The organism is Vibrio sp. JZG10, assembly GCF_054064075.1.
Map to the genome: position 1 here is coordinate 57,672 of NZ_JBSUGE010000003.1, position 113,101 is coordinate 170,772.

At 45.1% G+C, this 113,101-nt stretch carries 112 protein-coding genes, 1 tRNA gene and 2 pseudogenes (2 of these 115 only partly in view); 65 read left to right on the forward strand and 50 right to left on the reverse strand.

Annotated elements, in window-relative coordinates; genetic code table 11:
* Both cydB and ACWYVB_RS05040 read right to left on the reverse strand, forming a co-directional pair.
* Window positions 1-611: the 5' portion of a cytochrome d ubiquinol oxidase subunit II gene (cydB, locus tag ACWYVB_RS05035; protein WP_457528205.1), read on the reverse strand. Its footprint begins 388 nt before the window's first position; only the first 611 of its 999 coding nucleotides appear in the window; it begins with the start codon at window positions 609-611; its stop codon lies beyond the left edge, outside the window.
* A gap of 11 nt (window positions 612-622) precedes the next feature.
* Window positions 623-2,011: a cytochrome ubiquinol oxidase subunit I gene (locus tag ACWYVB_RS05040; RefSeq protein WP_457528207.1), complete on the reverse strand. Its 1,389-nt coding sequence runs from the start codon at window positions 2,009-2,011 to the stop codon at window positions 623-625.
* Window positions 2,012-2,173: 162 nt separating this feature from the next.
* Between ACWYVB_RS05040 and ACWYVB_RS05045 the strand changes: the two genes are divergently transcribed.
* Both ACWYVB_RS05045 and ACWYVB_RS05050 read left to right on the forward strand, forming a co-directional pair.
* Window positions 2,174-3,418, forward strand: a complete 1,245-nt coding sequence (locus ACWYVB_RS05045) for an NADH:ubiquinone reductase (Na(+)-transporting) subunit B (protein WP_457528209.1) — start codon at window positions 2,174-2,176, stop codon at window positions 3,416-3,418.
* Window positions 3,419-3,724: 306 nt separating this feature from the next.
* On the forward strand, window positions 3,725-5,125 hold the full coding sequence (locus tag ACWYVB_RS05050) for a tryptophanase (RefSeq protein WP_457528211.1): 1,401 nt from the start codon (window positions 3,725-3,727) through the stop codon (window positions 5,123-5,125).
* A 74-nt stretch (window positions 5,126-5,199) separates the two neighbouring features.
* Here ACWYVB_RS05050 and ACWYVB_RS05055 read toward each other — a convergent pair whose 3' ends face one another.
* Window positions 5,200-5,811, reverse strand: coding sequence for a DUF2913 family protein (locus tag ACWYVB_RS05055; protein ID WP_457528213.1), 612 nt, complete (start codon window positions 5,809-5,811; stop codon window positions 5,200-5,202).
* 32 nt (window positions 5,812-5,843) lie between these two features.
* Window positions 5,844-5,927, reverse strand: a tRNA-Leu gene (locus ACWYVB_RS05060).
* Between the two features lie 561 nt (window positions 5,928-6,488).
* Between ACWYVB_RS05060 and ACWYVB_RS05065 the strand changes: the two genes are divergently transcribed.
* Complete coding sequence (locus tag ACWYVB_RS05065) at window positions 6,489-7,697, forward strand: NupC/NupG family nucleoside CNT transporter (RefSeq protein ID WP_005393641.1); 1,209 nt, start codon at window positions 6,489-6,491, stop codon at window positions 7,695-7,697.
* A gap of 54 nt (window positions 7,698-7,751) precedes the next feature.
* On the opposite strand, the gene ACWYVB_RS05070 is transcribed toward ACWYVB_RS05065, so the two are convergent.
* Window positions 7,752-8,840: a DUF3541 domain-containing protein gene (locus ACWYVB_RS05070; protein ID WP_457528214.1), complete on the reverse strand. Its 1,089-nt coding sequence runs from the start codon at window positions 8,838-8,840 to the stop codon at window positions 7,752-7,754.
* Between the two features lie 69 nt (window positions 8,841-8,909).
* Entirely contained in the window at window positions 8,910-9,515 is a 606-nt protein-coding gene (locus tag ACWYVB_RS05075) for an alpha-ketoglutarate-dependent dioxygenase AlkB family protein (RefSeq protein WP_048624683.1), read from the reverse strand.
* A gap of 131 nt (window positions 9,516-9,646) precedes the next feature.
* Between ACWYVB_RS05075 and ACWYVB_RS05080 the strand changes: the two genes are divergently transcribed.
* The gene (locus ACWYVB_RS05080; protein ID WP_457528216.1) at window positions 9,647-11,002 is read left to right on the forward strand and encodes a diguanylate cyclase; all 1,356 of its coding nucleotides are present in this window, start codon (window positions 9,647-9,649) and stop codon (window positions 11,000-11,002) included.
* A 388-nt stretch (window positions 11,003-11,390) separates the two neighbouring features.
* Here ACWYVB_RS05080 and ACWYVB_RS05085 read toward each other — a convergent pair whose 3' ends face one another.
* A complete protein-coding gene (locus ACWYVB_RS05085; protein ID WP_080955914.1) occupies window positions 11,391-12,947 on the reverse strand; it encodes a DUF3612 domain-containing protein in 1,557 nt (518 codons plus the stop codon).
* Window positions 12,948-13,123: 176 nt separating this feature from the next.
* Here ACWYVB_RS05085 and ACWYVB_RS05090 point away from each other — a divergent pair, with 176 nt between their 5' ends.
* The gene (locus ACWYVB_RS05090; protein ID WP_457528219.1) at window positions 13,124-13,702 is read left to right on the forward strand and encodes a hypothetical protein; all 579 of its coding nucleotides are present in this window, start codon (window positions 13,124-13,126) and stop codon (window positions 13,700-13,702) included.
* Window positions 13,703-13,806: 104 nt separating this feature from the next.
* Here ACWYVB_RS05090 and gefA read toward each other — a convergent pair whose 3' ends face one another.
* The gene (gene gefA, locus ACWYVB_RS05095) at window positions 13,807-14,820 is read right to left on the reverse strand and encodes a diguanylate cyclase GefA (RefSeq protein ID WP_268979165.1); all 1,014 of its coding nucleotides are present in this window, start codon (window positions 14,818-14,820) and stop codon (window positions 13,807-13,809) included.
* A gap of 366 nt (window positions 14,821-15,186) precedes the next feature.
* On the opposite strand from gefA, the gene ACWYVB_RS05100 reads away from it, so the two are divergent.
* From ACWYVB_RS05100 to ACWYVB_RS05110, 3 genes are read left to right on the forward strand one after another with little or no spacing between them, the layout of a single operon-like run.
* The gene (locus tag ACWYVB_RS05100; RefSeq protein ID WP_268979163.1) at window positions 15,187-16,521 is read left to right on the forward strand and encodes a DASH family cryptochrome; all 1,335 of its coding nucleotides are present in this window, start codon (window positions 15,187-15,189) and stop codon (window positions 16,519-16,521) included.
* Between the two features lie 3 nt (window positions 16,522-16,524).
* The gene (locus ACWYVB_RS05105) at window positions 16,525-18,069 is read left to right on the forward strand and encodes a cryptochrome/photolyase family protein (protein ID WP_268979162.1); all 1,545 of its coding nucleotides are present in this window, start codon (window positions 16,525-16,527) and stop codon (window positions 18,067-18,069) included.
* Window positions 18,069-18,776, forward strand: coding sequence for an SDR family oxidoreductase (locus tag ACWYVB_RS05110; RefSeq protein ID WP_457528222.1), 708 nt, complete (start codon window positions 18,069-18,071; stop codon window positions 18,774-18,776). The genes ACWYVB_RS05105 and ACWYVB_RS05110 overlap by 1 nt, the downstream gene beginning before the upstream one ends.
* Window positions 18,777-18,847: 71 nt before the next feature.
* Here the strand turns inward: ACWYVB_RS05110 and ACWYVB_RS05115 are convergent, their stop codons facing one another.
* Together ACWYVB_RS05115 and msrB are read right to left on the reverse strand one after the other, a co-directional pair.
* Window positions 18,848-18,994: a DUF2256 domain-containing protein gene (locus tag ACWYVB_RS05115; RefSeq protein ID WP_258642645.1), complete on the reverse strand. Its 147-nt coding sequence runs from the start codon at window positions 18,992-18,994 to the stop codon at window positions 18,848-18,850.
* A 51-nt stretch (window positions 18,995-19,045) separates the two neighbouring features.
* The gene (gene msrB / locus ACWYVB_RS05120; RefSeq protein WP_457528224.1) at window positions 19,046-20,188 is read right to left on the reverse strand and encodes a peptide-methionine (R)-S-oxide reductase MsrB; all 1,143 of its coding nucleotides are present in this window, start codon (window positions 20,186-20,188) and stop codon (window positions 19,046-19,048) included.
* A gap of 203 nt (window positions 20,189-20,391) precedes the next feature.
* Between msrB and ACWYVB_RS05125 the strand changes: the two genes are divergently transcribed.
* Both ACWYVB_RS05125 and ACWYVB_RS05130 read left to right on the forward strand, forming a co-directional pair.
* On the forward strand, window positions 20,392-20,790 hold the full coding sequence (locus ACWYVB_RS05125) for an OsmC family protein (RefSeq protein WP_005393675.1): 399 nt from the start codon (window positions 20,392-20,394) through the stop codon (window positions 20,788-20,790).
* A gap of 129 nt (window positions 20,791-20,919) precedes the next feature.
* Entirely contained in the window at window positions 20,920-21,474 is a 555-nt protein-coding gene (locus ACWYVB_RS05130) for a sugar O-acetyltransferase (RefSeq protein WP_005393677.1), read from the forward strand.
* Window positions 21,475-21,560: 86 nt separating this feature from the next.
* Here the strand turns inward: ACWYVB_RS05130 and ACWYVB_RS05135 are convergent, their stop codons facing one another.
* The 6 genes from ACWYVB_RS05135 to ACWYVB_RS05160 all read right to left on the reverse strand — a co-directional run bounded on the left by ACWYVB_RS05135 (window position 21,561) and on the right by ACWYVB_RS05160 (window position 26,295).
* Window positions 21,561-21,941 (reverse strand): hypothetical protein, encoded by a 381-nt coding sequence (locus tag ACWYVB_RS05135; protein WP_047008157.1) that lies wholly within the window; start codon window positions 21,939-21,941, stop codon window positions 21,561-21,563.
* Complete coding sequence (locus ACWYVB_RS05140; protein WP_253651382.1) at window positions 21,929-22,990, reverse strand: glycine zipper family protein; 1,062 nt, start codon at window positions 22,988-22,990, stop codon at window positions 21,929-21,931. The genes ACWYVB_RS05135 and ACWYVB_RS05140 overlap by 13 nt, the downstream gene beginning before the upstream one ends.
* Window positions 22,991-23,860: 870 nt before the next feature.
* Entirely contained in the window at window positions 23,861-24,043 is a 183-nt protein-coding gene (locus tag ACWYVB_RS05145; protein WP_047008158.1) for a hypothetical protein, read from the reverse strand.
* Window positions 24,044-24,207: 164 nt separating this feature from the next.
* Entirely contained in the window at window positions 24,208-24,894 is a 687-nt protein-coding gene (locus tag ACWYVB_RS05150) for a helix-turn-helix transcriptional regulator (RefSeq protein ID WP_457528228.1), read from the reverse strand.
* Between the two features lie 47 nt (window positions 24,895-24,941).
* Window positions 24,942-25,256 carry a hypothetical protein gene (locus tag ACWYVB_RS05155; RefSeq protein WP_021452372.1) on the reverse strand — a complete coding sequence of 105 codons (315 nt, stop codon included), beginning with the start codon at window positions 25,254-25,256 and terminating at the stop codon, window positions 24,942-24,944.
* Between the two features lie 115 nt (window positions 25,257-25,371).
* On the reverse strand, window positions 25,372-26,295 hold the full coding sequence (locus ACWYVB_RS05160) for a LysR substrate-binding domain-containing protein (protein ID WP_457528231.1): 924 nt from the start codon (window positions 26,293-26,295) through the stop codon (window positions 25,372-25,374).
* 138 nt (window positions 26,296-26,433) lie between these two features.
* Here ACWYVB_RS05160 and yjjG point away from each other — a divergent pair, with 138 nt between their 5' ends.
* The gene (yjjG, locus tag ACWYVB_RS05165; protein ID WP_029800868.1) at window positions 26,434-27,108 is read left to right on the forward strand and encodes a pyrimidine 5'-nucleotidase; all 675 of its coding nucleotides are present in this window, start codon (window positions 26,434-26,436) and stop codon (window positions 27,106-27,108) included.
* 51 nt (window positions 27,109-27,159) lie between these two features.
* The gene (locus ACWYVB_RS05170) at window positions 27,160-27,699 is read left to right on the forward strand and encodes an NUDIX domain-containing protein (protein WP_005393699.1); all 540 of its coding nucleotides are present in this window, start codon (window positions 27,160-27,162) and stop codon (window positions 27,697-27,699) included.
* Window positions 27,700-27,770: 71 nt separating this feature from the next.
* On the opposite strand, the gene ACWYVB_RS05175 is transcribed toward ACWYVB_RS05170, so the two are convergent.
* The 5 genes from ACWYVB_RS05175 to ACWYVB_RS05195 form a co-directional block, all read right to left on the reverse strand.
* Window positions 27,771-28,205, reverse strand: coding sequence for a hypothetical protein (locus ACWYVB_RS05175; RefSeq protein WP_258615028.1), 435 nt, complete (start codon window positions 28,203-28,205; stop codon window positions 27,771-27,773).
* 20 nt (window positions 28,206-28,225) lie between these two features.
* Window positions 28,226-28,777 carry a YtfJ family protein gene (locus tag ACWYVB_RS05180; RefSeq protein WP_457528234.1) on the reverse strand — a complete coding sequence of 184 codons (552 nt, stop codon included), beginning with the start codon at window positions 28,775-28,777 and terminating at the stop codon, window positions 28,226-28,228.
* A gap of 79 nt (window positions 28,778-28,856) precedes the next feature.
* Window positions 28,857-29,576 carry a carbonic anhydrase gene (locus ACWYVB_RS05185; RefSeq protein WP_182034458.1) on the reverse strand — a complete coding sequence of 240 codons (720 nt, stop codon included), beginning with the start codon at window positions 29,574-29,576 and terminating at the stop codon, window positions 28,857-28,859.
* 78 nt (window positions 29,577-29,654) lie between these two features.
* The gene (locus ACWYVB_RS05190; protein WP_457528236.1) at window positions 29,655-30,998 is read right to left on the reverse strand and encodes an OmpP1/FadL family transporter; all 1,344 of its coding nucleotides are present in this window, start codon (window positions 30,996-30,998) and stop codon (window positions 29,655-29,657) included.
* 715 nt (window positions 30,999-31,713) lie between these two features.
* Window positions 31,714-32,970 (reverse strand): type 2 secretion system lipase, encoded by a 1,257-nt coding sequence (locus ACWYVB_RS05195; RefSeq protein WP_005395362.1) that lies wholly within the window; start codon window positions 32,968-32,970, stop codon window positions 31,714-31,716.
* Window positions 32,971-33,436: 466 nt separating this feature from the next.
* On the opposite strand from ACWYVB_RS05195, the pseudogene ACWYVB_RS05200 reads away from it, so the two are divergent.
* Both ACWYVB_RS05200 and ACWYVB_RS05205 read left to right on the forward strand, forming a co-directional pair.
* Window positions 33,437-35,471, forward strand: a pseudogene (locus ACWYVB_RS05200) (S8 family serine peptidase).
* A gap of 9 nt (window positions 35,472-35,480) precedes the next feature.
* A complete protein-coding gene (locus ACWYVB_RS05205; protein ID WP_005395359.1) occupies window positions 35,481-35,828 on the forward strand; it encodes a hypothetical protein in 348 nt (115 codons plus the stop codon).
* 122 nt (window positions 35,829-35,950) lie between these two features.
* On the opposite strand, the gene ACWYVB_RS05210 is transcribed toward ACWYVB_RS05205, so the two are convergent.
* The 3 genes from ACWYVB_RS05210 to ACWYVB_RS05220 all read right to left on the reverse strand — a co-directional run bounded on the left by ACWYVB_RS05210 (window position 35,951) and on the right by ACWYVB_RS05220 (window position 38,015).
* Complete coding sequence (locus ACWYVB_RS05210) at window positions 35,951-37,207, reverse strand: PTS ascorbate transporter subunit IIC (RefSeq protein ID WP_047007992.1); 1,257 nt, start codon at window positions 37,205-37,207, stop codon at window positions 35,951-35,953.
* A 9-nt stretch (window positions 37,208-37,216) separates the two neighbouring features.
* A complete protein-coding gene (locus tag ACWYVB_RS05215; RefSeq protein WP_005463968.1) occupies window positions 37,217-37,504 on the reverse strand; it encodes a PTS sugar transporter subunit IIB in 288 nt (95 codons plus the stop codon).
* Window positions 37,505-37,571: 67 nt separating this feature from the next.
* On the reverse strand, window positions 37,572-38,015 hold the full coding sequence (locus tag ACWYVB_RS05220; protein WP_129830774.1) for a PTS sugar transporter subunit IIA: 444 nt from the start codon (window positions 38,013-38,015) through the stop codon (window positions 37,572-37,574).
* Between the two features lie 249 nt (window positions 38,016-38,264).
* On the opposite strand from ACWYVB_RS05220, the gene ACWYVB_RS05225 reads away from it, so the two are divergent.
* Window positions 38,265-39,293 (forward strand): LacI family DNA-binding transcriptional regulator, encoded by a 1,029-nt coding sequence (locus ACWYVB_RS05225; RefSeq protein WP_457528242.1) that lies wholly within the window; start codon window positions 38,265-38,267, stop codon window positions 39,291-39,293.
* A gap of 86 nt (window positions 39,294-39,379) precedes the next feature.
* Here ACWYVB_RS05225 and phnX read toward each other — a convergent pair whose 3' ends face one another.
* From phnX to phnW, 3 genes are all read right to left on the reverse strand, one after another.
* Window positions 39,380-40,195, reverse strand: a complete 816-nt coding sequence (gene phnX / locus ACWYVB_RS05230; protein WP_457528244.1) for a phosphonoacetaldehyde hydrolase — start codon at window positions 40,193-40,195, stop codon at window positions 39,380-39,382.
* Between the two features lie 89 nt (window positions 40,196-40,284).
* Window positions 40,285-41,664 (reverse strand): aspartate aminotransferase family protein, encoded by a 1,380-nt coding sequence (locus ACWYVB_RS05235; protein ID WP_257897517.1) that lies wholly within the window; start codon window positions 41,662-41,664, stop codon window positions 40,285-40,287.
* 26 nt (window positions 41,665-41,690) lie between these two features.
* The gene (gene phnW / locus ACWYVB_RS05240; protein WP_182034448.1) at window positions 41,691-42,794 is read right to left on the reverse strand and encodes a 2-aminoethylphosphonate--pyruvate transaminase; all 1,104 of its coding nucleotides are present in this window, start codon (window positions 42,792-42,794) and stop codon (window positions 41,691-41,693) included.
* A 266-nt stretch (window positions 42,795-43,060) separates the two neighbouring features.
* On the opposite strand from phnW, the gene ACWYVB_RS05245 reads away from it, so the two are divergent.
* From ACWYVB_RS05245 to ACWYVB_RS05265, 5 genes are all read left to right on the forward strand, one after another.
* A complete protein-coding gene (locus ACWYVB_RS05245) occupies window positions 43,061-44,071 on the forward strand; it encodes a putative 2-aminoethylphosphonate ABC transporter substrate-binding protein (RefSeq protein WP_457528246.1) in 1,011 nt (336 codons plus the stop codon).
* A gap of 685 nt (window positions 44,072-44,756) precedes the next feature.
* Window positions 44,757-45,863, forward strand: a complete 1,107-nt coding sequence (locus ACWYVB_RS05250) for a putative 2-aminoethylphosphonate ABC transporter ATP-binding protein (protein ID WP_054866913.1) — start codon at window positions 44,757-44,759, stop codon at window positions 45,861-45,863.
* An 8-nt stretch (window positions 45,864-45,871) separates the two neighbouring features.
* Window positions 45,872-47,596 carry a putative 2-aminoethylphosphonate ABC transporter permease subunit gene (locus ACWYVB_RS05255; RefSeq protein WP_457528249.1) on the forward strand — a complete coding sequence of 575 codons (1,725 nt, stop codon included), beginning with the start codon at window positions 45,872-45,874 and terminating at the stop codon, window positions 47,594-47,596.
* A 9-nt stretch (window positions 47,597-47,605) separates the two neighbouring features.
* Window positions 47,606-48,307 (forward strand): phosphonate utilization transcriptional regulator PhnR, encoded by a 702-nt coding sequence (phnR, locus tag ACWYVB_RS05260; RefSeq protein WP_053808131.1) that lies wholly within the window; start codon window positions 47,606-47,608, stop codon window positions 48,305-48,307.
* 131 nt (window positions 48,308-48,438) lie between these two features.
* A complete protein-coding gene (locus ACWYVB_RS05265; RefSeq protein ID WP_457528251.1) occupies window positions 48,439-49,347 on the forward strand; it encodes an EamA family transporter in 909 nt (302 codons plus the stop codon).
* A gap of 47 nt (window positions 49,348-49,394) precedes the next feature.
* On the opposite strand, the gene ACWYVB_RS05270 is transcribed toward ACWYVB_RS05265, so the two are convergent.
* Both ACWYVB_RS05270 and ACWYVB_RS05275 read right to left on the reverse strand, forming a co-directional pair.
* On the reverse strand, window positions 49,395-49,946 hold the full coding sequence (locus ACWYVB_RS05270) for a porin family protein (protein WP_047008000.1): 552 nt from the start codon (window positions 49,944-49,946) through the stop codon (window positions 49,395-49,397).
* 51 nt (window positions 49,947-49,997) lie between these two features.
* Window positions 49,998-50,906: a VirK/YbjX family protein gene (locus tag ACWYVB_RS05275; RefSeq protein ID WP_046873855.1), complete on the reverse strand. Its 909-nt coding sequence runs from the start codon at window positions 50,904-50,906 to the stop codon at window positions 49,998-50,000.
* Between the two features lie 424 nt (window positions 50,907-51,330).
* Here ACWYVB_RS05275 and ACWYVB_RS05280 point away from each other — a divergent pair, with 424 nt between their 5' ends.
* From ACWYVB_RS05280 to ACWYVB_RS05305, 6 genes are all read left to right on the forward strand, one after another.
* On the forward strand, window positions 51,331-51,690 hold the full coding sequence (locus tag ACWYVB_RS05280; RefSeq protein ID WP_457528253.1) for a DUF3316 domain-containing protein: 360 nt from the start codon (window positions 51,331-51,333) through the stop codon (window positions 51,688-51,690).
* A 216-nt stretch (window positions 51,691-51,906) separates the two neighbouring features.
* The gene (locus ACWYVB_RS05285; RefSeq protein ID WP_457528255.1) at window positions 51,907-53,307 is read left to right on the forward strand and encodes an FAD-dependent oxidoreductase; all 1,401 of its coding nucleotides are present in this window, start codon (window positions 51,907-51,909) and stop codon (window positions 53,305-53,307) included.
* Between the two features lie 113 nt (window positions 53,308-53,420).
* Window positions 53,421-54,545, forward strand: a complete 1,125-nt coding sequence (locus tag ACWYVB_RS05290) for a M14 family metallopeptidase (RefSeq protein ID WP_457528257.1) — start codon at window positions 53,421-53,423, stop codon at window positions 54,543-54,545.
* A gap of 457 nt (window positions 54,546-55,002) precedes the next feature.
* Window positions 55,003-55,983 carry an OmpA family protein gene (locus ACWYVB_RS05295; protein WP_457528259.1) on the forward strand — a complete coding sequence of 327 codons (981 nt, stop codon included), beginning with the start codon at window positions 55,003-55,005 and terminating at the stop codon, window positions 55,981-55,983.
* A 136-nt stretch (window positions 55,984-56,119) separates the two neighbouring features.
* Window positions 56,120-56,989, forward strand: a complete 870-nt coding sequence (locus ACWYVB_RS05300) for a LysR substrate-binding domain-containing protein (RefSeq protein WP_457528261.1) — start codon at window positions 56,120-56,122, stop codon at window positions 56,987-56,989.
* Window positions 56,990-57,150: 161 nt separating this feature from the next.
* The gene (locus tag ACWYVB_RS05305; protein ID WP_457528263.1) at window positions 57,151-57,924 is read left to right on the forward strand and encodes a phosphotransferase enzyme family protein; all 774 of its coding nucleotides are present in this window, start codon (window positions 57,151-57,153) and stop codon (window positions 57,922-57,924) included.
* Here ACWYVB_RS05305 and ACWYVB_RS05310 read toward each other — a convergent pair.
* The gene (locus tag ACWYVB_RS05310) at window positions 57,921-58,796 is read right to left on the reverse strand and encodes a LysR family transcriptional regulator (RefSeq protein ID WP_282149884.1); all 876 of its coding nucleotides are present in this window, start codon (window positions 58,794-58,796) and stop codon (window positions 57,921-57,923) included. The two genes, ACWYVB_RS05305 and ACWYVB_RS05310, sit on opposite strands and share 4 nt — an antisense overlap.
* A 256-nt stretch (window positions 58,797-59,052) precedes the next feature.
* Between ACWYVB_RS05310 and ACWYVB_RS05315 the strand changes: the two genes are divergently transcribed.
* The gene (locus tag ACWYVB_RS05315; protein WP_005395322.1) at window positions 59,053-59,289 is read left to right on the forward strand and encodes a hypothetical protein; all 237 of its coding nucleotides are present in this window, start codon (window positions 59,053-59,055) and stop codon (window positions 59,287-59,289) included.
* Between the two features lie 77 nt (window positions 59,290-59,366).
* On the opposite strand, the gene ACWYVB_RS05320 is transcribed toward ACWYVB_RS05315, so the two are convergent.
* Entirely contained in the window at window positions 59,367-60,863 is a 1,497-nt protein-coding gene (locus ACWYVB_RS05320) for a peptide MFS transporter (protein WP_182018804.1), read from the reverse strand.
* Window positions 60,864-61,195: 332 nt separating this feature from the next.
* Window positions 61,196-62,566: an L-serine ammonia-lyase gene (locus tag ACWYVB_RS05325; protein WP_282149883.1), complete on the reverse strand. Its 1,371-nt coding sequence runs from the start codon at window positions 62,564-62,566 to the stop codon at window positions 61,196-61,198.
* A 131-nt stretch (window positions 62,567-62,697) separates the two neighbouring features.
* Between ACWYVB_RS05325 and ACWYVB_RS05330 the strand changes: the two genes are divergently transcribed.
* Window positions 62,698-63,540, forward strand: coding sequence for a YdcF family protein (locus ACWYVB_RS05330; RefSeq protein WP_104973394.1), 843 nt, complete (start codon window positions 62,698-62,700; stop codon window positions 63,538-63,540).
* Here the strand turns inward: ACWYVB_RS05330 and ACWYVB_RS05335 are convergent.
* Complete coding sequence (locus ACWYVB_RS05335; protein ID WP_046873846.1) at window positions 63,530-64,186, reverse strand: hypothetical protein; 657 nt, start codon at window positions 64,184-64,186, stop codon at window positions 63,530-63,532. The genes ACWYVB_RS05330 and ACWYVB_RS05335 overlap by 11 nt on opposite strands.
* 249 nt (window positions 64,187-64,435) lie before the next feature.
* Window positions 64,436-64,702 (reverse strand): putative hemolysin, encoded by a 267-nt coding sequence (locus tag ACWYVB_RS05340; protein WP_005395313.1) that lies wholly within the window; start codon window positions 64,700-64,702, stop codon window positions 64,436-64,438.
* A gap of 278 nt (window positions 64,703-64,980) precedes the next feature.
* On the opposite strand from ACWYVB_RS05340, the gene ACWYVB_RS05345 reads away from it, so the two are divergent.
* The gene (locus ACWYVB_RS05345) at window positions 64,981-65,499 is read left to right on the forward strand and encodes an NUDIX hydrolase (protein WP_005395311.1); all 519 of its coding nucleotides are present in this window, start codon (window positions 64,981-64,983) and stop codon (window positions 65,497-65,499) included.
* Window positions 65,500-65,935: 436 nt separating this feature from the next.
* Here the strand turns inward: ACWYVB_RS05345 and ACWYVB_RS05350 are convergent, their stop codons facing one another.
* From ACWYVB_RS05350 to flgA, 4 genes are all read right to left on the reverse strand, one after another.
* Complete coding sequence (locus ACWYVB_RS05350; protein WP_457528268.1) at window positions 65,936-66,682, reverse strand: lytic transglycosylase domain-containing protein; 747 nt, start codon at window positions 66,680-66,682, stop codon at window positions 65,936-65,938.
* Window positions 66,663-67,100: a flagellar export chaperone FlgN gene (gene flgN, locus ACWYVB_RS05355; RefSeq protein WP_006741304.1), complete on the reverse strand. Its 438-nt coding sequence runs from the start codon at window positions 67,098-67,100 to the stop codon at window positions 66,663-66,665. Before flgN ends, ACWYVB_RS05350 begins: the two co-directional genes overlap by 20 nt.
* 20 nt (window positions 67,101-67,120) lie before the next feature.
* Complete coding sequence (flgM, locus tag ACWYVB_RS05360) at window positions 67,121-67,402, reverse strand: flagellar biosynthesis anti-sigma factor FlgM (RefSeq protein ID WP_006741305.1); 282 nt, start codon at window positions 67,400-67,402, stop codon at window positions 67,121-67,123.
* A gap of 134 nt (window positions 67,403-67,536) precedes the next feature.
* On the reverse strand, window positions 67,537-68,334 hold the full coding sequence (gene flgA / locus ACWYVB_RS05365) for a flagellar basal body P-ring formation chaperone FlgA (RefSeq protein WP_457528270.1): 798 nt from the start codon (window positions 68,332-68,334) through the stop codon (window positions 67,537-67,539).
* A 77-nt stretch (window positions 68,335-68,411) separates the two neighbouring features.
* On the opposite strand from flgA, the gene flgB reads away from it, so the two are divergent.
* Genes flgB through ACWYVB_RS05425 form a run of 12 tightly spaced genes read left to right on the forward strand, consistent with a single transcriptional unit; the run spans window position 68,412 to window position 78,402 of the window.
* Window positions 68,412-68,774, forward strand: coding sequence for a flagellar basal body rod protein FlgB (flgB, locus tag ACWYVB_RS05370; protein ID WP_005395306.1), 363 nt, complete (start codon window positions 68,412-68,414; stop codon window positions 68,772-68,774).
* 2 nt (window positions 68,775-68,776) lie between these two features.
* Window positions 68,777-69,211, forward strand: coding sequence for a flagellar basal body rod protein FlgC (gene flgC / locus ACWYVB_RS05375; protein ID WP_005395305.1), 435 nt, complete (start codon window positions 68,777-68,779; stop codon window positions 69,209-69,211).
* Window positions 69,211-69,894 carry a flagellar hook assembly protein FlgD gene (gene flgD, locus ACWYVB_RS05380; protein ID WP_005395303.1) on the forward strand — a complete coding sequence of 228 codons (684 nt, stop codon included), beginning with the start codon at window positions 69,211-69,213 and terminating at the stop codon, window positions 69,892-69,894. The genes flgC and flgD overlap by 1 nt, the downstream gene beginning before the upstream one ends.
* Before the next feature lie 27 nt (window positions 69,895-69,921).
* On the forward strand, window positions 69,922-71,118 hold the full coding sequence (gene flgE / locus ACWYVB_RS05385; protein WP_457528273.1) for a flagellar hook protein FlgE: 1,197 nt from the start codon (window positions 69,922-69,924) through the stop codon (window positions 71,116-71,118).
* Window positions 71,119-71,130: 12 nt separating this feature from the next.
* A complete protein-coding gene (flgF, locus tag ACWYVB_RS05390) occupies window positions 71,131-71,862 on the forward strand; it encodes a flagellar basal-body rod protein FlgF (RefSeq protein ID WP_006741308.1) in 732 nt (243 codons plus the stop codon).
* A 27-nt stretch (window positions 71,863-71,889) separates the two neighbouring features.
* On the forward strand, window positions 71,890-72,675 hold the full coding sequence (flgG, locus tag ACWYVB_RS05395; protein WP_005395297.1) for a flagellar basal-body rod protein FlgG: 786 nt from the start codon (window positions 71,890-71,892) through the stop codon (window positions 72,673-72,675).
* Between the two features lie 32 nt (window positions 72,676-72,707).
* Window positions 72,708-73,379, forward strand: coding sequence for a flagellar basal body L-ring protein FlgH (flgH, locus tag ACWYVB_RS05400; RefSeq protein WP_005395295.1), 672 nt, complete (start codon window positions 72,708-72,710; stop codon window positions 73,377-73,379).
* Complete coding sequence (locus tag ACWYVB_RS05405) at window positions 73,379-74,500, forward strand: flagellar basal body P-ring protein FlgI (RefSeq protein ID WP_031780462.1); 1,122 nt, start codon at window positions 73,379-73,381, stop codon at window positions 74,498-74,500. The genes flgH and ACWYVB_RS05405 overlap by 1 nt, the downstream gene beginning before the upstream one ends.
* A gap of 10 nt (window positions 74,501-74,510) precedes the next feature.
* Window positions 74,511-75,059 (forward strand): rod-binding protein, encoded by a 549-nt coding sequence (locus ACWYVB_RS05410; protein ID WP_005395292.1) that lies wholly within the window; start codon window positions 74,511-74,513, stop codon window positions 75,057-75,059.
* A complete protein-coding gene (gene flgK, locus ACWYVB_RS05415) occupies window positions 75,060-76,433 on the forward strand; it encodes a flagellar hook-associated protein FlgK (RefSeq protein ID WP_005395291.1) in 1,374 nt (457 codons plus the stop codon).
* Between the two features lie 11 nt (window positions 76,434-76,444).
* Window positions 76,445-77,344 carry a flagellar hook-associated protein FlgL gene (flgL, locus tag ACWYVB_RS05420; RefSeq protein WP_005395290.1) on the forward strand — a complete coding sequence of 300 codons (900 nt, stop codon included), beginning with the start codon at window positions 76,445-76,447 and terminating at the stop codon, window positions 77,342-77,344.
* A 17-nt stretch (window positions 77,345-77,361) separates the two neighbouring features.
* Complete coding sequence (locus tag ACWYVB_RS05425; protein WP_012842382.1) at window positions 77,362-78,402, forward strand: hypothetical protein; 1,041 nt, start codon at window positions 77,362-77,364, stop codon at window positions 78,400-78,402.
* 88 nt (window positions 78,403-78,490) lie between these two features.
* Here ACWYVB_RS05425 and ACWYVB_RS05430 read toward each other — a convergent pair whose 3' ends face one another.
* Window positions 78,491-81,121, reverse strand: a complete 2,631-nt coding sequence (locus ACWYVB_RS05430; protein ID WP_457528480.1) for a DUF2339 domain-containing protein — start codon at window positions 81,119-81,121, stop codon at window positions 78,491-78,493.
* Window positions 81,122-81,569: 448 nt separating this feature from the next.
* On the opposite strand from ACWYVB_RS05430, the gene ACWYVB_RS05435 reads away from it, so the two are divergent.
* The 4 genes from ACWYVB_RS05435 (at window position 81,570) to ACWYVB_RS05450 (ending at window position 85,763) form a co-directional block, all read left to right on the forward strand.
* A complete protein-coding gene (locus ACWYVB_RS05435) occupies window positions 81,570-83,369 on the forward strand; it encodes a cation:proton antiporter (protein WP_104970251.1) in 1,800 nt (599 codons plus the stop codon).
* A gap of 239 nt (window positions 83,370-83,608) precedes the next feature.
* A complete protein-coding gene (fni, locus tag ACWYVB_RS05440; RefSeq protein WP_203342712.1) occupies window positions 83,609-84,628 on the forward strand; it encodes a type 2 isopentenyl-diphosphate Delta-isomerase in 1,020 nt (339 codons plus the stop codon).
* A gap of 192 nt (window positions 84,629-84,820) precedes the next feature.
* Window positions 84,821-85,084 carry a DUF3012 domain-containing protein gene (locus tag ACWYVB_RS05445; RefSeq protein ID WP_005395285.1) on the forward strand — a complete coding sequence of 88 codons (264 nt, stop codon included), beginning with the start codon at window positions 84,821-84,823 and terminating at the stop codon, window positions 85,082-85,084.
* Window positions 85,085-85,364: 280 nt separating this feature from the next.
* On the forward strand, window positions 85,365-85,763 hold the full coding sequence (locus ACWYVB_RS05450; protein WP_005395284.1) for a GFA family protein: 399 nt from the start codon (window positions 85,365-85,367) through the stop codon (window positions 85,761-85,763).
* 96 nt (window positions 85,764-85,859) lie between these two features.
* On the opposite strand, the gene ACWYVB_RS05455 is transcribed toward ACWYVB_RS05450, so the two are convergent.
* Window positions 85,860-86,210: a rhodanese-like domain-containing protein gene (locus ACWYVB_RS05455; protein WP_457528278.1), complete on the reverse strand. Its 351-nt coding sequence runs from the start codon at window positions 86,208-86,210 to the stop codon at window positions 85,860-85,862.
* Window positions 86,211-86,479: 269 nt separating this feature from the next.
* Here ACWYVB_RS05455 and ACWYVB_RS05460 point away from each other — a divergent pair, with 269 nt between their 5' ends.
* From ACWYVB_RS05460 to ACWYVB_RS05485, 6 genes and pseudogenes are all read left to right on the forward strand, one after another.
* Window positions 86,480-86,770 carry a co-chaperone GroES gene (locus ACWYVB_RS05460; RefSeq protein WP_005373989.1) on the forward strand — a complete coding sequence of 97 codons (291 nt, stop codon included), beginning with the start codon at window positions 86,480-86,482 and terminating at the stop codon, window positions 86,768-86,770.
* Between the two features lie 33 nt (window positions 86,771-86,803).
* The gene (gene groL / locus ACWYVB_RS05465; protein ID WP_005395280.1) at window positions 86,804-88,402 is read left to right on the forward strand and encodes a chaperonin GroEL; all 1,599 of its coding nucleotides are present in this window, start codon (window positions 86,804-86,806) and stop codon (window positions 88,400-88,402) included.
* Window positions 88,403-88,507: 105 nt separating this feature from the next.
* Window positions 88,508-88,717, forward strand: coding sequence for a hypothetical protein (locus ACWYVB_RS05470; RefSeq protein WP_005395278.1), 210 nt, complete (start codon window positions 88,508-88,510; stop codon window positions 88,715-88,717).
* 155 nt (window positions 88,718-88,872) lie between these two features.
* Window positions 88,873-89,844, forward strand: a complete 972-nt coding sequence (locus ACWYVB_RS05475; RefSeq protein ID WP_006741319.1) for a leukocidin family pore-forming toxin — start codon at window positions 88,873-88,875, stop codon at window positions 89,842-89,844.
* 135 nt (window positions 89,845-89,979) lie between these two features.
* Window positions 89,980-90,309 (forward strand): annotated as a pseudogene (locus ACWYVB_RS05480) (LysR family transcriptional regulator); the annotation flags it as partial.
* A gap of 59 nt (window positions 90,310-90,368) precedes the next feature.
* Window positions 90,369-90,740: a VOC family protein gene (locus tag ACWYVB_RS05485; protein WP_005395273.1), complete on the forward strand. Its 372-nt coding sequence runs from the start codon at window positions 90,369-90,371 to the stop codon at window positions 90,738-90,740.
* Window positions 90,741-90,841: 101 nt separating this feature from the next.
* On the opposite strand, the gene ACWYVB_RS05490 is transcribed toward ACWYVB_RS05485, so the two are convergent.
* Window positions 90,842-91,063 carry a hypothetical protein gene (locus ACWYVB_RS05490; protein ID WP_185090669.1) on the reverse strand — a complete coding sequence of 74 codons (222 nt, stop codon included), beginning with the start codon at window positions 91,061-91,063 and terminating at the stop codon, window positions 90,842-90,844.
* Window positions 91,064-91,186: 123 nt separating this feature from the next.
* Between ACWYVB_RS05490 and ACWYVB_RS05495 the strand changes: the two genes are divergently transcribed.
* The gene (locus tag ACWYVB_RS05495; RefSeq protein ID WP_006741323.1) at window positions 91,187-91,714 is read left to right on the forward strand and encodes a TetR/AcrR family transcriptional regulator; all 528 of its coding nucleotides are present in this window, start codon (window positions 91,187-91,189) and stop codon (window positions 91,712-91,714) included.
* Between the two features lie 44 nt (window positions 91,715-91,758).
* Here ACWYVB_RS05495 and ACWYVB_RS05500 read toward each other — a convergent pair whose 3' ends face one another.
* Window positions 91,759-92,709, reverse strand: coding sequence for a helix-turn-helix domain-containing protein (locus ACWYVB_RS05500; RefSeq protein WP_053809418.1), 951 nt, complete (start codon window positions 92,707-92,709; stop codon window positions 91,759-91,761).
* Between the two features lie 184 nt (window positions 92,710-92,893).
* Here ACWYVB_RS05500 and ACWYVB_RS05505 point away from each other — a divergent pair, with 184 nt between their 5' ends.
* The 4 genes from ACWYVB_RS05505 (at window position 92,894) to ACWYVB_RS05520 (ending at window position 97,841) form a co-directional block, all read left to right on the forward strand.
* Window positions 92,894-94,306, forward strand: coding sequence for an ethanolamine ammonia-lyase subunit EutB (locus tag ACWYVB_RS05505; RefSeq protein ID WP_005388715.1), 1,413 nt, complete (start codon window positions 92,894-92,896; stop codon window positions 94,304-94,306).
* Entirely contained in the window at window positions 94,299-95,183 is an 885-nt protein-coding gene (eutC, locus tag ACWYVB_RS05510) for an ethanolamine ammonia-lyase subunit EutC (RefSeq protein ID WP_104973405.1), read from the forward strand. Before ACWYVB_RS05505 ends, eutC begins: the two co-directional genes overlap by 8 nt.
* 11 nt (window positions 95,184-95,194) lie before the next feature.
* A complete protein-coding gene (gene eat / locus ACWYVB_RS05515) occupies window positions 95,195-96,598 on the forward strand; it encodes an ethanolamine permease (protein WP_457528285.1) in 1,404 nt (467 codons plus the stop codon).
* A gap of 187 nt (window positions 96,599-96,785) precedes the next feature.
* On the forward strand, window positions 96,786-97,841 hold the full coding sequence (locus ACWYVB_RS05520; RefSeq protein WP_457528287.1) for an NAD(P)H-dependent flavin oxidoreductase: 1,056 nt from the start codon (window positions 96,786-96,788) through the stop codon (window positions 97,839-97,841).
* Window positions 97,842-97,903: 62 nt separating this feature from the next.
* On the opposite strand, the gene ACWYVB_RS05525 is transcribed toward ACWYVB_RS05520, so the two are convergent.
* The 3 genes from ACWYVB_RS05525 to ACWYVB_RS05535 all read right to left on the reverse strand — a co-directional run bounded on the left by ACWYVB_RS05525 (window position 97,904) and on the right by ACWYVB_RS05535 (window position 100,529).
* A complete protein-coding gene (locus ACWYVB_RS05525; RefSeq protein WP_048624728.1) occupies window positions 97,904-99,304 on the reverse strand; it encodes a fructose-specific PTS transporter subunit EIIC in 1,401 nt (466 codons plus the stop codon).
* A gap of 11 nt (window positions 99,305-99,315) precedes the next feature.
* On the reverse strand, window positions 99,316-99,756 hold the full coding sequence (locus tag ACWYVB_RS05530; protein ID WP_457528289.1) for a PTS sugar transporter subunit IIA: 441 nt from the start codon (window positions 99,754-99,756) through the stop codon (window positions 99,316-99,318).
* A gap of 299 nt (window positions 99,757-100,055) precedes the next feature.
* On the reverse strand, window positions 100,056-100,529 hold the full coding sequence (locus ACWYVB_RS05535; protein ID WP_257082176.1) for a peptide-methionine (S)-S-oxide reductase: 474 nt from the start codon (window positions 100,527-100,529) through the stop codon (window positions 100,056-100,058).
* A 193-nt stretch (window positions 100,530-100,722) separates the two neighbouring features.
* Here ACWYVB_RS05535 and ACWYVB_RS05540 point away from each other — a divergent pair, with 193 nt between their 5' ends.
* Together ACWYVB_RS05540 and ACWYVB_RS05545 are read left to right on the forward strand one after the other, a co-directional pair.
* Entirely contained in the window at window positions 100,723-101,112 is a 390-nt protein-coding gene (locus ACWYVB_RS05540) for a VOC family protein (RefSeq protein ID WP_457528291.1), read from the forward strand.
* 91 nt (window positions 101,113-101,203) lie between these two features.
* Window positions 101,204-101,944, forward strand: a complete 741-nt coding sequence (locus tag ACWYVB_RS05545; protein WP_457528293.1) for a DeoR family transcriptional regulator — start codon at window positions 101,204-101,206, stop codon at window positions 101,942-101,944.
* 3 nt (window positions 101,945-101,947) lie between these two features.
* Here ACWYVB_RS05545 and ACWYVB_RS05550 read toward each other — a convergent pair whose 3' ends face one another.
* The 3 genes from ACWYVB_RS05550 to ACWYVB_RS05560 are packed head-to-tail and all read right to left on the reverse strand — an operon-like array spanning window position 101,948 to window position 103,747.
* A complete protein-coding gene (locus ACWYVB_RS05550) occupies window positions 101,948-102,304 on the reverse strand; it encodes a VOC family protein (protein WP_457528295.1) in 357 nt (118 codons plus the stop codon).
* A 31-nt stretch (window positions 102,305-102,335) separates the two neighbouring features.
* A complete protein-coding gene (locus ACWYVB_RS05555) occupies window positions 102,336-102,989 on the reverse strand; it encodes an isochorismatase family protein (RefSeq protein WP_053808096.1) in 654 nt (217 codons plus the stop codon).
* Between the two features lie 32 nt (window positions 102,990-103,021).
* Window positions 103,022-103,747, reverse strand: coding sequence for an NUDIX domain-containing protein (locus tag ACWYVB_RS05560; RefSeq protein WP_457528297.1), 726 nt, complete (start codon window positions 103,745-103,747; stop codon window positions 103,022-103,024).
* A gap of 299 nt (window positions 103,748-104,046) precedes the next feature.
* On the opposite strand from ACWYVB_RS05560, the gene pncB reads away from it, so the two are divergent.
* From pncB to ACWYVB_RS05580, 4 genes are all read left to right on the forward strand, one after another.
* Window positions 104,047-105,357: a nicotinate phosphoribosyltransferase gene (gene pncB / locus ACWYVB_RS05565; RefSeq protein WP_457528299.1), complete on the forward strand. Its 1,311-nt coding sequence runs from the start codon at window positions 104,047-104,049 to the stop codon at window positions 105,355-105,357.
* A gap of 335 nt (window positions 105,358-105,692) precedes the next feature.
* Window positions 105,693-106,052 (forward strand): acyl-CoA synthetase, encoded by a 360-nt coding sequence (locus ACWYVB_RS05570; protein WP_457528301.1) that lies wholly within the window; start codon window positions 105,693-105,695, stop codon window positions 106,050-106,052.
* Window positions 106,053-106,266: 214 nt separating this feature from the next.
* Window positions 106,267-106,785, forward strand: a complete 519-nt coding sequence (locus tag ACWYVB_RS05575) for a glycine zipper 2TM domain-containing protein (RefSeq protein ID WP_258646966.1) — start codon at window positions 106,267-106,269, stop codon at window positions 106,783-106,785.
* A 170-nt stretch (window positions 106,786-106,955) separates the two neighbouring features.
* The gene (locus ACWYVB_RS05580; protein ID WP_457528303.1) at window positions 106,956-107,735 is read left to right on the forward strand and encodes a methyltransferase domain-containing protein; all 780 of its coding nucleotides are present in this window, start codon (window positions 106,956-106,958) and stop codon (window positions 107,733-107,735) included.
* 64 nt (window positions 107,736-107,799) lie between these two features.
* Here ACWYVB_RS05580 and ACWYVB_RS05585 read toward each other — a convergent pair whose 3' ends face one another.
* Complete coding sequence (locus tag ACWYVB_RS05585) at window positions 107,800-108,696, reverse strand: DMT family transporter (RefSeq protein ID WP_457528305.1); 897 nt, start codon at window positions 108,694-108,696, stop codon at window positions 107,800-107,802.
* A gap of 94 nt (window positions 108,697-108,790) precedes the next feature.
* Between ACWYVB_RS05585 and ACWYVB_RS05590 the strand changes: the two genes are divergently transcribed.
* The 3 genes from ACWYVB_RS05590 (at window position 108,791) to ACWYVB_RS05600 (ending at window position 112,297) form a co-directional block, all read left to right on the forward strand.
* Entirely contained in the window at window positions 108,791-109,675 is an 885-nt protein-coding gene (locus ACWYVB_RS05590) for a LysR family transcriptional regulator (protein WP_005392662.1), read from the forward strand.
* 180 nt (window positions 109,676-109,855) lie between these two features.
* Entirely contained in the window at window positions 109,856-110,470 is a 615-nt protein-coding gene (locus tag ACWYVB_RS05595) for an outer membrane beta-barrel protein (protein WP_104970238.1), read from the forward strand.
* A 159-nt stretch (window positions 110,471-110,629) separates the two neighbouring features.
* On the forward strand, window positions 110,630-112,297 hold the full coding sequence (locus ACWYVB_RS05600; protein WP_181869524.1) for an ABC transporter substrate-binding protein: 1,668 nt from the start codon (window positions 110,630-110,632) through the stop codon (window positions 112,295-112,297).
* A 73-nt stretch (window positions 112,298-112,370) separates the two neighbouring features.
* Here the strand turns inward: ACWYVB_RS05600 and ompV are convergent, their stop codons facing one another.
* Window positions 112,371-113,101, reverse strand: the 3' portion of a protein-coding gene (gene ompV, locus ACWYVB_RS05605) for an outer membrane protein OmpV (protein ID WP_457528308.1). Its footprint extends 46 nt past the window's final position; the window shows 731 of its 777 coding nt (coding positions 47-777); the start codon falls outside the window, past its right edge; it ends in the stop codon at window positions 112,371-112,373.

The following is a 113,101-nucleotide window of genomic DNA, read 5'->3' on the forward strand; positions in this document are numbered from 1 at the left end:
AATATACAGACTACCATTGCTAGCCCCCATCGTCGCGCGACCACGTAGTAACGCCCCATCAGCTCTTCTGGAAGCTTGATTAATAACCAGCATGAACCAAGCAGAATATAAGCACAAACAAGCGCCAAGCCACAAAATACGCTAAATGGCGAAAGCCAATCAAACCATCCACCTACGTATGCTCGTTCACTAACTTCTATACCTTGGAGCAGGGTTCCAAGCATAATGCCTTGCATCAATGCCGCGGTGAGTGAACCAATGAAAAAAGCGCTATCCCATAAAAACTTTCCGCGTTGTGTTCGGAAGCGATACTCAAAAGAAACCCCGCGCAGAATTAACCCGAGCAGCATTAAAATCAGGGGAGCATAGAGTGCTGGCATAATGACCGCGTAGGCGAGGGGGAACACGGCAAAAAGCCCACCACCGCCAAGAACTAACCAAGTTTCATTACCATCCCAAACAGGAGCGATGCTGTTCATCATCATGTCGCGCTCTTCATCGTCATTAGCGCTGAGGAATAGGATACCAATACCGAGATCAAAGCCATCTAACACGACATAAATCAGAACGGCGAGCCCAATCAAAGCGTACCAAATTAATGCGTAATCCATGAGCTAGCCTCCTAGGTTAGATGGTTAGAGTGTGTGATGGCATCGGTTTTCGTGCCATCAGGAAGTCGGCTGTCTAAGCCTTCTTCATAACGAGTTGGAGATTTGCGCATCAAACGCAGTAGATAGAAGAAGCCTGCTCCAAAAACCACAAAGTAAACCACGATGAACGCCGTCAGGGAGACGCTCACCGCGGCGGCATCAATAGGCGATGCCGAATTGGCTGTGGTTAAAAGACCGTATACGGTGTAAGGCTGGCGACCGACTTCGGTGGTTATCCAGCCTGCTAAAACTGCAATGAACCCCGCTGGGGCAAACAGGACACAAATACGTTGAAGTGCCCTTGAATCAAAAAGTTTGCGACGTTTTCTTAGCCATAGGCTCCACAAACCAATAACAAGCATGCCAAAACCAAGCGCGACCATTACTCGGAAAGACCAGAAAACGATAGAGACAGGAGGGTGTTCCTCCTCTGGAAAAGCATCTAATCCCTTCACTTCACCGTTGAGGTCATGAGTTAAAATCAAACTACCGAGTTTGGGGATTTCCAGTGCGTATTCCATACGTTTTTCTTCATCGTTAGGGATACCGAAGAGGATCAATGGCGCGCCTTGGTGAGACTCATAGTGCCCTTCCATCGCGGCGACTTTGGCGGGTTGATGTTCAAGGGTGTTTAATCCATGCATGTCTCCAGCAACGATTTGAATTGGTGTCACGATGGCAGCCATCCACATTGCCATCGAGAACATAATTCTGGCTAGAGGGTTATGGTTTGCTTTTAATAAGTGATAAGCGGCAATGCCCGCTACAACAAAGGCGGTAGTGAGGTAAGCGGCGAGCAACATATGGACGAGCCGATAAGGGAAGGAAGGGTTGAAGACAATCGCCCACCAGTCTTCTGGGATAAACTGTCCGGCTTCGTTGATACTATAGCCCGCTGGTGTTTGCATCCAACTATTAACCGAAAGTATCCAAAACGCAGACAAAAACGTCCCGAATGCAACAATACAAGTCGCGGCGAAGTGAAGCTTCTTACCTACCTTATCCATACCGAAAAGCATCACGCCTAAAAACCCCGCTTCGAGGAAAAACGCAGTAAAAACTTCATAGCCCATTAGCGGGCCTAGGATTGGGCCTGTTTTGTCGGCAAATACGCTCCAGTTGGTCCCGAATTGATAGCTCAACACGATGCCACTCACCACACCCATACCAAAACTGATGGCAAAGATTTTGAGCCAGTATTTATAGATCTGCATGTACTGTTTGTTGCCCGTTTTTAAGTACAAGCCTTCTAACACGGCGAGGTAACTTGCTAAACCAATCGTAAACGCTGGAAAAATGATGTGGAAAGAGACAGTAAAGGCAAATTGGAATCTGGCTAAATCGATGGCGAGTGTGTCCATGGGCATTCCCTTTTAAGTTTCGAATTAACAGTTCGCCGAATTAGAAGAGATGAGGGAAGAGCGACGAACAAAATGGAATACGAAGAAGGAAAGCTAAGAGATTAAAAAACGATCGCTTTTTACGGCAGTGCGTACCATCTTTTAGATAAAGGAGGAGTTGTTATGAGCCTTAAACACTACTTTGAGAAAGCGACACCTAAGTTTGGCCCTGGTGGGAAGTATCACAAGTTCTATCCATTGTTCGAAGCTGTCGAAACCATTTTTTACACGCCTGGTAAGGTTAACCAGGGCATGACTCACGTTCGAGATAGCATCGATTTAAAACGTATTATGATCATGGTGTGGCTGGCGGTCTTCCCTGCCATGTTCTGGGGTATGTACAATATAGGTCAGCAGTCCAGCGATGCTTTGTTGTATGGAATGGAGCAAGCCTCAGCTCAGCAAGCGCTGGCTTCTTCGTGGCAACTGAGTTGGGTATGGGGCTCGTTAGATGCGGTTTCACAAGCGGGGTGGGTAAGTAAAATGTGGCTTGGTGCTACTTACTTTCTACCCGTTTATGCGGCGGTGTTTATCGTTGGTGGTTTTTGGGAAGTTCTGTTTGCTATTGTGCGCAAGCATGAGGTGAACGAAGGTTTTTTTGTCAGCTCTATACTCTTTGCACTGATCCTTCCTCCGACAATTCCACTGTGGCAAGCGGCTTTAGGTATCACTTTCGGTATTGTTGTGGCGAAGGAGATTTTCGGTGGTACGGGGCGAAACTTCCTAAACCCAGCTTTAGCAGGGCGCGCATTCTTATACTTTGCCTATCCTGCCAACATGTCTGGCGGGGCTGTTTGGGTCGCGGCTGATGGTTACTCTGGCGCTACTCCACTTAGCCAATGGTATGAAGGTGGGCAAAGTGCCTTGATAAATAATATGACGGGAGAGCCAATTTCATGGGGAGATGCTTTTGTTGGTAATTTACCAGGCTCGATGGGTGAAGTCTCCACGTTGTTGATCGCACTAACAGGCTTGGTTCTCATCTTTATGAAGATAGCGTCGTGGCGAATCGTTGCGGGCGTGTTGGTTGGTTTAGTGGCGGCTTCATTACTATTGAATGCGATCGGTTCGGACTCTAACCCAATGTTCTCCATGCCGTTTTACTGGCACTTCGTGATTGGTGGGGTCGCGTTTGGTACCTTCTTTATGGCGACAGATCCCGTCTCGGCGGCTTTTACCAATGGCGGTAAATGGGCATACGGACTATTAATCGGTGTGATGACGATTTTTATCCGAGTGCTGAACCCAGCTTATCCAGAAGGCATCATGTTAGCGATTCTATTTGCTAACTTATTCGCGCCACTTTTCGATTATTTAGTCAAAGAAAGTAATATCAAACGCAGAATGAAAAGGGCGAGACCTTCTTAAAATCTTAAAATGAGGGTGACTTCACTGAAAGTTGATTGAAAACTGCACTATATTGAAAAGGTCAGAAACATGGGGTTTCTGGCTTTTTATTTTTATCAGGAGGACGAAGACGATGAGAATAAAGGATATTCTCGATAGCCGTTTGGTGCTGTCGTTCTGGTACAACCTAGACTACTGCTTATCTCTTCTTAGTAAAATCTCTTCTCGTTGATTTCCTCAATGCAACCGCATTGAAAAGCATTTTATCTATTTGTTTTTTAGTCTTACGTGATAGCGCGTAGGACAATGCGTATAAGGAAATTAACAATGAAACGTATTCCAGAACCTTTCCGTATCAAAATGGTTGAGCCAATCAAAATGACCACTTTGGCAGACCGTGAAGTCGCGTTAAAAGAAGCGGGTTATAACCCATTTCTTCTTCGTAGTGATGATGTTTATATCGATTTGCTGACTGACTCTGGCACTGGTGCCATGAGCGATAATCAGTGGGCTGGCATCATGATGGGGGATGAATCCTATGCGGGTAGCCGAAATTACTACAACCTATGTGATGCAGTGGAGCACTTCTTCGGTTATAAGCTCACCGTACCTGCGCACCAAGGGCGTGGTGCCGAGCAAATTTTGTTCCCAGCTTTGATTGAGCGTATGCGTCAGGTGCGTGGTGGTGAAACGCCAGTATTTATCTCGAACTACCATTTTGATACCACCGCGGGTCACATTGAACTCAATGGCGGTAAAGCGATTAACGTGGTAACGGAAGAAGCATTCGACACCACTACGCCTTATGATTGGAAGGGCAATTTTGATATCGATAAGCTGGTGGCAACAATTGAAACGCACGGTTCGCATAACATTTGTGCGATTATCACCACGATTACTTGTAATAGTTCCGGTGGCCAGCCTGTGTCGATGGAAAACATGCGCACCGTGTACGAAATCGCAACCAAGTACGATATTCCAGTGGTGATTGACTCGGCTCGTTACTGTGAGAACGCCTACTTTATTAAGCAGCGTGAAGAAGGGTACGAAGATAAATCGATTCTGGAAATCATTCGCGAGATGTATCAATACGGCGATATGCTCACCATGTCGGCTAAGAAAGACCCGATGGTAAACATTGGTGGTATGTGTTGTATTCGCGATCATAAAGAGTTGTTCCAAGCAGTGCAGACACGTTGTGTACCCATGGAAGGGTTTGTAACATACGGCGGTATGGCTGGGCGTGATATGGAAGCGCTCGCTCGCGGTTTGTATGAAGCGGCAGATGAAGATTTTCTTCACTACCGAATTAGCCAAGTTCAATACTTAGGTGAGCGCTTACGTGAAGGCGGTATTCCAATTCAATACCCAACGGGTGGTCACGCAGTGTTTGTGGATGCCGCTAAGATTTTGCCACATATTCCAGCGGATCAGTTCCCTGCGCAGGTATTGTGTAATGCTTTGTACTTGGAGGCGGGTATTCGAGCAGTAGAGATAGGATCGTTGCTGCTTGGTCGAGATCCGGAAACGGGTAAACAAAAAGCGTCAGAGCTTGAGTTGATGCGTTTGACCATTCCACGTCGTGTCTATACAAACGATCATATGGATTACATTGCGGATGCGATTATCGAACTGAAAAATCGTGCACATGAGTTAAAAGGGCTCACTTTCGAGTACGAGCCACCAGTGCTGCGCCACTTTACTGCTCGGTTTAAAGAAATCGATTAATTAAGGTTTGAATATAGAAAAACAAAAGGCCGCGAGTTTCGCGGCCTTTTTCGATTTGTTTCTTAGCGTTACAGTTACGCCAACTCTAATGAAATGCGAACGAACTGATCGTCCTGGTACTGCACTTCATAATTGAATGTACCACTGGCGTAAATGCTGCCAAGGAAAAGTGAGCGTTGACTCATTGGTCCACGGAACAGCATCGAAATAGGAGCGATTAGGGCGTTATTATCATCGAAGTGCTGATTTAAGTTCTCAGAAAGCACACACAGCAAACAGCCGTGTTGGTCGTGAGATAAGTCGACGTCTTCCGGTCGAGATAATAATACGGTAGTCCCCAACTTCTTCTCAATCTCGTTAATCAACAGCAAGTAGCTATCTAGATCAGGTTGAGGGTTACTTGGTTTATCTGCACCCACGCAACGTTCGAGTAACGCTTCCAGATTTCCGTTCTCGCCTTTTGCCTGTTGAGTCAAAGACTTTAACGGCTTTTTAATCAGCTTATAGCGATTACTCTTCAGTTTTGGCTTCAGCCATTTCTGCAGTAAGTCGTTACGCTCTTTAAGGGAGAGACCATGTGAGGACGCGTGAATTTTAAAGTGCAGGTGTAATAAAGCGTGAACCGCAAGCTCACTCAGAAGTTGGTTAGCATCTGTAGACTGTCTTGCCTGCTTAGAACTTTGCATTACACTCGAACAAAATTAGGGAAGAAGGATAATGGTGCCGAGAGAGGGACTCGAACCCTCACACCAAAGGCACTAGCACCTCATGCTAGCGTGTCTACCAATTTCACCATCTCGGCATCATGATGCTCTGAATACTCAGAGGCCTCGAAAGAAGCAACGCGAATTGTATAACCAAAATCCACCTGTTGGCGAGAGCAAAATGACGAATTTTGGCTCTTTCGAGTTTGATTGCGTATTTATTGGTCACTTTTGCGTTTTTTACCATCAAAGTCTGTCCTTATGCCCTTACTTTTATTAACAGTATGACGACAAAAGAACGTTTTTGCCTAAATTTTGAACGCTTGAACGTTTGCGTAAATAAATGTGATGAATATCTCTTTTTGTTGGCTATACTTGCGTCCCGTTTAAGCGGGAATTAGGGTTTAGTTGTTCAGGACCCTTACCCATACAAGCCGTCACATGGAGCAGGCCAAGCAATGCGCTCGCCAGCAGTGAATGACCCCACGGACCGGACCAGCTACGTTCAATTGCTTGTATAAGGTAAAAATAAGATGTCGAACTATTCGTTCTGTCTACATTCTGGATCTGAAGGCGAGTTATCACTCGCTGCGTTGTCCCTTTCTTCTGCCAATTCCTTTGGCTCTTTTTTCTTTTTCAACGTTCAGTAGGTCCAGCTCATGAGTGTTCTATTTAGTCTATTTGGTATTGTTGCACTGCTAGGTTGTGCTTTCCTACTTTCTGAGGGCCGTTCTTCCATTAATTGGAAAACCGTATCTCGCGCCTTGATGCTACAAATGGGATTTGCTGCCTTAGTGCTTTATTTCCCGTTAGGTCAGGCGGCGCTGGCGAGTTTAAGTAATGGTGTCGCGGGGCTACTCAGCTTTGCTGATGAGGGGATTAAATTCCTCTTTGGTGACCTCGCTTCTTCTGGCTTTATCTTCGCTATTCGTGTCCTTCCTATCATCATCTTCTTCAGTGCTCTTATCTCCGCCCTTTACTACTTGGGCATTATGCAAAAAGTGATTCAATTTATTGGCGGTGCTATCCAGAAGTTCTTGGGCACCAGCAAAGCAGAGTCTCTGGTTGCAACAGGTAACATTTTCTTATCTCAAGGCGAGTCCCCACTTCTTATTCGTCCATTTCTTTCGAACATGACTCGCTCTGAACTGTTTGCTGTGATGGCTGGTGGTATGGCTTCAGTGGCGGGCAGTGTGCTTGGTGGTTATGCCGGTTTAGGTGTTGACCTAAAATACTTGATTGCGGCAAGCTTTATGGCAGCTCCAGGTAGTTTGATGATGGCAAAAATCATTGTTCCTGAACGCCAAACGCCAAGCGATTACAACGATATTGAGCTAGATAAATCAGAAGAAAGCAACGTTATTGATGCGCTAGCAAGCGGTGCCATGGGCGGTATGAAAGTGGCCGTTGCTGTTGGTACCATGCTTATCGCTTTTGTTAGTGTTATCGCGATGGTGAACACGGGACTAGAAAACTTAGGTGACATACTTGGTTTCTCTGGTGTGACGCTACAAGCGATTTTTGGTTACTTGTTTGCACCTCTAGCGTGGTTGATTGGTGTGCCAAGCCACGAAATCCTTGCTGCGGGTTCATACATTGGTCAGAAAGTGGTGATGAATGAGTTTGTCGCGTTCATCGATTTTGTACAGCACAAAGCGACGCTCTCTGAGCATACTCAAGTCATCATCACTTTTGCGTTGTGCGGCTTTGCAAACATTGGTTCAATTGCGATTCAGCTGGGTTCTATCGGCGTGATGGCACCTGAGCGCCGCAAAGATGTAGCAAGTTTAGGCCTAAAAGCGGTTGCTGCTGGCACACTCGCTAACCTGATGAGTGCGTGTTTAGCGGGTATTTTCATCTCGCTCTAATTTAGATTGAAGATGCGCACTAAAAACCCGCCTAAATGGCGGGTTTTATTATTTCTAAGGCTTAGGTATTAAGCCGTAGGGTATTGATTTAAAAGCGTCAGGGTGCTCTTGATAAGTTGGCGCTTTATGTACCCCTTTCCAATCGAGCAGCATGATGGCTAGCACGTTACGGTGCTCGCCGTACTTGAGATCAAAACTCCCATCGACCGATGGAATCATCCCTTTTTCAGCGTTGATTGCGTGACGAATGGCTTGGCGGGTTTTCTCGACGACCGGATCGTGATCCAAGCCTGCTAACAAAAACGAAATGCCGACTTCTGCAATTACGTCTTCTTTGGCGCGTAGTAGGATAGTGTCGATGTTGTTGCGAAAGTAATCATAAATCCATTGGTGTTTCTTTTCGCTTACTCGTTCTTGATAGTACTGTGAGTCGGCAAAGATGATGTGCGTCATACCATAGAGTTTATTCCAATACTGCTGAGCTGAGAGCATCTTATCTTTATCGTCAGGGTAGGTGTTACGGAAGGTTTGAGTGAATTCGTCGACCACATCTTGCTCGCCTAGCTGGCGAAGCCAGTAGACTTGGTTTGCGAGCTGAGCTGCCCACGCCTCTATCATTTCTTTGTCCGTAACGTAACGCGAGAAATCGTAGCGCCTCAGGATCTTTCTTAGCGTCTTGTCTTGCTTATGTTTCAGACCATATTCGTTTGCTCTTGCCATTGCGCCAAGCAAATCCACGCCAAGATAAAGATATTCAGGATGGTGTTTAGTGACGGTATAGCGTCGTTGCCCTCGCTCACTTTCTTTCTCTTGATACGCGGTCAGTCTTTGTGATGAATAAAGAATAATGTCTTCAGGTTCAACGACTTCATTAGCAAATCGGTTTAATCGGCTAGCTACTTGTGCCATGTCGGTCCAAACGGCAGCGTGATATTTCTCATCTAACGTCTGGCGGTACATGCGTAAGCCAAAGTGCCCCTCTTTAAACGCAGGTAAAGTGAACAGTTCCTGCTCGTAGGTACTACGAATCAACTGTGCTGATTGAGCATTATCTAGGAGCGGTATCTCTTCTTGTGATGCCTGAACAGCAAAGGTAAGTGAGCAAGAGAGTAAGACCGTTAAGCTAAGAGGTTTGATACGCATAAATCCATTCCCTATGAAGTCCTGAATCTAAACCTACCATCAATATTAATTAAGAATGTAAAAGCTGAGTCAATAGTTAAAAATCTGTCGAAAAGTCAGATTGATACGTTCACCTTTGGTTTTCGCGGTTTTTGGTACACAGTGTTTCCAGTGATGTTGGAGCTCGCCAGCCATAACCAGTAAGGAGCCGTGAGAAAGCTCATACTCAATCTCAGTTTTACAATGTAAATTTCTGAGCAAAAATCGACGTGTTTCACCTAAATTCAAAGAGGCGATAACCGGGTTTCTACCTAGCTCTGGTTCATTGTCTTGGTGCCAGCCCATCGAATCTTGGCCGTGTCGGTATAGGTTGGCAAGTACAGAGTTGAAGGCTACATCCGCAATCGACTCACAGCGCACTTTGAGCTGAGTTAACTCAGGAGTCCAAGGGTGAGGCTGCATGGTCAAGCCAGAGTAAGTATATGCTGCATCACCATGCCACGCTTGTAAACGAGGTTGAAGTACTGACTTGCCGAACATGGTAATGCGCTCTTGATGCCATGGCAGTGTTTCCAGAAGTTGGTCAAAGTAGTGATCCGCTTCTAGATGGCTAAGAAAGTAAGGATCGTAATAGAGTTTACCCCTTTCTACTTCTTGCCACTGAGTACCGCCAAATAAATCGCCTTGTTGATGCATCATCTCATACCTAAAACATAAAAAATTTTAATCACTGTTACCTTTCCGATTGGGATTGGTTATTCTTGTGATAATAAGAATTTTAACAATAAATAAAAATCTCGTAACGATATACGAGTTGTGGGGAGAAAATGCGTTATTTACCCAGAAAGCGATGCTATTTTGCATTGTTCTTCCTCAGTTTTTTCGCTTTATGCGTTGGGGTTATTGAGCTGTTGCATCGAAATCAGCAAGAGCTTCACCAAGAGCGAGTTCAAGTTGAGGCCAAAGAGCAACTTTCCACCCTCCGTTCCAATTTGGAAGCGGTACTTATGGCGGATATCTATAAAGCCAGTACCTTGGCGACACTCATTACTTTACTGCCTAAAAATCAAGAAGACGAATTGAACATTGCGGCTCACCGCATCCTGAGCAAAAGCAAACATATTACGATCATTGGCATTGCGAAGAATGATGTTATCAGTCATATATTTCCCCGCCAAGGTAATGAGCGTTTAATCGGCCTCGATTACCGAACGGTGCCACAGCAGTGGGTACAGGTGCAAAAAGCTAAAGATATACAAGAAATATTTATAGCAGGACCTGTCAACTTGATTCAAGGCGGCAAAGGCTTGATCGTGCGGGTTCCGGTTTTTCTTGATCCACCGTTGAACCAAGATTATTGGGGTGTGATCAGTGCGGTGATTAATTTTGATGCTCTGATGCGAGAAACTGGCGTGATCGATTTTTCTTATCGCTACCCTTTGATGATTCGTGGTTACGACAGTGGCGGTGCTTTTGGTGACGTTTTCTTTGGCGCACTGAGTGAAACTAAAAAGCCATACGCGAAAGAAATGGTTCATTTTCCTTATGGTGGGTGGAGTATGGTGGTTTTCTCCGGAGACAAACTCGACCGTCAAATTCCTTGGCATCAGCTTTATTTAGCAAGGCTTATCGGTTATCCCATTGTTTTTGCACTGAGCCTCGCGCTTATTGCGATTTATCGCTTGTACACCATTGCGGATGATAGAGCACTGCATGATGAACTGACGCACTTACCAAACCGTCGCTATTTTATGAAGTTTTACAAGCAGCAGTTTGAAATAGCGAAACGTTACAAAAAGCGTTACAGCTTCGCCTTAATCAATATAGATCTGGATAGGTTTAAACATATTAACGATACCTATGGTCATGACGCAGGCGACAAGGTCTTAGTCGCTACGGCTGAGAGAGTGAAAAGCTCTCTGCGTAAATCAGATATTGTGGCCCGAATGGGAGGGGATGAGTTTTTAGTTGTCGTTCATAACCCTGGGACGGAAGAAAATGTTCAGTCTCTGCTACAAAAGCTCAGGTTAGCTTTATGTTCGACGCCCGTGATTTACGATGAAGCGCTCATCTACCTGAGAGCCAGCATTGGGTACGCGATATTTGATCCGGACATGTCATCTCCAGAGCAAATGATGAAAATAGCCGATGAGAGAATGTATCAACAAAAACATGGCGGATGAACCTGAGCCCAGTTTCAATCAGGGCTTTGGAGCAGTGGTAAGGTTAAGAATCCGAAATCTCACCATCATTTGGGTATAAGAATATATGACTTTACATGTTAATAGACTCTTTGCTGAGAGAGTCATTATTAGTAGTGCATGAAGTGGCATATTTGCATGTTGTTGCATTTTGCAAATGCAGTTTGCGAAATTTATGGTCAATAAAGCAACGATATGCATCTGGATCTATTAAAAAACGGCCTTTTTAAAGTTGGCACGCATCGTGCTTTATCTAGAGTGACCCTTATTAAGCCGAGGGTCACCTAGCCAACTGACGTTGTTAGTGAATACACATTGTTCACAAGTATATACCGCCAATCACGATTATTGTGATTGGCGTTTTTTCTTTCTAGAGACCAATAATATTCACGTCGTCACCTGTCTCATCGGCTTCTCCGCACTTACTGTAACAACTAGGCTGCCTTGGACAAACGGCCCCTCTTGAGCAGATTAGCCTAGCTTGCGTTTGAATACCTCGTTCTATCCAATTGATGTTTAATATCTTAGCGATGGTTGTTAAGTCTTTTTTGATGTGGGGAGGAATGACACTACTTCCGCCGGAAGCGACACAAAGTGACTTCAGCTCTTCCGCAATAGAAACCGCATCACCACCTTGTGCAGAAATCGCAGGGTTTAAATCTATCCCCGCGCATAACACTCGGTTGTTCCCCGCAGGGTCAAATACGTTGACTGATTCACAACAGTAAATACGTGGCTCGTCGCCCACATTCAAAATCGAAATTTGCGCTGAACTGGTATCCAAAGGTTGGGCTAGACGTCTAAATACGGCCCAATGTTGGCAAGGATCGTTCACTTTGCGCATATTGCCCCAAGGAAGCGGGATGCCATTTCCACGATATACCGCTTTCAACTTGCCCGGACCATAGGCATCAAAGTAGTGCCAATGAGGGTACGGAGAAACCACGGTCATACGACGCATCGCAACGGAAGGAGAAACGCCGGCCTTTTTGTGAACATCAATTTCGTAACCGGAACGGTCAAGCAACTGACGAAATGGTACTTTGGGGCAAAGCAAGGCACCAGCAAAAAAGCTGGACTCAAAATCGCGCCAAGCTTGTAGGATATCTTGCGAGTTGAGCTCAGAGTTGGAAACTGGGCTGTCCATTTGCTCCCAGTTGTTTTGATGCCCAATAGACAAAACGTTATTCATTGCATCACTGCTATGGAGCACGCGATGACCGATGTATACCGCCAAGTCATATTTCAATCGGGTTGGGTAGTCACGCATTCGTTTATTGAGATAAATGGTACCAGGTGGCTCCATAAAAGACGTAATCAACTGTTTGGCGCTGACGCCCAGTTCATCAATCACATCCTGTGGTGCTCGGTCTACCCAGCGAATATCCAACCCCATGCTTTTCGCAATATCTATCAGATCTTCTACCGATAGATTCAGGCGTTTCAAGCCGACCTCTTCGGCTGCGCGTTCTAAATCAGGAAAATGGTTTTGATGGTTCTCTTGGTGCGCACGGATCAACAAGTGGGCGAATTGACGTCCAGTAATACCTGTTTGAGACAACATCTCTGGAATCGCGATTTGGAGAATATCATTGGAGAACAAAAAGCTCGGCTCCAATGCCATACCGTTGATACCGCCACGATTCCCTTTGTTGGGTGTAATGGCTTCTAATTCCGGTTCATCATCTAAAAACCACGCAGGATCTTTTTGAAAAACTTCCGCGATTACTTCGAGCATATCAATACTCGGAACGCGTTTTCCGCGCTCTATCATCGAAAGGTAAGATACCGACGGTGCGTACTCAGGATTGATCCTTACACAGCGTGCAGATAAATCCTCCATAGTTAAATGGTTGTTTTTCCTTAGGTTGCGAATTTTCGTACCTAGAAAATGGGACTGACGAATAAGGCTTTTTGACACAGACATTTTGTAAAATTCACATTGTAAAATTTTTGTTGTGAAATTGTAGTCAATATTTCGCTAGTCTACATAATAAGCAGGCAAGGAAATTAACCATCAACTTCACAGAATTGCCTGAAACTTAAACGAAGGAATTAAGTTTTTACTCTAGGACGAGTTTTTTTAAGTGCGAGGATATGACGATGAATATGCTGAACTTCGATAAAAAAGAGATGCAACAACAACAACGCCCATTTATCGCTGAAGCTGTATTTGCCGTCGAAGCGGTAAGTGCTGAGCAGCAGAGCGAGAAGCAAGTAAAAGCGAAGCAACTACTAGACCGCATGTTCCCATTGGAGAACGGGTCGCACCAAGATGTATCAAGTTACGTAATTGATTACCGCCATATATTGGCTTACTTCAAAGACGGCACACACAGCGGCCTGAAAAGCCCAAAACACTTTGTGGCGTATACGGGTGAGAAAGAAGATCCAAAATCGATCTTGTTTAAAGACGATTCAGGTAACCACGTAGAAGTGCTATTTGGCTGTCACAAAGGCACCGGTTGTGTGGAGTTGATGGATATTGATGACATTCAACTGGAAACACGCACTACGTTTAATCCTGAACTAACGGGTAACGCGCCGACGGCGATGCGCCACTGGATCAGCTTAATCAAAGGCGACAAAAAAGGTAAGCCGATGGCATGCAGTGAAGATAAAGAATACACTGCGAAAAACGGTGACGACTATATTTTAAGCTACTGCTACAGTGTCGATTAAGATGTGAAGCGCCAGATAAATAGACCCCGCACTCAATAGTGCGGGTTTTTTATTCTATTTCGAAAAAGTCGGTCCTATTAACCAAGCTTACATAACAAGTTGCTTTAAATGGGCATCACGCGGTTACGACCGAGTTGTTTTGCCTCATAAAGTTGCTTATCGGCTTTATTGACCAGAGCTTCAGGCGTATCACCCACCTCATATTCTGCTACCCCAAAAGAAGCGGTAATGCTGTGAACTTGTGTACCAGAACGCTTATCTCTGATGCGCAGTTTTTCTATCATGCGGCGTAGTGTGTCTGCATATTGGCGAGCAATTCGCAGGGACTTATTGGGCACAATTAAAGCGAACTCTTCACCACCAAAACGATACGCGCATATTCCATCTCGACAGCTTTGTTGTAGTCGACGGGCAATGGCTTTTAGCACCGTATCGCCGAAAAGGTGGCCGTAATTGTCGTTAAATGACTTGAAATGGTCGATATCAAGCATGATCAAGGTCATTGCTTGATTTGATGCGATAAGCGAAGACAGATCTTTATCAAAAGCTCGACGGTTGTAAAGGTTGGATAGACCATCAAATAATGCGTCTTGCTGTACTGCAGCCAGCTGATTTTTGAGGCGAGAAATTTCTTCACTCGCATTAGTTAATTGGCTATTCAAAAACTTTGTCGAGTGACGAATTTCGTGTGACTCTGCGACAAGTTGACGAATCACCACCATCACTTCTTCAATACTTAAGCTGTTGTCTTCAACTTTTTCTAGCTTATTAAAACTTTTGTCTACCATTTCAGAAAAGGAAGAAGTATCTGAAAGTGTATCGCTCATCGAGCTGGACACTTCATGTAGCAGAACTTCTACATTGGTTCTAAGATCTTCAAGGCTAGTTTCTGCTTTACTGGCAACATAGTTGTTGTAAAGCTGTTTATTGGTTGCAGGCGGGCAGATACCGTAGTTTTCTAACACCGTATCCAACTCAAAGTTGAGTTCAGGAATGGTCTTGTCAACGTACGTATACCAAAGCGCATAGTTGGCTGGCGTGGCAGCAACATGATTTTTGATCATTAGTGGGACCGCTTTTTTCAAATTAGCGGTCGATTTTTTAAACTCGTCGGTCATTTCTGCGATGGTACTAGCAAAATGGAATTGGACTTAGATTAACGGATATTAACCAATATCGCTTTAATTTTTATCATTCTTGCATGGTTTATATAAAAAATGAGTGATTAAGACCGTTATCAATATCGCCAAATTTTAATTTTATAAAATCTTAGTATGAAACATGTGCAAACGATGTTTTGGTGTTAAGGGCTCTAAGATGACCAGCCAATCGGTTTAGTGAAATCGTCAGTAACCTAATGATCGTAAAGCTCTATTGCCCGTACAACAACGAGTGGAATAAAAGACTTAGCGCTTAGGCTATTTGCAACAAGAACGCGGGACTCCGAGTTTACAAAAAACGAGTTTACAAAAAGAGGGTGCGACTTGGATAAGAAAATAGGACTGTATTGGTTCACTAATGACCTGCGTTTGCATGACAACCCGCTGTTGATAGACGCTTGTGCAGAAATGGATGAGTTAATTTGTTTGTATTGTCGCCCATCGGTGACACCTTACTTGCAGCACTTTGCGCAGGAGACCTCTTTAGGGCGTGCGAAATTGCAGTTTCTCGAGGCATCGCTTAATGAACTTAATCAATCTTTAGCTAAATTGGGGCAACGATTATGGACGGTTGAACTGACGCCCTATCAAGCGATCAAATATGCCATCAGTCATTTCGGTATCACTCATATTTATGCTGATGCGTTTGCTGGTTCGGATGAGCAACAGGCTCTAGAGCGTGCAATTGAAGGCACTCCCCATGTGAACATCAAACAGCAAGCGATCCGCACTTTGTTGTGCGAAGAACAGTTGCCATTTGAATTAAGGCAACTGCCTGCGACCTTCACGAAATTTAGAAAGCAGGTCGAAGGTTTAGACCTCTCTCAACCTTACGAGAGCGTTCATGCTTTACCGCCAGAACCTTTAGGTATGAATTTTCCTACCGCCACGACATATTACTTTGACACCAAACCAGCATTTGATGGCGGAGAACTGAGCGGTCTTGAACATTGTCGACGCTATTTTGCTTCAAGTTTAGCGAGTGAATATAAACAGACGCGCAATGGGCTTGATGGGGTGGAGTATTCAACTAAATTTTCACCTTGGTTAGCTCATGGTTGCGTCTCTCCTACAATCATTTATGCCATGCTCAAACAATATGAGCGGAAGAACGGAGCAAATGATTCAACCTATTGGATCTATTTCGAGTTGTTGTGGCGGGAATACTTTTATTGGTACGCGAGAAAGTATCAACAGAAGTTGTTTCGATTTGGCGGTATCGCCAACCAGCCACCACTGACCAGTTTTTATGCGCAACGCTTTAAGCAGTGGAAGAAAGGCGAGACACCTTTTCCAATAGTTAACGCATGTATGCATCAGCTTAATAAAACGGGTTATATGTCTAACCGAGGGCGCCAACTGGTCGCGAGCTGTCTGGTTCATGAACTCGGACTCGACTGGCGCTACGGTGCTGCTTATTTTGAAACTCAGTTGATTGATTACGATGTCGGCTCTAATTGGGGCAACTGGCAGTATTTGGCTGGTGTTGGCGCTGACCCACGTGGCTCACGTCAGTTTAATCTAGAAAAGCAGACACAAACTTATGATCCAGATTTCTCATTTATCGACAAATGGCAGGGGAGATGCGTAGGCGTACATCTTGATAGTGTCGATATGGTGGATTGGCCGATTGCGCCAAAAAAAGAGAGCGGGAGATAACCAATGCATTACGAGACGGTTCGGCTCATTCTTGGTGACCAACTTAATAGCGAGCATTCGTGGTTTCAACGTGTAGACGACTCGGTGCTTTACCTTGTCGCTGAGTTGAAACAAGAAAATACTTACGTTACGCATCACATTCAAAAGGTGTGTGCTTTTTTCTCTGCGATGGCGAATTTTGCCAACGAGCTGCAGGAAGAAGGGCATCAAGTTTTGCACCTTACGTTGGATGACACACAATCTTTCGAGGATCTTGCGCAAGTCTTACAACACTACGTGAGTGAAGTTGGTGCAAGTAAGTTTGAATATCAACGTCCCGACGAATACCGTTTACTAGAGCAGTTAGCCAAACTAAAGCTTGATGGGGTCGTGATGCGCAGCGTCGATTCGGAACACTTTTTGTTACCGTTTGAGGAAATAGAATCGCAGTTTCCTCAAGGTAAACACATCATGATGGAGCACTTTTACCGCCGGATGCGTAAGCGCTTCGACATCTTGATGCAAGACGGTAAGCCTATGGGGGGAAAGTGGAACTACGACGCCAATAACCGAAATAAACTTAAAGCAAAAGACATTGAACAGCTGCCAAAGCCATTAATGTTTAGTCATGACGTCAGTGATATTGTCGAGCGCTTAGGTCGGCACAACATTCAAACCATAGGTAAATTAAATGGTGATTTACTTTGGCCAGTAAGTCGCTCTCAAAGCTTGTCTTTACTCGCGCATTTTTGTCAGGTCTGTTTGCCACTGTTTGGTCGTTTTCAAGACGCCATGACAGGTCAGCACGAGGCTAAATGGAGCTTGTATCATAGCCGGATTTCGTTCTCGCTGAACAGTAAGCTGCTGAATCCGCGAGAGGTGATTGACGCTTCACTTAAGGCATTTCATGCCAATGCCGACATCGATATTTCTCAGGTAGAAGGTTTTATTCGTCAGATCTTGGGATGGCGAGAGTACATCCGAGGCGTTTATTGGGCGAACATGCCTCATTACCCGAAAAAGAATGAACTGGAAGCGAGTAGAAAGCTGCCAGACTTCTTCTGGAACGGCGAAACCAAAATGGCCTGTATGCGAAACGCGATTGGCCAGTCTCTTGATTACGCTTACGCGCACCACATTCAGCGCTTGATGGTAACCGGTAACTTTTGTTTATTAACCGAGATCGACCCAGACCAAGTGGATGAATGGTATCTCGGTATCTACGTTGATGCGATTGAATGGGTAGAAATGCCCAATACGCGCGGTATGGCACTGTTTGCAGATGGTGGGATTGTTGGCACCAAACCGTATGCGGCGAGTGGCTCTTACATCAACAAAATGAGCGACTACTGTAAGGGTTGCCACTACGAAAATAAGGCGAGGAGCGGGGAAGGATCGTGTCCGTTTAACAGCTTGTATTGGCGCTTTATGAACAAACACGACAAACGCTTAGCAACGAATCCACGTATAGGGATGATTTTCCGATCTTGGGACAATATGGAAGAGCAGCAACGCCAAGCGATATTAGATACCGCAGAGCACTATATGGAAAACTTGGAGAGCTTGTAATGGACATACTGATCGTTGGTGGAAATGGCGGCATTGGATTGGCGATGGTTCAACAAGCGCTAGTTCGCTTTCCCCAAGCTCGCGTGCATGCCACTTATCGTAAGCACCAACCAGATTGGCAACACCCAAATGTAGTTTGGCATCAAGTGGATGTATCGCAGGACGAGCAGGTGAAAGCACTCAGTGAGCAAATTGAACATGTTGATTGGTTGGTGAACTGCGTTGGTATGTTGCACACCCAAGATAAAGGCCCTGAGAAGAATCTTTGCTCGCTCGACGCAGACTTTTTTCAGCAAACCATCATGGTTAATACTTTGCCTAGTTTACTGTTGGCGAAATACTTCACGCCCAAGTTAAAACGCAGTACCAACCCCAAGTTTGCGACCATTTCGGCCAAAGTTGGCAGTATTAGTGATAATCACTTAGGCGGTTGGTACAGCTATCGTGCATCGAAAGCCGCGTTAAATATGTTCCTCAAAACCATGTCGATTGAATGGCGGAGAATGGTCAAACACGGGACTGTACTCGCTCTTCACCCAGGCACAACAGATACGGCTTTGTCGGCACCTTTTCAAGCGAATGTACCTGAAGGAAAGCTGTTTAGCCCAGAGCGTGTCGCGCGAGACTTATGGGGATTGATTGACAAAGCAACCCCGCAGGATAGCGGGGCATTTTGGGCTTATGATGGTGCCTTGTTACCTTGGTGAAGCGCAGCTTGGTCTGAGCCACGTTACCTTGGAAAATAAGGCTAGCAGTGCGGCATAAAGTTTTTGTGGTTCTAACTTTTGACTGATTTGTTTCTTCGGCAGCGCTCAGAACAGTAAACGACTTCGTCCCAACTTCTTGACCATTTCTTTCTCCATGAAAATGGGCGATGGCAAACAGAGCAGATTTTGGTTGGTAATTGTGTTTTAAAACCTTTCATCTGGTACTCCCCATTCGCCATCGTATGCCCTTGAAGTTGAATGAGTACGAATTATTTATCAAAGAGATACAGATACTCTTCATACCCCTGCTCTTTCATTTCACTTATAGGGACAAACTTCATTGCCGCAGAGTTCATGCAGTAGCGTAATCCTGTCGGCTTCGGACCGTCTTTAAAAACATGACCAAGGTGGGAATCGCCAAACTTACTGCGAACTTCCGTTCTTGGATAAATCAGCTTGTAATCGGTTTCTTCAACGATGTAACCTGGGTTGATTGGCTTAGTGAAACTTGGCCAACCCGTCCCCGATTTGTATTTATCGGTAGAAGAAAACAACGGCTCACCAGTTACTATATCAACGTAAATCCCCGCTTCTTTGTTGTCCCAATATTCGTTGTCGAACGGACGCTCGGTGCCTTCTTCTTGCGTTACGTAGTATTGCAGCTCCGTTAAGTTTGATTTGATCTCGGACTTAGCAGGCTTACTGTACGCTTTCACTTTTGATAGCAACTTTTTTTCTTCGATCAACTGACGAAGCGTTTTTGGGGTCTCTTTACGATCATCACCAAATACTTCATCCAAGTATTTATCTCGACCAGACGCATAGCGATAATACTTATACTTTAAGCTGCTCTTTTTGTAATAGTCTTGGTGATACTCTTCTGCAGGATAAAACTTCTCAAACTCGATCAGTTCTGTTTTCAACGGTTTTGGATAGATCATCGCCTTGTCGATTTCCATCATAAACTGTTCTGCGATCTGCTTTTGTTCAGCGTTATGATAGAAAATAGCAGGGCGATACTGTGGGCCACGGTCGACAAAAGAGCCTTTATCGTCAGTAGGATCGATATGACGGAAAAAGTAGTCCAACACTTGCTCGTAACTAACCACTTTAGGATCGTACTTAACCTCGATCACTTCTATGTGACCTGATTTACCTGATGAAACTTGGCGATAAGTTGGGTTTTCAACATGACCACCAGAATAGCCTGATACGACATCGACTACGCCAGTCAACTGTTCCAAATCCGATTCTGTACACCAGAAACAGCCGCCAGCTAGTGTGGCGATTTCTGCATTCTCTGAAGCCTTCATCTTATCCATCGTATCGGCGGTGCCTGTTTTACTCAAAAGTAGAAACAAGACAGGAAGTGCGAAAGAGAATCCGACCAATAACTTAGATATATTCTTCATAGCTACCTCAACGTTGTTTTCCGTAGAAAGTGTGACTGAAATAAAAAGTGTTACGTATAGAGAAAGGCAACCGAGCGAAAAAATTACAGCAATGTTGAAAATTCCGTTGCCCTTTTATGCGAGAAAGCTAAAGTATCGACACGAAATACACCGCTTGATAGGGCAACGATGTCTTCAACGAGCGATGCTAAATGAGGTAAATCATGCAAGCAGAAGTTAAATGGGTAGAAGATTTTAAATTCCTTGGGCAATCTCAGTCGGGTCACTCCGTAGTGATGGATGGCAATGGCGGTGCAACGGCACCAAGCCCAATGGAAATGGTACTAATGGCCGCTGGTGGCTGTAGCTCTGTCGATGTTGTCGACGGTTTGAAAACGGCAGGACAAAAGGTCTTGTCAGTTAATGCCAAGCTAACCACAGAGCGTCGTGAAACCGCACCACGTATCTTTACGCAAGTGAATATCCACTTTGAAGTTTCAGGTGACGAGCTTGACCCAGAAGTCGTAGCAAAAGTGGCGGCTGACTCGCTAGAAAAATACTGCTCGGTTTGCTTAATGCTAGGTGAAGGTGTTGAGATGACCCACAGCTGGGAAATCGTGTAAGTCGACAGACTCCACAAAATATAAAAACAGGAAAGAGAAAAGTGCAGGCTTTTCTCTTTTTTTATTCCGCAATTCACGTACCGTGTGATTAATCTGAAAGTAGTAATTGCAGGTTGTAGGAGTCTCCCAGTGACAGAACTCGAAAAAATGATGTCTGGTCAAATCTTTGATGGCATGGACAAAGAAATTGACGCCATTAGAAGTCATGCTCTTCAAGCACTTAGAGCACTCAATAACAATACCGACGAAAGTCAGCGCGACGAATTACAAAAACAGCTGTTTGGCAAAGCGGGTCTTTGCATTGTTCAAGCACCTTTCCATTGCGAGTTCGGTAAAACCATCGAAATTGGCGAAGAAACCTTTATCAACATGAATGTGGTCATGCTTGATGGCGCTAAAATTACCATCGGGAACCACGTGCTAATCGGTCCAAGCGTGCAATTGTATACCGCTTCTCATTCTGTTGATTACCGAAGTCGCCGACGTTGGGAGACGTTTTGTAAACCTATCACGATTGAAGATGATGTGTGGATTGGTGGTAACTCCGTCATTAACCAAGGTGTAACGATTGGTGCTCGCTCGGTGATTGCGGCGAACTCGGTCGTCAACCATGATGTGCCGCCAGATTGTCTATACGGAGGCACACCAGCTAAGTTGATTCGTCGTCTCAACGAAGAAGAGTAGAGAGCTGTTGGCAAAACACTGGCGATTAGAGAGTTCTGCCTGAACTCTCTTCGTCGAGTACATCGTTATATTTAAGTGTTAACTCCTCACTCAATTGCTAAAAGAACGGCCCCAATTGATAAAGTCAGGGCAACGACAACAGAGTTAACAATGATAATAACTAGTAATAGAATCGACAAATAACGATACCATTTTGGTACTTCTCCAGAAATATTAGGTAATTTTCGCTTTTTACCTGAGCTAGGTTGGACGATTAAACGAACAAACATCAATGTCCGGAAAAATGCGTAAGGCCACCCCGTGAATAGAGAAAGCTCAAATTCATTAAAATATGGTTTTTTAAAATAGTTCCCAACAATCTTCTTTGGCATCAGAAAGTGCATGACACCGATAAAAATGGTTTGTAAGAAAATAATAACCACACCAGTCATTAAAGTGTAAAAAAGAAATGTGATTACTTGCTGCATATAGCTTCTATTCCAGTACTAGCGACTAAGTTTGGCTTGCTTTCACTTGAATTATAAAAGCCTTTTGCCACTTTGCCGGAAGCGTAGCCTACAGCCGTTGAACCTGCAGCGAGTACAATAGCAGTCCCCCAACCAATAGGATTTGATACTAAAAATAGACCGACTAACGCGCTGGTACCCATTCCTACAGCTGTGCTAGTTATTGACTCAACAAAAATTTCATTCTTCTCATGTTGGTCTTGTGTATTCGCGATTTGAATACAGGAAGCCGTTAGACCAACACCTACTAAAACATGTCCGCCAACTTTAGATGCCTGAGCTATTTTATTCAGTTTTTCGGCCTGTTTAACTATATGAGCATTAGCTGGTAATCCTCCACTTCGAGCAATACGAATAGACTGGTGAGTCGTTTTGTTGCCAAACAACAGCTTTTCCATAGGGCCAACATTTTTCTTTAGTAGGTCTAGATGTTTCTTACGTCGACCATCATATTGTCCTTTACTTATTACTCCGTTTTTATAGTTTGCGTAAAGGTCGTTGATATTCTCAATGAGCTTAATATTTCCTTTACTCATCAAGTTTCCTGTAGCACCCATCAAGGTACCTCCTGGAATAGTAATCATATTGGCGTTGTTTTCTAACCATGCTAACGCCCAAAACATATCAGCATGTTGTGGTGGAACTTGATTTGAGATCGATTTTGGAGGTTGATTGTAGCTGAGAATATTGGGAGGCAAAACTTTATGGGGCGGAGAACTAGATATTTGAGGTTTAGACGCTGGGTAAGTCCCTAGCTTCGCGATACTTTTAGGAGGTAAAGCATTGTTACGTTGAGTGTTAAGTTGGGTGCTTGATTTGGGTAGAGCTGATAACCAAATGATATCGCCTGCTTTAATGCGGTTAGGATCTGAAATATGCTTGTTCAATGTCATTATATGAGTCAGCACTCTCTGATAGTCCTTGCTACCATATGGAGCACCATACATGTTTAATATAATTGATGATAAGTTATCATGAGTTTTTATTCTATACTCAAATAATCCCGACATAGAGCACCTCTAGCTAATAATTAATTTGCTCAGATACTAACAAAAAACTATATTTAGGAAGTTTATTTTTTTACATTCTAGACTTTCATTTTAAAAATATCCAAATTGGATGATATATTTGTCATTTACGTGCAATTGTTAGTGTCGTTATTTACATTTAAATTGTGATGTTGGATTTAACTGGATAAGTCAATATCATAAATGATCCGCTAGTGCTAAGAAACCTGCGATAAAAAATACAAGCGTTAACATTGTAGAGTTTATCATAATTACCCATATTAATATGAAGGATAATAGACGGTACCATCTAGGCACCTCTTGGGATACATCGGGTAACTTTCGTTTTTCACCTGAGTTAGGTTGAACGATTAAACGAACAAACATCAATGTTCGGAAAAATGCGTAAGGCCAACCTGTAAATAGAGTTAGTTCGAAAGTGTTAAAATAAGGTTCTTTAAAGTAGCTATTGACAATGTCTTTTGGCATTAAAAGGTGCATGATACCTATAAAGAATGTCTGGAAAAAAATAACTAATACACCAGAGAACATTAAGTATCCAATAATGTTCCAGATCAATTGCATATTACACCTGTCCTTATAATAAACCGATGCTTTTTCAAGGTTTATCCTATTTATAGGATATCAATATCCTAATCTTTATCATGAAGAAATAAAGAGACTAACAGATAGCCTATATCTTAGCTATGAATGGAAGGGCGTTTTAGAAGAATGTCGAGAATGAAAATAAGAACTATCTTATTGGTTTTTTTTGTAAATATAGGTGGTCGTATATAAAATTGATAACGTGTAATGGCGAGGTGTAAGCCTTGCGTAACTAACAAAGGTTGGTTAAACAAGGCTAATAGTCGGTTATGGATGAATAACGATTTGTTGATCCTCTGTCATCACAAGTGTCGCTTTGCTTTGTTCGATAAGTTGGGCAGCATAAGAAGGGGTAACGGCCTGCATATCACCTTTAGATCGAAGAGTTAAAGACTCCCACGCTTGATCTCGATATTTCCCTGCTTGGGTGTATTGAATCAGTACTTTCATAGCTTCACGCTCCGGTGTGGTTGACGTGCTACTTAAGTTAACGATCTTAGGTTGGTTGCGCATCTGTTAAAAATGAAACATTAGTTTAACCAAATGTGCCTTTCCAAATATCGCGCATTGAGCAGAGCAATTTAGAATCCTTGTGATGGAGGGATGAAAAACACTCAATCTTTCGATTCATACTGCGCAATATAATGTTTGAGAGATTTGGTTTCCGCACTCTGAAACTCTTCATCGTGCATACGCAGTGCTTGGATACGGTCGAGGCGGAACTGGCGGTAGTCATCGCGCAATTCGCACCAGGCGACCAGCGTCCAGACTTTGCCCCAAAAGAACTGGCCTAACGGTTGGATTTTTCTCTCGGTCACGTGTCCGTTTTCATCTTGATAATCCAAACTGACCTTAAACTGATGATCAATCGCGTGGCGTAGAAGCTGCCCTCGTTTGGCAGTCTCGGATTGGGTGTGATAATCGGGCACAATCAGCGGACAATCTTCCACTTGTTGTTTGAGCTTATCGGGCAATACCGAAAGTATTTTGGTGGACGCAGAGTGAGACGCTTCGGCGAGTTCGGCATCCGACCAGGCTCGAACCATCCGCATACCCAGTTCAAGCGCCATCATCTCTTTTTCTGAGAACATCAAAGGCGGCAGATGAGAGCCCGCTTGCAACAAGTAGCCAACACCTGCTTCACCTTGAATAGGAACACCAGAACTGAGCAACGACTGAATATCGCGATAAATCGTACGTTCGCTGACTTCCATTCTTTCTGCGAGCTCTTTCGCTGTCACGGCGTAACGCTTTGCGCGCAAAAGCGTCAGTAGCTCAAACAGTCGTTCTGATTTGCTCATGATGTTCCTTATCTAGACCTACTGATTGTTAGTGGTAGTGTGGCTGATTACTTCTCTAGCTCACTGCACATTTTTAAGTTGTGATGTTTAAGCTCGAAGCTTTCGCAGTCAATCATCGATAACAGAGGCTGAAATTCAGCGGCTTGCTTAATCTGTTTTCCCGCCTGTTTGGCATCGTCCATTGAACGCCAGTAAATGATGTCTGTCCACACATCGTCCGTCGCTTCGTGACTAAGTGAGCGATACAAAAAGCCCGGCAGATTCTTCACAAACGTTTGTGACTGCTTGGCGGCGGCGATCACGTCTTGCTCTGTTGTGCCTGCGGTTAGACGAAATTGCACAGTTTCGATAACGGTTTCCATATTGTGATTCCCTATTGGTTTTGGCGGATTGCCTGTTGAGTTCCAAATAAGGTTACGCGGATGGATTGTCAGAACATGTCAGTAGTGAAATCTCACTCACTTATCATCAATATGGTTATTTTCCTGGGCTGTTGTAACGATCCCAGTAAGGTAAATCTGTGCCGAGTTTTTCGCTGATAAAATCGATAAAGGCTCTTACTTTCAACGGCATGTGCTTGCGCTCAGGGAATACCGCATAAATGGCGTGTTCTGGTAGAGAATACTCTTCCATCACCGGTTTTAGATTTCCTGCGGCAAAGTCTCTTCCTGCAATAAACGTCGGTAGTTGCGCAATGCCCGAACCTCTTAACAGCAACTGGCGAATGGCTTCGCTGTTATTGACGATAAAGTTTCCTTTTGGAAGCACCTTGTATTCGCTGCCGTTGTTGATGAACATCCATTCGACGCCGCCACGGAAATAGGAATAGCGCAGGCAGTTGTGACTGACTAAATCACTTGGTTTTTGTGGTGTTCCAAACTCCGCTAAGTAATCTGGCGAGGCACAAAGCACACTTTTACAAGGGGCGAGACGTTTTGCGATGAGATTGGAAGAGGTGAGTTCACCAATACGGATCCCCAAATCAAAACCGTCTTTAACCAAATCGACCATTTTGTCTTCGAGGTTTAAATCCACTTCAATTTTCGGGTAACGAGCGAGAAACTCGCTGATCAAAGGCGCGATATGTAGCACACCGAAAGACATCGGCACGGTAATTTTGAGCCGACCTTGTGGAGAACCTTGTAGCTCCGATACCGCGTCCACGCCTTGCTGGGCTAGGTTGAGCGCTAGAGAGGCGTACTCAAAATAGCGTTCTCCCGCTTCGGTCAGGCTCAGCTTACGCGTAGTTCGATTAAGGAGACGAATGCCCAAATCGTCTTCTAGTTGGTTGATGCGTTTGCTGATCGCCGATTTCGTCAGATTCAGCTGTTTGGCCGCAAGGGAAAAGCTGCCGCATTCGACAACAGCAACAAAAACGGGCAGGGAGGCAATCGCGTTCACATCAATCTCCTATCATCGTGAAGCATTTATTGTTGAGCATAAGGATACAATTAATTTCCAATTATAGAGATTATCTTCAAGAAGAAAACAATCTAGACTATGCATCAGTATTACGACCTTGATTTTGGGAAGAAGAAAATGAAGTACGATTGGATCCTGTTTGACGCTGACGAAACCTTATTCCACTTTGATGCTTTCAAAGGTTTGCAGCTTATGTTTTCTCGCAAAGGCGTAGATTTTACTGAACAAGATTTTGCTCATTACCAAACCGTAAACAAACCGCTTTGGGTGGATTACCAAGACGGCAAAGTAACGGCAGATGAGCTAAAACATAACCGCTTTACCGAGTGGGCTGAGAAGTTGAATACCACAACAGCCGATCTCAATAGCGCATTTTTAGAAGCAATGGCCGATATTTGCAGTTTGTTGCCAGGTGCAAAAGAGCTGATGGAAGCGCTGCAAGGCAAAGCTAAAATGGGCATCATCACCAACGGTTTTACAGAGTTGCAAGCAATTCGCCTTGAGCGCACAGGGATGACTGAGTATTTCGATAAAGTGGTGATCTCTGAACAAGTGGGCGTAGCAAAACCGGACTTAGGTATTTTTGAATACGCGATGCAGCAAATGGGCAACCCATGCAAAACGCGCGTACTGATGGTGGGTGACAACCTGCATTCCGATATTCTTGGTGGCAATAACTTTGGTATTGAAACTTGCTGGTTAAATACCACAGGCGCAAGTGTCGATGAGCGTATCGCACCAAATTACACTGTTGAGTCTTTGAGTGAACTAAAGAACATTTTGGTGGCGTAACCGAATCGGGTATTATTCCGCAGTAACCCTCAGAAAAATCAAGGAATAACCATGCCAGACATCAAACAGCTAGACAGCAAAGTCGTTTACCAGAATAAGTGGATGACGGTGCGTGAGGACAAAATTTTACGTCCGAGCGGCGCAGAGGGCATCTATGGTGTGGTCGACAAACCTGATTGTGCTGCGATTCTGGCTATCGATAATGGGATGATTCACTTGGTTCAGCAGTACCGTTACACCGTAGGTCAACGTTGCTGGGAGATCCCACAAGGGGCGTGGGAATCAAACCCAGATGCGGATCATCTTGAGCTTGCCAAAGGTGAGCTACGTGAAGAAACGGGCATGCAGGCGAGCGCCATGGCATATGTCGGCGCGCAGTTTATCGCATACGGCTTTTTGAATCAGACATGTCACGTCTACTTCGCCAGTGATTTAACGGACGTGGGCAATCAACTCGACAGTGAAGAAGAGGATTTGATCACTCGCGCTTTTTCTGTTGAGGAGTTCGAACAAATGATGATCGACGGCACGATCAAAGATTGTGTCACTATCGCGGCTTATGGTTTGGCGAAGCTGAAGAAATTCATTTAATGATAATTTTTAATGAAAACAGCGGCCTAGTGCCGCTGTTTTTAGTTTGGGAGAGCTCGTTGAGCCATCGCTTACTCGTCGATTTTCTTACCTAAAATTTCTACTTTTGCTTTCTTGGTCACCCCCGCGACTTGCAGCGCTGTGCTGCCAACCGATTCATAGTTCAACTCGATCTTGTCTAATTTCGCGTTATCTTTCGTTGGTAGGCTTAAGCTTCTTGATGACATGCCTTTAGTCAGAACACCTAAACTGTCGAACGTCTTTTCCTGACCATCTTTCATGATCACTTTAACTCTTTTCAGATCGACCGTACCTTGCGTACATTTGATTTTGATGTGGCTGAAACGAGCGTTAGCAAATGGTGATAGTGGATTGACTGTGTCGGTTTCCGATTTAAAACTGACGGTTTTATCTGCAATCTTGTCCCAATCGTTGTCTCCAGCAACCGATTGGAAAGAGGCTACAGCCGCTAAAAGACAGAGTGCGATGGTGTTGAACAGTTTCATAGCTTCTCCTTACCTTAGGTTTAGATATTCTGTTTAATCAGTTCGATGACGTGTGTGACTTCGTCTTGAGTTAAAGCCCCTTCTTTCACGAATAAAATTTCGCCTTGTTTATTTTGTACGATAATCGCAGAACTTTCTTGCTGCAGATCCCAAGTTGTTGCTAATTCGCCATTTTTGTCTAACACCATGGAAGACCAAGAGAATGTCTTTTTGCTGTCCTCTGCCGACGATTTTACAAATGTACCGGTTCCCCATATGGCGTCTTCTTGGTTGATCACGGTTGTGGTCTGATACTGATCTTCAGGAAAGTGAGCGGCAGTGATTGCTGACATCAGCGGCGCGTTCATCTCTTTGGCTTTACTACGACCTGCAATGGCTTGTATCACACGGACTTTGCCTAACATCTGCTGAGTTGCCCAAGGTTGATAAGCCACATCGTCTCCTTGCAGCGTCATTTCGCCATAGGTATCAATGCTGACGGAAGGGGTGGTTTGACCGACAGAAAGGTTATGAGAGAAGGCGAATGTCGGGGCGAGTGCGAGTAAGAGTGACAGAACAGATGGAGTTTTCATTGGGGGTCCCTGTAACGAAGTGAGGTTAGAGCGAATCAAAATAAGGGGCAAATACGATGCCCCTTATCGGATGTGGCGATTAGTTAGAAAGTACAACGCGCGCATTTAGCGGTTGCAGCGGACGATTGTTTTGTCCCATGACTTCCATCAGTTTCGCGGCTTGATCTTTGGATAAGGTTTGAGTGTATTTTAGCACAAACCAGCGCACACCTTCTGAACATGGTGGTGTGGTTAAAGAGCCGTTAAATCGATAGTAGTTTGCAGTTTTTGGCAGTAAGTCTTTAATCTCAAACGTATCTTTAAAGAACGTGGTTTGATTCTCTTGTGGGATTGCGCTGATCAGTTTAGACAGTGCTGCGTTTTGATCGCCAGCATCAAACATCACCGAAATTACCGCCAACTCGCCATCTGCGTTGGCGTGCACAAAGTGCGCTTCAAGTGGATATTGGCGGCCTTTGATTTGGTTTTCTGAAGGTGTGTGGAAATGGAACTGTTGCAGTTCGAACGTCTCGCCATCGATGGTGAAGCTGTTACGTCCGTTCACTTGCGCTTGCAGCGTATGACCATTGTTGGTTAAACCAATGACCTGACCAGTGTACGAAAGGTTCAGTGCTTCCAGTTTTGCATCGGCTGGGTTGTCGATGTTGATTGGGCTTTGGTTTTTCGTGGTTGCGCAGTCTTTGGCGATTTCTCCCCAGTGCTCTGGCCCATGTTTGTCATTGCCATAGCCCCATTCCGAAGCCTGAGCAGCGCTTAGAGTGAGAAGTGAGAGTGAAAAAGCAAGTAGTGTTTTGTTCATAATAATGTCTCTGTTCGGTCGCTTCGATAAGCGTTGTTACAAGGCAATGACCTAGAGATTTGATCACGGCCTGACAAATTAGAAACGGTGGCTGAGTTGGGCACCAATTAGGAACGCATTTGAATGGGTTACGCCTGTCACCATCGGTGCAGGAACACCTTCATACGCGTACTCTTCTACGTTGACATCTTCACCAATCAAGTACGTCATGCCGATGTCAACCGTGGTATCTGAAGACCATTGGTAAGAGGCCCCCGCGGATAACCAGTGACGGTTCGAATCTGGGATAGAAAGCGAAGTCAGCTCATCGACAGGTGTTTTGTCGAACATGTAACCCGTGCGAAGTGTCCAACGTTCATTGGCGTACCAAGTCGCACCGATGGAGTAGTGCGCGGAGTCTTGCCACTGAAAATCTTTTAGCAACTGATCATCAGCTTTCAAGCTGTCAAATGCTGACCAACCAATCCACTGCACAGAATAGTGCAGGGCAAATTTAGGTAAGACGCGGTGATAACCGGAAAACTCCGCAATATCCGGTAGCGGCATAGCAAGTGAGTCGTACGATTCGCCAGCAAAGTGGATGTCGCCCTTGGCATCTACGTTAGGGCTGTGCTTGTAGCTTAAACCTAAGCGATGACGTTCGTTAAACTCGTACATCATGCCAATGTTCGCGCCAAGCCCAATGCCGCCAGCTTCCACATCAAGTGCGTTGCCTTTTACGGATCCACAGCGTTGTTCTAGTTCGTTTCCAAGTATGTTCCCACCAACGCAAACACCCACGTCCATATCGCGGTACAGCTCACCAGAGCCGTAAATCACATCAATACCACCACCGATACTAAAACGGTCGTTCACCTTGTATGCCAAGCTTGCGCCAAGGTTGACACTCGCTACGCTGGTGACACCGCCAAAAACAGGTGCGCCATAGTTTGGTTTAAACTCCATGTCGGTTCCGAAGTTGGAGTATGTCGATAAGCCTAGATACCAGTCGTCGTTGATAGGGTGAATAAAGTAAAAATTGGGTACAACGGCTGGTTGACCAACGCCATCGACGTCATCAATGTCTGTCACGGTTTGAGAGAAGGACGGGGTAATGTCAACTTGAGGGGACGGAGGAAAACCGCCCATACCAACATTGACATCCGCATTAATATTAGCTCGATGATATTGCGCATTTTTAACGGTAACGTCAGGTTTGACGTAAGTGACACCGAACGATAAGGCATTTTGTTTAAACAGCGTCATCGCTGCGGCGTTGCGGCTGACTACAGACGCATTATCACCAATAACAGCATCACCAGCAAAAGCACGACCAAGACCCGTCGCCGAATGTTCGTTAATTTGAAAACCACCGGCATACGCCGTCGAGGAGGCTAACCCGATTAATAAATAAATCGGTGAAAGAGTTAATTGTCGCTGCATGTTTTTCTCATGAATTAATTAGAAGTTGTATTGCAACGAAAATCAGTAAAATAAACAAATCTGACCAGTGTATTTAGGAGTAAAACTAACAGTGTGCTGACAATAAGTAAATTTAACTTAATAAATATTTATTGGTGAATTTATTAATGCTTCATGGCGTGAATATAGTAGTTATTTACGTGTAAATTAAATTCTGAACCTCTATTTTTATTTTTGCGGTATTACTTCTCTATTTTTATTGTGCTGACTGTTCCCTAACAAATAGAGGGAAATCCAGCGATAAAGTGTCCGTGATGGAAACTCTGAGTCATTTGTATTTCCATTGCATCCCAACGTTGGTAGTTCGAATCAGCAAGAGAACTATCGTTTTAAACCCACATGACACACTCCTCTCGGTCTTACCTGTGTTATGTGGGTATTTTTTATTTAACTTGTCACTTAACTCTTCTTTAAATTCAATAATCAAAAATGACCATGATGAAATTTAAATGGATGGCATATTGAATAATTTTTATTTTACTGGTTTGTTGGTATTTAAAAGTTTTGTTTATAATACTTATAACTTGAAATTTTGTATTTCAATTGTTGTTCATCTATATTTAAATATAAAAGTAGACTCATGTATATGAAAACAAAATGACCACGATATTTCGTGGCCATTTTTATCATCAACGTATTTATGATGATTAAGAGTTTAACCTATAAGAAAGTCTTATTAAAAGCGAAACTCTTCTAAGTTATTGCTGCTTTCCAACATTTTTTCAGCAACATAACGATGCGTGGCTGTGGTTGGGTGAGTCACATCCCAGAACACAAACTTATCTGCGCCAGATGCCGCACACTCAGAGCGTAATGAATGGGTGTACATGTAATCCACAGAAGATGAGCGGTTGATGTCCAGACAAGGATCACTTGCATTCACGAACCCGTGTTCTTCTGGTGCCGAGGTTAACGTCTCAAACAGCGCGTGCGTATCAAACAATGAAATGTTGTAACCTTGAGCTTTATAGTACATCGCTTGTGCTTTGATGAACTCGTTCATTTTCAATACTTTCGCGCGAATCGTTTCAATTTCTTCCTGCGTTGAGTATTTGAACTGTGGTGCTTTGGTTGCGTCTGGCAGTGTCATCAACATGAAGTTCTTCGCGCCCGCGTCTGTTAGACGAATCAGAGCTTCAGCGTAATCCGCTTTTACTTCCGGCACGCTACGGTTGTAGTTCATGAAATCATTTAAACCAAACTCCAACGTAAACAATGTGTTTGCTGGGTTGTAGTTTTTCGCCAGTTTTGTGTAGGTCAAGTAAGAAGAAACTTGTTCGCCGACACCTGTTAGCGCAATGTATTGGTTCTCACCTGCTGCGCCGCCAACTGCCCAGTTATAAAGCGGTAAGTTTTTGGCTTTAGCAACGTATTCCGTCCAAACAAAACCGTTCGAGAAGTGACCTAAGAACCAGCTGTTTGGGTTAGGGAAGCGCCATTGGGAAGCGTTAAAGATGTTGCCTGTATCAGACAAGCTGTCGCCCAAAGCCACTACTTTGTTGATTTGATCTGGTTGCATTGCAGCATCATTGCTCCAGATCGTGTGGTTATAAGAATAGCGATTGTCAGCAGCAAAAAACGTAATGTCTGCGTTCTCGTTCGCCAGATCTAGTGTTTCTTCACAGCGCTGGCGAATCACGTTTTGTGAAGTGTTGGTGTAGAACATGTTTTTAAATGAAACAGAGCTCCACCAATAACCGTCGATAGTGAAGTCACTACCATCTTGGTTTTTTGCCCATTTCCAGTCGGTAGCCGCATCATCCTTAGAGTGGCTCGTACGATACCAGCAGCGAACGTAAGTATAGGTTTGATTTTCTTGCGTGCTGACCACTTCAGACGCAGAAACCATTTCTGGTGATAATGTTGGCTCCTCTGCAACGGCAGAGGCAAGCGGAAGTAATGCAGTTAATAGTGTGATTGTTTTTTTCATCATTCACTCTTCTTGTAATGGTTATGGTTCCGAATACGTGAATACGCTCGGCTATAACAGTATTTAGATGAGAATTTTTCTCACTAAACCTTCTAATTCTGAGTAAATACTCAAGACAGTCAACAACTAAATATTCAATATTTCAGTTTTGGCACCACGGTCAAAAAATCCATTCAGCATAGCAATCGATTAAATGTGTATTATTTAGAATAATTACTCACTAACATTAATTTAACATGCACTTTTTGTTAATTAAGTGATTGCTTTATAAGGTTTTGTTTATGCTTTTTGATGTTAACTAAAAATGTTTATTGAATGATCTTTTGTACAAAGTTGTATATTCATGAAACAAATTGTTTGGCATTTTTGGCCTATAAACTATAGCTGAAGCTCTCATGCGAACATCATGGTGATGACTTTTCATGAGAATATAGTGAATAAAAATTAGCTCAAATAAGGAATAGGGCAAATGCACTACACAACAAGTAAAAAAACAAGGCTTATTTTCGTTGTCTGCCGTAGCGATAGCACTGACCACTTCTATGTCAGCGTTTGCGGCTCCACCAATGGGATTTGATGAATCTAAGTTACCGACGAAGTACATCGTCAAATTCAAAGAAGATGCCGTCAGCCGATCTTCAATGGGTGGTAACTCATTTTGGGGACCACGAATCGCGCAGGAGTCTGTTTTACAACAGGTGAAGGCACGTAAGGTGGAAAAACTAGGTAATCGCGCCATTTACAGCGTTGAGTTGGATGGTGATGACTTAGAACCACTTCGTAATCGCAGTGATGTGGAATATGTCGAAGTCGATCCGCCTCGCTATTTGCTCAGCGAAACTACCCCGTGGGGTTATGAAGCGGTTAATGCTCAACAGTTAGATGACTTCAATGCTGGTAATCGCACTGTATGTATTATCGATTCAGGGTACGACATCTCGCACAACGACCTAAGCGGTAACCGTGTTGCAGGTACCAACGATAGTGGTACAGGATCATGGAGCGATCCGGGTAACAATAACGCCCACGGTACTCACGTTGCAGGTACTATCGCAGCGATTGCCAACACCGAAGGTGTGAAGGGTGTGATGCCAAACCAGAATGTGAATTTGCACATCGTGAAAGTATTTAACGAATCAGGTTGGGGTTACTCATCTGGGCTTGTTAAAGCGATCCAAACGTGTGCAGATAATGGTGCCAACGTTGTGAACATGAGTCTTGGTGGTAGTCAATCAAGCCGAACTGAGCAAAATGCACTGCAAAACATTTACGATCAAGGCGTTCTGCTAATCGCCGCAGCTGGTAATGACGGTAACACCGCACACAGCTACCCAGCTTCTTACGATTCAGTTATGTCTGTTGCTGCTGTCGATAACCAAAATGATCATGCGGCGTTCTCGCAATCTACTGATCAAGTTGAGATCTCTGGCCCAGGTGTGGCGATCTTATCAACGGTTACGGTAGGCGAAGGTAAACTTTCTGATATTACCTTGAATGGCGTAAGCCAATTTGATCGCGGTATTGTCCCTCACAATCGTTTGATCAATAACGGTTCTTCGTATGTGCCAGATCCAATCGCTGGTTCAGTAACAGCAATGCTAGATAGCTGTGATGTATCTGGCGGTAACTTTAACTGTGGTGATATGTCAGGCAAAATCTGTTTGACTGAACGTATTGGCAACCAGTCTTCAGGTAACTACCCGGAAGTGGATGCAGTTCAAGCTTGTTACAATGCAGGTGCACGAGCGGCAATCGTATACAGCAACTCTGAACTACCTGGTTTACAAAACCCATTCTTGGTTGACACAAACAACGCTTATCGCATGGTTTCGGTGACGGTTGACCGTGCATTTGGTCAAGAGTTGCTGGGGTATGTAGGTCAAGAAATTACGGTTTCAACTACCTCTGGTGAAGATTACGAGTACTACAATGGTACATCGATGGCAACACCTCATGTAACTGGCGTAGCAGGCTTGGTGTGGAGTTACCACCCAACGTGTACAGCAGCGCAAGTACGTAATGCCCTAGTTCAAACGGCAACAGACATTGATGTCGCTGGACGAGACAACCGCACAGGTCACGGCCTAGTGAATGCGGAAGCGGCGAAACTGTTCTTGGATGCGGGCTGTAACGGTCCTGACGGTGGCGGTAGCTCTTCGGACTCTAGCTTCTCAAACACCAGCCCTGTTGCGATTCCTGACAACAAATCTTCTGGCGCAATCAGCGCGGTAGATGTCGATCGCTCTGGTGATTCAGGTACAGTAAGTATTGACGTTGATATTAGCCACACTTACATCGGTGACTTACGAGTGACGCTAACTTCACCGACTGGTGGAGAAGTCGTGCTTCACGATAATACTGGCGGCAGCGCTAACGATATCAAAGCCACTTTCCAAGCGGATTTCTCTGGTTTTGAATCACAAGGTTCTTGGGAACTAAAAGCGGTAGACAGTGCCAGAAGAGACACAGGCACAATCAACAGTTGGACTCTGACTTTTCAATAAGGAGTGGCTATGAAGAAGTTGACCTTACTTTCTTTGTCTGCGGTGAGTGCTACCGCACTATTGGCAATCGGACTAAGCTCGGCCAGCTTGGCGAACAATCAAGGATTTCCGCTCGTGGATGAACGTTCTGAACAAGCTGAGCAACAACCTACGCGTTACTTTGTTAAGTATCACAAAGGGAAAGAGAGCGAAGTGAGAGCGCTTCTTCGTCAACATAACCTTAAAGTGGTTGATGCGTTGGTGAAGCAACAGGTACTGGTGGTGAGCGGCGAACAAGCGGACGTCGATAAGCTATCTGGTAATGAATCCGTTGAATACACCGAGCAAGAACCAACGAGAAAGTTGTTGTCTCAATAAGATAGCCTCAATATGAAAAACGCCCCTCACGTGAGGGGCGTTTTGTTTGAGTGCTTTTCCTGCTAGAGCCTTTGAGAGATGAATGCCGACGAGCCTAATTCTGCATTCATAAGAATAAAAGCTTAGCGCACAATCAGGCCAAGTAGGATACCTACAATGCCGAAGTCAGCATCACTGAATGTTGTGTTTGCAAAGCCAAGATCACCCAGCACTGGCATTAGGAAGACAGGTAGGAAAGTAATCAGTAGACCTTGTGCAAACGCACCTAGAATTGCGCCGCGACGACCACCTGTTGCGTTACCAAATACACCCGCAGCCGCACCCACAAAGAAGTGTGGAACTACACCAGGGATAATCACAGTAAGCCCCATCACGTACAGCAGGAACATGCCCACTAGACCGGCTGCAAAGCTCGATAGGAAGCCCACCAATACCGCATTTGGTGCGTATGGGAACACAACCGGACAATCCAGTGCAGGTTTTGCGTTTGGAACCAGTTTGTCTGAGATGCCTTTAAATGCAGGAACGATTTCTGCGATAACCATACGTACACCTTGCAGGATAACGTACACACCACCTGCAAATGTGATGGATTGCATTAGCGCAAACATAGACCAATGTTTACCGCCACTGACTTCACGGACAAAATCACCGCCAGCGAACAAACACGTCACCACAAAGATGATGCCCATGGTGAAAGAGATCGCCACTGGCGTATCGCGCAAGAACAACAAGCTTTTAGGGACATTCATCTCTTCAGTAGAGTGTTCTTTGTTACCGAACTTGCTGCCAATAAAGCCAGCTAGCACGTAAGAAAGGGTAGAGAAGTGACCAATCGCAACGTCGTCAGAACCTGTAACTTGCTTCATGTACTTGTGAGCGATCGCAGGGAAGAACACCATTACAGAACCCACAACCACAGATCCAAGCGCGATCAGTGGAACACCTTTCATGCCGCTAGATGCCAGAATCGCTGCTACCATCATCGACATAAATAGCGTGTGGTGACCGGTTAGGAAGATGAATTTCCATGGCGTGAAGCGAGCGATCAAGATGTTCACTAACATACCGAAGAACATGATCATCGCCATCTCTTTACCAAACGCTTCTTGCGCGATAGAGACGATAGCTTCGTTGTTTGGAACCACGCCTGTAATGCCGAAAGCGTGTTGGAAAATGGTCGCGAAGTCGCCTAGCGAGCTCACAACTAAGCCTGCACCTGCGCCAAGCACGATGAAACCAAGAATGGTTTTTACCGTGCCTTTAATGCACTCGGTGACCGGTTTTTTCTGGGCAATTAAGCCGATTAGGGCGATGAGACCGACCAGAACTGCTGGCTCTGATAGGACATCGTTCATTAAGAAACTGAAGAATTCCATAACGCCACCTTATAGAGCGCCAAGCTCTTGAAGTGCCACAGATAAACGCTCTTTCATTGCGACTTTGTCGACCATGTTATCAAGCGCTACGATACGTTGTTCAACGCCAAGTGCTTCCAACTGTTCTGCAATGTCTTTTGTGCCGATGAAAATGTCGCAACTTGTGCCTTTTGCTGAGCCAAGATCGATGTGATCTACAGCGGCATCGACGTTCAATTCTTTTACGATGCTTTTGATGCTCATTTCCATCATTAGGCTAGTACCAAGACCGTGACCGCAAACAACCATAATTTTCATAATTCAGACCTTTTCTTTTTTATAGGGGGTATACCCATTTGTGAATGGGGTATGTCAGGAGTAAAACTTAGTATTTGTCGATGATCGCAAGAACATCTTCTTTGCTTTGAGCGTTGCAGATGGCCTCTACATGCTCTTCATTCATAAACAATTCCGCCAGTTTCGAAATCGCATCAACGTGGCTATTACTGTCCGTTGCCGCTAGCGTGACCAGCATTTTTACTGGGTCATTTTCTTCAGAGTTAAAGTTGATGCCGTTTTGGATCACCGTGATCGCCAATGACAAGCGGTTAACGCCATCTTCAGGGCGAGCGTGTGGCATCGCCATGCCCGGCCCTACCACGTAGTAAGGACCAAGCTCTTCGTGCGAGCGGTAAATTGCCTCAACGTAACTTGGTTCTATCGCGCCATTTTCAATCAAAGCTTCACAAGATTTGCTGATCGCATCTTTCCAGTCGGTTGCGTCAGAATGGATGCGAATGACATCAGAGGTAATCAGTTCACGTAGCATTGGAATGTTTCCGATTTGTTGTTTTGTTGCTGCGTACTTTATCGATCAATTCGCCAGAAAAACCTGAGAGTGATCACAAATGGTAGCGCTATCTGATAGCGCTACCATTAATTGTGATAGCGCTATCATTTTTATCAGGCATCGAAGTTTCATGTGCTGGTGTTCGAGTTCTAATGCGCTAATATCAAAACCATTAAAGCGCTGTGATAAGATGTCGCGGCAGAAAATAGAGAACACTAAATAAGAACAATGAGCGAACCTCGCAAACGAAGAAGTACTGGCAATGTCACCTTGGCGGACGTCGCTAAAAAAGCCGGCGTAGGCACCATGACGGTGTCGAGAGCATTACGAACGCCCGAGCTAGTATCTGACAAGCTGAGAGAAAAGATTCAACAAGTGGTTGATGAGCTCGGCTATATCCCGAATAAAGCGGCAGGGGCTTTGGCGTCTGCTGAAAGTTACTCCATCGCTCTTATCATTCCTTCCCTGTTTGAAAAAGCGTGCGCGCTTTTCTTACCGAGCTTTCAACAAGCGTTGAACAAAGAGGGTTATCAGTTGCTGCTTGGCTACAGCGACTACTCGGTAGAACAAGAAGAGAAACTGCTTTCGACATTTCTTGAGAGCCGCCCAGCCGGAGTGGTGTTGTTTGGTAATGAACACAGCCAACGAACCAATCAACTTTTGGAAGCCTCGAACACGCCAGTATTGGAAATTGCTGAGTTAAGTTCGAAAGCCAGTTATCTCAATATCGGTATTGACCATTTTGAGGTGGGTAAAGCGTGTACCAAGCATGTGATTGAGCAAGGCTTCAAGAACGTGGGTTTCATTGGTGCGCGTGGCGATCACTCCACTTTGCAACGTAAGCTACACGGCTGGCAAAGCGCGATGATTGAGAACTACCTTGCGCCGGACCATTTCTTAACCACCCACGAAGCACCATCTTCACAATTAGGTGCGGAAGGGTTGGCGAAGCTATTATTGCGTGATTCAAGTTTGAATGCTCTGGTTTGCAGCCATGAAGAGATTGCGATTGGCGCGTTGTTTGAGTGTCATCGCCGAGTGCTGAAAGTCCCGACCGACATTGCGATTATCTGTTTAGAAGGCTCTTCTATGGGTGAGCACGCCTACCCAAGTTTGACCTGTGCGGAATTCGATTACGAACGTATGGGGACGAAAGCAGCAGACAAGTTACTGCAAGCCATTAAAGGTGAGCCAGTAGAGCATGCAACGGACATGGGCTTTAAGCTAAAACGCCGAGCGAGCACTGCGATCAACTAATTTGATTTGGTTAGATACTAAAACGCGATACAAAAAACCTCTCAATGCTGAGAGGTTTTTTTATGCGTGAGAATAATGACTCTCGACTACGGACGCTCACCTGCTGCTAGGCGACGTTCGATATCTGCCACCACTTCAGGGAAGTCTGCGATCGTATCGATAAGGTAGTGCGGCGAGCTCTTGAGCAATTTTGCACGCGCTTTTTCACGAGCAGCATCAAGCGTTGCTTCGTCCGCGGCTTGGTATTCTTCAAACGTGAGACCCGCTTCGTTACCAGAAAGCAGCAGACCTACCGTCCACATGCCCGCATTGTGACCTTCAAAGATGCCCGGTGCTGAATCGTCCACTTTGACGCATGCTTTAACGTCGGTTACACCAAGCTCAATCACATTTTTCAGTGCCATAAACGGTGCCGGGCGACCACCTTGGGGCAGATCGTCTGTCGCGACAACACAATCTGGTTGGTAGCCGTAATCCGCTGCAACTGGAATCAGTACGTCCATCACCTCACGCGGGTAACCCGAACAAGAACCGATCTTGATGCCTTTGTCTTTCAGACCGTTTACCACTTCAACTGCGTTGAGGATTGGTTCTGCGTGGTCAGCCACTTTTGCTTTTTGCAGAGGCATAAATGCCGCGTAGATAGTGTCGATGTCTTCGCTGGTCATTGAGCGACCAAACTTTTCATTCCAACGCTTATCAACCGTAGGAATACGACCTACTGCTTGGATGTGGTCCCACTTACCAAGCCCCATTGGTTCGCGCGCCTCTTCAAGATCGATATCAAAATCAAAGCCTTGTTTGAACGCTTCCACAAAGATACTGGTTGGCGCAAAAGAGCCGAAATCGACGATAGTACCAGCCCAGTCAAAGATCACTGCTTGAATTGGTGAGTTGCTCATGTTCAATCCTTTTTCTTGCTTGCTAGAGCGCTTGCCTACACGTTGGAATCGCGCTCTGGATAAATTGGTTTTGTTGAGGTCTATTGACCCTAAAAGTAGTTAAAGTCTTTACACACTTTGGCGATGGCTTCTTCGAAGATCGCCAACGCTTCTGTCAGTTGTTTGCGAGTGATGATTAGCGGTGGGCTGAGTTGAATCACGTTACCTTGCGATACCTTGAAGCTCATACCGTTATTTAGGCATTGGTACAGCACAGCTTCCGCTTCGTCATACGCGCGTGTTTTGCTTTCGTGGTCAGTGACCAGTTCAATGCCCCATAACATGCCGATGCCGCGCACATCGCCAATCACTGGGTATTTGGCTTTCATCTCTAGCAGCTTTTCACGCATGAACTGGCTGTCGGCTTTGGCTTTATCTAGCAAGCCGTCTTGCTCAATAGCTTCCATGGTTGCCAGTGCCGCAGCACAACCGACAGGGCTTTTCTCATGAGTGTAATGACCCATGGAGATTTGCTCGGCGGTGTTGTATTTGTCTTTGGTTACCATGGCTGCGATAGGCACTAAGCCACCACCCAAACCTTTACCGATGCAGAGCATATCTGGCTCGATATCGTAGGCTTGGTAGGTAAACCATTCACCGCTGCGACCCATGCCGTTAGGGATGTCGTCGATGATCAGCATGACATTGTGTTTGTCACAGATTTCACGGATGCGTTTCCAATAGGCTTTACTTGGCACTTGAACGTCGGTATTACGAACTGCTTCTGCGATAAACGCGCCCACGCCGCCTTCTTTCTCAATCACGTATTCAAGGTAGTCGGCGTAATGCACGTCGCTGCCGTCCGCGACAGGGAAAGCACCTCGGTAAGACACCGCTGGTGGGATGCGTTCAACACCTGCCATTAATGGTCCCATGCCTTGGCGGAAACACGCTTCACCACCCACTGAGATGGCATCCAACGATGCGCCGTGGAAGGAATCCCACAACGACACCACCTTGTAGTTGCTCGTGATGTGGCGGGCTAGTTTAAGCGCCATGCCAACCGCAGATGTGCCACCCGGAGCAAACAACACGCGATTCAACTCGCCGCCACAGATTTGGGTGAGTTTTTCGGCACATTCAATCGCGGTCTCGTTGGTAAAACGGCGTGGTGAAAACGGAAGTTTGGCAATTTGCTCTTGCACGCGTTTAATCACATGCGGATGACCGTAGCCCAGTTGATGGACGTTATTGCCATGGAAATCCATGTACTTTTTGCCGGTAGCATCTTGGATGTAGATGCCTTCTGCTGCTTCCAAGGTATCTAAGCAAGGCGTTGACATGGCTTGATGAAGAAAGACCTCCGAATCACGCTTCAGTAATGCTTGCGTGCGTTCGTCATCCATCGATGCATTCCAAGCTTGGCGCGCCGGTGTCGTGTTGACATCGCCTTCGCTGCGGAAATGGGTCGGTTTGATATTCTGAGTCATAACGCTCTCTCAATCAGAAAGTTGCTTTACGCAACTTGCCAGTACATTGCTTTTTCAATTGCACCGATCAAGCGCTCGATATCTGCTGGGTAAACTTCGCCAATGTTGCCGATACGGAAGCAATCTGCATTCGATACCTTACCCGGATAAATCACAAAACCTTGCTCTTTCAAACGTGTGTAGAACGCTTTGAATTGGTAATCACTGTGCGTCGGAGAGTAGAAAGAAGTGATGATTGGCGAGTGAAGATCATCACTTAGTAGTGGCTCGAAACCTAGAGAACGCATACCTGCAACCAGTGTTTTCTGGTTAGTTTGGTAACGGTTATGACGAGCCTCAATGCCGCCTTCTTGTTCTAGCTCTAGCAATGCTTGGTAGAAAGCGCGCACCGTGTGCGTAGGAGACGTGAAACGCCATTTGCCGTGATTCACTTCCATGCAGTGCCATTGGTCGTAAAGATCAAGGCTCAAAGAACGTGCCTGACCTTTGCACTTTTCGAGCTCAGTTTGTTTTGCAATCACAAAGCCAAAGCCCGGTACGCCTTGAATACATTTGTTTGCAGAGCTGATCATAAAATCGATGCCTAGCTCAGCGATATCGATAGGAATGCCACCAAAGCTCGACATGGCATCCAGAATCACCACTTTGCCGTGCGCTTTTGCTGCAGAAGCAAATTCTTCAATTGGGTTAAGCATGCCAGTGGTTGTCTCGCAGTGAACAATCGCCACGTGTGTGATTGTAGGATCCGATGCCAATGCAGTTTCCACCTCGTTCAAGTGTGGCTGTGATGTTTCGCCTGGGGAAACTACATGGCATGGAATATTTAGGTAATCAGCGATCTGAGCGATACGCGCACCGTAAGCACCGTTGTCGACAACCAACAATTTTCCATCTTTGCCAATGGCGCTGCCAATCGTCGCTTCTACTGATGCGGTGCCGCTACCTTGCATTAGTACGCTGGTGTAGCCGTCTTGTTGAGTTGCCAGTTTTACAAGCTTAGTGCGGATCACTTCTACAATGTCTTTGTTGTATTCATCATCCCAAGTACACCAGTCTTTAAGCATGGCTTCACGTACCGTTTCAGAAGTAGATAGAGGACCTGGAGTCAGTAGTAGGTATTCGTTTTTCATCTCGATTTCCATCAGAATAGGCTAATTGGTCTACACCAAATTTCAAGTTCACTCTAGCGAGGAAGAAAAGGGCAGTAAATAGGCGAATATCCAATTTCATAAAACTTTAATATCCAGAAAATGGCGGATCAATTGAACGATTATTCATCGATATTTTTCGTAAAACTGCCATTTAATGGTCATGAATTCGTCACAAAGGCTCAGTAGGGTGGTTATCGTCAACTGGTACAGACCAAATTAAAACTTAGCCAAATTAATTGGAGAAAATGATGAAAAACCGTTTGATGAAAGGATCGCTGGCTGCACTTGTCTCTCTGCTAGCTACGAATGCAATGGCAGCACAGGAAGTCACGGTTTACACCGCTTTCGAAACTGACATTCTTGCGAAATACAAGTCTGCGTTTGAGAAAGATAACCCAGATATCAAGATTAAGTGGGTTCGCGATTCAACCGGTATCATGACGGCGAAATTGCTGGCAGAAAAGAACAACCCTCAAGCGGAAGTGGTTTGGGGTCTTGCGGGCTCGTCAATGGCACTGCTTAAAGATGAAGGTCTTCTTAAGCCTTACACACCAAAAGGTTTGGAAGAGCTGCATGCGAACCTAAACGACCCTCAATCAAACCAAGCTTGGTTTGGTAACGATGCGTTCTTTAACGCAGTTTGTTTCAACGAAGCGGTAGCGAAACAACTTAACCTACCGAAACCAACGTCCTGGGAAGACCTAACAAAGCCGGTTTACAAAGGTCACATTGCAATGCCTAACCCAGCGTCTTCAGGCACTGGCTACATGCAGGTTTCTGCTTGGCTACAAAACATGGGTGAAGATCAGGCATGGAACTACATGCGTGACCTAGATAAGAACATTGCACACTACACGCACTCTGGCTCTAAGCCATGTGTTCAAGCGGGTATGGGTGAAGTGGCTATCGGTATTTCGATGGCAAGCCGCGGCGCGAAGCTGAAAACACAAGGCGCACCACTAGCGGTTATCACACCAAAAGGTATCGGCTGGGAATCAGAAGCCGTTGGTCTAGTAAAAGAGTCTGATGCAGCGAAACGTGTTGTCGACTGGTCAATCTCTAAAGCGGCAAACGAGCTTTACGTAGAAATGTACCCAGTGGTTGCACATAAAGAAGTGAAAGCGACAGTATCTAACTTCCCGAATGTTCAAGAGAACATGGCGAAGATGGACTTCGCGCAAATGGGTAGTAAGCGTGCAGAGATTCTAGCGGCTTGGTCTGAGAAGTTTGACGAGAAATCAGAGCCAAAGTCTTAATTGAATTTGCTTTGAGTTGAATGTTGAAATCCACCTCGGTTGAGGTGGATTTTTTGTTTTTGGAAGAGGCGAGAGTCAAAAGCCTTAAAGCAGCAACCCCACCTAACCTCCCCTTGGCTTCAACTTCGGGAGACTATAATAGTCGTGCTGGTAAAGGGGAGGGACTGGTTCTGCATTCGCGGATAGTTTAATTCACAATGCAACATCCAACGCGCTTCAAGTAGATTCTGAATACTCGCCTAGGCTCCTTCAGAATGACGTCGGGAAAGCACCGAACCTAGCATTAAACCACCAACCCCACCTAACCTCCCTTGGCTTTAACTTCTGGGGACTACAACAGTCACGCTGGTAAAGGGGAGGAACTGGTTTTGTAATCGCGGATAGTTTAATTCACAATGCAACATCTTACGCGCTTCAAGTAGATTCTGAATACTCGCCCAGGCTCCTTCAGAATGACGTCGGAAAAGCGCTGAGCATACCGTAGTAAAGAGCAGCTCTCCCCCTTTATAACCACATTCAAATGCTTGGCAAACAATGCTGATAGAAGGGGGAGTTGGAGGGGGTTGGAAGCGTAGAAACAAACTTCACCGTCCTTCATCTATTTGTCATCTTCTGGCTATAAATTTGTCATTGGAACGTAACACTCCAAAACTAAAGTTGGTATATACCATTTGGAGCGTGTGTTATGTCAACTAACCAACATTACCTAAATATCGAAAATGTAGTGAAGCAATTCGGACAGTTCACTGCATTAAAGAAAATCTCGCTAGCGATTGAAAAGGGCGAGTTTGTTTGTTTTCTTGGTCCTTCTGGCTGCGGTAAAACCACTCTATTACGTGCTATTGCAGGTTTAGACTTGCCAACGTCTGGTGCGATTTTTCAAAACGGTCAAGAGACCACATTCCTACCACCAGAGAAGCGCGATTTCGGCATCGTATTCCAATCTTATGCTTTGTTTCCGAACCTAACTGTGCAAGAGAATATTGCGGTGGGTTTGAAGAACCAAGGCATGTCGACCAAAGAAGCGTTAGAGAAGGTGGATTACTGGTTAGAAACCATTGGTCTTCCAACCTCTGGCGAGAAATTCCCTAACCAGCTTTCTGGTGGTCAACAGCAGCGTGTTGCTTTGGCTCGTGCATTGGCGTTGTCTCCGGGTCTACTGTTATTGGATGAGCCATTATCGGCGCTGGATGCAAAAGTGCGTGTTCACTTACGTGACGAGATTTGTAAGCTGCAACGCAAGCTTGGCATCACCACCATCATGGTTACGCACGATCAGGACGAAGCGCTGTCGATGGCGGATCGTATCGTGGTAATGAACCATGGCGTGATTGAGCAAGTTGGCACACCTCAAGAAATCTACCAACAACCAGCAACGCGCTTTGTCGCTGAGTTTGTCGGCAGCATGAACTTTATTGAAACCTCCGTCGCGACGGACTCCCAAGTACGCATTGCAGAAACCCTAATGCCAACGCCAAGCTTGACCAATCGTAAGATCCAACGTGGTGACCGCTTCGACCTTGCGGTGCGTCCTGAAAGCATCAAGTTCGTTGAAAACTACACCAACTCTTTACCTGTGCGAGTTACCGCAACCGAGTTTCTTGGGGCGTTTTTCCGCATTGATTGTGTATTGCAAAACGACAGCTCAACGAAAACCATCGTAGTGGATGTGCCTGTGGAAACGGTTCAAAAACTCAATATCAAAGCGGGCGATGTACGTTACATCCAGTTTGCTGAAGAAGGGTTGCATGGTTACGCCGTGCCCTCGGTTGATAAAGCGCTAGCAGCGTAGGTGTAAACATGGATGCGAAGACAATGACGATGAATAGCCTGACCACACAAGATAAAGCAAAATCCTTACTCGGACGTGTTAGCCGCGACAACCTTGTGTTGTTTGGTTTGCTCGCTGGCTTGTCGACCATGATGGTGCTGTTCATCTTAATGCCGCTTTGGGCAATGTTGACCAAGAGTGTGCAAAATACCAATGGCGAATTTGTCGGTCTGGCAAACTTTGCGAAGTACTTTTCTTCTTCAAGCTTGTGGGTGTCGGTGGGCAACACCTTTACTTTGGGCGTGATTGTGACCTCGGTAGTGGGCGTGCTTGCGTTTGGTTATGCCTACGCGCTGACTCGTTCATGCATGCCGTTTAAAGGTTTGTTTCAAATCCTAGGTACTGCGCCGATTCTTGCGCCTTCGTTGTTGCCGGCGATCAGTTTGATCTTCCTTTTCGGTAATCAAGGCATTGCCAAAGAGATGTTGTTAGGAAACTCGGTTTACGGTGTGATTGGTATCTCGATGGGTTTGATTTTCTGGACCTTCCCTCATGCATTGATGATTTTGACCACTTCGCTGCGTACTTCAGATGCCCGTTTGTATGAAGCTGCCCGCGCACTTAAAACTTCACCCATCAAAACCTTCTTTATGGTGACTTTACCTGCGGCGAAATACGGTTTGATCAGTACGCTTATCGTGGTCTTTACGCTAGTTATTACGGACTTTGGTGTGCCGAAAGTGATTGGTGGAAGCTACAACGTTCTGGCGACTGACATCTTCAAGCAAGTGGTGGGACAGCAAAACTTTGCCATGGGGGCGGTGACCAGCATTATGCTGCTATTTCCTGCGGTAATGGCGTTCGGCGCAGACCGCTGGGTACAGAAAAAGCAAAAGAGCTTATTCGATACACGCTCGGTGCCTTATCAGCCAGAACCTAACAAAGCGCGCGACAGTATTTGTTTGGTTTACTGCAGTATCATTTCTATTGCAGTGTTGGCAGTGCTTGGCATGGCGGTGTATGGCTCGTTGGTCACATTCTGGCCTTGGAACAAAGCTCTGACGCTAAACAACTACAACTTTGCCGAAATGAGCACCTACGGTTGGAGCCCATTCTTCAACTCGCTAACGCTGGCAGGTTGGACAGCGGTTATTGGTACAGCCATCATCTTTGTCGGTGCTTACTGCATTGAGAAAGGGCGTGCGTTTGGTCCAATTCGCCAAGTGATGCAAATGCTTAGCGTGGTGCCAATGGCGGTTCCGGGTATGGTGCTTGGCTTGGGTTACATCTTTTACTTCAATGATGCGAACAATCCTTTGAACGTGCTTTATGGCACCATGGCATTCTTGGTGATTAATACGGTAGTCCATTACTATACCGTGGGTCACATGACTGCACTGACAGCGCTAAAGCAGTTGCCATCGGAGATTGAAGCCACAGCAGCATCGGTGAAGCTTCCTCAATACAAGTTGTTCTTTAAAGTGACATTACCTGTGTGTTTACCTGCGATTTTGGACATTGCGACTTACTTGTTTGTTAATGCATTGACCACCACTTCTGCGGTAGTATTCCTTTACTCAACCGATACGATTCCGGCTTCGGTCTCGATTCTGAATATGGACGATGCAGGTCAAACTGGCGCTGCAGCGGCAATGGCTGTGATGATCATGATTGCTGCCGCAATTGCGAAGATTGTTCAGATGACTTTGGGTAAATTGTTAGAGAATCGTACACAAGCTTGGCGCAAAAGATAAGGACACTTCGTGCAATACGTAAAAATTAAAGATTCGATTGTTGAACAGATTGAAGCGGGCATGCTATCGCCGCGTCAAAAACTGCCAGCAGAGCGTAAGTTGGCGGAGTCGTTCGATACTACACGTGTCACTCTGCGTGAAGCTTTATCACTGCTCGAAGCGGAAGGTCGAATCTATCGCGAAGATCGCCGAGGTTGGTTTATCTCACCTGAGCCATTGCGTTACGACCCTACCCAAACGCTAAACTTCCCGAACATGGCGAAAGCGCAAAATCGCGTGCCAAAAACAGAAGTGATAGCCGCAAAAGGCACCTTGGCTAATAAATTGGCCGCTCGTTTGTTGGACCTTCAGCCGTTTTCAGACGTATTTCGTGTCGACCGCGTTCGTTACCTAGAAGAGCGTCCGGTGGTTTATGTCACGAACTACATTCGACCAGACATATTTCCCAACTTATTGTCTTATGATTTATCAAACTCGTTAACCGACATTTATCGTGAACACTACGGTGTGACGTATCAAAAAATTCGTTACCGAATTTCGACTAGTACTTTGTTGGGTGAGGTGGCACAGGCATTGCGCGCGACGTCTGGTACGCCTGCAATGGTGGTTGAACGTATCAACTACAACCAACATGGCGAGTTGATTGACTGTGACATCGAATACTGGCGTCATGATGCCATCAGCATCGAGTCTGTCGCGGAGCTGAATTAATTTCTGTTTGCTGGGCATCTGTCTAGTTGGCAGCGAGCAATTTATATCTCAAATTCAAAGGCTCCATATTGGGGCCTTTGTTGTACCCAAGCACCTTGAGGGTATCTAAATATCATAAACAGGAAAGTGGAATGGATCTCTTGGCAATCGCACTCGTTGTATTGTCTGCGGTTATGCATGCTGGCTGGAATATTCTTGGTAAAAGCAATGCTGGTTCAGGGCTCGCGTTTACGATGGCGGCAAGTTTATCTGCTTGCCTTCTGCTCACGCCTTATCTTATTTGGTATCTCTTTAACATTGGCTGGACGACGTTGCCCAGCGTGTTTTGGGGAATGCTGTTTATCAGTGGTTTCTCTCAAATCGTCTATTTGGTTGGTTTGATCGTGGCCTACAAGCACGCCGATGTGGGAGTGATTTATCCGATTGCGAGAGCACTTCCTGTAATGATGGTGGGCGCACTCACCGTCGCCTTAGGTTATGAGTTGAATGCTCAGCAGTGGTTGGGTTTCCTGCTTATTACTTTAGGTTGTGTCCTAGTTCCAGTGACCAGTTTTCGTCAAATTACCCTTGGGGAGTATCTAAATGTGGGTGTGTTTTGGGCGTTGATTGCAGCGTTTGGCACGACGGGTTATTCCGTTGTGGACAAGCAAGCACTGAATCTGCTAACTCAACAAACATCGACCATTCTTAACGACCACTATAGCGCGATCTTTTATCTAGGCGTGCAGTTTTGGGTTATGGGAGTACCGGTTTTATTGTGGTGTATTGTTTCGGGGAGTCAGCAAGAACTACAAACCGCTTGGATGATTCGCAAAAGTGCGAGCATGGCTGGCATCATGATGGCATCAACCTACGGCTTGGTGCTGTTTGCGATGACTATGACTGATAACGTCAGCCTTGTTGTGGCTTTGCGACAAATCAGCATTGTATTTGGTTTATTAATGGGCGTGTGGTTGTTGGCTGAAAAATGGTATTTCACGCGAGGCGTCGGGGTGCTGTTGATCCTGAGCGGAATCATTATGTCATTGATCTCTGCTTGAGGTATAAGGCACCGATGTCGATTCGGTGCCTTGGCACAGCTAAATTTTTAAAATCGCAATTGTGCACCAAACATCACACCGCCAGAATCAAAATCGCTATTCTTGGCGTAGTTGTACTCTAAGTTCAAACCAAAGTGTTTATAGGCCCAAGCGACACCAGCAGCGGCTTCTCCGCCAAGACTAGACTCGTCATATTCTTTATTCTGACCATTGTTTTTAAGCGTGTAACTTAACGTGTAGTAAGTGATACCGCCTTTCCCGTAAAGCTCAAAGCCGGCTCCCAGAGGGTAACTTGCGTAACCGCTGAGTCGAGGCCCGCCATAACTGACATCGGTGATTTCTGTTAAGGGACTGATAAGTACGGAGCCAATGCCGTTAAATGCGCCCTTATAGCCGGCTTCAATACCAAAGTTGTGATCGAACATGTAACGGTAATATACATCACCAAGGAACATGTCACCTTCATCATGGCTATTGTTCACATCGTAACTAACATTGCCGTAGCCTAAATTTGCACCAACAACATGTTGGGTTGGTTGTGCATGAGCCGTTAAGGAAAGTGCGGACAGTAAGCATGCAACGGCGTACTTGTAAGACATAAAAACTCCGAATCATAAAATGAAAAACAAAGCGTCATGTGCTGCGTTGGGTTAACGTAGCCTTGTCATGAACTCCGCTTTGGTATTGTCTAACCATTCGTAACGACGTCGATACATCGAACGCTTAGAACGCGACATGCCTTCGATATCACGACGTGGGGCATTCACATCGAGTGAGTAGAAATGACGGTTGTATTCGGTGCCGCCCAACTCTTGCCAGAGTGCATCGTAATCCGTTTTGATTCGTCCTTTACTGTAGCGTCGTGCAGCATAAGTATGGGATTGTGTTTTTACCGCTAGAATCGTATTCACTTCCCAAATTTGCGCGAGTAAAGTGAGCAAACTCACCATCAAGCTTTTTGGTCTTTGCCCGTAAAGCTTACGGGTTAACTTTTTAATTTTCGCGTTGTTCTCTTCACTGCTGCGTGGCCCTTGCAAGCCGCCAATCATAATGCTGCGTCCAGATTCTATGTGGCCGAGAGTAAATGAGAGCGTATAGAAGTTGCCATCTTCCGCGCTGTGTAGCACTAGGCTCATGTCGCCTTCTTTTTGGTAGCGCGCTTCGTACACCAATCGCACAGAGTACAATGTCTCGTCGATTTCAAATGATGTTAATGTTAAGCCAGTCGAATCGGTATAGATCTCTTCAATGGTCTGTTTAGAAAACAGCTCTGAAATGGTTTTGTAGTGATCAACCACTAGGTTTGAACGATCGAACGCTGAGTTATTTTTGATGATGTAGGGACGAAACGGTTTTTCTAAAAATCGGTGCGTACGTGCACAAAGCATCTCTAGCAATGACGATTCAATATTATCTGACAGGTGCTTAAACGCTCGTTTGTAGTAAAGTGCGCGCAAGATGAACTTAGCTCTGTAGGTCCAAATTGGCTTATAGACATCAGCATAATCATCTGAGTAAATTGATTTGCTATGGTAAAAAATGGATTTGTTCGCGGTCATTTTCACTCCAGATTAACGTGTGCTCAACAGCCACAATTAAGAACCGACGGACGAGCAGCGAAGAACCCGAAAAAGGGGGAAATGCAAAGCACTACTAAAAGGGGAGGTTTTGCTGTGCCCGACGTTTATATAAGGTTTTGAACACTGTTCTTTTGTTGGGATTCTAAGAGAAAATTCACCTTAGGTATTGTATGGGTTGGTAAGGAAATGTCAGTTTGGAAGCCACTTTGAACGTTGTGATTACGAGGTAGAAAAATGCTCGTGTTGGCAGAGTATGATGCCGTGTTGCTAAGTTAAAGTGAAATGAGTTGAACAAGAATTGAACGTTATTTGAAATTATTTTGACGTGTTTCTGGTCTTTATACGTACCTTATAAATATCGAGCCAATTTAGGTCCGATATAAAGGTAAGTAAGGAGAGGTTTATGAAACGCTTAATGACTTTAGCAAGTATGATTGCTCTGACTGCTGCACCTTCTGTTGTTTTTGCTGGTGGCTATCAGTGGACAAACGATACCGAAACGATCCATGGTGATGTTATGGATAGCAAACAAGCGGCTTATGAAATGGGTCGTGACATGATTCAGACCTATCAAAGCAAATCACCAGGTCAGCTTCGTGACGAGTTTACAAGCCTTACAGAGTATGTTGATCGCCAGTCGTTTTCTATCACTGACTCAAAAGTCATGGTGAATGAGTTCTTGCAAAGTGACGGGCAAGTTGTATACCAGCCTATTCTCAATGTTCAATACGAGTACCGCATGCGTGAAACCGGTAAATACTAACCAGTAAGACGGTCTCGATTTTCCGATAATTTATATCCTTGCTGTTTGTTTTGGGGAGCGCTGCTCCCCATTTTTGTATTCATTGATAGCGGAAATTTCCACTCTCTCAGCGCAACATTTGCTATCGCTCAGCGTTAGATATTCTTGCTCGTTGATTGTGCTCATCGTTTGTAAAGTATTTACAGAAACGATGCAACGCACTAACAAGGATATCCGATGACACACAGTTCATACTGGTTCAAACAGGCCATTGAAGCCGAACAGCCAGAAACGCCTCAACCATTACATCAAAATATTGATACCGATATTGCTATTGTCGGTGGTGGCTACACCGGACTTTGGACAGCGATTATGATTAAGCAGCAATCTCCTGAAAAACAGGTGGTTGTTATCGAAAAGGGCTTGTGTGGCAGTGGTGCATCGGGCGCGAATGGCGGCTGTATGCTGACATGGTCGACAAAGTTTCCGACGTTGAAACGACTATTTGGTGAGGAACACGCCGCTTGGTTAGTGAAAGAGTCAGAGCAAGCGGTGTTAGAAATCGACGCATTTTGCAAGCAACATGGGATTGATGCACAGCTATCACTCAACGGTGTTTATTATACGGCGACAAACCGAGCGCAAGCTGGAGGAATGCAGCCAGTTGTTGATGAGTTACAACGATTAGAGGTGAACAGCTGGCGTCGTTGCTCGGTGGAGGAACTGCTTGCCAATGCGGGTTCACCTCGCCATATTGAAGGCTATCACTCTCCGGTTGCTGCTAACGTACAACCCGCCTTACTCGCGCGAGGGTTACGCCGTGTTGCTATTGATCTGGGTGTAGAAGTTTATGAGAACACGCCAATGACGCGTCTAGATTATGGAAAACCTGCCACCGTCTGTACACCTAAAGGAAACATTCAAGCACAGCAGGTGGTGTTGGCATTAAATGCATGGATGGTGGAGCAATTTAAGCAGTTCAAAAACAGCATTGTTGTGGTGTCTTCGGATATGGTTATTACCAAACCGCTTGGTGATACTTTGTCTCAATCTGGTTGGCAAGCAGGTTCGAGTGTCTTGGACTCACGCATCTTCGTACATTATTACCGAGATACGCCAGATGGCCGTTTGATGCTAGGTAAAGGCGGTAATCAGTTCTCTTTCAACAACCAAGTTGATGCGATGTTTAACAAACCGACGCGTTATCAAACGCTACTAAAAAAGTCATTCGACAACCTTTTTCCTCGCTTAAAAGGGGCTGAATTTGAGTACTCTTGGACTGGCGGTTCGGATCGTTCCGCAACTGGGTTTCCTTTTTTTGGCCAATTGGATGAGCAAAGTAATGTCTTTTACGGGTTTGGTTATTCAGGTAACGGCGTTGCCCAAACTCGAATGGGTGGAAAGATTTTATCGTCGTTGGTGTTAGGGCTAGATAACGAATGGACGCGAAGTGGTTTAGCGCAAGGACCGCTTGGGTATTTTCCACCAGAACCAATACGTTGGCTGGGAGCAATGATGGTACGAAATGCTGTTCGCCGAAAAGAGGAAGCGGAAGATAATGAGAAACGTCCGTTTGTTTGGGATAAATGGCTAGCGAAACTCGCAGGACCAGCAGGCAAAGCGGATAAGCTCGACTAAACTGAAGACTTTAGCCACAAACGAGACAGTTTGCAGTGAAAGTCATTGGGGGGCGATGTAGCCTTGTGTTAGCCTCTGTCTTTCAAGCTCAGATTTAAAAGGTGAGTAATATAATGAAAGTATTCAGCAACTTCGATAGCGGCAGCATTCACGTAGTGAAAGCGGACGACAAAAATGACATCCAACTTAAAATCCCTAATGACAATATGTCGGAATTCTACCAGTGGTTCCATTTCCGTCTAGAAACCGAAGCCGAGCAGTCGCACACGATCAAACTGCTTGATTTGGCTAAGTCGGCTTATCCAGAAGGGTGGCAAGGTTATGATGTCGTAGCGTCTTACGACCGTGAAGAATGGTTCCGTATACCAGCAGAGTTCGATGGCGACACGCTGACTTTCACTGTTATCCCTGAGCGTAGCTCAATTTACTTCGCGTACTTTGCGCCTTACACATACGATCGTCATTTAGACTTGTTACACATGGCACAAAGCGCGCACCACTGCCAACTAGAAACACTAGGCCACACATTAGACGGCAATGACATGAGCTTGCTAACGTTTGGTGAGCCGGAAGAAGGCAAAAAGAAAATCTGGATGATTGCACGCCAACATCCGGGTGAAACCATGGCTGAATGGTTCATGGAAGGCATGATCCAACGTTTACTGGATGAAAATGACACGGTTGCGCGTGCATTACTGGAAAAAGCAGTGCTTTACGTGGTACCAAACATGAACCCAGACGGTGGTATTCGCGGCCACTTGCGTACGAACGCGGCAGGCGTGAACTTGAACCGTGAATGGCAAACGCCATCAATGGAAAAGAGCCCAGAAGTCTACCTTGTTCGTCAACGTATGCTGGAAACGGGTGTTGACATGTTTTTAGATATCCATGGTGATGAAGCAATTCCTTACAACTTCGTCGCTGGCTCAGAAGGTATTCCTTCTTACGATGAAAATCTTGCCGCTTTAGAGGCATCATTTAAGCAAGCGCTACTGACTATTACCCCTGAATTCCAAGATGAGATTGGTTACGATAAAGATGAGCCTGGTAAAGCGAATTTGACGGTGGGCTCAAACTGGGTCGCGGAGCAGTTCAAATGCCTGTCGTACACGATCGAGATGCCATTTAAAGACAACAACAATCACCCAGATCCACTTTATGGTTGGTCACCAGAACGCAGTGTATTATTTGGGCAAGATGTCTTAGCTGCAACGCTTACCGTGGCGGATAAAATCTAGTTCGATAACTTAACGTCTGTTCATTATTTCGAAAACAGCTCATTTTAAATGAGCTGTTTTTTTATGCCTTCGATATCCATTCTCTCCTGTAAAAATTTGTTGCCATTCACAGGCTTAAATGTCGATTCTTAAATTTGAGAATATGGGTTTTTATGGTGATTTGCGTCACAGAAAACTGGCTATTTTGTGATATTCTCCGCAACGAATTGACTATGGCTAAACCAACGCAACGAGACTTTATTTCTCGGTTGGGTATGCGGATGAAGCTCATGAATAGATGGTCTTGAGGTTATCTTTCTCCGTTTTACGTCATTGGCGTTTGAATATCATTTTTTGATTCTTTCCTACGCTATTTAGCTATTTCTGTTCGAAGAAAAGAGAAAGTTACGGCTTCATATTTTACGGCAGTATGCTGCCTCGATGTGTTGCTTTGTGTACAAGAAAAAGGAAAAGAATAATGAAAAAAATCGCTATAGCAGTGGCTACTGTACTTGCTGGTGGTGTGATCTCAAACGTTGCACTTGCTGACACTTACATGGGCGGTAAAGTAGGTTACAACTCTCTAAATGATGCGTGTTACCTAAACGAACCTTGTGACGACGACAGTTTTGCAGCATCTATGCACCTGGGCTACAGCTTCAACGAGTACGTTGCAGCAGAGTACGGTGTTGATTACCTTGGTGACTTCACTGCAAACTTCAAAAAGCCGGGCCTAAACACCGTTGACGGTGATCTTTGGGCGTTGACTCTTGCTCCTAAATTCAACCTACCGCTAACGGATTCTTGGAATCTATTCGCGAAAGTTGGTGCTGCATACATGATGGCGGGTGACGAAAAAGATTTCGTACCAACAGGCTCTCTAGGTGCTGAGTACAAAATCAACTACAACTGGAGCCTACGTGCTGAATACCAACGTTACCAAGATATGTCTGATGACGTGATTGAAGATATGGATTCAGATTTCTTCGGTATTGGTTTTAACTACAAGTTCGGCTCTGAGCCAGTAGTTCAAGAAGAAGTGGTTGAGGAAGTAGTAGAAACACGCCCTGCAACACGTATTGTTGAGCATGTTTACCCTGCTCAAACAACAGCGACAGTACAATTCGACCTAGAAAGTGCAGAAGTGAAAGATGCATCGACCCTTTCTGGTACCGTTGATCTGATGAACACTTACCCACAAGCTCAAGTTGAGATCACGGGTTACAGTGATACGACGGGTTCTGCTGCGTACAACCAGCAACTTACAGAAAAACGCGCGAAAGCCGTTGCTGACGAGTTCCAAGCAAAAGGTATTGCGGCTGAACGTATGACAGTGAAAGGCAAGGGTGAAGCTAACCCAGTAGCAAGCAACGAAACACGTCAAGGTCGTCAAATGAACCGTCGTGTTGAAGTAGTTGTCCCTGCGTTTGAATACCAAACCACTGAGAAAGCAGAATAATTCCTGCTTAAGAGACAGTTCCAAAAGCCAGCGTGTATCACGCTGGCTTTTTTGATCCCGCTTAACAAACTCAGCACTTTCATCAATTTGTCATCACCAGTTCATACCATGGCTACTGAGTATTTGGGAGAGTGTTATGCAAAGCTTACCGCCGCTTAATTTGCTCCGAGCGTTTGAAGCCACGGCGCGATTACAGAGCTTCACTAAAGCCGCAGAGGAGCTAAATGTGACCCGTGCGGCCGTCAGTCAGCAGGTGAAATCGCTAGAACTGCAGTTAAATGCAACATTATTCGAGCGCAAGGGTACGCACCTTACGCTGACCAGCTCAGCAAAAGAATACTGGCCGGTGGTTAACCATGTGCTTCAAACCTTATCAACCTCGACCCATCATTTATTTACTCGCCCACAGAACAAGCAAATTACCTTACATGTCAGCCACAGTTTTTGCTCGCAATGGTTAATGCCAAGGATGGCCGATTTTCAGCGTCAATTTCCAGATGTTTCCTTTAAGATCTCGACAACCGCGAATACGGTTCCAAACGCCAGTGCGATTGCAGATATAGAAATTATTAACGGAGATGGCGATTGGCAAGAACAACAAGCTATTCAGCTTACCCAAGAAAACTGGATCGTTGTAGCAAGCCCCGGCTTTATTCAGTTAAATCCGATTGATGACCTCACGAAGCTGTCTCAAACACCTAAAATCTGCACCGGCGGTTATCATGAATCTTGGCAGGTATGGTTTGCGTACCAAGGTTATCAAGGCAAGGTGAGCAAAGTGATAGCCGAATTTGAACATTCATTGCTTGCTATTCAAGCTGCAACTAATCAACTTGGTGTCTTGCTGGTGAGAGACTTTCTTGTTGAGGATGAGTTGCAACAAGGGATATTAGTACAAATCGGAGATTGGCGTATGCCCAGCTCCGGCGCACACTATATGATGGTTAGAGCATCAGAAAAGTCACACGTAAACACCTTTGCCCAATGGTTAATACAAAGCCTTTGATGTTTTACGGTCTATTTTTACAGCGGTACTTATTCTTGCGATTTACCTAACAAAATGCGCGGTTTCTTATAGGGTCAGTCAACCTTCTCTAAAAGCTTTGAGTGTATGATGATCTAGCTTTACGTTATCTGATGCGCGCTTAATCCACACAGGATACTGTTATGGACACAATGCAAGGCGGTAGAGAAAATGCCATCTATCGAAAAGGGAATTTGATATCTCGTCCTGCCAGTTATTGGACGATGACTGTCCATCTGCTACTTACCTATCTTCATTCACGAGGCTTTACGGCATGCCCTAAAGCGGTTGGTATTGAAAAAGGAAAAGAGTGGGTCAGCTATGTCGAAGGAGAGACTTACAACTATCCATTGATTGGCAACATTGCTTCTGTTTCCGCGCTCCAATCTGCGGCAAAAATGTTACGCGATATGCACGATGCATCTGAGGGTTTCCTTAAGCAATATCAAAATGAAACGCTGCACTGGATGCTGCCACCACGAACACCACAAGAGGTGATTTGTCATGGTGATTTCATGCCATATAACGTGGCACTCCATGGAGAGTTTGTCGTTGGTGTGTTTGATTTTGATACGGCGCATCCGGCGCCAAGAGTTTTGGATGTCGCTTTTTCGGTCTATGGTTGGGCACCATTTAAAACCGATGAGCACGATAAAATGGGCTGTTTGGAGCAACAAATTCAGCGTGCAAAACTCTTCTGTGACGCTTATGGGTATTCGAGATTGGAACGGGAAGAGCTGGTGGAGGTGATGACACATCGACTCTCCGCGTTAGTTGATTTTATGAGAGGGGTCGCAGCTCAAGGTGATGATAGGTTTCAAGCGAACCTAGAAGATTGCCATCATACCGCTTACCTCAACGATATCGAGTACCTAAGACAACATAGACAAGTCATCACCCTAGGACTTTTAGGTTAGGGCTGGGTGATATCTTTAATGACATTGAATAACCACTGGTTTATCGGGGCTTGCTGTTGTGATCGACGACAGCTCATCACGTAGCGAACATCAAGCTCTAACCCGCCAGGAAGCGCGATACTTCGGCAGCCCTTAGGCACATGTCCACTCATGGTTATACCAAAATGATCCGTTTGTAGGAGCACTTTTTGAATCATCGCAGGGTGTTCAATTTCTACCTTAGGTGTGGTTCGGAACCCCATATGGTTGAGCCTTTCCAACAACGGGTATCGGTAGTCGTTCCATCCCGGCGTTTTGAAAAGTAAAAAGGGATAGTTTTCTAGCTCTTGGAAATGTTGAGCGGGATGCTCATCTCGAACAAAAAATACGGCTTTTCCTCGACCTAGTTCGTTTTGAATAATTGACTGCGGAAGCTCCTCATCAAAATAATGAATCGCAATAGCGTTTTCACCCTCAGTTAATCGCTTTTTCGCGTCGCTCCCCCAACGTAAACAAGAGAACTTTGCTTTTGGGGCGTGTTTTAGTAATTCTAAGTAAAACTTGTCACCAAAGTAATCCCAAAACAATGTGTTCGCATAAATAGTGATCGAGCCGTCAAAATGAGCGGGTGAAAAACTCTGTGGTTTGATGGAATCAATACTGGTGAGTATTTGTTCAAAATGTGGCATGTTCGCTTCGACAAAAGCGGTCGGTTCAAAGCCATTTTTAGTCTGAATGAACAAAGGATCATCGAGCTGCGCTTTCATTTTTGTCAGGTTTTTGCTGATTGATCCTGAGGTCTTTCCGAGTGAATCTGCCACCAATCGGACGCTACGTAACTCATACATCCGTTTTAGTACCAATACGTTTTGAATGTCCAGATTAATGCTCATACATCGTCTCATTTATCTTCTGCCGAGAAATCATATCTCTGAATTTCTAAATAAAAGACAACGTTCGGTCAATTTAAGCATGCTGTCGTATCTTATGGTTTATTGAAGGCGACGGTGGACAGCAAATATACTTGGTCATATCAATTTAGTGGTTTGGATTTCCATTTGGTAAATGATGACTTTCCTCGTATGAACATGTTTCTGTTGTTACAGTTTTTTCATCGAAAGAAAGTAAGAACAAAAACAGAGGTGACGTATGAAAAAATTAATCGCACTTGGTTTGATGGTTTGCTCAACAAACATAGCATTAGCTGGCGATGGGTCATACACGGGCACGATTGATATGACGATGGCTACGAAAAATCAGGTCGACGTCGAGCGCGCAGATTCTCAACTGACGCTGAAAGGTCGAAATGAAACTGCCTATGGCGGGGTAATCATCCAAACGGATGCTGCTACACAAAAAATTGAACTTCGTGGTCGACGTGATTAATCGAACATGTTGTTGTTAAGAAAATGCCGCGAATATCGCGGCATTTTTTATATTTTGAGATAGGTAAATCATCAAACTCAGCTTTGAACTTCAACCCCAGCTTCGATCTCGACTGGTTGCGCTTGAGTATCGCTTTCTTTCGCCGCATCAAGCATCTTGCGAATAATGAGTGACGCTGCCATTGCGATAGCGACCATCACGACAGCAAGGACAGTGAGTAATTGGAAATAATCACCATATACGTTTTGTACAATGTCTTGTGTGATGGTCTGTCCTTTCTCTAACGCGATAGAGGTTGAGAATGCAGCACCAATAATACCGCTTAATGCGATTGCCACAGAAAATAGGCTCACAGAGAAGTTTTCGATGTGCTTCGGCGCGACGGAAAGAATAAACGCTACGACCATCGAACCCACGATGACTTCTGCAATCGCCTGGAAGAAGTGAATAGCGAGAAAGATTTCTGGCATGATCACGACATCTTCACCCACGGTAGTCACGGCAAACGTCAAGATACCAAACGCTATCGCGGTCAGTACAAATGCCAAGGCGATTTTTGTCGCGGTAGAGAGGTAGATATCGCGCTTTTCCAGCAACCCAAAAAAGCCAGCTACGATAGGACCACCAACCATACACCAAAGCGGGTTCATTGCCATTGCTGCTTCTGGTTCGAGCGGAATAAAACCAAATAGAGAGCCTTTTAATGTGTTGATAGCAACCATGTTCATCGAGGTCATCATTTGTCCGTAGTAAACAAAGAAACAGGTTGTCAGCAAGGTCACAATTAAGATGGTCCCCATCTTCAAAGACTCAGCTTTGCTTGCTTTAAGCATCAGAGATATGAAGTATGCGATCGCCGCCCCTCCGATGGCGTATACGATATTTTGGCCAATATCCATGTTTGAAAACATGAAAAATACCAACGCGATCATTGCCAATGAAATCAATGCAAAAAGTACCCAGTTTTTTAAACTTACGGTTTTTTGATCAAGCTCAGAGGCTACGCCAACAAGATCTTTGCGGAATACCAATAGCATGATCAATGCCGCTACTGCCATAACAGCAGAGATGGTAAAACCGCCATTAAAGCCGATCACAAGGACAATCATTGGGAACAAATATTGACCTAAAAAGGCGCCAACATTATTCACTGAATAATTGATTGGGTATCCTTTTTCAAAATCTTCTTGTGATTTGAAAGTTCGTTTATAGAGGCTAGGGTAAGAGGGTGACATCAGGCCGCGGCCATAACTGGCGAGCGCAATACCACACATTGAAAGTGGAACGTTAGAAGCAGAAGCCCCCAGCACGAGTAATACGTAACCGGATGCAAAAGCGAAATATGCGATAGAAAGTGAGCGATAAGCGCCTAAAAACTTATCTGCAATAAAGCCGCCCGCGATCGCGAAAAGTGGCCCGATCGCCGAAAAAGCACCAACGATCATCATCGTATCGGCTTCGTTGTAATTTAGATCCTCTAGAAAAAATCGAGTTAGACTTACTAATACACCGTAAAATGATAAGCCAAACATCATTTGGCAGAACATCATGGATTTATTGAGTTTATTCCACATAATTTTGTACTCACATTAGCGGAGAAAGGTAGGTATTGTTATTTCTATTAAATAGTAATGAAACGAAAGATTGAGTATTGAAATAATTGTCGCATAACGTGGAAATGCTGCACTATATTTTCTAATGCTTATATGGCTAAATGCTAATGTGTTGTTCTAGATCAATTTGAATAAAGCAGTGCTTAATTCTATTTTTGTTTAATTTTGTTGTATTTGTTACTGATTGGAGCTAATGGGGTTTTATAGGATTACGGCAAATAAAAAGAGGTCTTGCGAGAAAGGAAATTGCTGACGAAGTGCATCGCCAGCAATGATATAGCGGGCTTATTTGACTATTCGCATGGCGGTGCCATATGAATGACGGCCAAGCCACCTAAGGAAGTTTCACGGTATTTTTTGTTCATATCTTTACCAGTTTGATACATGGTTTCGATAACTTTATCTAATGAAATAAGGCATTTGCTCGTGCGCTTTAATGCCATACGTGAGGCATTAATGGCTTTCATTGCGCCCATGGCATTTCTTTCAATGCAAGGCACTTGAACCAAGCCGCCGATCGGGTCACAAGTCATTCCTAATGAATGCTCCATCGCAATTTCCGCGGCTATACAAATCTGCTCGTTACTGCCGCCTCTGAGCGCCGTTAAACCAGCGGCTGCCATGGATGAAGAAACCCCGACCTCTCCCTGACAACCCACTTCGGCGCCGGAAATTGACGCGTTAGTTTTATATAAGATGCCGATAGCGCCAGCGACTGCGAGAAAATCTTTCAGCTGTTTAATATCAAGCTCTTTGATGAAGCGATGGTAGTACATCAATACCGCCGGAATCACCCCTGCAGCGCCATTAGTTGGAGAAGTAACGACTTGTCCGCCAGCTGCATTTTCTTCGCTAACCGCAAAGGCAAAGAGGTTAATCCAATCCATGATCTCCATTGGATCATTCTCAACTGCAGCGTTTGCTTCGAGCTTCTTCAAAAGGTTTGGTGCACGACGAGTGACATTGAGACCACCTTCTAAAATCCCTTCCGTATCGAAACCACGTTGCATGCAGAGCGACATCACTTTCCAAATTTGTTCTGCTCTTTGGCTAATTTCTTCATCTGAGCGGAATGCCAGTTCGTTTTGTAGAATCATACCTCCCAAACTAAAACCGTTAGTCTCGGCTTTTTCCAGCATCTCATCCGCTGATGTGAAAGGAAATGGTACCGCGACTTCATCTTGTTGTGTGCCGTTTTCTAGTTCGGCAGCGGTGGCGATGAACCCACCTCCGATGGAATAATAAATTTCAAACGCCACTTGGTCTCCCGCAGCGTCTAGTGCAGTAATCGTCATTCCGTTTTCATGCAGGGGAAGGTTGTCACTATGAAAGACGATGTCATGGTCGTAGCTAAACTCAATCTGGTGCGTACCAGCGAGCAGCAGCGTGTTGTTGTCTATAGTATTTTGTAGCGCACTTTTAGCGCTACTCATTTTAATGGTATCGGGTTTATTTCCCATCAAACCAAGGACAGTGGCTCGGTCTGTGTGGTGCCCTCTACCAGTGAGCGATAATGAGCCATAAAGGTCCACTTGCACCCGATGCACTTTCGCCATAGAGTCGCTAACTAGTTGAGTGAAATGGAATCCGGCAAGCATAGGACCATTAGTGTGGGAGCTAGAAGGCCCGACACCAATCTTAAATATATCGAAAATCGACAGCATAATTGACTTCCTTTAGCAGTGAACCTTTATAAAGGTCTCTAGAACAGTGTTGTTAACTAGATGTTAAAGCCTGTAGGCCGGGAGTGAAAGAAGATTTTTGTAACACTGCCAACTAAGCGCGAGATTTTGAAATGAAGTTAGACAATGTGGTCATCGTTTTAGGTAAACGCCTCGTCAATAGCAGATTGACCGTTGAGGGGGTAACAAGAGTCGAAGCCTTATCTAATGCGATTGCGTCATTGCCGACAGAGCGAACGGCGATTATTTTTTGTGGTGGATTAACGCAAGGCCAATGCATTTCTGAAGCAGATGCAATGTACAGCTATTTTAACTCTCTCAATGCGGCCGCTGTGCATCCGTTCCCTGAACATCAAATACTTTTAGAAAATCGATCTTTGAATACGTTCCAGAACATGCGTTACGCTTCTCGCGTTTTGTGTGATAGTGGTTTGTTCCAGTTATGGTCAGCGCGTCCGGTTGAGGTCACCTTGTTGTCGAATGACTACCACCTTGAGCGAATCATAGAAATCCAAACCTTGATGGATGAGCTGGGATTATTACGAGTACTAAAATCTGAGTGCGCATCCATGGGCGTTACTCTCAACTTACCATTAGATATCAACAAACATATCAGCGTACCATACCCACATAAAGGGCCTATGGCAGCGGCATTTTTATTACTGGATGAACTCACGACTTACCGAGTTTATTTAGAAGGGGTCAAGCAGGGAGCATTTTTACGAGACTTATCGGTTGTCCGAAAGAAGCCGCTTATGATCGCGAGACATGCCATTCAGCAATTGCTCGCTTTACCACTCGATAAAGATAGTTTGCAACAGATTGAAGATATGAAAAAGGCCATCGAAATGACGGCCTTGGATGAATCTGTAGGAGCTGCGGAACAAGCGTTAAGGATCGTTCATCCGATATTAACTGCATTGAACCGCCGCTTGGATCCTGAGTCTATTCATTAAGTTCGCGTTTTGTGCGGACTGCGCTCAATGCGATCAAACAGTAGCAAAGGAGTTCCATGCCTTCTTCCGAAATATTTTTAACATCACGGATGTAGTTCTCGTCCATCACTTGTTGCCAAAAACTGCCCATGCCATACAAGCGAGAGAAGACCAACAATAGCATCACGGCACCAATTAACAGTTTCATGTGGGGCACCGTTAAGATAGTCGCCATTTCGTTCATGGTACCTTTACCACCTTGGTAAGCTTTGGCGCAAGCCAGTGCGGTGACAGCGAGCGCAGGGAAAACCCAAGAACCATGACGAATCATGTCTGTCCAATAGTCTGTTTCACGAATAATGAGCACCGCGAAAAAGCCGGCAATCAAAATGGCCGCATGCTTTAGCTGAGGCTGTTGTTTAGATAGGGTAAAAAATGACCACGATGCAATCGCGAGCATCACAAGCTGGAGTGTTTCTGTTATGGAAAGCTCACCAAGGCTTGAACCCAACACGACATAATCAAGGCGAAGACTGAGGTTAACGAGAATACTGATAGCGACAATCATCAAAGCGCTTAAACTCGATTTATAAATGATGCGCTTTGACTCTTCAGTAACAACGTTGCTTGGGGCTGACTCGGCTTCTTTTACTATTTGTGTTTTCATCTTGCTCACCTGTTCCAGAAAATGTGGAAGAAATGTGAATTAGTGTGATCTGTGTTTGGGATTTTATTGTCCAAGTGGAAAGTTATGCCAGAGGAATGTCAAGAATAGAACACTGTTCGATATAGTATCGATGTGCGGTAAAGTCAGAGGTATGCAAAAATGAAGTGAGAAAGTTTTGATAAATCAAATAAAAAAGAAGCCTAAAGGCTCCTAAGTGATAGAGGGAATCTGGCGTGTCGACAAAAAATTTTAGTAGTCGCCACTCTCACTTTCTTTATGATTGTCGCGATAGTATTCCCATTGCTCGACACGATTATCGTCAGACAGCACGCAGTAAGTCACACGTTCGCCATTTTCCGAAACGGTATCCAACTCACCACCTTGCTGAACACAGTAAACGGCTGCAGGATTTGCGACGGAGGTATACTCAGTCGAGCGAGTGGCACCTTCGTAAGTTGAACAACCAGCCAGTACCAACGTTGCAGCCATAGCCATCATTAAATTTGTCTTTTTCATTCTTTATCTCCGCATGGGGTGGGCGAGTATTGTATTGATTATAGGCAACTTTCAGAGATTATTGTCTTATCGATGTTAAAAGTAAGAGGGACGTATAAGAATTTAGATATTCTCATCTTTTACTGGTTATCACGTCACACTTCTATTTGTTGCGGATTGTTACGAAGGTTAGAACCGTTGCGTTCAAACCAATGTCTTGAACGCATTTGGACCGACAACGATGATTTAAAGCGTGAAGTTCGGTAATATGCGCGCAAAACATGACAGTGGTATTTTCGATGAGACACTTAAAATCGACCGTTCATCCGGACATTGAGCACTTGGACGACAAAATTATTTTCCAGCGCAATGCGGCACGCGCCATCGTACTAGATGGTGAAGATGTGTTGTTGCTCTATACAGAGCGTTACCATGACTACACTTTGCCTGGTGGTGGTATTGATGATGGTGAAGATGTGATTGCTGGACTAGTTCGTGAACTAGAAGAGGAAACCGGCGCGCAGAATATCCATGGTATTAAGCCTTTCGGAATCTTTGAGGAATTTCGTCCTTGGTATAAAGACGACGCTGACGTAATGCACATGGTGTCGTATTGCTATACATGTAAAATCGATCGTGAGTTAGGCGAAACGGCTTATGAAGACTATGAAGTTAAAAATGGAATGCGTCCAGTATGGATGAACATTCACGAAGCGATAGCGCACAATGAAAAGACCATGGCAGAAAGCCCGAAAAAAGGCATGAGCATCGAGCGCGAAACGTTTTTGCTTCAGTTGATTTCTAAAGAATTACTATAAATAACTTAGCTTGCCTCATAGTGACTTACCCACTCGTTGTTCTGTTAATAGGTCAGCTTTTAAATCGATAAAAAAAGTCCGGACTCCCCCCCGGAACCCGGACTTATTCCAGACGCGCAAGCGAAGCGTCATCTTGATATTTTAAATTTGTTTCGAACTATGAAAACAATAGCTGTTTTACATTTAGTGTGTAAATAATTATTAGGTCCAACCATTGGTTTTCATGTTTTTTGCAAACGCAATGTGACGCATATCTACCCAATTGGCAAGCGCAATTTGGGTACCTTTTAATAAACCACTACTCTTTCTTATCTTTGAGATACCTTACCTCAACTTTTTTGCACACGTTTGCATAGAGATCACGAGTTTTCAAATTGGCCGAACACGATCTTGTAATTTTACGTTTTTCTGACATTGGATTTTGTCGTGATTTTTATCACAAATTGACCAACGGAGGTAGTGGACTAAAGTCGATCAGCGGTTGCGAAACCATCGGAGCATCTGAAGCAAATAAGAGTAAAGGTTGAAATGATGAGGATTGTAACTGACCGATATCTATCAACTTTTCCAGCGCGAAGAATCGACTAACGTATTGGCGAGTCTCTTTAGGTAGTGTGAGCTTCTGAAAGTCGTTACTGCCTGCTCGCTGAATAGCGCGTGCGACACGCCCTTCGCCTGCATTGTAGGCCGCTAATGTCAGCGCCATGTTTTGATCGAATTTGTTGTATAAAAACGTCAGATACTTGAGTGCTGCAGCTGTGCTTGCTTCTGTATCAAAGCGATCGTCTTGTTTTGTATCTACAGTCAACCCGAATCGTTGAGCTGTTGCTGGTATCAGTTGCCAAAGTCCGGCGGCGTTGGCATGAGAAACGGCTTTGGGGTTGTAAGAGGATTCCAACATTGGCACTAAGGCTAGAGTCTTTGGTAAAGAGTGGCTTTGCAGTTGTTTGAAAATGTGATGAATCACCGAACTGGATGAATCGAGACGCTTGGCAATTTGTGGCTTGTATGGGGCTAAAACTTGATATTGCGTTTGAATATCAGCTGGGCTTGGTTTCGCCTGGCAGGTGATTGAAAGGCAGGATAGTAAGGCGATAAAAATAAAAAGGCCTACAGTACTCAGCCGAGATGGCGACTGAATCTGTAGGCAAGACGAACATCGTTTAGAACGATTTATCTTCATAAGTGTGTTGCACAGGTTGTTTGAGTTGACTGACCAACTCATGGAACGCCGCAGAGCTGTGGCCATTGCTCTGATTGTATTGTTGGCACTGACTTACCAACGTTTCCAATAGCGCCCATTGTTTTCTAGCTTGCATACCTATTTGGGCAGGCAAAGCATTGAAAATTCGTTTTACGCTGGCGTCATTACACGCTAACCCCAGCTCTCGCATACACTGGCTTCTATCACTGGCTGAGCGGCTAAGTTTATTGAGTATTGGCATTTGTTTCTGAACATTATTGCTCAGTGCCTCACCATCAAACTTTAAGTACAACGTTTTTTGCTGTTGAAGCAAAGGGATAAGTTGTTGATAGAGCTTGATATCCTCAGGTATTGAGCGAATAAATTGTTGAATTCGCTGCGATACTGCGCTTGCCATGATCTCTTCCTAGTGTGTTATTACTCGTGACCTGTATGGAATTGCATGATCGCCTTTGATAGTGCTTTGGTATCTAGGCTAAGTTCGCCACGCGCTAATGCGTTACGTACTTGTTCTACTTTTTCCATATCAACATCAGGTAGTGATGCCATTTCAGCTTGAGCGCGATCTATCGCTACGGTATTCGCTTGAAATGCAGGCTCGTGTACTTTGCTCTGTTCGACGACGTCGACAGGCTGTTTGCTTGCTTGCTGTAATTTTGTTTGTGGGACATGACCGCCCGCGACTTTGTCGATTTTCATGCTGTGGTCCTCATCATCATGTTCTAAATTAAGTAGGCGGTTAGGATGTGATAAACATTAAATATTTTTTTGTACTCGAAATTCAGCGTTACTGACGAGAGCCAAAATTAAAAAATGTTACTCTGAGTCCAAAATCAAAATTGAGTATGAACCTGGTTTAACCCGGTTACGACAGCTCTAATGACCTTGCCAGAACTTAGGTTTTCTACTTCAATTTGTTGCCCTTTCGCACCATCTTCTAAGGCGACTCCTTTCGTGCTGGCGCTAAATCCATTTTTGCTCGCAATCACTATGACCTCATTGCCTTTTTCGATTAAAGGTGGAGCCGATAAATTGGATGGGTTGACCACTTGCCCTGCACGTAAACGGCGAGAGGTTTCTAAGCCTATTGCTTGTCCTGGGCGAGTATAAAAATCGTCTTGTCGCGAGATGGTGCGCGTTTCCAGTTTAACGTGCTTGGCAGTCACAACTTCATTTCGACCGACCGTGGTTGTGGCAACCAAGACAGGCAGTGTCAGAGAAGATTTTATCGTGACGTTAATTCGCCAGGGTGAAGCGATGTCATCGCAACTTACTGAGCGCTTAAGGTTTCCAACTGGCAACGCTTGATTGTCGCGACCAGTGATGACCAGAGGCGACGCACACTCAGGTAGGTGATTCGCCGAGCCTGGTACCCACATGTCGAAATCCAGTTGGTATTCTCCCCACTGGTTAGAGTGAGCATTTTGGGCCACTTCTTGTTTGAAATGCTCTGCTACAACAGATTTTATCTCCTCAACGCTTAGGGTTCTGCCAGAGGTGTTGGCGAAAGTTTGTCCTGGTATTAGAGCAAGCAGAGTTAGCATTAATGTTGAGGAAGTAAGCACTTTCCCCTTGCTTTTAATGCTTTCCGTGAGCCGGAAGTTTGGCTTCCATCCTTGTTTGTAAATCATTGATATATATAACTATTTTTTATGGCGCGCATCTTGTTTGTATGTTGGCGTATTCGAGCCAACTGTAAGGAAGATGCATGGCGATCACATTTGAAAATGCTTTAGGTGTACATCCAGAGGCACTTAATTTTCGCGTTCAGCGTACCAAAGTCCTTGCCAGTAACCTAGCAAATGTTGACACCCCTGGGTATTTGGCGAAAGACCTAAGTTTCACCACCGTAATGAACCAGGTGGCTGCAGGCGGTGTGAACAAACCAGTGCCTAAGTTTCAGGTTCAGGCCCAATACTCGGTGCCTTACCAGAACAGCAAAGATGGCAACACTGTAGAACTGGGTGTTGAACAAGCGAAATTCACGCAAAACAACATGGACTTTCAAACTAGCCTGACGTTTCTCAACATGAAATTTAATGGCTTAACGAAAGCGATTGAGGGACGTTAATTATGTCATTCACTGATATTTACTCGATCACTGGATCCGCGATGACGGCACAAACTGTGCGTCTTAACACGGTCGCCAGTAACTTAGCTAACGCGGACGCGGTGTCTGCAAATCCAGATGACGCTTATAAAGCGCTGAAGCCCGTATTCGCGACTGTGTATCAAAAAGCGCAGCTGACAACGGAAAACGGGGTTTATCCCAATGCTGAAGTTCGCATTGTTGACGTTGTGAAAAATGCGGGAGAAGCCGAGAAACGCTTTGAGCCAAACAACCCGTTGGCCAATGGTGAAGGTTATGTGTATTACCCAGATATCGATGTCGTGGCTGAAATGGCAGACATGATGTCAGCGACACGTAGCTTCGAAACCAATGTTGAAGTGTTATCAAATGTGAAAAGTATGCAGCAAGGTCTGCTTAGATTAGGGCAGGGCAGTTAATGAGTCTCGCACAATATACCCCTTTATCGTCTGATGCTCCTGTGAGCACTAAAGCAAAAGAGAACAATGGCATTGCACCAAATCCTAAAGATATGAACAGTGCTTCTTCATTAGAGAACGAATTCATTTCTTTGATGGTGGCGCAGATCCAAAACCAAGATCCACTTAACCCACTTGATGGCACGGAATACGTTGGTCAGTTGGCTCAATTCTCTCAAGTTCAAAGTACCGAGAATATGTCCAAGACAATGCAACAGAGCATGATTCTCCTCGACAACATGCAAGTGCTATCGACAGCAGGGCTCGTCGGACAAACTGTTTACGTCAACTCCAAAGAATTTGAGCTTGGTGAAGGCGTACAGAATGGAAAAATCGAACTCGCTCATAGCTCAAACCAAGTGACGTTAGTTGTGAAAGATGAGTTTGGTCAATCTACTAAAGTGCCATTAGGTGCTCACGGCAAAGGTGACGTCGACTTTTCAATTAATCCTGAAGAACTTGGTCTTAAACCAGGCAAATACTCAGTGGCAGTAGAAGTGCAAGAAGGGCAAGCAAGTCCAAATGTGCTCATGGCTGGCACTGTTGAGCAAGTGCGTATTCCAAATACTGGCGGCGCAGCATTAGTCAATGTCCATGGCGTTGGCAACGTTCCTTTCTATCAAATCACTCAGTTTGGTGCTTAACCAAATAGGGAAATCAGAGGTCTTTTTATGAGTTTTAACATCGCACTAAGTGGTCTGGACGCGACCAACACAGAGCTAAACACAATCAGTCACAACATTGCCAACGCATCAACGTATGGTTTTAAAGGTGGCCGCACAGAATTCTCCGCAGTATACAACGGCATGCAACCTGGTGGTGTAGAAGTCGCGTCAATTTCACAGAACTTCGACAAAGACGGCAGTATCTCAGGAACTGGCCGTGCGATGGACTTGGCGATCAACGGTGGCGGATTCTTTGTCACTAAAGACAACATGGGTCAAACGCTATACACGCGTTCAGGTGTATTCGCGACAGATAAAGATAACTTTGTTACAGCTAACAGTGGCGCAAAACTGCAAGGTTACAGTGTGGATAGCAACAACAACCTGATGACAGGCTCTGTGGGCAATATCCAAGTATCTACGTCATCACTGAATGCAAAAGCGACAGACGGTCTTGATTTTGTTGCAAACTTTGATGCAAGTGCGTCTGCCATTGATAAAACGGTAACGACGTTTAATCCGGACGATCCAAACTCATTCAATTCGTCTTACACCACAAAAGTCTATGACTCGCTGGGTAACTCGCACACGGTAACCCAGTACTTCACTAAGACCGCTTCTAACTCTTGGGAAGTGAATGTTCAAGTGGATGGTGGCGCAACACCAGTGACAACGGTACCAGTAACGTTTGACAAAGACGGTTCGCTTTCTTCACCGACGGCTCCGTTTAATGTTTCATTCCCTGCGGCAGGCGCAAACGCGATGAGTGTCGACATTAACTTGAAAGGCAGCACGCAGTTTGGTGCGAAATTCGGCGTAAGTACTAACAGCCCGAATGGTTACACATCCGGTGAGCTTGCAGGTGTGCGCGTTGAAGGTAATGGCATGGTTTACGCGACCTACACTAACGGCCAATCACAGCTGCAAGGTCAAGTTGTACTTGCAGACTTCGCCAACACACAAGGTTTAGCAAAAGTGAGTGGTACGGCATGGACTCAAAGCTTTAGCTCTGGTGCGCCAATCACGGGTGTCCCTGGTTCAGGTACGTTGGGTGATTTAACCCCAGGTGCGCTAGAAGGTTCTAACGTTGACCTAACCAGTGAGCTTGTGGCGCTTATGACCGCACAGCGTAACTACCAAGCAAACGCGAAAACCATCTCTACCAGCGACAAGCTAACTCAAGCTTTGTTTAACGCGGTGTAATGGGAGTTTTGCATGGATAGCTTGTTATTTACTGCAACGTCAGGTGCGAGTCGAGTTCTTAAGGCTCAGCACGTGCGTTCAAACAACTTATCAAACGCTGATACTGCTGGCTTTCGAGCGGATATGGAGCGCGTGCGCAGTGTAGAAATGCAAGGCCCAGGTTTTGATGGTCGCACTATGGTTGTGACCAACTCTGCCTCAACGCGTTTTGATTCTGGCGACATTATGAAAACGGGACGTCCGTTGGATGTCGCCATCATGGGTGAGGGTTATCTTGCTGTTGAAACTCCTGCGGGTAACGAAGCGTACACGCGAGCGGGCAATATCCAAGTCGACACTTTTGGAGCCATGACCATCAACGGTTTTCCTGTTCTTGGTGAAAATGGGCCTTTGGTTGTGCCTGATTATCAAAAGATTGAAATCAGCGAGCGTGGTCAAGTATCCGTGATTCCGCCAGGTGGTGGCGCAGAAATCGTCGCGGGAACGTTGAAGTTGGTTAAACCAGAAATGAACCAACTTCAAAAAGAGAGTGACAGCCTACTGCACAGTGTAGATGGCGTGCCATTCGCTGCCGATGAAACCGTGCAACTTTCTCCTGAGCACATCGAGGGCAGTAACGTATCTGCCATTGATGAGTTGATTAGCGTGATGTCGTTAACGCGTAACTTCGAGATGCAAGTTCGCATGATGAAAACGGCCGAGACGTTGGCACAAGCTGGTAATAAATTAATGGCGGCGAGATAAGTCTCGCCCCGCAAGGAGTAATAAAAAATGCATTCAGCATTATGGGTAAGTAAAACAGGCATGGCAGCGCAGGACACGAAGATGACTGCCATTTCTAACAACCTAGCGAACGTAAATACAGTTGGCTTTAAGCGTGACCGAGTTGTATTCGAAGACCTTTTCTACAGCATTCAGCGTCAACCTGGTGCTCAAGTAGACCAAGTTAACGAGTTGCCAAGTGGTATTCAGCTAGGTAGCGGTGTTCGCGTAGTTGGCACGCAAAAAGTGTTTACGCAAGGTAACACTCAAAATACAACACAAGAGTTGGACCTTGCCGTTATGGGACAGGGTTTCTTTCAAATCGAAAACTCGGATGGACAGATCATGTACACACGTAATGGTCAGTTCCATGTCAACTCTGAAGGCTTGATGGTTAACAGTCAAGGCTTGCCGTTAGAGCCACAAATTCAGATCCCAGATAATGCCTCTTCATTCTCTGTTGGTGTTGATGGCACGGTAACAACGACGACGGCGGACGATCCAACGCCACAGCAGCTTGGTCAAATCACACTCGCAAAATTCATTAACCCAGCAGGCTTAGAGGCCGTGGGTGGTAACTTGTTCCGTGAAACGGAAGCCAGCGGCCCGGCAGATGAACTGATTGCTGGTGAAGATGGCGCAGGCCTCATCAAGCAAGGTGCATTGGAAGGTTCAAACGTGCAAGTAGTGGAAGAGATGGTCGACATGATCACGACTCAACGTGCGTATGAGATGAATGCGAAAGTGGTCTCTGCTGCAGATGACATGCTGAAGTTTGTTTCGCAATCAATGTAAGTATGAAATTGGTGATGATGAAGGAAAAAGCAATGAAATGGCTTTCTAAGAGTTGGGCAGTAGCCGCCGTGTTGCTGGTGGGATGTGCCGGCCGTCAGGAATTTATTCCGCCTGAGCCAAATGCCGAGGAATACGCACCACCAACGCTCGATTACACGTTGCCGGAAACCCAGTCTGGTAGCCTTTATCGTCACCAATACACGATGACCCTGTTTCAGGATCGTCGTGCTTACCGAGTTGGCGATGTGTTAACGGTTCAACTATCAGAAGAAACCTCATCGAGCAAAAAAGCGGGTACTAAGTTTGGCAAAAGCTCAGCGGTTAATTTCGCGGCGCCGACCATAGGAACGAAAACGTTCGATGAGTTAGGGGTTAGTGTCGATGGCAGCCGCAACTTTGATGGCAGCGCTTCAAGCTCACAGGGCAACAAACTGCAAGGTGCAATCACCGTAACGGTACACGAGGTGTTACCTAATGGTGTATTGCGTATCAGTGGCGAAAAGTGGCTGCGCCTAAACCAGGGAGATGAGTTTATTCGTCTCACTGGCATTGTTCGTGTGGATGATATTAATCGCAGCAACCAAGTTTCTTCTCAACGAATTGCTGATGCACGAATTACCTACGCAGGTCGTGGAGCTCTGGCTGACAGCAACGCAGCCGGATGGCTAACTCAATTCTTCAACAGCCCATGGGTACCTTTCTAATGAAGACAATGCAATCTTTCTTTACGTCTTTCCTATTGGTGTTGACCTTGGGATTACCAACCACTTCACATGCTGAAGTGGAAATTCCGATCATGGACTTGGTCGATGTGCGCGGCATTCGAGAAAACCAATTGGTCGGTTATGGTTTGGTGGTTGGCTTAGCTGGCCAGGGTGACCGAAACCAAGTGAAATTTACTTCTCAATCTATTACCAACATGCTCCGTCAGTTTGGGGTTCAAATTGATGACAGTATGAACCCTAAGCTACGAAATGTGGCTTCTGTGAGCGTGACAGCAACCGTTGATCCAATGGCGGGCCCCGGACAAACTTTGGACGTGGTCGTGTCTTCAATTGGTGACGCGAAAAGCCTCCGTGGCGGTACGCTATTGTTGACGCCTTTACGCGGTATTGATGGTGAAGTGTATGCCATTGCACAAGGAAACGTCGTGGTGGGCGGTTTATCAGCAGAAGGGCGAAGTGGCTCCAAAGTCGAAGTTAACACGCCAACGGCAGGTCGCGTCCCGAATGGCGCGACGTTAGAGAGAGAAATCAAAACTGATTTCAACCAGCGTGATGAAGTCACCTTAAACCTGCGTAAACCAAGCTTCACGACGGCAAAAAATATCGCGCGTGAAATTAACAATACTTTTGGGCCTAACGTTGCTGTTGCGATCAATAAAGCGCGCATTGATATGCGTGCACCAAAAGATACCCAACAGCGCGTAGTGATGATGTCGATGCTTGAAGAAATGAGCGTCGTGGAAGGCCGCAAGCCGGCTCGAATTGTCTTTAACTCTCGCACGGGAACGGTCGTGATCGGTAAGAGCGTCAAAGTAAGTGAGGCGGCAGTGAGCCACGGCAACTTAACCGTGCGAATTTCTGAATCACAACAAGTCAGTCAGCCAAATGCGTTTGCAAATGGCGATACGAAAGTCGTTAACCAAACGGATCTTGATGTGAACGAAGATTTAGCTCAAATGGTGATTTGGCCTCCAGGCACGGAGCTCAACACTATTGTGACTGCGGTAAACAGCTTAGGTGCCACACCTACTGACTTAATGTCTATCCTGCAAGCACTGAGCGAAGCGGGTGCATTGAACGCTGAATTGGTCGTGATTTAAGGAGTTAAGGATGAAACTAGACAGTACCAATGAACAAACTCAACTGAATTCGATGCTGTATCACGACAACAGCGCACTTGCCAACATCAAGCAGAGTCGAGATCAAGAAGGCGCGCTTGAAGTCGTGGCGGGTCAATTTGAGGCGATGTTTTTACAAATGGTGCTGCGTCAAATGCGCAGCAGCAGCGATGTTCTAGCGGATAAAGACAGCCCGTTTGCAAGCCAGCAGCAAGGTGTTTTCCGCGATATGTACGATGGGCAACTGGCAATGGAACTGGCAAAAAAGCAGAGCTCTGGCATTGCCAATATGCTCATCCAGCAACTTAGCCCCTCTATGCGCGAAGTCGCCTTTGATGCTGCGCGTAACATCTCATCTGCAAACGATGGTAAAGGTGCGAATTCTGAATCTATCTCACAGCTTGATGCTAACGAGATTGAGGGGAACTCAAGCTTATTTAATACCGCCTCTCAAGCCGTCGCCTCTGTAAAACAGGTGCTCGGTGAGGCCGGTATGACTACCGCGTTTTCTCAGCCGTTGATCAGGAAAATGGAGCTGTAAATGAACCTAGTTAATATTGCCCTTTCAGGTTTAGGCGCGAACCGCGTGGCCTTAGACGTAACGGCACAAAACGTGGCGAACGTGAATACTGTGGGCTACAGCCGTCAACAAGCGTTGATGGCATCAGTTGATGACGGAAAAGCCAACCGCTTAAGCCCTGGTTTAGGGGTAGAGGTCACCAGCATTCGCCGCGTTACAGACCAATTTCTGATTAAGCAAACGTGGTCAACTAACAGTATGGCGGCGTACGCTTCTGGTTACACCAGCAACATGAGCCAATTGGAAAATACGCTAGGGGCCGATGGCTTCAGTATTTCTGCTGGTTTGGACTCTCTAAACGCTGCGCTTAACGATGCTACGGTTAAGCCTGAGTCCATTCCTTACCGTCAACAAATCATCAACGAATCTGAAGCGTTGGCGCGCCGCTTTAATACGTTGACCGAGTCTTTGCACAACCAACATAAAGATATGAGCGACCAGCGTAATGCGGCACTCAACCACGCGAATAGCCTCATGGAAAACATCGCGAAGGTAAACAAGCAGCTGGTTGAAATGCAAGGAACAGGTGGCAACCCATCGCAACTTATGGATGAACGAGATAAATTGATCGGCGAGTTATCTCAAACCATCGAAATCAGAACAACAGAACAGCCTGACGGCAGTGTTCAGGTGACGTTGACCTCTGGTCAGCCACTTGTGATGGGCACGGACCATGGCAAACTCGCAGCCGTTCCAGACCCTAGTGACCCTTACGTAGCAGACTTACACGTAACATTCTCAAGCCAAAGTTTTGCGATTGGTGACTCTCTTGGTGGCAAATTAGGTGCGATTAACGATTATCAAACCGATGTATTAAAACCAAACCAATTGGCTTTGAATGACATGGCGAAAGCATTAGCGGATGAATACAACGCTGTGCTCGCTACTGGACAAGATTTAAATGGTAACCCAGGTAAACCATTGTTCAGTTACGACCCTGCCAACCCAGCGGCAAGTTTGGATATCACTGAGTTGACTCCAGGTGAGCTTGCGTTTTCAAGTGATGGTACGCCAGGTAATGCGGATGTATTGCAGTCGTTGATTAATTTAAGCAACAAGCCTGTTTCTGTGACTGGCTATGGCTCAGTGAGTTTGAATGACGCATTCAGTTCTATGGTGGGTCAAACCGCGATTAAAGCACGCCAAGCAGACGCCGATTACCAAGCTAAGTTAGCCATGAACAAGCAAGCACATGCGGCTCGTGACAATGTGAGTGCCGTTAACAGTGATGAAGAAGCGGCTAACTTAATGACGTTTGCTAATGCACACAATGCCAACATGAAAGTGATCAGCACAGCGAATCAGCTGTTCGATTCTGTATTGCAGTTATTCTAAAGGAAACCCAGATGCGAATCAGTGACAATCAATTTAGCCAAATGATGCTGCAAAGCCTGCAAGGTAACAATGCAGGTCTGGGGCACGTGCTACAACAAATGACGACAGGTGAGCGTCTAACTAAACTATCTGACGATCCAATGGCATCGATTAAGCTGCTTAATTTGGATCGTGAAAACAGTGCCATCGCCCAATATCAAAACAATATCGCAAACGTCAAAACCACGCTTTCGAGTCAAGAAACACATTTAGACTCAGTGAAAGAGAGCCTAATGAGCATGCGTGATATTGCATTATGGGGCGCGAATGGCTCACTGACTGATCAAGACCGTACCGGTATGATCACGGAGCTAAAGAGCTATCGTGATTCAATTGAGTCGTCTTTCAATGCTCAGGATGAAGAAGGACATTACCTATTTTCAGGCACCAAAACTGACACCCCTGCTATAAACAGTGCAAGCGGTAGTTATGTCATCGAGGGCAACAGCGATAAACGTGTCGTGACGATTGCGAAAGGCGTAACGATGGATTCCAACATGACGGCAAAGGACATTTTGGACCTTGGTGGCGGCAAAAACGTACTGGATCAAATTAATAATCTAATTACAGAATTTGAGAACCCGAGTCCGAATTTCCAAGCTGAAGTGGACGCAAGCCTGAGTGCCATTGATGATACGTTGGCAAGCGTACTTGGCACGATGACGGAGATTGGTGGCCGACACAATAACCTAGATTTGGTTGGCGGTGCTCATGGTGAGAATAAACTGTTCGTCGATAAAGTATCAGGTGACCTCTCAGCTCTGGATTACGGTGAAGCATCGGTACGCTTGAGCAATTACATGGCGGCTTTGCAAGCAACGCAAGCGAGCTATGTAAAGATCAATGATCTATCGTTGTTTGACCGTCTATAAGGTTAGGAAGTTCTTTTATGGTAATGAGTACCGTAGAGGTCAGACCCCATAGCATACGCTTGGGTGGGCAAGAACAAGCCTCTATCATGCCGACCCGTTCTGCAGACTCAAGTACTGCAATTAAACCGCGCCCGGCGCAAGTTCAGGCTGACACTGCGTCAGCCTACTCTGTCTCTGGGATTCAACTGACCCAGGGTCAGCAGCAAGCGACGGCAGTGCAGATCGCATCGAAATCGTTGCAGGTGATTGGCAAAGAGCTGACTCAAATTAAACGTGGCTTGACGCAAGCGGTGAATCAAGGCGTGCAAAATGTACCTGGCTTGCAGGATACATTGGTTCGTTCTAAAGCCACCATTCAGAACGTTGTGGAGCATGCTCGTTTCGACGGCCAGAAAGTGCTCAACAACGAACTGCATTTAAAGCTAGATAAAGCAGACATTCGTCGCTTTTCTATTCCTGGCTTGAATGTGCATCGCTTAAGTGACAAAGCTGAGCAAATTCGTTTGGATTTCCCTCAGGGTCAAGCGGTAATGATTCAGTTCGATGGACAAGCCGATGGTGCTCGAACTGTCAAAATGCTTGACCGAAGCTTGATTGCTTTAGGGATGCGCGCCTCATTAGCTGACGATGGCAGCATTTTATTTGAAGCCAGAGACAACGCTTATCAGCAAATGCAGCAGAAAGTGATGGTCACGGGCGAAGGGCACCGTTTTCCTGCGGGCCAGCCGAACGTTCTAAATCTAAAGTCAGAGCCAGATGGTATTGCAGAACTTGGGTTTGATTTGGCGTCACGCGATGGTATGAAACAGACGATTGCCAAAGTGAACCAGCACCTAAGACAAGTGCAAACGAGCTTGCAGGAAGCGAAAGCATTTCATGGAGAGTTGAATACTCAAATGCGCTCAATTCAAAATAAAACCGCGCAGCTTTCTGTGGATGATGTGAATGCAAAACTGGATGGTTTTGTGCAGAAGTCTGGTGAGTTCACCTCGACTTTTCAAGCGTTGAATGCACAAGCAAACGTGCGTCGTCATACGGTTGTTGCGTTGCTAAAATAACGAACACTCCAATGATTCCCGGCTTTGCATCGCTATCGCCCCCCAATAACGAGAACGGTGCATTGTCGGGAATCTCTCTTTAATTCATTTATGGTTCGAGTGCTTTTGCCACCGAGCGATTCAATTTCTGGAATAACCACCCAAGCGCGATTAAAGATGCTCCTAAACCTAAGAAGCTGATTGCTCTCCAGAACCCATCCAGAGAGCTAACATCCCATAAGAATACTTTTAGTGCGACAAAAGCTAAAACCACTAGACCCACGCGCTGCATCATCAACCCTCTGTGTGTCACACCGCGCCAAGTAAGCAATCCACCCACGAGCAAACCTGCTACTGAATAACTGAACAGTTCTGCCATGCTGGTCGGTTGGTACAACATCATGGATGTGGTTTGCCAGAATTGACGGATAGACATACCTAACCAAATAGCAGCAAGTGCAAAGCCTAGGCTAGCAACCGCAAATCGATGAACCTGTAACGTATTCCAGCCTCTAAAGGTTGCGATAAGTAGAATGCAAGCTGGCAGCAACCAGCCGACGCTTAGCATATTAATGACGGGAAGTGCTTGTGCTGAGACGTTGTCAGTCACCAATGGCGACTCTGCCGTATTAAGCAAAATTATCAGCAATGCGAAGGCACACCAAAGCAGGTAGCTGTAGGCTTCATAGATGCGGCTTAAGCGTTGTGCAAATTGGCTACGGTAGCTGTACACCAAACCCATAACCAACGCTTGGTTAGCAAAAACGATGGCGCTTGTGAAATTAAGGTGTCCTAAATAGCCGTACTGCCCAGTTAACCAGTAGTTGGTTTGGGTGAATAGCGCCATTAAGAATACATGCAAAAATGCGCCTTCAAACCAGTTGGTCAGTTCGAGGTCCACTTGCTTTAGCGTTGCTCGAGCATAGAGCAGGATGATGAGAGACGGTAGGTAACTCACAATAACCCAAGCCCAATGTCCTGCTTCTACGGGTTGCCATTCAGGGATGAAGGGTAAAAGTGTGAGGCGGATGACCAGTATCCCCATCGCCACTTTAATCGCCCAACTTGCGGGGCGAAATACCCCTGATTGCGCCTGCAACGCCATTACGGCAACTTGTATCGAGATTGCTGTCGTCAACCAGGTATCGCTTAACCAAACAAAGGCGACGCCTACGATTAAAGCGTGCATGACGGCTGAACATTCCAATGCTAGCGAATGTAAGCGTTGACCAAGTACAACGTAATAAACGGTCACCAATGCGCAGAATGCAGTCCAGTGCCACAGGTAGCCTTGCATAAATTCGTCGACATAAAACAACGTAATCAAACTCATCGTAGGAGCCAGTACCAACAGAAGCACGCCACTGAGTGGCGATCGGTCACTGAGTGACTGGCAATAAGTTCGACAGCAGATCAGTGCAATACTGGTGGCCAATGCGAGTAAGATACTGGCACCATGTTCTGGCATATACAAAGCGTCAAACGCGACAGTGAGGACAACAAGTGCGGTCGCAGAGACCAATATGGAAGGCAAAAATACGCGCAATGACCAACCTGTGCGAACCGCTGGGAGCCATACTGTCGCAACGAGCAGCGCATAACAGTACACCATTTGCAGTGTGTCCAATTCTGGCATTCTGGTGACAGCCGAAAAGGTCAATAACGCAATCGCGAGAGAGGTAGCGGTCGGCGGATTTGTCCACTTATTCTGGCAGTGATGATAACGAGGATTGAGTGTCCAACCCAGTCTTGGAACGGCGAAAATAAGATAGAGCGTAATGGAGAGATAAATAGCCAGCCAAGAAAAAAGTGTCTCAAGCGGCATGCTTTCAATGAGCAACAGCATCCAAACAACATGTGGAAGCGCGATGCTTGGAGAAATCCATGCACTACGTACTTTTTGCATTAGCAATGTTGCCGCGACCGAGATCGCGCTGATATACCCAGCCAGTAAGAAGTAATTAGGCTCGCTTCCACCAATCCATAACGGTGCGGTGTATCCACCAATCAGACCAAGCACCGCCATCAACGGCCCTTGCTGTAAAGATAGAGCCAAGCTGCAAAATGCGGCAGCGGCTAAGATGATAAGCGAGACACTAGGCGTCAGCATTTGATAAACAACAAACGCAAAGATAACCGTGCAGTAAATGCCAGTTAGCCCGGTTCCGGTAACGGCGGCAGGCACATAAGTAAAGCCTTGGGCTCGTGTTGCTCGTTGAGGATTTTGTTGTTCTTTGCGGTGGAACCATTCGCCAACAAGCACCATAAGTAACGAGAGTACAAACGCAAAGGACACACGCATAAATGGCGAAAATTCAATGTGACTACCAATAACCTGTACGAGGTACCCCCCACCAATTAGCATTGCCAGCGCGCCCACCCAAACCAACCAGTTTTCTTGAATGTTGCTAAACAGACTCTGCACTCTACTTGGCAATACAGACTCTTGTTCTTGACTAAAAACGTCCAGTTGAACTTCGCTTGCCTGGTATTGAGCTTGATGTGTCGTGTTTGGATAAGATGCTCGGTCGGTAATCGGGTCATGCTCCTTAGAGGATGAGGAGTTTGCCTCTTTTGTTACCTCTTCAACGCTGGATTGTTGACGCGTTGGTTGGTTCGAGTCCTTATTTAGACTGACTCGCAGTGATGTTACCTCTTCACGAAGTTTGGTTAGCTCTTTTTCTAAAAGTGCTGCTCGGTTGGCGGCTTTCACTCCGATGAGGATGGCGAGCAACGCCATGAACAGTGCTAGTATTACGTACAATCCATTTCTCCTTGCGTACGTCGCGTGACACACGATTCTTAACTTTGAGCACGTACGCTAAAGCTTAGTCCAAGCGCTTTGCCTTAGCTTCATATAGTGCTAGGTTCCGCGCTTTCTTTAAGAATCATTCTACATAATGAAACTCAATGCGTAATGATGAATTCGACGAAGCGACATACTTGTGTGTCACTTTAAGATCTGATGAACAGAAATGAGTCGTTAAGTCATTGGGGTTCAACTATATTCATAATTCTGATGCGATACCCAAGTGACCTCAAAAATGTGCATTTCAGAGGCGTGCTGTCGAAGAGTCGAAGGTAAGCCGTTTAGTCTGCATGCCAAGTCATGCTTATTGAACCGCACGCCCGAGGTTATTTGGGTATAGCGCATTCACGCGAAAAAAGACAAAACAGGTAAATGATTAATGCAAGTGGGTAATGAAGCGCTGGTTCTATCAGCGGTTGGGGTCATTGGTTTAGGTTGTCAGTGGTTGGCATGGCGATTGCGCTTACCAGCGATTTTATTTTTGCTGCTAGCTGGGTTGATTGTCGGGCCATTTATGCAGTGGTTAAATCCAGATGAGATTTTAGGGAATTTGCTCTTTCCTTTGGTTTCATTGGCGGTTGCGGTGATTCTTTTCGAAGGCAGCTTGACCCTAAACTTTAAAGAAATTCGCGGTGTGAGTGGCTCAGTCTGGAGTATCGTTTCCATCGGGGCCATCATTTCGTGGGCAGTAACCAGTATTGCGACGCACTATTTCCTCGGTTTTACTTGGGAGCTCGCCATGTTGTTCGGCAGTTTAACCGTGGTAACAGGTCCGACGGTGATCGTGCCACTTCTTCGGACGGTAAGGCCTAACAGTACGCTTGCTAATATTTTGCGTTGGGAGGGGATCTTGATTGATCCACTCGGTGCGCTTTTTGTTGTGATGGTTTATGAGTTCATCGTATCGCACAGCGCGATAAATAGCGTCGAAGTGTTCGGGACGCTCATTGCCGTGGGCGTCATTCTTGGTGCGGCCTCCGGCGCAGCAGTCGCAACGATTATGCGCCGTGCGTGGCTACCGGAATACTTGCAGCCATTTGCGGTTTTGATGATCGTGCTCGGCGTATTTTCCGTCTCCAACCATATTGAGTCTGAAGCCGGATTACTCACGGTTACTGTAATGGGTATGTGGCTTGCCAACGCAAAGGGCATCAATATTCAACAAATTCTGCACTTTAAAGAGCACTTGACCATATTGCTGATCACCGGCCTATTTATTTTCCTTGCTGCACGCATTAGCTTGGATGATTTTGCTGCGCTGGGTAGTGGCGCGTTATTGCTGTTTGTATTTATGCAGTTGGTGTCGCGCCCGTTGTCGATTTTCCTCTCAACCATCCGCAGTAACTTGAGACTTAAAGATAAACTGTTTCTGTCTTGGGTTGCACCGCGCGGTATTGTCGCTGCCTCTATTTCTTCTCTTTTCGCGATCAAATTGACCGAATACGGTATTGATGAAGCGATTTTACTGGTTCCTATGACCTTCATGGTGATCATCGGAACGGTTGTTTTACAAAGTGCAACGGCACGTCCTGTCGCATTGATGTTGGGCGTCGCGGAGCCAGCGCCACGCGGCTTCTTGTTGATTGGTGCTAACCGAGTAGCCAGAGAAATTGGTCAAGCGTTGGCACGTTATGACCGCCGCATATTGATGACCGATTCTAACTGGGAATACATCAGTCAAGTTCGTATGTTGGGGCTGGATTACTACTACGGGAATCCGATTTCTAGTCACGCAGATGACAATTTGAACCTGATAGGGGTGGGACAAGTCGTTGCATTAACACCTGACCAGCATTTCAACATTATGGCTTGCATGCAATTTGTCGACGAGTTTGGTGAAGATAAAGTTCACTGCTTGCAAAAAGTGAAAACCAACGGCAATGGTAGCGAGAAGCACTCCGTGGCTCAGGAGTACCACGGTAAATTGCTGATGGGCGGTAACGTAAGCTATACCCAGCTGGCCAGTTTGTTGAGCCGCGGTGCAGAGATAAAACACACGAAATTGAGCGACAACTTTACGTATCAAGACTATTTAGCGCATCACAAAGGGAACTCGGTAGTGCCGTTGTTCCACGTTGAAGAAAAAGGGAAAATTCAATTCTGTGATGATCCTGAGCAGTTTGCTCCAACCACCACAAGCACCGTTGTGTCTCTGATTCTGTCAGAAAGCGCAAAGTAAATTAGAGAAGTATGCGGCCCATTTTTATCGTAGTGTCTCGCACGCTGATTACTTCAACTTGGTGAAACACTCGCCTGCTTGTTTAAAACGGAAGGCGAGTTTCTCTTCCTATAATGTCAGAGTAAGTCGTGATTCATTACTGGTTTCGGAAAAGTAATCTCGTGAATTCAGAAAATTCGCATTGACGTTACTGATAAGGATCGCAATACTGCGCGACTGTTTAACTTTAGGGTGGCATTATGGCTCCGCAAACTAACCGAAAAGATTTACATCTAGACGCTGTTTTACATCATGACATGAGCATGAAGCATAAAACGGCGGGCTTTGAGTCTGTCGAGTTTGAACACTGCGCGCTGCCAGAATGTGACTTTCAGGCGATCGACCTGTCGACAGAGTTTCTTGGCCACCGACTGGCGCTGCCGTTTTTGATTAGCTCGATGACAGGTGGAGCGAAAGACGCTGAAGTGATCAATTGTCGTTTGGCTGAAGCTGCCAGTGAATTAGGCATTGCGATGGGCGTGGGGTCGCAGCGTATTAGCTTAGAAGAGCGCCAACACGCAGGTCTAGGTAAAACCATTCGTGATTTAGCCAAAGATGTGCCGCTTTATTCCAACCTTGGAGCCGCTCAGTTGCGCGACAAAGGTAAACTTGATAATGCGCAGCGTGCGGTTGAATCCATTCAAGCGGATGCGTTGTTTGTACACGTAAACCCAATGCAGGAAGCGTTTCAGAAAAATGGCGACCATAATTGGGTTGGGGTCTTACACGCTATCGAGCAGCTTAAATCTCGCGTGAATGTTCCGATCATTATTAAAGAAGTCGGTTTTGGTATTAGTGGTCACGTTGCGCAGCGATTGGTTGACGCCGGTGTGGATGCCATTGACGTAGCGGGCGCGGGTGGCACAAGTTGGAGCGCGGTTGAAGGCTATTGCCAAGATAACCCGAAAATGCAGCGTGCAGCCGAACTTTTCCGCGATTGGGGCATCCCAACGGCAAAATGTTTGACTCAAATACGAGCACAGCATCCTACATTACCTTTGATCGCCTCAGGTGGTGTGCACAACGGACTTGAAGCGGCGAAAGCCATACATTTGGGCGCCAATCTCGTTGGGCAAGCGGGCGCAGTCTTGAAAGCGGCTACCATAAGCACTCAAGCGGTGGTCGAGCACTTTGAGCAAATGGCGTTAGAGTTACGTTTATCATGTTTTGGCACGGGGTCTTCTAAGATCAGCGCATTAACGCAAGCGCGCTGCCTATAGGTGTTTATGGTGTCATTTACGCAGCTTGGCTCAATAATTTTTCGGTGTCTTAACACGTAGACTGATAATTTCGTTATAGTTGATACAAAAGTCACTTCAACAAGTGACTGCTTAGTTCAGACCGTTGAATGGGCATTTGTTGAAGCGATTGAGTTTTATTTTAATATTGTTTGCAACTGGAACCTTAAATTTATGAAAAAACTAGTCATGCTGATGTTGGCGGCTTCTGCTTTAACCGCTTGTAGTGATGAAGTGGGCACTGAAGGCTGGTGTAACGACATGCGCGATAAGCCAAAAACAGAATGGACAGCAGACAATGCAGTAGACTTTGCGAAGCACTGTGTTCTTCAAGATGGTGTGGGCAGCGAGCAATGGTGTGAGAACTTGAAAGATAAGCCAAAAGGTGACTGGAGTGCAAACGAAGCCACCAGCTTTACTAAGCACTGCATTTTCTAAGCACTACACTTTCTCAACACGGCGTCTCTTATTAAGAGCGATGACTGTGTTAGACAAAATATTAAGAAAACACCAAGCGTCTTGCTTGGTGTTTTTGTATCGACAATAGCTTGGGCTTTCACGTTCTGAGCACACCTATCTTTCCTCTGAGTAGAGTGTTTTACATTTTCGTTTCATTTTTGAAAACCTGTATTACCTGCCTTTAATTTTTCGCATTGCAGTGGCATGGTGTCGGTGTATTCGTCTAATTCAATTAGATTCATAACAAAAAGGGACTCAAATGGAAGTACTCAAAGGCTCATGTCTGTGTGGTAAGGTGAAATTGGAAGTGGCAGATGAATTCAAGTACATGGGAAATTGCCATTGCTCGGAATGTCGAAAATTTACTGGCTCTGACTATTCATCGGCGGGCGGTATTGCTCTAGATAAGTTGCTCATTATCCAAGGAAAAGAGGATATTCAAACTTATCAGAAAAGCGAAAATACCATGTTATGTTTTTGTCGCCATTGCGGGTCGAGCCTGTATTCGAAAAAGAACAATGGGATTGTCAATATTCGCCTAGGTGTCTTGGATGATGCTCCATCCCACAAGCCAAATTTCCATATTTTTGTCGCGTCCAAAGCGCCGTGGCTTGAGATATCGGATAACCTGACTCAGTTTGAGGCCGGGCCCAAATAGAGTAGTAGCGGAAGAGATTTATTTAGTAACAGAGGGCGTTGCAATAAGTCTGCAACGCCCTCTGCACTTTTATTTTTGAAATTAGAACAGAGATGATTATTTGGCGTCTTGCAGTTCTTCTAAGCCACCTGCATTGTGCAGATTCGTGAACCCTTGTGATTGCAAATATTGATACGCTTTACCAGAGCGGTTACCACTGCGGCAGTACAATACGATCGCTTGATCTTTATCGACGTCTTGGAAATGTTTATCAAGCTCAGATAGAGGGAAATTGACCGCATTGTCTAAATGCCCCTCAGAGAACTCTTGCGGCGTGCGTACATCGACAATCATTGCGCCTTTCTCAATCAGTTGCCACCCTTGATCAGCACGCTCAGAAGCCGCCACGTTGGGAGGAAGCAAGCCAACGCACAATGTTGCAAGAAACAGAGATAAGACCTTTTTCATTGTTTGATTATCCTTTTTAAGAGTATGTAACCACTCTAGATTTGATTGAACACATTTTCCATCATAAAGAGGTTTTAAGTGGTCGTGAATGTCAAAAGTTTCGATAGAAGATTTTATTCAATTCAATAAAAAATTTTTATGAAATCCACCTCTTGAACTCCAATTTTTCGACCTTATTATTCTCATCGAAAGCGAGCGGTCGACTCGCAAATCCATCTTGATGTTTATTCTGTCTTTTATTTTTGGTTCCAAGTAGGAGGCACTTAAAAATGAAAATTCGTCCTTTAAATGACAAGCTAATTGTTGAAAGACAAGAGGTGGAAAATAAATCTGAAGGGGGAATCGTTTTAACTTCTCAGTCGGTGAAAAAATCAAACCGCGGGAAAGTCATTGCTGTTGGTTTAGGTAAACGCCTTGAAAATGGCGAACGCGCTGCGATGGAAGTCAAAGTGGGCGACCAAATCATTTTCAATGACGGTTACGGCGTGAAAACCGAGAAAATTGACGGCGCAGAATACTTGATTCTGTCCGAATCTGATGTGTTAGCAATCGTTGAGTAATTATTTTTGTAGTAGTTTTTTGAGGAGATAATTATGGCTGCAAAAGACGTATTATTTGCTAATGACGCACGTCAAAAAATGCTGAAAGGTGTGAACTTACTGGCGGATGCAGTAAAAGTGACACTAGGCCCTAAAGGCCGCAACGTTGTGCTTGATAAATCTTACGGCGCGCCAACCATTACCAAAGATGGTGTGTCTGTAGCGAAAGAAATCGAACTGAAAGACAAGTTCGAAAACATGGGCGCACAAATGGTGAAACAAGTGGCGTCCAAAGCGAATGATGAAGCGGGTGACGGTACAACGACGGCTACTGTACTGGCGCAATCTTTCATCAACGAAGGTCTTAAAGCGGTAGCTTCTGGCATGAACCCAATGGACCTAAAACGTGGTATCGACAAAGCCACTGAAGCGGCGGTTGAGAAACTACGTGAAATGTCTAAGCCATGCAGCGACAAAGAATCCATCACCCAAGTGGGTAGCATTTCTGCAAACAGCGATCGCGCGATCGGTGAAATCATTGCAGAAGCGATGGAAAAAGTGGGTCGCAATGGCGTGATTACGGTTGAAGAAGGCCAAGGTCTAGACAACGAATTGTCTGTGGTTGAAGGTATGCAATTCGACCGCGGTTACTTGTCGCCATACTTCATCACTAACCAAGAAAATGGCAGCGTAGAGCTAGACAACCCTTACATCCTATTGGTGGACAAAAAAGTCAGCAGCATCCGCGAGCTATTGCCAGTGCTAGAAGAAGTGGCGAAATCTTCTCGCTCGCTATTGATCATTGCTGAAGATATCGAAGGTGAAGCGCTAGCGACATTGGTTGTGAACAACATGCGCGGCATCGTGCGTGCGACTGCGGTGAAAGCACCTGGTTTTGGTGACAACCGTAAAGCGATGATGGAAGACATTGCGGTACTAACCGCAGGTACGGTCATCTCTGAAGAAATCGGCCTAGAACTCGAAAAAGCAACGCTAGAGCAACTAGGTAGCGCGAAGAAAGTGACCATCACCAAAGACACAACAACTATTGTGGGTGGCGCAGCAGAAGCAAGCGCGATTGCTGATCGTGTGGCTTCGATTGAAAAACAAATCGAAACAACCACTTCTCAATACGACAAAGACAAGCTTCAACAACGTGTTGCGAAGCTTTCTGGCGGCGTAGCGGTGATCAAGATCGGCGCTGCAACTGAAGTTGAGATGAAAGAGAAGAAAGACCGCGTGGACGATGCGCTACACGCTACTCGCGCAGCGGTTGAAGAAGGTATTGTTGCTGGTGGTGGTGTTGCCCTAACTAAGATCGCGAAAGAATTGGCGGATCTAAAAGGTGACAACGATGACCAAAACGTGGGTATCCGAGTTGCGCTACGTGCGATGGAAGAGCCTCTCCGTCAAATCGCAACTAACGCAGGTGACGAAGCTTCAGTCGTAGCGAATGCTGTCAAAGCGGGTGATGCCGATTACGGTTACAACGCTGCAACAGGTGAATACGGCAGCATGATCGAAATGGGTATCTTGGACCCTGCGAAAGTAACACGCTCAGCGCTTCAATTCGCAGCGTCTGTTGCTGGCTTGATGATCACCACTGAAGCGATGATCACCAACCACGTTGAAGACAAAGAACTTGATATCTAACGTTACCAATCGTTAGTGATTAAGTAAGTGTTAAAACAACAATAACATTGCAAAACCTAAGCGGGCTCGCTTGAGCCCGCGAATCAGTCATTTGAGGTAAGTGTTATGACCCGTTTACCTGCGTTTTCTTTCTCAATATCTGAGCCGAGCGGTAATGAAGCTTCGTCAACGTGGCCGACGGCTATTCACTTCCCCCTCGTTCCAGCTGGGCCAGAGTTTTCGATCGAAAATGCTCTGCCTAAACGTCCGACAGTGACGATATTCACTATCGATCTGTCTCAGTTGTTTAAAGGGGACGCACGGGTCATTCATTAACTGCATCGAAACAGCCAGCGTAAGTTGGCTGTTTTTTTTTCATTTCTGGGTGTAGGTCAAAATATTGATAATGTGAATCGTTTTCGTTTGATTGTTGCTACTTGTTCAATGTGTTAGCTTAAATTGGGACTGTTCCCAAATAAGGTAATAAAATAATGAATAAGAAAATACTGCTTCCCTTAATGTTAGGGATTTCCGCTACTGCCGCTGCTTCTGATAACAAGGTTGTAGAAAGTGTCTTGATTGATGACATCGCGCTAGAAGGTTACGTGAAAAAAAGCTATGAGGTCGTGATGCAAAGCGAGCCTGAGCTTTTCCCGTACGCGTTTCGTGGTAGCCGTGTGCAAATGAAGTTACTGGTTGAGTTATTCCATAATTCAAAGAACGACAAAAAAGCGGCTCGCGTGATCACTCTAGGGAATGGTTATGTACCAGGTAATCCGGGTGTAAAACACACTTACGATGCTGCGATTGTGGACCGTTTTACTCAAAACTACCCAGTTGCGTTCGACTACAGTATCTATCAAGCTGGTGGCACGCCGGTATTTAGTGAGGATTACTCACCGCAAAACGAAGCCAATGATGTTTCCGTATCGACAACCACGGTTGCTCCGTCTATCGGCTTAACCGCGACTGCAACACCGGGCTCAGCACCAAGTTTTTCTGGCTCGTTGACGACCGACCTGGGTGTGGCTTATACGTCTCGCTACTCAAGTAAGGATTACGTCACCGCAGCCAAACCAAAGGCTTCCATGGAACGCGGTATGGGCGTTAAGTGGACCACCTCTCTTAGCCAAATTTACACCAACGATTACCAGTACTACGGTAAATGGGCGGGTGTTTACCACTACACAGGTTGTTCAAACGAGAACCTATTACCCGAAGAGAACTTGCCGCGTTTGATCTACGGTTTCAAACCGAAATTCCAGTACGTGTTCACACCAGAATTTGAGCGCGGAGAAGAGCCAAAAACGGAGATGATCGCACGAGCTGGCATGAAAGAAGTTGAAGAAGGTTTCTCTCGCAATGCGTGTAACTGGTACGATCAAGGTACAACGAGCCACTACACTGAGGCACAAATTCGCTTCACGATTGATTGGGACACGCTAACCGTTATCACTCAATAAACGTTTCACTTATCAGACCGAAGGTTTGTGGATTGTAATGCGGCTCTAGTAGCCGCATTTTTTATGGTCGAAATCTGATCGCAAGCGCATTAAGTCTTTAAGCCCAGCATCGCGCCGAAAATGACCAATCCCGCACCACATGCTTGGGCGGATTGGCAGCAATCAACACGTTGTGAAACCTTCAACGGCAGCACTTAGCAATCATTTGCGCATTTTTATTTTTGCATACAAGCCGCGGTGGATGGCTTAGGCGCGGCGATGGGATCGTATCCTTTTGTTATGGACGATATTAAGCGCGGTAATTTGGTCGCGCCATTTGGTTTTGTGCTATCAGGTTGCAATTATGTTTTATTGAGCCAAGATAAAAAGCGTACAGAACTCGAACATAAATTCATCACGTGGTTACAAACGCAAATGGTAGAGTGTGTAACACTGCCATCGCAGCAAAATACGCAAGGCGCATAGAAGGCGCAGAGCGTGATTACGTCAGTCAGTTTGGTGGAAAAGGGCTTAGGAAATTGGAAATGGAAAACCTCAATATTGTTGAAATCAAATCATTTGTTCCAGCGAAAGATTACGCGCTCTCAAAACGTTTTTATGAGGCGATAGGCTTTGATATGGCGTCAGACTTCGGTGATGTGGCGTACTTCTCTCAAGGCAGCTGCGCGTTTCTTTTACAGAATTTTTATGAGCCAGAACACGGCAACAACTTCATGATGCACTTGCTCGTAGAAGACGCAGAAAGCTGGCATCAGCACTTATCCAAAGTAGGCCATGAGGAATTTGGCTCGCGTTTGACTGAGCTGGTCGAGCAACCTTGGGGCATGCGCGAATGTTGTTTGTTTGACCCTAGTGGCGTTTTATGGCGAATCGGTCAAAACATGAATACTGATTAACGCCAGTCCTCTTGTCAGAACATCTATATCGCGCAGGTATTAAGATCTCGATACCTGCGCGTTTTGTTTTTTGCTTAACCTTGCCAACGTTTCTCGCTCACTCACGCCTTTTTCGAGGTGGTGTGCGATGGACTGAACCCAAAAAGCTCCTCAAGCAGCATGGCTTTGAGTTCCGCCCGGACTTCTGTCCCTCCGATTAACGCCAAAAGTGCGAGTCCACCTGGGATGAGAATCACCATCAATATGGGTCTTAAAATATAAGAAAAGCAGAATATGGTCGGCAAGAAAATCAATCCTTGGCCTAGTTTGTTTAATACGTACATGAGCGATTCCTTTTGTTTTTATATGAAATTGAGCATGCTCATTTTTATAATTGAGCGCGCTCAATTTGTCAATGTCAGCCGCTCAAGGTATGATCCTTTCAGGCTCATTAAGCAGATACATCAATGACGAAGCGACAACAAACCAGAGACAAAATCCTAAAAGCCGCGTGGGCATCTTTTGCTCAGAATGGCTATGACATGACGACCACAAGGCAGATTGCGAGAGAAGCAGGAGTCGCCGATGGTACGGTGTTCAGCCACTTCCCGACCAAACTGTCGATTTTGCGCGAAGGGATGCTGACGCAACTGCAACAGATCAGCCAAGAGACGCTAGTCAGTGTGGAAGGTAAGACAGCTATCGACATTGGTTTGGCGTTGACGGAGAAATACTATCGCTACTATTTTGCGAACGTCGAGCTGAGCCGAGCCTTGTTGAAAGAGGTGATTTGGGATTTGGATTATTACCAGTCGTTTAACCAAGAGTTGTTTCAATCTGCGAGCGTAAGTTCTGTTCTTGAAGACAAAATGCCGTTGATTTTTGACTGCTACTTCATGACGCTAATCGCACATTTAAGCCGAGCAGAACCAGATGTTGAAGCCGCGCTTACAGATCTTCATGCTAAGTTTCAGCAAATCATTGCGACTACATAAAATGGCCCCAACGCAGAATTTGAAAGAATATACTGCCTGTCATTTTATTTGCTGGACTCCCATTTTCTCGTTTCAGTTGGCGTCTCACCAAATAGCCGCTTGTAGCTTTGACTGAACTGCCCGAGATGAAAAAAACCAAAGTCAAAAGCGATTTCTGCAATTGTTCGATTATCTTCAGGGCTTTGTAGCACTCTACGTACTTGATTCAGCCGCATTCGGTGTATGAATTGCTTTGGCGAAGTATTACAGCAATGTTCAAAAGTGTACTGCAGTGTTCGGCGACTGACGTGCACAGCGTCACACAGTTCACTGACGGTGATCGGAGTTCTGTAATCTAAGTCGTGTAGCTGTTGCTTTATGCGGCGCATCACATGCTGACGATGAGAGATTGATATCGGGTGGCTTGCGCTTGGTGAACTGATTGAGAACAGTTCGAGTACGATGTCTTTTAAAACCACCTGATGTGTGCTGTCAGACCATCGCGACTCAGTGGGACCGAGCAAAGTACCCAAGTAGAATTTAAGTTGTTGAATGTGCTTTTCTGTTGGTCCCGCTAAGTGCGGTGTGTTGCAGCCGATACCGTCTAACTCGAGCTGTTTTTCTATGATTTGAACCAGTTTTCTGTCGAGTACTATCCCATAGATAGAAAACTGTTCAGGCGTCATTAACTCAAAATCTGCACCGCCTTGTCTAAGCAAAAGCTGGCTTGCATTAAACTGACTGTGATTTAGGTGTAGCGGCTTATTTTCCGCACTCAAGCCCAACCAAATTCCTCCCTCTTCAACCCTGCATTGCTGTCTTAGTGAGCGGTTACTGTCTTCACGAAATACATGGAAATTGGGAAATCGTCGTTCTCGAATTTGACCTAAAAATCGGCCATCGCTGAGTTGATCGTATTCCTGTTGCCAGTTTATTAGGCTTGCAGCTTGTTGGTTTGCATCCTTTGTGTGATGGATGCACAGCATTGGTGCGGTTTGGGGTATTTGGTCACTCATCCTTGTGATGCTCATTCCTTTTTTGTGAGTCATGTTGGAGCAGTTTTTATGTAACTCATTGTTTATTAGTGTTTTATAAATGTTGCCAGTTTTTGATAACGCTACGGAACACATTTGGCAATACTTTCTTAAAGCTTATTGATAGTTCAGCAAAAAGCGAACCAAATAGTGAAGAGGAAGAGCAATGACGGCAACTTATCGTCGGCAACAAGGAAGTAAAGTCTATACCTTTAAGTCATTAGCTGACTTGATGGCGAAAGCGACACCGGAGCGATCAGGCGATGCGTTAGCTGGGGTTTGTGCTCAGTCAGCGGCAGAACGTGTAGTCGCACAAATGGCGCTGTCTGAGTTACCACTTAAAACGTTTCTTAACGAGGCGGTTATTCCATACGAAAGCGACGATATCACTCGCCTAATTATCGATACGCATGACCTTGAAGCCTTTAAACCGATTGAGCACTTGACGGTCGGAGATTTTCGAAATTGGCTGCTGAGTGAAGAAGCCGATGGTGAAACGTTGGCTAAAATTCGTCAAGGTTTAACACCAGAAATGGTGGCCGCAGTCAGTAAGATTATGCGCAACCAGGATTTGATTCTCGTTGCTAAAAAATGCCAAGTTGTCACGGCTTTTCGGAATACGATTGGTTTGCCGAGTCGCCTGTCTACTCGCTTACAGCCGAATCACCCCACTGATTCTCTCAACGGTATCGCAGCGACCATTTTTGATGGTCTTATGTACGGAAATGGCGATGCGGTTATCGGTATCAATCCGGCAACAGATAATGTGCCTCAAGCTATTAAGTTAATGAACTTAATGGATGAGGTGATTCAACACTATCAAATACCGACTCAGTCTTGTGTGTTAACTCATGTCACGAACACGATCGAAGCCATTGAAATGGGTGCACCAGTCGATCTCGTTTTTCAGTCGATAGGCGGCACGCAAGGGACGAATGATACCTTCGGAATCGACTTGTCGATTTTGAAAGAGGCCCATGAAGCCGCGTTGTCTTTGAATCGAGGTAGTGTAGGAAACAATGTGATGTATTTTGAAACCGGACAAGGTACAGCGTTGTCTGCGAATGCATTTCATGGGGTCGATCAACAGACTTGCGAAGCTCGTGCTTATGCTGTCGCGAAACAGTTCGATCCTTTGTTGGTTAATACAGTTGTTGGGTTTATTGGCCCAGAGTACCTGTTTGATGGCAAACAGATCATTCGTGCTGGGCTTGAAGATCATTTTTGTGGGAAGCTGCTTGGTTTACCCATGGGTTGCGACATCTGTTACACCAATCATGCCTATGCCGATCAGAATGACATGGATAATTTGCTGACACTGTTAGGCGTGGCCGAGTGCTCTTTCATCATGGGTATTCCAGGGTCTGATGACATCATGCTCAACTATCAAACTACCTCATTTCACGATGCCCTTTACGCAAGAAAAGTACTCGGTCTGAAGCCAGCTCCAGAGTTTGAACAATGGTTAATGGAGATGCAGATTTTCGAGAGCGTGCAAGACGTTCGGTTAAGTGAGCAAATCTCTCGCTCGTTTTCGGGAGCAATTAATCAACTGAATAAGGGGTATTCTCATGGGTAAAGTGATCACCATTTCTCAGTCCACACAAGACGAGTCTGAAGTTGTCACACACAACCCTTGGGGCAAGTTACGCGACTTCACCTCTGCTCGGATCGCTCTGGGTCGCAGCGGAAACAGTGTACCAACCAACGAGTTACTCTCATTTCAGCTGGATCATGCCCAAGCTATGGATGCAGTGCATTGCAGTTTGAATGTTGACTCTCTCGTTGCTGGTTTATCGGACTCTTACTCGATTCTTGAAAATACCTTAGAGCCTCCAGTGGTAGTGAGCAGCCAAGTGAGTGATCGGCTTATGTACTTGCAAAGGCCCGATTTAGGACGGCAGCTCGATGAATCTTCTTGGAAAACGCTCAACTCGATAGCAAATGAGCATAACACTGACATTGATCTTGCGATTGTTATTGCTGATGGACTTTCTTCCGTCGCAATTCAAAACCATGCCGTGCCTGTTGTTACACGATTGATTTCTCTTTTAAGCGCTGATGATGAACATCAATGGAAATTCGCACCTATCACAATCGTAAAGCAAGGAAGAGTAGCGGTAGGGGATGATGTTGGTGAATGTTTTAACGCCAAGGCCGTGCTGGTTTTAATTGGAGAGAGACCCGGTCTAACTTCTCCGGATAGCATGGGTATGTATCTCACTTGGGGGGCTAAACGAGGCTCTAAAGATTCCCAAAGAAACTGCATTTCCAATGTGCGCCCTCAGGGGCTCAATTATGACGATGCCTGTGAACGCGCATTTTACTTGCTCAAGGAGGCTCGAAAATTACAACTGTCAGGAGTGAACCTGAAAGATCGCTCCGACATCAATGAGCCAAGTGGCGCAAGCATTGAAGATAAACACAGCGACAACTTTTTAATTTCATCAAAGTAGAAGGATTTACTATGTCTAAACATCAGGAGTACTTGGCCAAAAGGCAGCTACAAAGAGGCACCGCAGGTTGGGTTTTACTTGCTGGCTTAGGTGTCTCGTATGTTATATCTGGTGACTTCGCCGGTTGGAACTTTGGCATCGCTCAAGCAGGATGGGGAGGCTTTCTTATTGCTGCTATCGTGATGGCAGTAATGTATTTCACGCTAGTATTGTCTTTAGCTGAAATGTCTGCGGCGATTCCTGCTGCGGGTGGTGGTTACAGCTTCGCAAGACAGGCGATGGGGCCGACAGGCGGCTTTTTCACTGGCTTATCAGTTTTGATTGAATATGCGCTCGCGCCTGCTGCGATAGTAATTTTTATTGGCTCTGCAGTAAATGAATTGGTTGGTATCGATGGCCCTGTTGTTTACGCACTTTTCTACGCCGTCTTTATCGCTATTCATATGGCAGGTGTTGGCGAAGCTCTCAAAGTAATGATGGTCATCAGCGGTTTGGCTGTGCTAGCTATTCTCATTACTGCTGGTGTGCTTATTGGTCACTTTGATGTGAACAACTTATTCGATATTGCTCCGGCGACGGCTCAGGCAACAGAAATCTTGCCGTTTGGGTGGTATGGCGTATGGGCTGCGTTGCCATTTGCGATGTGGTTATTTCTTGCGGTTGAAGGTGTGCCTTTAGCAGCAGAGGAGGCAAAAAACCCGGCGAAAGATGTTCCAAAAGGCATCATTGGTGCGATGCTGTTTTTATTGCTAACCGCAACTCTGGTGGTCGTTCTTTTGGCTGGTGCGGTTGGTTCAAAGGTCATAGGCGATAGCGCTGTGCCATTAGTTGACGCGCTGAAGCTTACAGGCAATTCAACGGTAGCAATGGCCGTGAACCTACTTGGATTGGCAGGCCTTATCGCGTCTTTCTTTTCTATCATTTATGGTTACAGTCGCTTGGTGTTTGCGCTTTCCCGCGCGGGTTATTTACCGCAAACTTTGTCACTAACCAGTGACAAAAAAGTGCCTTCTCGTGCGCTTTTTGTTCCGGGCGTTTTTGGGTTCTTGGTTTCCCTTACGGGAGAGGGGGACTTAATCTTGGCGATGGCAGTTGTCGGTGCGACGGTATCGTACGCATTAATGTCCTTGAGCCATATTTTATTGCGAATTAAACAGCCGGAGTTAGCTCGCCCATATAAAACGCCTGGCGGGGTAATCACTTCGAGTATTTCTCTGGTGCTTTCTTTGATCGCAATGACAGGTGTTTATGCTTTTGATCCCTCAGCCTTTTTCATGACAATGGGATTGTTTCTTATCGGTGGTGTTTATTATGGGTTGTACAGCCGCAACAAATTGGTGGCAGCAACCGCCGAGGAAGAGTTTGCCATGCTTTCTGTTGCAGAATTAGAGCTTGAATCAGATGTAGCACGATAGCCATTTCAATTCTTGTTCGCCACTACATCAAGGGAGCCATAGGCTCCCTTTGTCATTTCTATCAAAAGTGCATAGCGCACAAATGCATCACTTTAACTTTATAAGTGGTTAATCATGTGAAAGTCTAGTCTGGATAACTATGGAGCATAGCCACCACTGGTATAGATTAAGTTTTCAAGGAAGGATCATGAAAAACAACGCATTTAATACACTTTTTGGAACAGAGTTACCGATTATTCAAGCACCAATGGCCGGCGTGCAAGACAGCCAAATGACCATAGCTGTCAGTAATGTTGGCGGGCTTGGCTCGTTACCTTGTGGAATGCTGAACAAAGACGCCATCGTAAAAGAACTTCAACTTATCAAACAGGCAACCAACCGACCGTTCAACCTCAACTTCTTTTGCCATGAAATGCCGGAATATGACGCCAACAAGCACGAAGAGTGGCAAAAAACGCTGCAACCGTATTTTGCTGAAGTTGGTGCAACCGTGCAGGAGCAGCCAAACGCTCCGACAAGAATGCCTTTCAATCATGATATTGCTGACGCGATTGAACCATTTGCACCGCCAGTGATCAGTTTCCACTTTGGTTTGCCAACCGATGACTTATTAGCGCGAATTCGAGGCTGGGGAGGGAAGATCCTTTCGACAGCAACCACGGTGGATGAAGCACTTTGGCTGGAAGCAAAAGGCGTTGACGGTATTATCGCCCAAGGCTTGGAGGCTGGTGGACACCGAGGCATGTTTTTATCGGATGATTTAACTACTCAATTAAGTCTGATGGCGTTATTACCACAAATCTCCAAACGGGTGAATTTGCCTGTTATTGCTGCAGGCGGAATCGCTGATAAAAGCGGTGTGGAAGCCGCGTTGAGATTAGGAGCGAGTGCCGTTCAAGTTGGCAGCGCCTATTTGTTGTGTGATGAGGCGAAAACATCGTCTTTACATCGATATGCCATTGCTAGTGAACGCGCGCAACATACCGCTGTGACCAATGTTTTCTCGGGCCGACCAGCGAGAGGTATTGTGAATCGCGCGATGTCGGAGCTAGGTTACATCTGTGAGTCTGCGCCGAAATTCCCATACGCATCCATTGAAATGACTCAGTTAAGAGCGCTTATGGAGAAGCAAAACCGAGATGAATTTACGCCGTTGTGGTGCGGGCAAAATTCGTCGGGTTGCAAAGAAGTCTCAGCGGCAGAAATGACACTGTCATTAGTGGAAGGGATTGATTTGAATTGACTTATTCGATAATAAATAGAGCCCTTTGGGGGAAAGGGCTCTTAGGGGGAGGAGCTTAAGGTTTAAGCTTTCACAAGAGTCGCTGCGTTACGCATCGCTTCTTTCGTTGAACACTCAACAACGTTTGCTTTTGCAAAGCGGTGAGCGTCTTTTACTTGGATATCGTGAGCTAGAATAACCAGCTTCGCGTTTGCTACATCTAGGTCAGTGATGCGGTTCTGGATACCGTTTTGACCTTGAGTTTCTACTTTGATCTTCAGACCCGCTGCTGCACCTGCTTTCTCTAGTGCTTTCGCTGCCATGAATGTGTGTGCTACGCCAGATGGGCAACATGTTACTGCTACGATGTCGTACTCGCCTTCGCCTGCTGCTGGAGCCGCTTGAGCTTGTGCAGGTGCTGCTTCTACGATTTCGTCTTCTGCTTCTTCTTCAGCAACTGGTTTCCAGAAGCCAACGATAACTGCTGTTGTTAGTGAGCCTAGTGCGATACCCACAACGTACATTGGGATGTTGCTTGATACAGGAGCTGTGATTAGACCGCCCCATGGAGCGTGTAGCAGTACGTCTGTTAGGAAGCCGAACACACAGCCAACGATACCACCAGCAACGATTGAAGGAAGAACGCGTACAGGGTCGTTTGCTGCGAATGGGATAGCACCTTCAGAGATACCGATAGAACCCATGATTGCTGCTGCTTTACCTGCTTCTTGTTCTTGCTTAGTGAACTTCTTCTTGAATAGGAATGTTGCTAGCGCCATACCTAGAGGAGGCGTACAGATTGCGATACCAACACCACCCATTAGCCATGGTTGAGTATCAACTTGAGTTTGAGCGAATAGCGTTGCTACTTTGTTGATTGGACCGCCCATATCGAATGCAGTCATACCACCAAGAATCGTACCTAGAACCACTTTAGAAGCGCCAGCCATAGAAGCTAGGAATTCGTTCATAGAAGCCATGAAGATCTTGATTGGCTCACCGATACCCCATAGAACGATACCTGCAGAGATAAGCGTACCAACAAGTGGGTAGATGAAGTAAGCGCCCAACGCAGTCATGTTAGCAGAAAGAGGGATCTTCTTAAGTTGTAGAACTACACCACCAGCGATAAAACCAGCGACGATACAACCTAGGAAGCCGCCGCCCATGTCAGCCATGATGCCAGAAGAGATCATCGCTGGCGCTAGTGCTGGTTTGTCTGCAATTGAGTAACCGATGAAGCCACCAAGAATAATTGGGAACAACACCAGACCTTTAATACCGATATTAGAAATATCAGCCAATAACCCGTCTGCAGGAACCGCACCTTTACCGGATGCCATTACCGCCAGAGCCAGTAGTACACCACCCGCAACGATAAATGGAAGCATGTGAGAAGTACCGAATAAAAGGTGACCTTTCATGGTACTTAGGATTTTTTTGAAATCGCTATTATTACTAGCTTGAGCTGTGATTGTACTCATAATTTCACGCCTTATGAATTAATTAAAATATTTAGTATTTGGTTTTCGTCTTTTGCGTTATGAATATCTTCAATAAACTCTTCGCTAAATTTTCCGAATAATTCTTGAAGAACATAAATATGGTGGTCGGTACCGTTATCAGGTGAAGCAATCATGAAGAATACGGTTGGTTTGACTCCCTCTTCGTCGCCATACTCGATGCCTTCGTGCTTTACGCCAACGGCGATTGCAGGCTCTGTAACCGCTTTGCTTTTTGCGTGTGGGTAGGCGATGCCGTCCATTGAAGTCACGCTTAATGCTTCACGTGCTTCGATGTCGGTTAAAAAATCCTCTTTGCTACTAATTCGATTATTTTCGAATAGCATCTGTGCTAGCTCTTCAAAGACTTCTTTTTTATTATTTGCTTGAAGGTTGCCGTTAATTAAATTGACGTTTGTTAGTTCTGTAATCATTTTATGACTCATTGGTACTGAAGTAATGAGTCAAATTTAATTAATGAAGTGGTTTTCGGAAATAGTAAAAAAAAACCAATAACTATACTTTTGTATCACTCAATCTTAAGTGTGATAGCCGTCATTAATAATGCGGAATATTATAAAATTTATTATGTGATTTATATTCCAGTTATTTTGAAACAAATAACTAGACATGAAAATGAACTGGAGGAGGATCAATAGCCCTGGTTAGGATGCAAAAAGAGGCGTTGCGCCTCTTAGTTTGAGATAATAGAAACAGCGATAAAAGCTGGCCATTAATTTTTATATTTATGCAGCAAATCTAACGGGATATGGCAGTAGTCGTTTGGAAATCGCGTGAGTCGGTCTTGGTGCTCATCATCACTTGGCACGTAGTTTGTGAGCGGCAGTACTTCTACGGCGATTTTATCGGCATCCGGTCTTGCTGCGATAAACGCTTTAGCAATCGTTAGGTGTTGCTCGTTTTGGCTATAAACACCTGTACGGTACTTTTCACCTACGTCTTCACCTTGCTTGTTAACGCTGTACGGGTCGATGATCTCAAACAGATACCCCATTAAAGTTTCAACCGAAACTTGTTCGGGGTCGAATTGGGTTTTCACGCATTCTGCGTAACCATCGTATTCGGATTGAGTGTTATCCGTCGTGCCATTTGCTCGTCCTGCTTCGGTGCCAATTACGCCCGGAAGGTGGCGCATAAATTCTTGCACGCCCCAAAGGCAGCCGCCTGCGAAGTAAATCTCTTCCATCATTTTATCCTGTAAAACTTTGCGCCATTATGGACATCACTTTCGCTCAAACACAACTCCAACCATAGATTTAATGACTCATCGATGAGCAGTTCGGACATAAAACAGGAACAACTCGGTGGTGATTTGCTCTCTTTTTTGTGCTGCTTTTCCTCGTTAGATTGAGCGCAGTTAAGAGCTAAGGGGAATCCTAATGAAAATTGAACATATCGCGATTTGGACAGAACGTTTGGAAGAGTTAAAAGCCTTCTATGAGAAATATTTTAACGCGGTGTCTAACGATAAATACCACAATCCAACTAAGCAGTTTTCATCTTACTTTCTTTCGTTTGAAAGTGGAGCACGATTGGAGTTAATGTCGATGGAAGGTGTGACCGCTTGTGAAAAATCTCATGCGATGCAGGTAACAGGATTAGCACACTTTGCCTTCGCTTTAGGATCAGAGCAGGCAGTGGTTCAATTAACCAAAACCTTAGTAGATGATGGCTACCAATGGATCGACGGTCCGAGACAAACGGGTGATGGTTACTACGAAAGCTGCGTGTTAGATCCGGACGGCAACCGTCTTGAGCTTACGGTGTAACGCGACTTAGCTTATTTCTATCGTTCACAGGCTGCTTTCATATGAAAGTGTTCGGGCGTATACTGCAAGCTCATCAAAAAGGAGCGAGCCTGTGAACTCAAGACAAAATGAAATCCTGCAATTAGTTAATGACCGCAAACGCGTTCAAGTGACGGAGCTTTCTGACATTATCGGCGTGTCGGGCGTGACCATCAGGCAGGATTTGAATTTTCTGGAGCAACAGGGCTATCTAAAGCGCGTACACGGCGCAGCTACCGCATTGCAAAGTGATGATATTGATACCCGATTAGAAGTCCGTTTCGATATTAAACAATCACTTGCAAATAAAGCGGCGGACTTGGTATCACCAAACGAAACCGTATTGATAGAGGGCGGCAGTGCTAATGCGCTCTTGGCTCGCACTTTAGCTGAACGCGGCGATGTGACCATCATTACCCCATCGGCGTACATCGCCCATCTCATCCGTAACACCTCAGCTAACATCATCTTGCTTGGTGGTGTGTATCAGCATCAAGGCGAGAGCTTAGTTGGACCATTAACCAAGTTGTGTATTGAGAACATTCACTTCAGCACGGCTTTCTTGGGTATCGACGGATTTCACCAAGACACTGGTTTTACTAGCCGAGACATGATGCGTGCCGATATCGCAGAGGCCATTCTGGCAAAGAATAGACGTAACATCGTACTGACGGACTCCAGTAAATTTGGACAGATTTATCCATCTTCAATTGGCAATACCAACGAAATATCGGTGTTGTTAACCGACAAAGCCGCTCCGAAAAGCGACCTTGAGAAAATCAAAAAGCTAGGTGTGGAAGTGGTGTTGGGGTAAGTACTAATGGCTCTCCGACCATACTGCGAATTCATTTCCACTTGGTTCGGTGAAGTGGAATCGGCAGCCGCCGGGAAATTCGAAAATAGGGCGGATAATTTTTCCACCATGCTGCTCAACTTTTATCTGCGTGGCTTGAATATCTGAGCTATAAAACACTAAAAGTGCGCCACCATTTGCGGTTTGGTTTACAAACTCAGATTTGAAGAATCCGCCATCTAACCCTTGTCCTGAAAATGCAGAGTATTCAGGACTATAATCGATAAAGGTCCAGTCAAAGGTACGCTCAAAAAATTGTTTTGTAGCGTTAATATTGGTGGAACCAAATTCAACGTAATTCAATTTTTCATGTTGATGCATGGTGAAATCCCTATCCATTTGTTTCATGCCTCTAGGCGAATTTTTCTACGATGATGTCATCCGCTTTTTCGACAAATAATGCGCCTTGATCCTTGAGCTCTGTCAGCACATTTTCAATATTATCAGGCAGCACTGCGCGAGTTGAAGCAAGGTTGACCACCACATTGTAGCCAAGATCCAGTGCTTGCATGACGGATTTCTTCACACAAAAATCTAGCGCAAGACCACCGATCACTAGGGTATCAATCCCGTTGAATTTTAGAAATTCATGTGCGCCTGTCGTTTTAGTATCGGCAATATCATGGAAGAAAATACCGTAAGGATGCGCATCAGGATCCATGCCTTTATTAACTTGAAAATCATAGTCCAAAACAGGTGGTAAACCGTCTAAAAGTTCTGAACCTGTTGTGCCAAGCACACAATGGCGGTTCCATTTTATATCCACATTGGGTAGACCGACGGGTTCAAGCATGTTGGCTGGTGTTTCTGCATCCCATTTTGCTTTCGGTGGGTGCAAGTCACGGCTCACCAGTTTTAATCGGCCTTTGGCATGATTACTCAGAAGCTCCGGTACGATTTCCAACGCACCTGCAACGGGCAGTTCATTTGGACATAACTCGCTAAAGCCTTTCTCTGGGTCAACGTCGATCACCGCTGTAGTTTGATAGTTTACTCGAACAGTCATGGCAGACTCCTTGTCTGTCTGATTGCCTGCGTTTATCCACGCAAACAGTTTTGAAAAAAGGTTACTTCGTCGCTGGTCAGCGTATATACCATTGCGGGTTTTCCACCTTTGCCTTTGTTGGTAGAAGCGACTTTATTGGTGGGTTTTAGTACGCCTGAATCTATCAAGCGGCGCTTAATCGTCATTCGGCTAATATCAATACCAAACTCTTGATAAGCAGAAATGATGTCGGCAACCAAAAACTCTTTGTCTAATGCAAGCAAAAGAACCGATGTGTATTCAATGGATGCACGAAGCTTCTGCCACGCTTTTTCAATGGTTTTTTGATGGTCAAACGCGAGAGTTTCTTCTCCATTGAGTATAGCTTGTAGCGAAAACCATTTTAGTTGGCACTCTGGTACACCAGCATTGTTGATTTGCTCTACATTGTTACGATCGACCAAGGCGTAGTGCGTAATGTTTAAGCTCCAGTCTTCTGGATCACGCTTGGGATCGCCGTCGATAAACGCTTCACTAAAGTGACGAGGGTAAGTATGGATTTTCTCGCGGCAAATTCGGCGACGCGCCGCCTCAAAGTTTTCATCGGCCGGGCGTCCGCCTTCACTGGTTAAGTCTTTATCAAAGACAAATCCGCCCGGTAGTGCCCAGACTCCATGGTATGGCCGATTTGGATTTGAACGTTTAATCAACAACACTTCCAATCCCTTATCGGCACAGCCTGATAGCCTGAATGGAATAATGTCGACAGATACGATCATGGTTGGGTCCTAATATTGATTTGTAAGTAATCTAGCGCATAACAAGTGGTCAATCAATGGGTAAGTAACGAGTTGTGCGAAACGTTTTCGGTAGTGCTTCATAGTACGCCTTGAGTATAAATCTACGAATAAATCTGACTTATTCACAATCTGTGTGCGAATTCTAGACAGAAAAACCTTATAAAAATGAGTGGTTAGTAACAAAAGTTGACAAACTATAGATGGGTGTTTATTGTTTACGCAAATTAGTTAGTAACAAAAAGTTATATACCCAGGAAGGGCGTGTAGAAGGGCACCTAATGACCACCAAACTATTTTCTTCCCGCATCATTCAAAGCGCTTTGGATTTTGATGTCTACAAAGTCAATATGATGAGCGCAGTAACAGCGCTTTACCCTGATGCGATGGTGTCATACAAGTTTATTGTGCGTAGCGAGGAAGATCTCTCTGAACTGCTACCAGAGGTAAAAGCAGAAGTTCTTAAACTGCAAGACATTCAATTTACGCAAGAAGAAATCGAATATATTAAGCGTGTCGCGCCTTACCTGAATCCTGACTTTGTTGATGCACTGCGCCATTTCTGTTTCAATCCACAAAGTGATGTCTCTTTCCATAATAAAGCCATGGCTGATGGCTCAAGCCAGTTACGCATTACTATCAATGGTTTGTGGCGAGATACTATTTTGTACGAAACGATCATCATGAGCATCGTGTCTGAAGTTCGTAGCCGTCAGCGTTGGTCAGATATCCCTGTAGCGCAATTTACCACCGTCTTAGAAGAGAAAATTCGGTACCTAAAATCCGAGCTAAAACGTCGTAACATCACTAACTTTAAGTTTTCTGATATGTCGACGCGTCGACGTTTTTCCTTTCAAGCTCAGCGCACCATGTTGGAATATTTGTGCCAGGAAGTGCCGGAATGTTTGACAGGAACAAGCAACTACCACTTAGCAAAAGAACTGAATTTAACGCCTATCGGTACCGTTGCTCATGAATGGTTTATGGGCCATCAAGCTCTGGTGAATGTGCGAGATTCGCAAAAAGTGGCTTTGCAACGTTGGCAAAAAATGTTTAACGGTGCACTAGGTATTGCACTGACCGACACGATTGGTATTGATGCCTTCCTTAAAGACTTTGATGAAGAGCTAAGTAACGCGTATTTCGGTGTACGTCACGATAGTGGTTGCCCTTATAGCTGGGGTGAAAAAATGATTGCACACTATCAGTCGCTTAATATAGACCCGTTAACAAAAACACTGGTGTTTACCGACGGACTTAACTTCGAACAAGCGTTAGATATTTGCGAGTATTTCCAAGGACGTATTCAGGTGAGTTTTGGTATCGGTACTTTTCTTGCGAACGACATGGGTGATTATATTAATAAAGAGGGTGAAGCCTACCAGCCACTTTCTATCGTGATCAAAATGGTCACGTGCAATGGTTCACCAGTCGCAAAAATCAGTGACGAACCTGAGAAAGCCATGTGTGAAGATATCTTCTTTTTGATGAACCTCAAGCGCCGCTTCGAGCAACCTCTTGATTTAAATGAGTGTCGTAAACTGATTGATCGTCTAGAAACTGAAGGTCAAAACTATCTCATCGACGCGTAGGCGTTATCCTCCCATCCTTGATAAGCACCCTCTATCGTTACGACAAATTTATATAGACAAACGTAGAGGGTGATTTCGTTATAGTAATACGCAGAAGTAACCAGATACAGCGTAGGAAAGCACTCGAAAATAAGGTTGTTTTTTTGATGTGCTATGTGCCTATGATTGGTGTAAATCGATACGTTACAGCATCGTGGAAGGTGTATTTTCATCAGACACTAAACTCAGTCTAATCACGTAGTTTATTCCCACGTACCATGAGGTCACTCGGGTATAGACGTCTATCTGCTTTTATGACTTTGGGCTTCGCGTAATTGCTTGAATCAGGAGTCAAAATGAACCTAGTAGTACATTTGCAAAAGAAAGCGATCCGAAAATATGGCTATGAGATGGCAACTCGGCAGGCATGGAAATGTGGTATCAAGGCAAATCTTGTTAAGCGCGTGATCGGCCTTTTTAAAGGACAAATTGTTTGTGTGGTTGAAGGTTGTCGCGCAGAGTTTTCTTCTCCTCTTAATAACCCCCATCACGAAGATGACAAGCAAGGGCGATATGTGTTTGTTGGCGGTGTATGCTGGGAACCAAACAACATTATTGCTCCTGGTTTTCCTGACTTTATGTTTATGCACGTGCGTAACCTGAGTCACCGTCATAAGTATTTAACCGACGACGAACTGTTTTTAAGCTTGGCTTAAAAATAAGCCTCATAGGTTAATCAAGCCTAATCATAATCAGTAATGATACGGTTTTAGCTCAGTTGACATTCTGTTGAGTGTTTCTTGACGTACCTTTTATAAAACAGTGTTTCTTTACTCGTTAATGACAGAGGGTTTGTTTTCGCCTGATGTGATTTCCTAATTGCGATTTACTATACCGCTCATCAAAGCAAACCATACTGGGATGTAAATCATGAATATGAAATCTATCGCAATTGCAACGGCAGTTGTTGCTGTACTAGCAGGCTGTAAAGACAAAACGCCACCAGCTCCAACCCAAGCAAACATTACTTTGGTTGAAGCGGTGACTGAAACTGTGAAAAATCCACACCAAGTATGTAAAGACGTGGTAGTAACGGAGCAAGTTGCTCCTACGGATGATAATAAAATAATTGGTACGGTCGGCGGCGCAGCAGCTGGCGCGGCATTGGGTAACCAAATCGGTGGCGGCTCAGGTAAAGTGATTGCAACTGCAGCTGGTACGATCGCTGGTGCATTAACGGGTCGTAAGATTCAGGAGAACGTGCAACAAGGCGATGTAGTGACAACGACGAAAAAGCAGTGCCACACAGAATACACAACATCTGAAAAAGTAGTGGGTTACGATGTCACTTATGAAGTTTCAGGTGCGCCAACGACGGTTCGCTTAGCGAGCAAGCCAGTGACAAAAACGTTCCCAATTCAAGATGGCAAAGTTGTTCTTCCGCAATAACTAGCTCCTCAACCGAAGTAATTAACAAGCCCTTTTATCTTTGAGATGAAAGGGCTTTTTCACATAAGCGGTGTTTTCATCTATTTTCCCGTGGGAATGTGTAGCCAGAATTACCAGTTAATTTCAGCGTTCGATACAATCACTTTTCTAAAAGTACGAACGGAAAAAACATGGAAGATTTTTACCTGACCGATCGCGGTTTAGCTGGTTATTTCGAAGCGCAATGGTTCGACAAGTTCATCGAAGATAAGCAGATTGAGACGATAACCAGTCGCTCAAAACAAGTCCCACTCTCTTTTTTGTCATCACAACATTGTTCCCAAGTCGCTGACTTTATTGCGCAGACGGCACTCGAGAGCGGCGTTCAGCCGTGTTCCCTACTTGAGGTTGGGGCTGCGCTGGGAAGAAACTATTATGAGTTAGTGCAACGCTTACCTAGCCTTAAAGAAGCGACGCTGGTTGAGCCTTCAAATAGGTTGATGGATGGCTTGAAGCAACTATTAATAGAAGAACAACGAGTCGAGCTAACTTATCTTCACGATGTGAACACCTTAAACGCTTTAGAGGTAGAGAATAGAGATATCGTACAGAAATGTGCTCATGTTGATTTGACGCTAATTAATCAGCCTTTTGAGCTCGATACTCTCCAATCTCGCTTTGATTTAGTCGTATGTTTAAATGTGATTGATCAATGTGAGTCGCCACTTAGCGTGATCAATGCTCTAAAAAAAACCACCAAGGTTGGTGGGCTGATCGTTGTCTCTTGCACTTATCAGTGGAACGCGAAACACATCAAAAATGAAGACGAAGCGGTCGATGATATCAAAGAGTACTTTGCTGAAGGTTGGCGTTTAGTATCGGAAGCCGATCATGAATATCGCATCCGGTTTAATGATCGTTTTGCAAGGCAGTTTTTATCTCATGTGGTCGCTTACATCAGAATGGATTAGAGCTACATAAAAAAACCGAGCACTTACGACTCGGTTTTTTTAGTCTTTGAGGTAGAGCGCAATTTTAAGTAACGTGCGCCTCTTTTTGTTCTCGCTCTTGCTGAGCTTGCAGCTTTTTCTTGCGACGCTCTCGTTTAGAAAGCCAAACTAGAGGCACAACAATCATAATGGTTCCTATTGCCATGAATATGTCTGGCACTTCTCCAAACCAGATTAATCCCACAAACACGGCACCAATTAAGCCACTGTATTCAGCGCTGGCAATTTTGTTGCTATCAATCGAGCGGTAAGCGATCACACATGTTGCCGCATAAATCATGATGAACAAACTTGAGCCAGCAGCGACAGGGAAAGCACTCCAGTCCCAAGGTTCCGCTTCGATCAGAACAAGTAAGAAAGCCACGGGAATACCTGCCAAGTTTGTCATTAATAGCGTTTGCATCACAGACTGATTTTTTGGCAGTTTTCGAATGAGCAAGTTATTGATTGCTAAAGTAATTGCAACAACTAAAGCTGAAATCGCTGCCCAGTCGATTTGATCTGGACGAATGATGACCAACACTCCAGCAAAGCCCATGATCGCAGCCGCGACCGATTGTTTAGACAGCTGCTCGCCCAAAAATATCGCGGCAAGCGGCAACATGATCAATGGCGCGGCGTAGAAGATTGCGTTCGCAGTTGCGAGCGGTAAAGATGAAATCGCCAAAACCATAAATATAGCACCAAGCAACCACACGTGAGCGCGGACAGCATGCCATTTAAATCCTTCAAGAAAATGAGTCTTTTTTGTCAGCAAGCAGACAGGCAGTAGAAAAAGCACTGCGGAAATTTGTCGGAAAAAGACAAACTGAAAAATAGGCACTTCATTTCCGACACTTTTAATTAAAGAGTCCGAAAGCACCGCAATGAGATTCCCAACAATTAATAGCAGCATAGCTGCGCCGACCGATGTAACTTTCACTTATTTCCTCTCCTCTTTCTTTGCCAAAGAGTAGGTGATGTCATAGGATGAAGTGAAGTGATATTTATTAGTTTAAGTATGAGATTTTTAGATAATGAAATTGCCACCACTCAGAGCGGTTCACTGTTTTGAATCTGTCGCTCGAAACTCTAGCTTTTCGCTTGCGGCTGAAGAGCTCAATGTGACGCAAAGTGCCGTTAGTCATCAGATACGATTATTGGAAGATTATTTGGGCGAGTCATTATTTATTCGCCAAGGAAGAAAGCTCTCTTTATCGGATACTGGTGCTCGTTATTTAGAGGATATTAGCCCGGCAATTAGCTCTATTGCGATGGCCAGCCAAAAGGTGAGAGAAGGGGACAAAGGCAGCATACGTTTAGCGATTTATAGCTCGCTTGCCGTAAAGTGGCTTATTCCGCGTTTGTCTGATTTTAAGCGGTTACATCCGGAAATCGATCTGACACTCAATATGGTTGTTGGTGATCCTGAGCAGACAGATAGCGTTGGTGATTGTTTTATCACGGTAGAGAAGCCAAAGCGCAACTATATGTCGGTGAAGTTATACGCGGAAACGCTGTATCCGGTATGCAGCCATAAAATTTGGAAAGAGTTACAAGATCAACCCATTCCAGAAGCGCTTTGGCGATATCCTATTTTGTCGACAGACTCTATTTATCGTGAGAGAGGAAAAGACTGGGCAGAGTGGTGCAGAGCGGGTGGTTACACTTTGCCAAAAGATGTCGATGTTCAACATTTTAGTCATATGTTGTTGGCAATTGAGGCTGCACGTTATGACCAAGGCATCGCATTTGCGAATGATTTTATGCTCAATGAAAGAGATAAAGCGCATGATTTGGTGTATATCCCTTCTCATGGATTAGAGACGGGGGACAGCTTTTATTTTATTCATAAAAAGAGCCGAGCCAAGCAGGCGGAAATTATCAAACTCACTAATTGGTTGAAGCAACAGTGCTTGTGAAATGACTAAATTGTCATGATTAAGAAAGAAAGTGGCAAAGTTGTGTTTAAATATTTCATGTTTTATTGAGTTTTTATTCATTAACATCAACTTGGTTTTGAAACCAAGTGAAATGGATAGCATTGCATGCTTAAGGATGGGCAAAACACAACCTCAATAATAAACAGGCAGTGAAATACAATGTTTAAAAAAACATGGCTAATGACAGCCCTTCTAGCAACATGTTCTGTTGCAAACGCAGCTCCTTACGTTGGTGTATCTGTAGGTCAAGCATCGTTTGGTGATGTAAACGGTTCACTCAGCGCTGGTGGAAATACCGCAACTACTAAGCTTAAACTTGAAGATGATTCAAGCCTGTCAGGTAAAGTATTTGGTGGTTACAAGTTCAACGAATATATTTCTCTAGAAGCAGCCATTGGTGGCTATGATGCTTTAGACGGCAAAGTTGTCACAGTTGGCGATATGAAGTTTTTAGCCATCCAACCAAAAGCGACGTTGCCAATCGGTGACCATTTTAATCTTTTTGCGAAAGCTGGCCTTTCCTATTTTAATGCTGAAGTAAAAGTGAGTAATGCGGTTTTAGGCGGCAGTACTGGCCATACCACGCTTTCTGATAGCACGGTTACTGGCATGTACGGTTTAGGTGCTGAATTTGCTATTACCAAAAACTTTGCACTGCAGGTTGAGTGGGAGTACATGATGCCTGAGCTAGAAGTATCAAAAGGAGCGTATGGCAAAGGAACCGTTGATACTGAAATCAATGTATTCTCAGTAGGTATGAACTACCGCTTCTAAGAATAAGTATTTAGTGCTCTCTGGGCGTAGCAAACGTTTTTGACTTCTGTTGGTCGAGCTAAGCCCGAGCTTTAAATTTGCTTAGATATAGCATAGTAAGTTTAGTTGTTAAGCTTACTATGCTATTTTTTTGCTTTGGAAAAACGCTTAGGAAGCCTTGTGAACGATGTCAATCTTAGGTATCTGGATCTACTGTTAAAGCACTTTGAACCTCATCAATATCACTTTGTTACGCTGTCGGAGCTTGAAGTGGTAATTTGTACGTCAAGGCGCAATGTTTCTATTGTGATGAAAAAGCTTGCCACTTACGGTTGGGTAGATTGGAAACCTGCAATTGGCAGAAGTAACGCCAGCCGCCTGAATATTACTATTTCCCTTCAACAAGCGATGACCGAATTTTTGGTAGAGGAGCTTGGTCGGGGAAGAATGAACTCGATAACAAAACTTATCGATTGGTTTGGCCAAAGTGCTGTCAGGGCGCTGACGATTGCCTCTGAAAAAGTGAACCAGTTGAATGAATCAAATAACGCTATTTTGATCTCCTCTTATCCTTGGGTGTCTAAGGTCGATCCTGCGAATACTTATCGTCATACTGAACTGCATGTGGCGAAAAGTGTTTATGATGTTTTGCTGACTCAAAATTCCAATGGTGGCATCGAGCCTTCGCTAGCACATGAGTGGAAAATGGAAGGCAATGTGATGATGTTATGGTTGAGACCTGGAATATATCGTCACGATGGCGAACTTCTTAGCATACAAGATGTTGTTTGGAGCATAGAAAGACTTAAGGAAATAAAAGGACCAGTACACGAGCTCTGGCAATGTATTGACAGTGTGGTTGCCGAAACATCGAGTTGCTTAAAAATTACATTGAAACATCCGAACATGTTTTTTCCATACATACTAACCACTCCTCACGCTTCTATTCTTTGTCGAGATGTTGTTTCTTTCGGCTCGGGTTATTCGTACCACATAGGTACTGGACCATTTAAAATCAGTGGTTGGAACCAAGAGAGTATGCTTCTTCAAGCACACAAAGAATATTTTTCAGCGCGTGCATTGTTAGACCAAATTACGCTGTCTCATGGTGATGTTAAGGCCCTGAATATGTTGAGTTTTAACCAAACATCTGATCACGTTGAAGTGGAAAAAATCAGTGCATTTTCATATTTGACCTATCGGGAGCGCGCGGACTCTAATCTTGCAAAAGAAGATTGGCATCAACTCGCCGATTACATCAATGCGCAAAAGAGAATCTATGAGGCGCACAGTGCCATTGACAGTATTCAGTTAGCGACCCAAGAGCACGATTTACTAATAGCAGAGGCTGTTGTGACGCCTAAGCTACAAGGTAAAGTAGCGCTAGCTGAGCCAGTCTGGACGATACCGAGTTTAATTCGTCACTCTGAGTGGTTGCACCGTGTGATTCGGGCGACGGGATTAGAGCTGGAGATCGTCATTATTGATGATATTAGTTTTCCTGAAGTCGCATCACATCGAGCGGACTTGCTTTTCCTTGAAGAAGTATTGGAAGCGCCGTTTGAGTATGGCGTATTTGAATGGCTATCTATAGCAACAGGTTTGCGTTTTAGTTTTGATCAAAGCCAGATGTTGGGCCATCGAGAAAACCTTCGCGAAGCCATGACAAATGCTCAACCTTTACAGTCTCTTTTGGGCGTAGAGAAAGCGTTAAGAGAGCAGTACCTTTATTTGCCTTTATTTGTTGGTTATGAAGAAGTAACGAAAACACAGCAAGTGCGCGGTGTTCAGGTGGAAAATACGGGTTACAGCGATTTGCATCGTCTTTGGATCGCTCACTCTAACTAGCATATTTCGATACGGGCATAAGAGTATAAATACGTAAAGCCATCGCAATGATGGCTTTATGTGGAATGTAGAGTTAGAAGTTGTACGACACACTCGCGCCAACAACCCATTGGTTTGCACTATCAACAATCGAGGAATCGCTGATACCGCTGCCTAGGCGAGTGTATTGTGTCATTTGGCTCACTTGCCAGCTATCGTTGATTGGCATGACTAGCTTGTAGCCTAAACCATAGCTTACTGTTGAATCACCTTTGTACGCTTTGCGGTTTGCATTTGCTTCGCGTTGTTTTACGCCAAAGTAGTAATCTACGTAGTCTTCACTTTGATAAGTTAGGTTAGCAAAAGGAACAAAATCAACACTACCGAAGTTCATAATGTGGAAGTAAGTCGCGCCCGCTAAGTAACCTTTGTAAGCACCACTGATATCATGTTGAAGGTATGTTGAAATCACATTGTGTTGATCTAACGTAAAGTCAGTGTTCAAACCTAAATCGACAGCAAAGCGACGTTTATCCGTGCCTTTCAGGCTCTTTGCAATATCACCGTCACGCATGACACCACTGCCAACAAGGTAAGCACTCATGTTGATTAATTCATTGGTGTTACCGAAGAAGCGGTAGTTAATGCCACTTAGATCGGCGTTAAAGTCGTCACCATGGTAACCGCCATTTAGAATTGGAGCTGTATTGTATTTTTGATCTTTGAAAAGATCGCTGCCATGAGCCACTCCGACTTCCGCGTTCCAGCCACCTTCATTGTTGTAGATGTTACCGTTACGAATATAAGTATCACCAGCAACCGCTG

What these genes read in the sequence shown, in the direction of transcription:
- ACWYVB_RS05300 (WP_457528261.1), top strand. Translation starts at nt 56,120, where the DNA reads ATGCAAAGCTTACCGCCGCTTAATTTGCTCCGAGCGTTTGAAGCCACG.
- ACWYVB_RS05175 (WP_258615028.1), bottom strand. Translation starts at nt 28,205, where the DNA reads ATGAAACTGTTCAACACCATCGCACTCTGTCTTTTAGCGGCTGTAGCC.
- ACWYVB_RS05205 (WP_005395359.1), top strand. Translation starts at nt 35,481, where the DNA reads ATGAAGAAGTTGACCTTACTTTCTTTGTCTGCGGTGAGTGCTACCGCA.
- ACWYVB_RS05425 (WP_012842382.1), top strand. Translation starts at nt 77,362, where the DNA reads ATGGTAATGAGTACCGTAGAGGTCAGACCCCATAGCATACGCTTGGGT.
- ACWYVB_RS05550 (WP_457528295.1), bottom strand. Translation starts at nt 102,304, where the DNA reads ATGCATCAACATGAAAAATTGAATTACGTTGAATTTGGTTCCACCAAT.
- ACWYVB_RS05575 (WP_258646966.1), top strand. Translation starts at nt 106,267, where the DNA reads ATGAATATGAAATCTATCGCAATTGCAACGGCAGTTGTTGCTGTACTA.
- ACWYVB_RS05145 (WP_047008158.1), bottom strand. Translation starts at nt 24,043, where the DNA reads ATGAAAGTACTGATTCAATACACCCAAGCAGGGAAATATCGAGATCAA.
- ACWYVB_RS05185 (WP_182034458.1), bottom strand. Translation starts at nt 29,576, where the DNA reads ATGAACAAAACACTACTTGCTTTTTCACTCTCACTTCTCACTCTAAGC.
- ACWYVB_RS05155 (WP_021452372.1), bottom strand. Translation starts at nt 25,256, where the DNA reads ATGGAAACCGTTATCGAAACTGTGCAATTTCGTCTAACCGCAGGCACA.
- ACWYVB_RS05115 (WP_258642645.1), bottom strand. Translation starts at nt 18,994, where the DNA reads ATGAAAGGTTTTAAAACACAATTACCAACCAAAATCTGCTCTGTTTGC.
- ACWYVB_RS05345 (WP_005395311.1), top strand. Translation starts at nt 64,981, where the DNA reads ATGAGACACTTAAAATCGACCGTTCATCCGGACATTGAGCACTTGGAC.
- ACWYVB_RS05340 (WP_005395313.1), bottom strand. Translation starts at nt 64,702, where the DNA reads ATGAAAAAGACAAATTTAATGATGGCTATGGCTGCAACGTTGGTACTG.
- flgF (WP_006741308.1), top strand. Translation starts at nt 71,131, where the DNA reads ATGGATAGCTTGTTATTTACTGCAACGTCAGGTGCGAGTCGAGTTCTT.
- ACWYVB_RS05410 (WP_005395292.1), top strand. Translation starts at nt 74,511, where the DNA reads ATGAAACTAGACAGTACCAATGAACAAACTCAACTGAATTCGATGCTG.
- ACWYVB_RS05235 (WP_257897517.1), bottom strand. Translation starts at nt 41,664, where the DNA reads ATGACTCAGAATATCAAACCGACCCATTTCCGCAGCGAAGGCGATGTC.
- ACWYVB_RS05455 (WP_457528278.1), bottom strand. Translation starts at nt 86,210, where the DNA reads ATGAAAAAGGTCTTATCTCTGTTTCTTGCAACATTGTGCGTTGGCTTG.
- ACWYVB_RS05225 (WP_457528242.1), top strand. Translation starts at nt 38,265, where the DNA reads ATGAGCGAACCTCGCAAACGAAGAAGTACTGGCAATGTCACCTTGGCG.
- flgH (WP_005395295.1), top strand. Translation starts at nt 72,708, where the DNA reads ATGAAATGGCTTTCTAAGAGTTGGGCAGTAGCCGCCGTGTTGCTGGTG.
- ACWYVB_RS05140 (WP_253651382.1), bottom strand. Translation starts at nt 22,990, where the DNA reads ATGTCGGGATTATTTGAGTATAGAATAAAAACTCATGATAACTTATCA.
- ACWYVB_RS05295 (WP_457528259.1), top strand. Translation starts at nt 55,003, where the DNA reads ATGAAAAAAATCGCTATAGCAGTGGCTACTGTACTTGCTGGTGGTGTG.
- groL (WP_005395280.1), top strand. Translation starts at nt 86,804, where the DNA reads ATGGCTGCAAAAGACGTATTATTTGCTAATGACGCACGTCAAAAAATG.
- flgK (WP_005395291.1), top strand. Translation starts at nt 75,060, where the DNA reads ATGAACCTAGTTAATATTGCCCTTTCAGGTTTAGGCGCGAACCGCGTG.
- ACWYVB_RS05475 (WP_006741319.1), top strand. Translation starts at nt 88,873, where the DNA reads ATGAATAAGAAAATACTGCTTCCCTTAATGTTAGGGATTTCCGCTACT.
- ACWYVB_RS05310 (WP_282149884.1), bottom strand. Translation starts at nt 58,796, where the DNA reads ATGAGCATTAATCTGGACATTCAAAACGTATTGGTACTAAAACGGATG.
- ACWYVB_RS05335 (WP_046873846.1), bottom strand. Translation starts at nt 64,186, where the DNA reads ATGAAAACACAAATAGTAAAAGAAGCCGAGTCAGCCCCAAGCAACGTT.
- ACWYVB_RS05150 (WP_457528228.1), bottom strand. Translation starts at nt 24,894, where the DNA reads ATGAGCAAATCAGAACGACTGTTTGAGCTACTGACGCTTTTGCGCGCA.
- eat (WP_457528285.1), top strand. Translation starts at nt 95,195, where the DNA reads ATGTCTAAACATCAGGAGTACTTGGCCAAAAGGCAGCTACAAAGAGGC.
- ACWYVB_RS05505 (WP_005388715.1), top strand. Translation starts at nt 92,894, where the DNA reads ATGACGGCAACTTATCGTCGGCAACAAGGAAGTAAAGTCTATACCTTT.
- ACWYVB_RS05540 (WP_457528291.1), top strand. Translation starts at nt 100,723, where the DNA reads ATGAAAATTGAACATATCGCGATTTGGACAGAACGTTTGGAAGAGTTA.
- ACWYVB_RS05460 (WP_005373989.1), top strand. Translation starts at nt 86,480, where the DNA reads ATGAAAATTCGTCCTTTAAATGACAAGCTAATTGTTGAAAGACAAGAG.
- ACWYVB_RS05250 (WP_054866913.1), top strand. Translation starts at nt 44,757, where the DNA reads ATGTCAACTAACCAACATTACCTAAATATCGAAAATGTAGTGAAGCAA.
- ACWYVB_RS05070 (WP_457528214.1), bottom strand. Translation starts at nt 8,840, where the DNA reads ATGCGTATCAAACCTCTTAGCTTAACGGTCTTACTCTCTTGCTCACTT.
- ACWYVB_RS05450 (WP_005395284.1), top strand. Translation starts at nt 85,365, where the DNA reads ATGGAAGTACTCAAAGGCTCATGTCTGTGTGGTAAGGTGAAATTGGAA.
- ACWYVB_RS05210 (WP_047007992.1), bottom strand. Translation starts at nt 37,207, where the DNA reads ATGGAATTCTTCAGTTTCTTAATGAACGATGTCCTATCAGAGCCAGCA.
- ACWYVB_RS05280 (WP_457528253.1), top strand. Translation starts at nt 51,331, where the DNA reads ATGAAACGCTTAATGACTTTAGCAAGTATGATTGCTCTGACTGCTGCA.
- yjjG (WP_029800868.1), top strand. Translation starts at nt 26,434, where the DNA reads ATGAAGTACGATTGGATCCTGTTTGACGCTGACGAAACCTTATTCCAC.
- flgN (WP_006741304.1), bottom strand. Translation starts at nt 67,100, where the DNA reads ATGGCAAGCGCAGTATCGCAGCGAATTCAACAATTTATTCGCTCAATA.
- ACWYVB_RS05570 (WP_457528301.1), top strand. Translation starts at nt 105,693, where the DNA reads ATGAACCTAGTAGTACATTTGCAAAAGAAAGCGATCCGAAAATATGGC.
- ACWYVB_RS05500 (WP_053809418.1), bottom strand. Translation starts at nt 92,709, where the DNA reads ATGAGTGACCAAATACCCCAAACCGCACCAATGCTGTGCATCCATCAC.
- ACWYVB_RS05040 (WP_457528207.1), bottom strand. Translation starts at nt 2,011, where the DNA reads ATGGACACACTCGCCATCGATTTAGCCAGATTCCAATTTGCCTTTACT.
- ACWYVB_RS05180 (WP_457528234.1), bottom strand. Translation starts at nt 28,777, where the DNA reads ATGAAAACTCCATCTGTTCTGTCACTCTTACTCGCACTCGCCCCGACA.
- ACWYVB_RS05350 (WP_457528268.1), bottom strand. Translation starts at nt 66,682, where the DNA reads ATGAAGATAAATCGTTCTAAACGATGTTCGTCTTGCCTACAGATTCAG.
- ACWYVB_RS05275 (WP_046873855.1), bottom strand. Translation starts at nt 50,906, where the DNA reads ATGACCGCGAACAAATCCATTTTTTACCATAGCAAATCAATTTACTCA.
- ACWYVB_RS05245 (WP_457528246.1), top strand. Translation starts at nt 43,061, where the DNA reads ATGATGAAAAACCGTTTGATGAAAGGATCGCTGGCTGCACTTGTCTCT.
- ACWYVB_RS05105 (WP_268979162.1), top strand. Translation starts at nt 16,525, where the DNA reads ATGCATTACGAGACGGTTCGGCTCATTCTTGGTGACCAACTTAATAGC.
- flgM (WP_006741305.1), bottom strand. Translation starts at nt 67,402, where the DNA reads ATGAAAATCGACAAAGTCGCGGGCGGTCATGTCCCACAAACAAAATTA.
- ACWYVB_RS05580 (WP_457528303.1), top strand. Translation starts at nt 106,956, where the DNA reads ATGGAAGATTTTTACCTGACCGATCGCGGTTTAGCTGGTTATTTCGAA.
- flgA (WP_457528270.1), bottom strand. Translation starts at nt 68,334, where the DNA reads ATGATTTACAAACAAGGATGGAAGCCAAACTTCCGGCTCACGGAAAGC.
- ACWYVB_RS05430 (WP_457528480.1), bottom strand. Translation starts at nt 81,121, where the DNA reads ATGGCGTTGCTCGCCATCCTCATCGGAGTGAAAGCCGCCAACCGAGCA.
- flgD (WP_005395303.1), top strand. Translation starts at nt 69,211, where the DNA reads ATGAGTCTCGCACAATATACCCCTTTATCGTCTGATGCTCCTGTGAGC.
- flgB (WP_005395306.1), top strand. Translation starts at nt 68,412, where the DNA reads ATGGCGATCACATTTGAAAATGCTTTAGGTGTACATCCAGAGGCACTT.
- phnW (WP_182034448.1), bottom strand. Translation starts at nt 42,794, where the DNA reads ATGAAAAACGAATACCTACTACTGACTCCAGGTCCTCTATCTACTTCT.
- ACWYVB_RS05090 (WP_457528219.1), top strand. Translation starts at nt 13,124, where the DNA reads ATGAATATGCTGAACTTCGATAAAAAAGAGATGCAACAACAACAACGC.
- ACWYVB_RS05555 (WP_053808096.1), bottom strand. Translation starts at nt 102,989, where the DNA reads ATGACTGTTCGAGTAAACTATCAAACTACAGCGGTGATCGACGTTGAC.
- ACWYVB_RS05065 (WP_005393641.1), top strand. Translation starts at nt 6,489, where the DNA reads ATGAGTGTTCTATTTAGTCTATTTGGTATTGTTGCACTGCTAGGTTGT.
- ACWYVB_RS05290 (WP_457528257.1), top strand. Translation starts at nt 53,421, where the DNA reads ATGAAAGTATTCAGCAACTTCGATAGCGGCAGCATTCACGTAGTGAAA.
- ACWYVB_RS05320 (WP_182018804.1), bottom strand. Translation starts at nt 60,863, where the DNA reads ATGTGGAATAAACTCAATAAATCCATGATGTTCTGCCAAATGATGTTT.
- ACWYVB_RS05085 (WP_080955914.1), bottom strand. Translation starts at nt 12,947, where the DNA reads ATGTCTGTGTCAAAAAGCCTTATTCGTCAGTCCCATTTTCTAGGTACG.
- ACWYVB_RS05595 (WP_104970238.1), top strand. Translation starts at nt 109,856, where the DNA reads ATGTTTAAAAAAACATGGCTAATGACAGCCCTTCTAGCAACATGTTCT.
- ACWYVB_RS05485 (WP_005395273.1), top strand. Translation starts at nt 90,369, where the DNA reads ATGGAAAACCTCAATATTGTTGAAATCAAATCATTTGTTCCAGCGAAA.
- ACWYVB_RS05170 (WP_005393699.1), top strand. Translation starts at nt 27,160, where the DNA reads ATGCCAGACATCAAACAGCTAGACAGCAAAGTCGTTTACCAGAATAAG.
- ACWYVB_RS05055 (WP_457528213.1), bottom strand. Translation starts at nt 5,811, where the DNA reads ATGCAAAGTTCTAAGCAGGCAAGACAGTCTACAGATGCTAACCAACTT.
- ACWYVB_RS05125 (WP_005393675.1), top strand. Translation starts at nt 20,392, where the DNA reads ATGCAAGCAGAAGTTAAATGGGTAGAAGATTTTAAATTCCTTGGGCAA.
- gefA (WP_268979165.1), bottom strand. Translation starts at nt 14,820, where the DNA reads ATGACCGACGAGTTTAAAAAATCGACCGCTAATTTGAAAAAAGCGGTC.
- ACWYVB_RS05305 (WP_457528263.1), top strand. Translation starts at nt 57,151, where the DNA reads ATGGACACAATGCAAGGCGGTAGAGAAAATGCCATCTATCGAAAAGGG.
- eutC (WP_104973405.1), top strand. Translation starts at nt 94,299, where the DNA reads ATGGGTAAAGTGATCACCATTTCTCAGTCCACACAAGACGAGTCTGAA.
- ACWYVB_RS05530 (WP_457528289.1), bottom strand. Translation starts at nt 99,756, where the DNA reads ATGATTACAGAACTAACAAACGTCAATTTAATTAACGGCAACCTTCAA.
- ACWYVB_RS05535 (WP_257082176.1), bottom strand. Translation starts at nt 100,529, where the DNA reads ATGGAAGAGATTTACTTCGCAGGCGGCTGCCTTTGGGGCGTGCAAGAA.
- phnX (WP_457528244.1), bottom strand. Translation starts at nt 40,195, where the DNA reads ATGAGCAACTCACCAATTCAAGCAGTGATCTTTGACTGGGCTGGTACT.
- ACWYVB_RS05315 (WP_005395322.1), top strand. Translation starts at nt 59,053, where the DNA reads ATGAAAAAATTAATCGCACTTGGTTTGATGGTTTGCTCAACAAACATA.
- ACWYVB_RS05525 (WP_048624728.1), bottom strand. Translation starts at nt 99,304, where the DNA reads ATGAGTACAATCACAGCTCAAGCTAGTAATAATAGCGATTTCAAAAAA.
- ACWYVB_RS05470 (WP_005395278.1), top strand. Translation starts at nt 88,508, where the DNA reads ATGACCCGTTTACCTGCGTTTTCTTTCTCAATATCTGAGCCGAGCGGT.
- ACWYVB_RS05135 (WP_047008157.1), bottom strand. Translation starts at nt 21,941, where the DNA reads ATGCAGCAAGTAATCACATTTCTTTTTTACACTTTAATGACTGGTGTG.
- ACWYVB_RS05490 (WP_185090669.1), bottom strand. Translation starts at nt 91,063, where the DNA reads ATGTACGTATTAAACAAACTAGGCCAAGGATTGATTTTCTTGCCGACC.
- ACWYVB_RS05495 (WP_006741323.1), top strand. Translation starts at nt 91,187, where the DNA reads ATGACGAAGCGACAACAAACCAGAGACAAAATCCTAAAAGCCGCGTGG.
- ACWYVB_RS05325 (WP_282149883.1), bottom strand. Translation starts at nt 62,566, where the DNA reads ATGCTGTCGATTTTCGATATATTTAAGATTGGTGTCGGGCCTTCTAGC.
- ACWYVB_RS05255 (WP_457528249.1), top strand. Translation starts at nt 45,872, where the DNA reads ATGGATGCGAAGACAATGACGATGAATAGCCTGACCACACAAGATAAA.
- ACWYVB_RS05405 (WP_031780462.1), top strand. Translation starts at nt 73,379, where the DNA reads ATGAAGACAATGCAATCTTTCTTTACGTCTTTCCTATTGGTGTTGACC.
- ACWYVB_RS05330 (WP_104973394.1), top strand. Translation starts at nt 62,698, where the DNA reads ATGAAGTTAGACAATGTGGTCATCGTTTTAGGTAAACGCCTCGTCAAT.
- ACWYVB_RS05195 (WP_005395362.1), bottom strand. Translation starts at nt 32,970, where the DNA reads ATGATGAAAAAAACAATCACACTATTAACTGCATTACTTCCGCTTGCC.
- flgC (WP_005395305.1), top strand. Translation starts at nt 68,777, where the DNA reads ATGTCATTCACTGATATTTACTCGATCACTGGATCCGCGATGACGGCA.
- ACWYVB_RS05520 (WP_457528287.1), top strand. Translation starts at nt 96,786, where the DNA reads ATGAAAAACAACGCATTTAATACACTTTTTGGAACAGAGTTACCGATT.
- ACWYVB_RS05220 (WP_129830774.1), bottom strand. Translation starts at nt 38,015, where the DNA reads ATGCTACGTGAACTGATTACCTCTGATGTCATTCGCATCCATTCTGAC.
- ACWYVB_RS05560 (WP_457528297.1), bottom strand. Translation starts at nt 103,747, where the DNA reads ATGATCGTATCTGTCGACATTATTCCATTCAGGCTATCAGGCTGTGCC.
- flgE (WP_457528273.1), top strand. Translation starts at nt 69,922, where the DNA reads ATGAGTTTTAACATCGCACTAAGTGGTCTGGACGCGACCAACACAGAG.
- flgL (WP_005395290.1), top strand. Translation starts at nt 76,445, where the DNA reads ATGCGAATCAGTGACAATCAATTTAGCCAAATGATGCTGCAAAGCCTG.
- ACWYVB_RS05270 (WP_047008000.1), bottom strand. Translation starts at nt 49,946, where the DNA reads ATGTCTTACAAGTACGCCGTTGCATGCTTACTGTCCGCACTTTCCTTA.
- ACWYVB_RS05445 (WP_005395285.1), top strand. Translation starts at nt 84,821, where the DNA reads ATGAAAAAACTAGTCATGCTGATGTTGGCGGCTTCTGCTTTAACCGCT.
- ACWYVB_RS05285 (WP_457528255.1), top strand. Translation starts at nt 51,907, where the DNA reads ATGACACACAGTTCATACTGGTTCAAACAGGCCATTGAAGCCGAACAG.
- pncB (WP_457528299.1), top strand. Translation starts at nt 104,047, where the DNA reads ATGACCACCAAACTATTTTCTTCCCGCATCATTCAAAGCGCTTTGGAT.
- ACWYVB_RS05265 (WP_457528251.1), top strand. Translation starts at nt 48,439, where the DNA reads ATGGATCTCTTGGCAATCGCACTCGTTGTATTGTCTGCGGTTATGCAT.
- ACWYVB_RS05110 (WP_457528222.1), top strand. Translation starts at nt 18,069, where the DNA reads ATGGACATACTGATCGTTGGTGGAAATGGCGGCATTGGATTGGCGATG.
- ACWYVB_RS05075 (WP_048624683.1), bottom strand. Translation starts at nt 9,515, where the DNA reads ATGCATCAACAAGGCGATTTATTTGGCGGTACTCAGTGGCAAGAAGTA.
- flgG (WP_005395297.1), top strand. Translation starts at nt 71,890, where the DNA reads ATGCATTCAGCATTATGGGTAAGTAAAACAGGCATGGCAGCGCAGGAC.
- ACWYVB_RS05050 (WP_457528211.1), top strand. Translation starts at nt 3,725, where the DNA reads ATGAAACGTATTCCAGAACCTTTCCGTATCAAAATGGTTGAGCCAATC.
- ACWYVB_RS05045 (WP_457528209.1), top strand. Translation starts at nt 2,174, where the DNA reads ATGAGCCTTAAACACTACTTTGAGAAAGCGACACCTAAGTTTGGCCCT.
- ACWYVB_RS05080 (WP_457528216.1), top strand. Translation starts at nt 9,647, where the DNA reads ATGCGTTATTTACCCAGAAAGCGATGCTATTTTGCATTGTTCTTCCTC.
- msrB (WP_457528224.1), bottom strand. Translation starts at nt 20,188, where the DNA reads ATGAAGAATATATCTAAGTTATTGGTCGGATTCTCTTTCGCACTTCCT.
- ACWYVB_RS05435 (WP_104970251.1), top strand. Translation starts at nt 81,570, where the DNA reads ATGCAAGTGGGTAATGAAGCGCTGGTTCTATCAGCGGTTGGGGTCATT.
- ACWYVB_RS05215 (WP_005463968.1), bottom strand. Translation starts at nt 37,504, where the DNA reads ATGAAAATTATGGTTGTTTGCGGTCACGGTCTTGGTACTAGCCTAATG.
- fni (WP_203342712.1), top strand. Translation starts at nt 83,609, where the DNA reads ATGGCTCCGCAAACTAACCGAAAAGATTTACATCTAGACGCTGTTTTA.
- ACWYVB_RS05190 (WP_457528236.1), bottom strand. Translation starts at nt 30,998, where the DNA reads ATGCAGCGACAATTAACTCTTTCACCGATTTATTTATTAATCGGGTTA.
- ACWYVB_RS05590 (WP_005392662.1), top strand. Translation starts at nt 108,791, where the DNA reads ATGAAATTGCCACCACTCAGAGCGGTTCACTGTTTTGAATCTGTCGCT.